Below are 115343 nucleotides of genomic sequence, written 5' to 3'. Positions count from 1 at the left end.
TTGTCAATGATCATACCTTTGATAAGTTCTGAATCTTCAACACGGCCGCCGACTTTCTTGACAACGTTGATTTGTTCTCTGTCAACCTGTTTCTTGCCGTTCACAACGTCAACAACGCTTGTGACGGATTCAACGGAGATTTTTGCCAAAAGTGCTTTTGCGGATTCTGCGCCTTTGCCGGTGATGGCGGTGGATGCGATGCTGGTTAAAAGTTCGACATCGGTTTCGTCGACATCTTTTGAAAGTCCCTGAACGAGTTCGACCGCTTTTGCGGCTGCGAGTCTGTAACCGGATGCAATGACAGTCGGGTGAATGTCCATGTCAATGAGGTCTTCAGCTTTCTTCAAAAGTTCGCCTGCAACGACTGCCGCGCTGGTTGTACCGTCGCCGACTTCTTCGTCTTGTGTTTTGGAAACTTCGACGATCATTTTTGCAGCGGGGTGCTCAATGTCCATTTCTTTCAAAATGGTTGCACCGTCGTTTGTAATTGTAACGTCGCCCATGGAATCGACAAGCATTTTGTCCATACCTTTGGGGCCGAGTGTTGTTCTGACTGCTTCTGCGACTGCTTTAGCGGCCATGATGTTGTTGCTCTGCGCGTCTCTTCCGCGAGTGCGCTTGCTTCCGTCTTTTAAAATAAAAATGGGTTGTCCTGACATATTACGTCTCCTTAATTTTGATTATTATAATATGATCGATGAAATCGATAGAATCATCAAAAACCGAAAATCCGTTGAAGAGAAGCTCAATCCTGCTTATTCAAGGAACGATAAATTTGATGACTGACAGCAAACGGCTCAAAATCTTTCGAAATATCCAAAATTATTGAAATTTCCAAAAATTTAAATTTTCAAAATTTCCAATTTTTTTGATTTTTGAAATCCGCGGCTGAAAAGGACTTTCCCGAAATTGCTTTGACATTCCCGAACGATGTGCTTCCCGGACCGTTTGGTCACTCTTGACATCTGTTCATCCTTTGCCGAAAATGCTATGAGAAAACGCATTTTTTCGGACAATTCACGGAAAAATTACAACTAAAACACGTTTGAACTTCTATATAAGAGCGTTGGTTCGACAATTTCAGATGAGTATTTAAATGGTTGACAAAAAAGGTTCTAATCTGATGAGAAACTACAATAAACTAAGATAATCTGTCCGATAAAAATAGGAGGTAGTGGCAACATGGCATGTTTATTCGGTCATAAATGGAACGGCTGTAAATGTGAGCGGTGCGGCAAGGTGCGCAATGAACAGCATGATTGGAATTTATGCAAAGGTCGATGTACGCGTTGCCATAGGGTATGCGGCGAACAGCACGACTGGGATGGTTGTAAGTGCAGACATTGTGGCAAAACACGCAATGAACAACACGATTGGGACGGCTGTAAATGTAAGCGTTGCAATAAAAAACGAGATGAGCAGCATAAATGGAATGGTTATAAGTGCTCATATTGCGGAAAAAAAAGCAGAATAGGTGACATCACAGATCAATCCATTCTCGCAGATATTTCAAAAAATGATGCCGATTGGCTTTTTCGTATAGCTGCAACAGCCAAGTTGACCGATCAGTCAATATTGACTGAAATTGCTTACACCGACACCAATGATTATGTGCGCAAAAGCGCAGTAAGAAAACTGACCGACCAATCAATTCTTACCGATATTGTAAAGAATGATAAAGAAGAAATGATTCGTGAAGCGGCAATAGCTAACCTGACCGACCAAAACGCACTTGCGTATGCTGCACAGAATGACAAAGCAAATTCGGTTCGTAAAGCAGCGGCGGGTAAACTGACAAATCAATCACTTCTGGAAAAAATCGCCCAAAATGACAATGACGAATACGTCCGTAGAGAAGCAATTCGGATGTTGACTGACCAAACTGTTCTTGCAAATATTGCGAAACAACATATGCGTTCAAGTTTGCGGGCGATAGCGGCCTCTAAAATAATTGATCAGCCATTGCTTATGGAAATTATAAAACACGATGCTGACGAGGAAGTACGTGTGGCAGCGGCAAAAGCGATAACAGATCCAATTTACAAAAAGGAACTCCTTACTCTTTTATGCGACCACGGAATCCACCAATGGGTCGAAACAGATAGTGGACGAGACCCTTGGGGCGACTGCTATACAGATATTAAATGTGAGATTTGCGGGAAAGAAGAAACAATGTGGCTTCCAACTTAAACAAATTTGGGAGATTGTAACTGTTGGTTAATGACAGCAAACGGCTCAAAATTCTCCAAAAATTTTTAATTTTCAGAATGATGTACTTCCCGGACCGTTTGGTCACTCTTGACATCTGTTCATCCTTTACCGAAAATGTCATGAGAGAATGCATTTTTTCGGCCAAAACACGGGAAAATTACAACTAAAACACGTTTGAACTTCTATATAAGAGCGTTGGTTCGACAATTTCAGATGAGTATTTAAATGGTTGACGAAAAAGGTTTTAATCTGATGAGAACCTATTAAGTTTTCAATCAACCTTTCTATTGTTAAAAATGATTAAGCTCATTTTTTGAGATTTCAGATTGAAAATCCTGATGTAAAATTATTCAAGTTTTCATTTTTTTGAGCATAACTTAATATCTGAAATGATTATCAAAATTAAAAAAGCAGGAGGGTACAATATGGAAGATGTAGTAAAAAGCACCGAAATGACAATCAGTCTCGAAGATCTCGGCATGACAAAACCCATGACCGCTGACGTTTCAGAAAACACAGAGAGCGGTGCCGCCGCCGAAGGGAGTGCGGATGTTGCAGAAGAAGCTGTTGAAATCGAAATTGAAGAAGAAATAATCGAAAAAACGGAAGAAGAACTCGCAGCCGAACAAAAAGCCATTGTGGAAAAATTGGCGAAACACTGCGAAGAAAACGGCCCTATTGATCCTGAATTTTTCAATAAATACGACGTAAACCGCGGACTTCGCGACGCTGACGGAAACGGGGTTTTAACCGGTTTAACTGAAATCAGCGACGTCCAATCCGGCCGCCCCGCAAAAGGCGAAACCGAACATCACAAAGGCCGCCTTTTCTATCGCGGTATTGACATTAATGAACTCGTCGGCGGATTCGTTTCCGAGAAACGGTTCGGCTTTGAAGAAGTCTCTTATTTATTATTATTCGGCGTTTTGCCAACGGAAGAACAGTTAGCGGAATTTAAGAAGCTTCTCGGCTGTTACAGAACACTTCCCGAAAACTTCGTTCGCGACGTTATCATGAAAGCACCAAGTGAAGACATGATGAATTCGCTTGCAAAAAGTGTTTTAACGCTTTATTCTTATGACAAAAATCCGGATGACACGTCGATTGAAAACGTTCTCCGCCAATGTCTTGAATTAATCGCGCTGTTCCCGGTGATGGCCGTTTACGGTTATCAGGCATACGTTCACAAATACGATGGCAGCAGTCTGACAATTCACAACCCGCAACCCGATTTATCGGCTGCGGAAAATATTCTTTACTTGCTCCGCCCGGATTCCAAATATACCGAACTCGAAGCCCGTCTTTTGGATTTGGCTTTGGTGCTTCACGCCGAACACGGCGGCGGCAACAACTCGACATTTACCTGCCGCGTTGTCAGCTCTTCCGGAACGGACACATATTCAGCAATCGCTGCCGCGCTCGGCAGTTTAAAAGGTCCCAAACACGGCGGCGCGAACATAAAAGTCGTCAAAATGTTTGAGGATATGAAAGCCAATATCACCGACTGGACCAGCGAAGAAGAAGTCAGCGACTATCTCAGAAAACTTCTGAACAAGCAGGCGTTTGATAACGCCGGTTTAATTTACGGAATCGGTCACGCCGTTTATTCTTTAAACGACCCGCGCGCCGACATTTTCAAGAGATTTGTCGAAAACTTATCCATTGAAAAAGGCCGTGAAGACGAATTCAAGCTTTATGCATTAGTTGAGCGTCTGGCGCCTGAAATTATCGGACAGGAGAAACGCATTTACAAAGGCGTTTCGGCAAATATTGACTTTTACAGCGGCTTTGTTTACAGCATGCTGGATCTTCCGATGCAGCTCTACACTCCGATTTTTGCAATCAGCAGAATCACCGGCTGGAGCGCGCACCGCCTGGAAGAACTCATCAATTCCGGCAAAATCATCCGTCCGGCCTACAATGCCGTCGGTGAACGCCAAGCATACATTCCGTTAAAAGACCGATCTTCTACCGGAAAAGAGATTATTTTTGAAGAGTTCTGCACAGAAACGCAAAATGAAAAACAGGAATAATTTCCTGTTTTATTCCTTTTTTGTCGTAAAAATACGGCGCGCTTTTTACATATTTTGAAAAGCGGAGCAGTTCGCGCGCAATGATGCCGATTTTGGTAAACGGCAATAAATCAAAAAAAGAAAAATGAGAATGAATTGTTTGTTTTAATTATTTGTTTTGAGCACAAAATTGGCAGATTTTTTGCCCGTCTTTTTCAACGCAGCGTGCAACGCCGACGGATTCGTTACAGATCGGACAAATAATGTTGCTGAAAATTTTCGCTTTTTCGGGAACCGGTTGCTGCGGTTCTTTGATGTCATAAATTTGACTGCCATGCGTTGATAAAATATCATTGACACGCTGGTCGGAAAGCGCATGGTATTTTGAAATTTCTTCTTCGGTTGCGGTTTCCGAAAATACTTTTTCGCGAAGCGCGTCCAATTCGGGACTCGGTTTAAAGAAATCGGGACGCATCATCAAACGAACCGCTTTTCCGGTTTTTCTGTTGTAAAAAGTAAAAGCGTTTTTACCCCAGTTGTTGACGAAAAGATTTCCTTTTCCGGCGGTTGTTCCGAGTATTGTTTGAATCGCGTCAACCGTACAGGAATCGGTTTCCGTGATAACAACGATTTCTTCGTCTTCGGAATAATCCAAATCCAATAATTCCCGTGCATAAAGCGAAACAACATAGCCGAGCGCGAGCCCGCCGCAGGAATGACCGTGAAAAGCAATCGCGTCATCATAATTTCGTTTAGAGAAATCTTTAAGCATCGTATCAGAATTCATAAACAAAAAAATAACACATTTCATATTTAAATTTATGGAAAAGCGATTTTGAGAGAAGTTTAATTATTAAAAATTATAAATCATAACGAATAAATTGTTCAGAAAAAATGTTAAATATGACAAAATCTATCACTTTTAGTGTTACTAATTTAAAATGTTGTAACAAATTATAATTAAAAGAAAATTTGTTCTGTTGCTCGGTATTTGCGGTTGCAAATTGGGGGATTTAAAAATGAGAAAAAACAACAAACTGTACATAAAAAGCATCTTACTGATGACAGCCATGATATTGTCGGTAACATTATCAGGATGTATCGGCGATTTAACCAATGACGAATCCGACAAAGAGATGATTACAATTACGGACGCTTTTGGAAGAACCGTAACGCTTCCCGATAATCCCGAAAAAATCGCGGTCAGCGGTTCAGGTTCCATGAGATATTTCGTCTACATGGAAATCAGTGACCGCGCCGTTGCCGTTGATTATCAGGACAGCAGCTCTTTTGTCATGACGAAAGATAATCGCCCGTATTCAATTGCGCATCCGGAAATTCGAGACAATCCGATGCTTGGAACAGCAAAAGGCGCAATTGACGCTGAACGTTTATTGGCTGCCAATCCCGACGTTTTATTTATTTCCGCATACGGCCCCGAAGATATCGCGTCTGCCGATCAAATCCAAGAAAAAACCGGGATTCCTGTTGTTTTATTCTATGTCGGCAATTACGTGACGGAAAAAGAACAAATTGACACCACACTTCGAATGCTTGGAAAAATATTTCACAAAGATCAAAGAGCGGAAGACTTGATTAGTTATTTTGACGGTATCATCGTGGACCTTCAAAACAGAATCAAAGACGTTCCCACACCCGATAAAACGGTTTATATCGGCGGCATTTCGTACAACGGCGCGCACGGATTGAACGGAAGCGACCCGACATACTTGCCGTTCACGGTTTTAAAAGCGAATAATGTCGCAACGGAAATGCTTAACGGAACCGCAAAAACAGGATATGTCGCTGTTTCAAAAGAAAAAATATTGGAATGGGATCCTGATGTTATTTTTGTAGACCTCGGAACACAATCCGCAGCCGGCGGCGGCGCGCTTGTTGAATTGAAAAATGATGTCTCATATAAAGAATTGACAGCCGTTAAAAAAGGTGAAATTTACACTGTCAACCCGCACACTTCGATGAATGTCAACCACGAAACATCTTTGGCAAACTGTTATTTTGTCGGCAAAATCTTATATCCCGAACAATTTGCAGACATTGAACCGGCCGAAAAAGCGGATGAAATTTACACATTCGTCGTTGGAAAGCCCGTCTTTGATGTTTTGAACAGCAATGTCGGCAATATTGCGTATACAAAAGCGGATTTAACAAAATAATCCGCTTATTTTTTAAAAACAGGTGTTGAAAATGCATTTAGAAGATGGGACGAAACCGGCGGCATATAAAAAATACATCGCGAAAAAAATCGGCATTATCGGCGGAATGTTTATTTTTTTAATCTTTTTCGCGCTTTTTGCGGTTTCTGTGGGTGCCGTAAATATTCCGATTCCTGATGTGATTAAAACACTCATCGGCGGAAGCGGAACGGGACTTTACGAAAGAATTATTTGGAACATTCGAATTCCTCAAATTTTAACGGCGATTATTGCCGGCATCGGTTTGGCTATCGCCGGCGTTTCAATGCAATCTATTTTAAGAAACCCGTTGGCATCACCTTACACATTGGGACTGTCTAACGCAGCCGCATTGGGCGCCGCAGTCGGCATTTCACTCTTCGGATTCGGAACAACCGGAAGCAATATCACCGATGCCGTGATCATGGAAAATCCGTATCTTGTGACGATCTGCGCCTTTGTGTTCAGTATGCTGACATCGGGAATTATTTTAATCATTGCGAAAATAAAATCCGCAACACCTGAAGTCATGGTTTTAGCGGGCGTCGCAATCAATTCTTTGGCGGCTGCCGGGCTGATGGCGATTCAATATTTTGTTGATGACACAAAATTGGCTTCCATTGTTTTCTGGCAATTCGGAGATGTTGCGCGCGCGGGGTGGTCGGAATTAATCATTATCGGTGCTGTCGTATTGATTTGCTCTGTTTATTTTATTTGGAAACGCTGGGACTTTAACGCCATTGACGCGGGCGATGAAACCGCGAAAAGTTTGGGCGTTAATGTCTCACGCGTCAGGTTGGTCGGCATGATTGCGGCCTCACTCATCAGTGCCGTTATTGTTTCATTTTTGGGTGTCATCGGTTTCGTCGGTTTGGTTTGTCCGCACATGATGAGACGGTTAATCGGCGATGACCAAAGATTCTTAATTATCGGAACGGCGATTTGCGGCGCGCTTTTGCTGTTGATTTCAGATACAATTGCCCGAACGCTGATTGCGCCGCATGTTTTGCCCGTTGCGGTAATTACCGCGTTCTTGGGCGCGCCTGTATTCTTGTATTTAATCGTCAGGGGGCACTAAATTGAATTTTCGTGTAAACGGCGTTCATTTTGATTACAAAAGCCGGAAAGTATTGAACGGTGTCGAGCTCAATGTCAATCAAGGCGAAATATTAGCGATTATGGGTCCCAACGGTGTCGGCAAAAGTACGCTTTTAAAATGCATGGATATGATTTTAAAACCGACTGCCGGTTCTGTTTTGATTGATGAAACCGATTTGGTTTCACTTTCCAAACAAGAAATCGCAAAACGTGTCGGCTATGTTTCACAAAGAAATGAAGTTTCCAGAACGACGGTTTTTGATGCCGTTCTTCTTGGAAGAAAACCGCATGTCGGGCTTAAAATTACTGAAAACGATTACAACATTGTTGATGCGGCGCTCAAGCGTTTTGATTTGGAAGACATGCAACTTCGAAGAATTGATGAAATGAGCGGCGGTGAGCTTCAAAAAGTTTGTATCTGCCGCGCAATCGCGCAGGAGCCGAATGTTCTTTTGCTGGATGAACCGACCAGCAGTCTGGATCTTCATAATCAGCTTGAAATTTTAAAAATCATAAGAAACGTGACGGAAGGACATCAAACAGCAACCGTTTTGACAATGCATGATCTCAATTTAGCACTTCGCTTCGCCGATAAATTCGTTTTCATGAAAGACGGCATCATTCACGATGCTTGTGACGCTGCCGGCGTAACGCCTGAAATGATTGAAAACATATACGGCGTTAAGGTTCAAATTGAATATTTCAAAGGAATGCCTTACGTTATCCCCGAATAATAAATTTTTTTAGAGTGTCGAATATTAAAGAAAAAAGGCGACACATGAATTAAAATTCGTGTGCCGCCTTTCTTACGGGGTTGGTTTATAGGGTTTTGGTTTATTTCGTTCTTTTGTTTTTGATTGGTTTTTGGTTTGTTTTTGATTGGTTACAGGGGTGGGGTTTACTATTTTTCATCAGTTTATGTTTTTGGTGGAAATAAACTGAATTTGGGTTAATGCTTTTTCAGCATTGAAATCAAGCAGGGCTTGATTCCGGTCTCCGGCAGACATTCAGAGGGGTTAAATCTGAAAACTGCCGAAACCGGGATCAAACAATATCGATCGATTTCACACAACAATCGATTTGCTTGGCTCGTTTTTATCTGTTTTCACTTTGTTTGGTCGTTTTTCAAATGGTTTGCTTTTACAGGTGGTTTCGTTTTGAAGACGAACGATTTTTCGGGTAGAGGAAATCGTATGTTTCGTCTGTTCATTATAAACCGTTTTTTGCAATTTGGTTTACAATGAACTCAAGTATTTAATATTATATAAAGATTTTGTTTTGAGGGGTTTTCGTTTTTGACGTTTTAATTAGAGTGGGAGGGAATTTAGATTTTAATTATTCAATTTATTCGGTAACTGCCGCAGCGGTTGTGTGGTAAGAAGCTGTTCTGTGAACTGCATGTCCTCTTGTGTAACCGGCAGATCCTGACTCGTGGTAACTAAGAATTTCATCAGCTTCTTCCTGAGTCATCTTGCCGGCTGCAACGTCAGCATCCAAACTGGATTTAATTTGAGACAGGAAAAAATCCTTCTTATCATCCTCAGTCATTTCCTGAAGCGTTATAATTTCTTCTTCCGAGAGCGGTGATGCGATCCGGAGGGAAATTTCGCCGTTGCCGCCGTGTGCTTTGAATCCGATGTTTATGCCGTTTTCACGAGCAGATAACATTTCGCCAGCTTCTTCCTGTGTTAATTTGCCTTCAGCAACCGCATCAGAGAGAGATTGCTTGAAGTTTTCCAAAAAGAAAGCTTCTCTTTCGTCCTCTGTCATGTCCTTTAAAGCTTCGAGTTCTTCTTCAGACAAGGAGACAGTATTTGCACGCATCGTGAAGAAATTCACATGATTGTGTTCGAGACTTGCGTATTCTGCATACAATTCATCGGCTTCTTCCTGGGTTAAGTTACCGGCTTCAACTTCAATGGCCAAATTTTCCTTGTATCTGGACAAGTAGTATGCTTCTCTTTCTTCAGCGTTCATGGATTCCAGAAGTTTCATTTCATCGGGATCACATGTGCTGATTGAAAGTGTCACCATTTCAGAAGACATTGCCATGCCGGGCATTCCAAGCATCTTGACTTTGATATTGCCGTTTTCATCGGAAATTTCAAATTGGCCGAGGTATGCTTCTTTTTCTTCGTTGGTCAAATTTACCCATTGGGCATCTTCAATTAATTTACATTTAACAAATTTGACGTCGTTTGAACTGTTTTGGTTGCTCGCGCCGAGAACAGGCGTCATTGCCGAAGCAGCAACAAGCAAGATCAAAAACGATCCGAGCAAATATTTTATATTCATCATTTATCTATCCTTTACTGTTTGTTTTTGTTTGAACAAATTCAGGGTCGGCGTTTGCCCGCCGATTCTTATTTTTCACTGAATGTAAACCTGTTTTTGGTTTTTGGTTTACAATAGTCCTAAAAACGATTGATTTTATATAAACATTACGGATTATTTGAAAAAATAAAATCACAATAAAAATAAAATCGGCATCAACAGAGATTTTAAAACAACGGCATAAAATTTAAATGATTAAAGGGTTGAAATTGAATCAAATCGAAAACGGAAAAAATTCCATGACACAAAAAACTGAAAACATTCCGATGACAGCAGAAATCAAAGCGTTTTTGCTTTCCGTCGGAACCGCCGATATTGAAGATGAAAAGATGGTTTTGCCGACCCTGAAGTCGACAGCCGGGCCGAGCGCGGGAAGCTCAGGTTCCGTTTTCATCACGTCAAACGGCAGACGTGTCCGATTGAATTTGGATCAAAATTCACCCCTTAAAATTCGAAAAATTCCCGAATCGGATGACATTGAAGTCTTTGATTCAACGGAGGCAAAAATTGTTGTGACCGGAAAAATCGAGCCGGCGTTAGCGCACTGCCCCGAGCAGGCTTACATCAATTTGTCTGAAAAATGCATTTTTGACTGCAAATACTGCTCCGTTCCGATTCTTCAGGGACATACAAAAACAAAAGAAGAGACATTAAAAATAATTCGGGACGCTTTTGACAAAGGAAATGTCAAAGCCATTTCAATCACATCCGGCGTTGAAAAAACACCAGAAGGCGAAGTGGAACGTGTTTTAGAGCTGATGCCCGAACTGAAAAAATTCAATGTCCCGATCGGCGTTTCCGTTTATTCTGTTTCGGGCGGTTCCGAAAAATTAAAAGAAGCCGGCGTTTCGGAAGTCAAATACAATATTGAAGTTGCCGATCCCGAAATTTTCAAAACGGTTTGCCCCGGGCTTTCCGAAAACGATGTTTTCGGCGAACTCAAAGAAGCCGTTCGTTTGTTCGGCCGCGGCAAAGTTTTCAGTAACGTCATCATCGGCCTTGGCGAAACCGATGAAAGCGTTGAGCAAATGATTGAAAAACTCGCCGAAATCGGTGTGATTGCCTGCATCCGTCCGATTTATGAAAATGCGCTTCGAAAAGGCGATTGCTTCATGGAACGGCCGACTCCTGAAAGAATTCTGAAACTGTTTGAAATGCAGAAAAGGATTTCTCAAAAATATGATTTACATCCCGAAAAATCCGAAACGATGTGCTCGTTGTGTTCGGGATGCGATATGGTTCCGGGAAGGGATGATTGATTTAATTTTAAAAAAAGAGTGTAAATGAACAACAGTTCACTTACAGATTGTTTTTATTCGATTTAATTTTATTCGATTTTGAAAGCTTCTTCAGCGGAGAAGCCGCCGTGGACAACGGCATTAATTCTTTTCGTGGTACGTGTCGGGTCTTCAGACTGGAAAACGTTTCTGCCGATTGCAACGCCTTTGCCGCCGGCTTCAAGCGAGTCGGCAATCATTTGCAACAAATCCAATTCGGATTCCATATGCGGGCCGCCGGCGATGATGACCGGAATCGGTGTTCCTTTGACAACTTCTTTGAAAGAATCAATGTCGCCGGTATAATTGGTTTTGACAAGATCCGCGCCAAGTTCCGCGGCGAGGCGGGCGGCGTGGGAAACAACATCTTTTCCGAATTCGGATGTGATTTTCGGGCCGCGGGGGTAAACCATTGCCAAAAGCGGCATGCCCCATTCATCACATTTTCGGGCAACATGGCCGAAGCCTTCAAGCATTTCAGGCTCGTCTTCCGCGCCGATATTCACATGAATTGAAACGGCGTCGGCACCGACTTTGATGGCTTCTTCGACGGTTGTCACCAAAACTTTGTGATTGACATTCGGTCCGATTGACGTGGAAGCGGAAAGATGGATAATCAAACCGACATCGTTTCCGTAGCGTCTGTGGCCGTGCTTGGCAAGACCCATGTGACCGAGAACAGCGTTTGCGCCGCCGAGCGCCACTTTGTCAACAGCGTCCGGCAGATTAGTCAATCCGGGAATCGGGCCGACACCGACACCGTGATCCATCGGCGCGATAATCGTTCGTCCTGTATCTCTTTTAACAAATCTCTCCATTCGAATGGATTTTCCGATCATACTCATAATAAAAATTCCTTTACCATAATTGATTTTTTAGAATAACAAGAATTGAGATTAATTTGTTTATATTTAAAGTTTTTAAAAAAGAATAAAAAAGAAAAAACGGTTTTTAGAGAATTAAAAAATCCGTGATTTTTTGAATGAATTTTTCTTTCGGGAATAAATCATCGAGGCCCAAAACAAGAAGCCTGTCTTCTAAAATATCGCTGAGATCGGCATCAATTTCCGCCGTGTTTTTTTCATTCATAAATGTCATTAAAATTGATTTTGAATTGTCGCCGGCAATCTGTTTTGTCCGGTGAAGAATTTCAAAGCCTTTGGATTTGCACAAACTCTGCGTCTTGTCAGTCGTACACGAAATGCCGAATAATTCATATCCGTTGATCATGGCAACATCAATTTCAAAATTCTTTGTCGCCGACTGAATCATAATATTAAGATCCAAATCTGAAATCAATCCTTTCTCAAGCAGGTTTTCTTTCAAAAGCAAATAAACATATTGTTCAAACCAGTGACCGACAATGTATTTTCGGGTTTCGATGAGTTTATCCGTTTGTTTATTGCTGATTTCGGTTCTCAAATAATACACGCCGCCGCGTTCTTCCAAAAATGAATATTCCGGCATTTCATGATGAATTTTTAAAAAAACCGTTTTTTCAAGAATTTCAGAAATCGAAAAATTCGGCGGCAGCAAATCACTCAACAATATTTTGCCGTCAGCCGGAATGGGTTTTTGCGGATTCGGGTAAACATCGAAGAAATACTCCCGCCACTCCAAATAATCTTCAAAAAATTCAGGATTTTGAATCGCGTCTAAAAATTCCCTGAAAAATTCAACCGAAAAAACAGAACCGCTTTGCTCATCAATCGGTATTGTGCTGTACCCGTGAAGCTCAAAAAGTTCATCAAAATGAATTTCAACTTTATCGCCCAGAAAAACGGATTCAACCGGTTCTTCCAAACCGGAATCTTCTTTGAGCCTGTTTCGGCGGGAATCAAAATAAGAAAACGTAACGGCCGCACCTAAAATATCTTTAAACGTTTCATAAGAATGAAGCGCCATCTCTTTTGTGCCGCCCGAATAATTCAAATGAACATTTTTGAAATCTTGAACGTTTTTAAAGTCTTCCGACCCTGATAAAAGAGCACGGATGTCGGTATGAATTGAAAAAGAATCTTTTATGCGAATACCGTGAAGAAAAATTCGAACACCGCCGGCTTTTCTTTCCAAAACGGATTTCAAATGAACAGCAACCGGTTCCGTGCTTTGAATGCCGTTTTCCAAATCTTCCGTTGAGTGAATAAAATGAATTTCTTTTAAATTCGTTTCATGTTTCAGGAAAAAATCCGCGACGACGTAATTTGATAACGGATTTGTGCCGATTAAAAGATATAAATATTCGATTCTGTTCATAACGCTGTTCATACCGCCGCTGCTCCTATTGCCGCATTGAAATTATATTTAAATTGTCAATCAGGTTTAAGAAAGCTTGCCCCAAAAAAGTGATGATTTTCTTCAACGAAAAACGATCATATTGTAAAATATAAATCGTATCAATTCTTTTCAATACCATTCTTGATTTTAATTTCAATTTTTTAATTTCAATTGAAGAGGAAAATGAATGGACAAATATGACAAAGTAATGGATCTTGCCAAACGCCGCGGTTTCTTATGGAATTCGTTTGAACTTTACGGTGGCGCGGCCGGTTTTTTTGATTACGGTCCGCTCGGCTGTACCGTTAAGAGAAAAATCGAAAACCTTTGGCGCGATTTTTATGTTTTAAATGAAGGATGTATGGAAATTGAAGCCCCGACCATCGGCATCGAAGATATTTTCGTTGCGTCCGGTCACGTCGGCGGTTTTTCCGATCCGCTGACGGAATGCAGCGGCTGCGGCCAGTCTTTCCGCGCAGACCACCTGATTGAAGCGCTCGGCATCGAAGGCGTCGGCGCGCTCAACACGACACAATTGGATGAAATGATTGTCGAGCACAATATTGTCTGTCCCGAATGCGGCTGCAAGCTCGGCAAATCTTTTGAATTCAATTTGATGTTCCAAACAAAAATCGGTCCCGGAACAGGCCGCCCGGGTTATTTGAGACCGGAAACCGCACAGGGAATGTTTGTTGACTTCCAGCGCCTCTCCCGTTTCTACCGCGAAAAGCTGCCTTTCGGTGCTGTTCAAATCGGAAAATCTTACAGAAATGAAATTTCACCGCGTCAGGGCGTTTTGAGATTGCGTGAATTTACGCAAGCGGAGTGTGAATTTTTCGTGGATCCCGATGTCAAAACCCACCCGAACTTTGACAAATACAAAGATGTCAAGCTCACGCTTTACCCGCAGGCGCAGCAGGAAGACGAAACAGGAACAACGATTCAAAAGACGGTCGGCGAAGCTGTTGCCGACGGAACAATCGCGCACGAATTTTTGGCGTACTATGTTGCGCTGACAAACGATTTCTTAACCTGCGCCGGCATTTCTCCCGAAGATTTGCGTTTCCGCCAGCATTTGTCTGATGAAATGGCGCACTACGCCGTTGACTGCTGGGACGCTGAAATTAAAACAGATCGTTTCGGCTGGGTGGAAGCTGTCGGCATCGCTGACAGAACGGACTATGACCTGACCGCGCATGCCAAACAAAGCAAAGTGGAACTTTCCGTTTACATTGAATATCCCGAGCCGATTTTTGAAACCAAATTTGTCGTGAAACCTGACATGGGAAAACTCGGCCCGCTGTTTAAGGGACAGGCAAAAGCTGTCGGTGACGCGCTTAAAGAACTCAGCGCAGATGCGATTCAAGCCGCCGGTGATGAAATCACGGTTTCCGTCAACGGTGAAAACTTTACCGTGCCGAAAAATTTGATTGCGTTCGGTGAAGAAAATGTTAAAATTTCCGGCAAAACCATTGTCCCGCACGTCATTGAACCGTCTTACGGCATTGACAGAATCACTTATTGTGTGATGGAACACGCTTATGACGAAGAAGATTTGGCCGCCGGCGCTTCTGAGGAAGACGATGAGGAAAGCCGCATTGTCATGAGATTCAAAAACATTGTGGCACCGTACCAGGTTGCTGTTCACCCGCTGATGGGTAAGCCTGAGCTTTCAGCCGTCGCTAAAAAATTGTTCAATGACCTTGTCGCAGCGGGCATTATGTCGGATTATGACGAATCCGGAACGATCGGCAAGCGTTACAGAAGAAACGATGAAATCGGCATTCCGTTTTCAGTGACGATTGACTTTGATACGATTGAAAAAGAAAACAAACCGGTCACCATCCGTGACAGAGACACAATGAAACAAATCCTTGTTTCTGCCGGCGATTTGGTTGCCGTTATGAAAGGATTGCTTTCGGGCGAGAAAAGGTTTGAAGAAAGCGGGGAAGTTATTTCCCGCTGATTTTTTTTTCGTTTTTTTTATTTTTCATATTTTGATTTCTTTTCTTTTTCAGTCCTTTTTTCAATTTTCATTCATTCCTTTTTTCAACTTTCATTCACTTCTTTATTTCAACTTTCATTCATTCTTTTTCATCGGGATTTGTTAACGTCCTGCCGTAATCGATTCAATTAATTTTGTTTAAATTGATGATTTTCAGATGAGTTTATTTTTTTAAATTTATTCTTAACATTATACAATTTTGATTGTTTTTATGCTTCAGAAAATTTTTAACAATAATATATAATTGATTATAATTTTTTAACAGATATCGTTTTCAGAAATAAAAAGGTATATATACGATTTGTGTGTATTTAGTAAATAACTCAAATTTAGTTGTTTTATTTTTGAGCCCTCTGTAAAATTTAAAATATAAATCGATACGCCATATATCGAAAATGCAACAGAAACTAAAAACGATCCCTCCGTTCAAAAAACAAATCAGTTTGTTCAAAACCATATTCCCCATTAAAGTCTGACAGCCCGTTTGTCTGAAACGGGCTTTTTCTCCTTTTTTTAATTAAACTCAAAAGCGTCCGCTTTCTTCGATGATTTCTTGAAAAAATAATAGCTGAGTTAGATTAAAATAAAAATTTGTGCGATTCGCGCGCGGCGCAGTACCGCTGCCGACACCCAAATTGTCACAAAATCAGCAGAAAGCGGCGTAATATTCGCCGTGCTTCTGAACCGTCACTGGAACTTCAAAAAGCGCGGTCAGGTTTTCATCCGTTAAAATGTCTTCTTTTTTGCCGTCGGCAAAGATTCTGCCGTCTTTGATGAGAATCACGCGCTTGATTTCCGGAATAATATCCGATAAATCGTGTGTGACAAGAATAATATTTTTGCCGGCTTTGGCGATTGAGCTGACGGTTTTACGGAATTGGTCAATGGATTTCATGTCGAGACTGTTGGTCGGCTCATCCAAAACAAGTGCTTTGGGATCGTGAACGAGCGCGCGCGCGATGAGTGCTTTTCGGGCTTCGCCGGAAGAAATTTTCGTCATTTTCTGGTGCGCCAAATGATGAATGCCTAAAAATTTCAAGACTTCGTTTGCCATCGCTTTCATTTCAATCGTGACGTCAAAGAAATCATCATAAATGCCGATGCTTGAAAAATATCCTGAAATAACCGTATCAAAAACCGTGTCATCGCGAAGACAGGAATACTGAAGGTCTGTCGTGATGATTCCCAACTGTTTGCGCAGATCAAAGATGTTCCACATCTCTTCGCCCATGATATCCGTACGAAGTCCGGGAACGTCCGCAATCGGATAATATTCCCGGGTCAAAACTTTAATCAAAGAAGATTTGCCCGAGCCGTTCGGACCGATAATGGCGACATTTTCATCCGCTCCGATTTGGAGAGAAATGTTATCCAAAATAGCGCGGCCGTCTTTGATGACCGTGATATTTTTGAAATCAAGAAGCGGAATATCTGCGTTGTTTGTCATTTCAAATGCATTGTAGAGTTAAACGGTTATTAGGTTTTCGTCAAAATTTTTCCAGAATTTGATAAAATTATCAAAAAAACGGGTTTTTTTCAAATGGAAAAAAGTTCAGGTACGACCGCAATTTTCGATTTTTGTGAGCGAAGCGAACAAAAATTGAAAAATGCGGATTATACCACGCCACTGCTAAAAACTCTTCTTCCGAGTTATTGTTTGTAATTTATCACCGAGTTTGTTGTGTTTATTCAACAAATGAGTACGAATCTCCAACGCCTCCTTTCATTCGCTTCACTCATGAAACTCGCGTTGGAGGCGGTTGTTTTGTCTTTCATAAAATTGTAAAAAAACAAACATCCATTTTAAAATTTAAAAAAAGCGAACGCCGGTAAAACCATGAAATTAATATCATTTTTTCTTTTTCGGATTTTAAAGGGCGTTCGGGTTTGATGAAATTCATCATAACCCGATGTTTGGGTTTATTTTTTTGATTGTTTTGATTGTTGATTGTCTTGATTGTTAATTATTTGATTATTGGTTGTTTTTGGATTATTGATTGTTTTTGGATTATTGCTGCTTTCTGAAACCTGATTTTTCGTCATCAATCAAATTTGTAATCTTATGCAGTTTTTTAATCTGATATCTGTACCACAGGAAAACGGCAATAATTGCGCCGACTAAAGCCGAGAATGAAATCAACAGATAAAACGGCGCGTTTTCGCTGTAATATTTGACGTTGACGGAACTCATCGGGCTGTTCCATTTCAAAACATCTCTGCCGTTTTCATCTTCTTCAAATGAATCCGGTGTCGGCGATGCCGTTCCGATGATTCTGCTGCCGGTTGTCAATCCGTCCGGCAGAATAATTTGAATCGCGTCCGCGCCGTCGTTGACGTAAATGGATGTGCCGCCCATATGCGGACGGAAAGTATAGACCAAAACGCCCGTGAAATTTTCTTCAAATTTAATTGTCGGCGAACGCTTTACACCTTCCAGCGTGTAAGCAAGATCAGTCATCGCCGGATTTTCAAGAAGAACAGCGATGCCGTCTTCCGTCATGGTAAAGTTTTCAGCCGTAATGAAATATATTTCCGTAAATTCCGGTGCTTCAAAAGAGAATAAACCGGAATCTTTGAGAAGAGAAACTTCCTTTTGATCATTGACCAAGCGGATAACTTGTACCGCCGAAGAATCCGAATCAACAAAATACGTACCGGATTCGACAATTTTTTCAACGCCTTTGACCGTCGGCACGAAAATATTCAATTCATAAATATCCAAAACGCCGGCAATATCTTCCGCTTCTGCTGCATTGTTTGTTTCTCCGGTAAATGCGGATAAACATCCGCTCAAAGAAACGGCTGCAACAATTAAAACTAAAATAAGAAACGGAAAAAGACCTTTTTTCATAAGAAGAAAATAGGATTCGGGTCATAAATATGTTTTTATGAATGTTCTGAAAAGATGTTTGCGCCGGCGCGCGTGGCAGCATTAATTTTAAAAAATGAATAAACAGATATTTTAAAAAATCAAATTTTAAAAAAACAATTAAAAAAGCGATTAAAAGTAATTTAAAAAGGTGAGATGAAAGCCGAGAAGCTTTCATCTTTGACAGTATCAGAAATAACCGATTTTCACGTTGTGACTGTAATTTTGAAGCGGCGTCAACTTGTAATCTTCAAGAAGCACATCGTATGTGTTTTTGACCGGAACGGACAAAGAAATTTCTTTTGTTCGGCCGTAGCGGCCTTTGCTGACGACAACCGCGTTGATAATGCCGAGCATGTCGAGTTCCGACATTAAATCAGTCACGCGGCGCTGTGTCAAAACGTCCATGTCAATCGCTTTACAGAGTTTTCTGTAAATGTTGTACACTTCACCCGTCGTAATGCTTTGCGGGGAAAGGTTTTGGTTTTGAGCGCTGATGTTGAGCGTGACGATGCTGAATAAAACGAGTTTGGATTGTGTCGGAAGCGTGCGGACAACTTCAACGACACGGTCAACTTCAATCTTGTCCTGCGCGACGCGGACATGGATTTCCGTCACGATTTTTTCTTCGCGGCGTTCGGCGATTTCACCGGAAACGCGAAGCAGATCAAGCGCGCGGCGGGCGTCACCGTGTTCCTGGGCGGCCAAAGCGGCACATAGAGGAATGACGGAACCGTCTAAAACGTTTTCGTTGTACGCCATTTCAGCGCGCTGGTAAAGAATATCGCGAATCTGATCGGCATCGTACGGCGGATAAATGATTTCTTCTTCGCCGAGAGAGCTTTTCACGCGCGGGTCTAAAAAGTCTGTAAATTTCAAGTCGTTTGACACGCCGATAATGCTGACACGCGCCTGTTTTAAACTGGAATTAATACGGGATAAATTGTAGAGAACGTCATCGCCTTTCTTGACAAGCTTATCGATTTCGTCCAAAATAACGATGAGAACTTGTTCCTGTGTGTCCAATGCTTCTTTGAATTTGTGGAAAACCTGGTCAGTCGGCCAGCCGGTCATCGGAATATCTTCACCGAAATGACGGGCCAGATTTGCCAAAAGTCTGTATTGCGTGTCGATTACTTCGCAATTCACATAAATAACGGAACATTTGACGCCCATTTTTTCGCTCATGTTTTCAAGCTCTTTGCCGACATACCGCGTCACGGCTGTTTTTCCGGTTCCTGTTTTACCGTAAATGAGAATATTGGACGGGGCCTCGCCGCGAAGCGCGGAAACCAAAATCGTTGCCAATTCCTCCGTTTGTTCGTCACGATGAACCAAAACATCGGGCGTGTATGAATGTCGGAGAACTTCCTTGTCCTTGAAAATAGATTCATTTTCAAGAAGGCGTTCAAATAATTTGTTTAGGGAGCTTGTCATAATTATTAAATCTCCTGTGAGACTCATCAAATAAATACCAGGAAAGCGGCAAGTCAAACCACACGCTGCCGTATTTTCCGTTTTTATAAACTGCAAATAACCGGAAAACCCCGGTTACCTCCGACCAATATCGGAATTTTGCCAAAATCTCGGAATTTTACCGAAATCGGCAATGTTTTTGAAAAATCGATCAAACGGTTAAAATGTATGAATCGGTAGCGTTTTTGGTTTTTAATTACCGGAAAACCGGTTGTGGCATATGAAAATTTATTATTGTAATAATTCCGGTATTTTCAAACCGGCGTATTTTGTGTAAAGTATCCAAGAGAAGTAAAGGTATTAAAACTTATGGGAAAAGCACCCCTGTATTTCCAATGGAAAATCGAGCATAAGAGACAGATTGGATATATATTTTTGTTTTCACCCGAACATATAAATCCCGTAAAAAGTGACCGATGTTTCGAATGAAAAACAAATTCAATAGCCTTATTGTTAATTGATTTCCAGTTCATTGGAAACAAGGGGAGATGGAAATATCATTTCCTTTGGAACATCAATTCGTTTGGAAAAATAGTCCCATGACGAAAAAACATTCAACCCCTATTGAAAATTTTGAAAATCTATAATTTGATTGCACAAATAAAAATTTATTTTAGTTAGAGAACATAGAAATTATCAGATATAAATTTTTATATTGACAATATGACGTTATCAAATTGATAAAATTTAGTGTACTGATTCTGAAAAAACAAAAAAGTTGAAAAATGAAAGATTTGAAAAACTGAAAAGAATAAAGAGCTGAAAAACGGAAAAGATTGAAGATTTGAAAAACTGAAAAAAATGAAGAACTGAAAAGGGACAAATCTGAAAATTGAAAAACGAAAAACCCTGAAATTGAAAAAGAAAATAAATGAAAATAAAAGAAAAGCGGATAAGAAGTTAAACTTCGTATCCGGCGTCTGCGACGGCTCTTTTCAAAACGTCGGGGTTTGTTTTAAAGTCGTCATATTCGATTGTCGCTTCTCCTTTTTCAAGATTAACGGTTGCTTTTGCAACGCCGTCAACGTTTTTCAATGCGTCTTCAACTCTTCTCTGGCAGTGGCCGCAAGTCATGCCGCCGACTTTAAAAGTGACTGATTCCATAATTTATGTCTCCTGATTTTGATTTAATTTATTTTTTGTTTTAATTTGTTTTATTTATTTTGAATTCTTTTGTTGTGTTGTTTGGGTGTTGATTTGTATTATGATGTTTTTGATCGGCTGCTGACTTATTTGTTCAGTTTGTCAAAAACATCGATAATTTCATTGATTTTTTCTTCGCGTTCTTCCGGTCCGCCGTCAAACGCCTCGCTGACACAGCCCGATAAATGTCCTTGAAGAACAAGTTTCGACGTCTTTCTTAAAACGGCTTCACTGGCCATAATTTGGTGAACAATATCAATACAATATTTGTCTTCCTCCACCATTTTAATAATACCGTCAATCTGACCGCGTGCCGTTTTTAACAGCCGCAAAACGGCTTTTTTATCTGCTCTCATAATTTCCCTCTCTTTATTTTGTTCGGATCTTTCTGTTCGGTTCTCTCAACGCTGAATCGAAACAACCGTATATCCTTCTTTTTCAACCGCCTGTTTCAGCGTCTCGTCATCGACATCGTTTTCCATGACAATTTGCGCCGTTCCTGCTTCCCAATCCACCTTCGCGGAAATGTCCGGAATTGCATTCAATGCTTTTTCAACGTGTTTTTGGCAATTGATACAAGTCATGCCGTCGATTTTCATCAAAACGGATTTACTTGTCATCGGTTTTTCAATTTTTGTTTCCTTTGATTCTGTTTCTTCAAAATCAATCGGACAAGCTCCCGGCGGTTCTTCCGTGCTGAATTTCGGCTTGAAGAATCTTAGCCTCAGCGCATTTGTGACAACAAACAGCGAAGACAAACTCATCGCTGCTGCCGCAAACATCGGATTCAGCTTCCATCCGAGCATCGGATAAAAGAGACCGGCTGCAAGCGGAATTCCCAAAATATTATAGAAGAACGCCCAAAACAGATTTTGTTTGATGTTTCGAATCGTTGCGCGCGACAATTTAAAAGCCGTCACGGCATCCATCAAATCGCTTTTCATCAAAACGATATCCGCGCTTTCGATGGCAACATCAGTTCCGGCACCGATTGCAATGCCGACATCCGCGCGTGCCAGTGCCGGCGCGTCGTTGATACCGTCACCGATCATTGCGACTTTCTTTCCTTTTTGCTGCCAATCGCGAACAACTTGTTCCTTTCCTTCCGGCAAAACGCCGGCAATCACGTTATCGGCGTCAATATCTAATTGTTTGGCAATCGCTTTTGCCGTTCTTTCGTTGTCGCCGGTCAGCAAAATGACATCGATTCCCATATTTTTGAATTCGGCAATCGCGCGTCCGCTTGTCGGTTTAATAGTATCGGCAATTGAGATCACGCCGAGAAGTTCTTTGTTTTTTGCAAAATAAAGCGGCGTTTGACCGTTTTTTGCAATTTCATCAGAGATGGTCGCCAAATTTTGAATATCAACGCCTTCTGCCGTCATCATTTTGGCATTGCCTGCCATGATGCGGCTGTTTTGAATCATTGCTTCAATACCGTGGCCGGCTGTTTGTTTAAAGTCGGCGGCCGGCATCAAATTAAGATTCATTGCCGCTGCTTTTTCAACAATTGCCATTGCCAACGGGTGTTCGGATAATTTTTCAACCGACGCCGCATAAGTCATCAATTCTTCTTTTGCAGTAGCACCGGTCGGATAAATATTTGTCACAGACGGTTTTCCGACGGTGACGGTTCCTGTTTTATCCAAAATGACAACGTCTGCCGTGTGCGCTGTTTCAATGCTTTCTGCGTTTCTGAACAAAATGCCGTTCTCGGCGCCCTTGCCGGTTCCGACCATGATGGCTGTCGGCGTTGCCAATCCCAAAGCGCACGGGCAACTGATAACCAGAACGGCAATGCCGATAGAAAGCGCGAAGTCAAACGGGTGACCGAGCAGCAGCCAAACAATCGTTGCCAGCACTGCAATTGAAATCACTGCCGGAACAAAGACCGCGCTGACACGGTCAGCTAATTTTGAAATCGGCGCTTTGCTCGCGCTTGCTTCTTCAACTAAACGGATAATCTGCGCAAGCGTCGTGTCTTCACCGACACGAACCGCCGTCATTTTAATGAATCCGGATCGGTTGACGGTTGCGCCTGTCACGGTGTCGCCGACTGTTTTTTCAACCGGAATACTTTCGCCTGTGATTGCCGATTCGTCGACTGCCGCTGTTCCTTCAATGATTCTGCCGTCAACCGGAATACTGTTGCCGGTTTTGACAATCAGAATATCGCCGACAGCGACATCCGCAACAGGAATTTCAACTTCGGCGCCGTCTTTTTCAATCAAAGCGGTTTTCGGCGCCAAATCCAATAATCGTGTAATTGCGTCGCTCGTCTTTCCTTTGGAGCGGCTTTCGAGATATTTTCCGACCGTAATCAGTGTCAAAATCGTTCCGGCGGACTCGAAATACATATCCATATGATATTGTTCGACAAGTACGAAATCCTGAACGGCCAATCCGTATCCGATTCGAACAATGGCGTAAATGCCGTAAATAATCGCCGCCGACGAGCCGATTGCAATAAGCGCGTCCATTGTCGGCGCGCGTTTGATCAGGCTTTTGAATCCGTTGATGAAATAATTGCGGTTGAGATAAACGATTGCCAGCGTCAGCAAAAGCTGAGCCATGCCGAAAGCAACCGCGTTTTCATGATCGCTCAAAAAAGACGGTAACGGCAACCCGATCATTGATCCCATTGCGATATACATGAGCGGAATCAGAAAAACAATCGACCAAATCAAACGGGTTTTCATTTGAGCCGCTTCGAGAACCGCCGGGCTGACCGCTTGTCCGCCGGCCGTTTCTCCGCCGGTCATTTGTTTCGCTTTGGCTTTATCATCCGCCGGAAACGCACCGTATCCGGCATCAACGACCGCTTTGATAATGTCCGCCTCGCCGAGAATGTTTTCATCATACTCGACAACCATGAAATTCTGTAAAAGGTTGACTGTTACAGTTTTGATGCCGTTTAATTTGTTGACGGCTTTTTCGACATGGCTGCTGCAGGATGAACAAGTCATTCCCGTGATGTTGAATTTTTGTTTGATTTTAAAGCCTCCGAATTTATAATATTGAAAAATATGATGTCTTTCTATATAATACTACACCCCCGTAGGGTATTAACTATAAAATTAAAAACTGATGAAAAAAAGGAAAAAGAAATAAAAAAGAAAAGAATGAGACGATTTTCAAAAAAATGAAAAATGCAGCAACTCGCACGTGCAAAGCTGCCGGCACAGCGGAAGTTAAAAAATCAGAAGGGGAAATTCCCGCCGGGATTTCCGCCTTTCTTCATCATTTTCTGCATGTTGCGTCCGCCGCCTTTGCCGGCGAAATTCTTAAAGGCTGTTTGCATGGTTTTGTGATATTTCAAAAGCTCGCGGATTTCTTCGGGGCTTCTGCCGGATCCCATTGAAATTCTGTGAATGCGGCCGGCACTGATAATTTTCGGATCGTCGCGCTCGTTTGCCGTCATTGAATCCATAATCACTTTGTAATACTTCATTTTCTCGCTTGTCGCGTCCAAATCTTTATCGGAAAGCTTGGCGCCGCCGAGACCCATGGAGCCGAGCGGAAGCATGCTCATCACTTGCTTAAGCGGTCCCATTTTGTTCATCGCTTCGAGCTGGGCGTACATATCATTGAGGGTGAATTTGCCTTTCATGATATTATCGACATCAAGCTCGGATTCTTTCATGGATTCCTGAACTTTTTCAAGCAAGGATTGCAAATCGCCCATGCCGAGCAATCTGGAAATGAAACGATCGGTATCGAACTTTTCAAACGCTTCGGGCGTTTCACCGGTACCGATGAACGCGATGGGAGCACCTGTTTCAGCGACCGCTGAGAGTGCGCCACCGCCTTTTGCCGTTCCGTCGAGCTTGGTGATGATGATTCCGGTAACACCGACGGCATCGTTGAACGCTTTTGCCTGCTGGCCGGCCAGCTGACCGATAGCGGCGTCGAGAACCAAAAACTTTTGACCGGGTTTGGCTTCTTCATTGATGGCTTCCATTTCCGCGATTAAGTCGGCTTCTAAAGCGTGACGGCCGGCAGTGTCAATGATTTTGACATCGTATTTTTCGATTTCTTTCATGCCGCGCTTAACGATTCCGACAGCGTCTTTTTCGTTTTCTTCACCGTAGAAATAAATGTTCTGCTTTTCAGAAAGCGTCTTCAATTGCTGGTAAGCGCCCGGACGGAAGTTGTCGGCGCCGATTACGGCGACTCTGAGACCTTTCTTTTGGAAATAACGCGCCAACTTGGCAACAGATGTTGTTTTACCGCTGCCCTGGAGACCGACCATCATGATGGTTTGGGGTTTGAGCTCGATGTTTGCGCCTTGTCCCATGATGGCAACCATTTCTTCATACACGATTTTAACGACGTGCTCACGCGGGTCAGCACCTTTGGCCGGCGCTTCTTTAAGCGACCTTTCCTTGATGCGCTTTGACATCTCCATAACCATTTTGACGTTGACGTCGGATGTCAAAAGAGCGCGCTGAATGTCTTTAACCACTTCATTGACAATGTTTTCGTCAATGCGGCCGGCACCGATAAGCTTTCTGAGCGCGCCTTGGAGAGAATCTCCGAGTTTATCCATGACCATAATAAATTTCCTCTGTTTTTGGGTTGATAATAAATGATTTTATTTTTTATGATGAATGCTTTGAAGATTATAAAGACTTTTTCTAAAAAATCGTTCTGCCGTCCGCCGCGCGTGAGCCGTTCCATTTTTTAAAATTATAAAAAACGAATTTGATTTTAAATATTTGATTTTTAAACGATACAATCAACCGAACCCGATTATTTTTGAAAATGAAAATTTACATTTTTGTTCATGAAAATCAAATTTATATCTAACCACTTTCTTTTTTTACTTGTTCATACAATATTCGATATTTATTTTCATATCAATTATTACTCATTTAAAGGGTGACCATTTTGAAATTAACAGGAACACAATCTATCGGCATCAAAGCACCGATTGTCAAGGAAGGGGACGACTTAGCATCTATCGTAACGGAATCCGTTATTGCTGCCGCTAAAGACGGCGGTTTTGACATTGAAAACGGTGATGTTATCGGTGTCACGGAAGCGGTTGTTGCCAGAACGCAAGGCAATTACGCAACAATCGACCAGCTGGCCAAAGATGTCAGAACCAAATTCCCGAGCGGAGAGGCTGCTGTTTTGTTCCCGATTTTGAGCCGCAACAGATTTGCAATTATGCTCAAAGGCATTTCAATGGGTCTTGATAAAGTTTATTTGGTTCTCAGCTATCCGGGGGACGAAGTCGGCAACCAGATTATCACCTGGGAACAGATTGATGAAGCCGGTGTCGATCCTTACAAAGACGTGATGACCGAATCTGAATTCAGAGAAAAATTCGGCGAAAACACGAAACACCTTTGGACCGGCGTTGATTATATTGAATATTACAAAAGTCTCGGCGACAATATTGAAGTGATTTTTGCAAACCACTCCCGCGCCGCGCTTCAATTTACAAAACACATCTTAACCGCCGACATTCACACCCGTCACAGAACAAAAAAGACGCTCAAAGCCGCCGGCGCGGAAACGGTTTACGGCTTGGACGACTTGCTCAGCGCATCTGTTGACGGCAGCGGTTTCAACCCTGATTACGGAATCCTCGGCGCCAACAAGGCAACAGAAGACAAAATCAAACTTTTCCCAAAAGACTGTGATGTTTTCGTCAACACTGTTCAAAAGCAAATCAAAGACAAAACAGGAAAACAGGTTGAAGTCATGGTTTACGGTGACGGCGCTTTCAAAGATCCGGTTGCCGGTATTTGGGAACTCGCCGACCCGGTTGTTTCTCCCGGATACACGAAAGGACTTGAAGGAACACCGAACGAATTGAAACTCAAATATTTGGCCGACAACGAATTCAAAGACCTTGAAGGTGACGAGCTTCAAGCGGCACTTCGCGAAAGCATCAAAACCAAACAAGATCTCGCCGGCAAAATGGAATCACAAGGAACAACACCCCGCAGATACGTTGATTTGCTCGGCAGTTTGTGTGATTTGACAAGCGGCAGCGGTGACAAAGGCACGCCGATCATTTTGATTAAAAACTATTTTGATAATTACGCGACCGAATGAACTGATTTTTGAATCAGTTTCATCTTTTATTTTTTTCTTTGCTTTATTATTTTTTGTATATCTTTCAAAATTTATTTAAAAGATTACATAATATGTTTTAAACAATTAATCATGATTGATTTTATAATTGTGATTATTTATAAAATGGGTTTTTGGATTTTTGATCAAAAATATTTTAGGAAGATATAAAATGGCTAAATTAAGAGCGTTGGCTAAAACATTTTTGCCTTTTGTTATAGCAATTTTGATTTTGATTACTGCAGTTACTCCGGCTACAGCTCTCAAAATAATACCTGATGGAAAAGAATTATGTCCCAACTGCAATGGTCACGGAAATTTTGATTGTGGCAAGTGTGATGAAGGACATATTGAATGTACTGTTTGTAATGGAATCGGATCATGTGGACATTGTGAGGAAGGATCCATTGATTGTGAATATTGTTCTGACGGTTACGTTGAATGCAATTGTGAGGAAGGACGGATTGAATGTGAAGATTGTGAAATGTGTGAATGTGAAGATGGTTTAGTAAGTTGTGAAATGTGTGAAGAAGGCAAGATAGATTGTGGTGAATGTGCAGGTAAAGGATCAGAGGATTGCAGCATTTGTTGTGGAATAGGTAACATTCCTTGCGAATTATGTTCTGAGTCCGGTTTTATGGATTGTTATAATTGTGATGGAACAGGTGAAATGAGTTGTACTTTTGGCGGTTGTGAGGGAGGATTCAATTGGTGTCAGATTTGTGGAGGAAATAACGATTTAGAGTGTTACATATGCAATGGAAATAGTGTAATTACATGTAATCGTTGTGAAAATGGTCAAATTGATTGTCCTTCACATAATGAGGAAGGGTTTTGTTCTTTCTGTACGGATTATGGAACTATAAATTGTATTAGTTGTGATGGAACAAATAAGATAGAATGTACAGAACCGACATGTAATGGTGGACGCCAGACTTGTTGGGGATGCGATGGAGAAGGAAAAATTAAATGCGATGCCTGTTATGGAAGCAGTGTAACTACATGTGAAATTTGTGATGGATTCCAGATAATTGATTGTGACTGTGTAGACGGGTACGATGATTGTAATAAGTGCAATGGGATCGGAGAAATAGATTGCGAAAAATGTGAAGAAGGAGACATCGATTGCTTCAATTGTGACTCTACAGGAAATGTGGAATGTCAGACTTGCGAAGGAACAACAATAGTCTGTAACACATGTGATAAGACCGGATCTTTAGATTGTGAATTATGTACTGATGGAAAAATTGAATGTACGGATTGTGAAGGTAAAGAAAAACTTACCTGCTCCGAATGTGACGGGAATTACAAATGTTTGGAATGTGATGACGGGGAAGTTGATTGTGATATTTGCACAGGTACTGCAGCCGTTTCCTGCTTGACTTGTAAAGGAACAGGATTTGTCGATAAAAAAGTTATCAACAAAGGCCGTGGTGGCGGTGGAACAGGAAAAGCTGTTATCATTACAAATTCTAAGGACACTACTGCCGACAACACTATTGACAACAAAAAGAATGAATTGAAAAATACCAATTCCGGAAATCCTAATCAATCGGATTTGGTAAAAGACGAAAACAAGAATGATGACGGTTATGAATCGTCTGATGATTTGAAGAATAAATCAGAAGAATCATTTATTTCCAAATTTTGGAATAAAATTAAATCAATTTTTAACAGATAAACGGAAATTTAAAGCGACATGATTTTTGTTGCTTTTATTTCCAAACCTTTTTTAATTTTATTTTTCTTTTAAATTCTTTTTTCAATTCTTTTAAAAAATCAAAGATTTTCAGATTTCCAACAATTCTTTTAAATCCGAAAGCATTGCTGTAATATCTTCTTTTGTGACGTGAGGCATTAAAACAAATCTCAGCGCCGGCACGGTTTTTGTTGCCGAGACATTCCAGCCGTATTTTTCTAAAAGTTCGGCGCGGATTTTTTCTGTTTTTTCACGGTCGGCTGTTTTGTCTTTTCCGTCTCCGACGTGAAGGGTAATAATATTGATTTCAGGCTCAATGTAGGGTTTTAGACCGATTTTATTGAGTTCTTTTTGGAAATAATCTGTCAAATCCATGCAATAAGCGACATTTTTCCGATAGCCTTCGGCACCGAGATGTTTCATGACGGCGTAAGTTGCCGCAACAGATGAGCCGGGGCGTGTTCCTGTCAGTGTTGATTGATATTTGATTGTCAAATACGGCGTTTTGACTTTGATTTTATCTAAGGACGGATAAAGAACAGATTCATTTCTGAAAATCAAAATACCTCCCGGAATAACGGAGAGTCCCATTTTATGGGGATCAATCGAAACGGAAGTAACGCCGGGAAGATCAAAAGCGAATTTGATTTTTTTATTTCCTGCTTTTATATTGTTGCCTTTCATGCTGCTGCTTTTTGCGCTGCTATCGGATTCCGGCAAAAAGGGATAAACAAAACCGCCAAAAGCAGCATCAATATGAAGCGGTAAATTGTGTTTAATTGCGATTTTCGAAAGGGATTCAACCGGATCGCAGCCGCCAAATTCTGTATTTCCGGCAATTCCAATTAAGCCGATTGTATTTTCATCAATCAGTGATTCCATTGATTCGGGAACGGCTCTGAATTTTGAATCAATATCCGCTTTTTTGAGCTCAATATCTAACAGATTCGCAATTTTTTCAAATGAAAAATGAGCGGTTTTCGGCAGAATCAGATTCGGTTTGAATTGATTCAACTGATCATTATTTGATTTATTTTCAACTGTATTTTCAACTGTATTTTCAACTGTATTTTCAACTGTATTTTCAACTGCGTTTTCAATTGCATTTTCAGCATTGGAAAATGAATTCAAAAACCGGTTTTTCATATGCAAAACGGCTTCAATATTGGATTCTGTTCCGCCGGAAGTTAAATGACCGAAAGCAGAACTTGAATCGGGATGACCAAGAAGAGAAGCAGACATCCGGATAACCTCGGCTTCCATTTGTGATGTTCCTTGAAAAAGACCGGGATCACCGATGTTTGAAAGTGAAAACTGCTGCTGAGCAGCAACAGCGACCGGATGAGGAATCGTACACATCGAACTGAAAACTTTTTTAAAATTCGTGTCAGCGTTTGAAAAAGAGCTGAGCTGAGCAAACAACTCTTCTTCAGAAACGCCTTTTTCATTCATGTCAGAACAAACCGAAATTTAATATTTAAAATTTGCTTGGCAGGAAAACATATAATCAGGATTGTCATTACATTGATATATCCATAATACAATCTTTAAATTTGTAAATCACCGTATCTGTGAATTATTTAAGTTTGTAATTTGATCATTTTGTCTAATTTCTTCATTTAATCTTTTTGTCATATCACTTATAGAACTTGTAGAGTTAAATTAAATCTGTAAATTTCAGATTTTTCCATCGGAAATTAAAAAAGGATAATTTTAGACCAACCCCATGATTTCCATTGGAATATTTTAAGCAAAAATGTCAGCAAGCAAACCTTTTTTGAAAATATATATTCTAATTGGAAATCCTTTATTTTCAAATTTGATTATTAATTTTGGATCTGAAATTAAATTCAAAATAAATCGGTTAATAAACCGGTTAAATTTCTGAGTTTTGTTTGTCTTTTTGTTTGTCTTTTTGTTTGTCTTTTTGTCTGTCTACTTTTAATCCGATAATGATTTAATAAATTTATAATAAACTTATAATAAATTTGTTTGATAATTTATTTTTAACAATACAGCAATTAAATTTTTTACAGTAATTTTTCTTTTCAATTTAATTAAAATTTCTTTAATATTATTAAATTTTAATTTATTATTTTTTCATATTTCAATAGATTTAAATATGAAAAAATTCTTAACAAAACAACATTGTTTTAACAACAAAAATAAAATGAAATTTTATTTTATCTTTTTTTTCGTCGAATTTTTTTCTAAAATCTCTTCATTGGAAATTATGGGGGGGTGGGCGCTTATATACTTTCCAATCGAAATAAAGGGGTTATCTTCATTTTTGATACAAAAATAAAATTGTTTAATCATGCTCGGGATAGACTTTGATTATAATAAGAGAAATAAAAGAAGGAATGAAAATGGAATTAAAAGAATAAAGAAAAACAACTCAAATAAGAAAAACAATTCAAAAATCACAAGAATAAAAGAGTAAAAGGAAAAGAATGAAAAGAAAACAGCAAAAACAGTAAAAATAATAAACAGAAACAGCAGACAGAAACAGCAGACGGAAATGGCAGGCAAAAATGATAGGCAGAAATGAAAAGTAGAAACCAAAACTGGAAATAAAAACAAAAATAAATAGAAATGAAAACAGAATAAAAATAGAATCAGGGCAATTTAATAAAAATAATTAAAGCCTGAAAATTTTGGCAATCTATTTATTGATTAAATCTACTTTAATAGTTATGAGTTTTAAAATCGCAACCGTTAAAGGAATTCCGATTCATATCAGTGTCACATTCCTTTTGGTTTTTCTGCTTTTCGCGTTTATTTTTGCAATTACCGGCTGGCCGTTTGGTTTCCGGTATGTTGAGCCGCCGATTGCCAGGTATACTCTGGCTTGTCTGACAACTGCACTTTTCTTCGTGACGCTTTTGATTCACGAATTGGCGCATTCGCTGCTAGCAAGTTCATACGGTGCTAAAATCCAAAGCATTACGCTTTTCTTTTTCGGCGGAATTTCCGCAATTGAAAATCCGGAAGACGAAAAGAATTTGGATCCATCTAAAGAATTGAATATCTCTTTGGCCGGTCCGCTTTCAAATATCATTATCGGTATCGTACTTTTGGGAATCAATTATTTCGTTTACGGATCAATTCTCGGCGTCGCCGACGTGACCAACTGGGTCGCTGAAGGCATTACGGTTTTCACATACAATATCCCGACAATGATCTTCCTGCTCGGAACATTGAATTTGCTGCTCGGCTTCTTCAACATCCTGCCGATTTATCCGATGGACGGCGGTCGCGTTCTCAGAGCTTGGCTCGCCAAGCGACATTCCTATGAAGAAGCCACAAATACGGCGGTTTCTATCGGAAAAGGATTTTCAATCATCTTGGCAATCATTTCCATCCTCGCTTTCCAATGGTGGCTTGCGATTTTGGCATTGTTCCTTTACATTTCAGCATCTGAAGAAGGCAAAATGTTCAAAGCAACAACAATTTTAGAAGACATTATCGTCAAAGATATTATGTCAACCGATGTCTTAACCGTTGATGAATCCTTGTCATTGACAGATTTCATTACTTTCGTTTTCCAAAAGAAACACCCGGGTTATCCGGTAACTAAAAACGGCATCGTTATCGGTGTTGTTACAGTAGATGACGCCCGTTTTGTCAACGAAGCGGAACGCTACGCTTTTACCGTCAAAGACGTAATGAAAGAAGTTGTTTCCGTCAAACCCGAAGACACTGCTCTTGAAGCTTTCAATCAAATGGGACAGCACGCTGTCGGCCGTGTCGTTGTTTTGGACGAAGAAGGAAAAATGGTCGGCCTCATTTCAAGAAGCGACTTAATGACAGCCATCTATCTGAAAGACAGCTTTAAAGAAAAGAGCAAAACAGATATGAATTCATTTTGATTGAATCATAAAAATAGCAAAAATAGAGTACAAACGACGAAATTAAAAAATAAAATAACCCGAATCGGGTTATCTTCTTTTTCTTTTTTAATTACTTTAATTTTTTTTGTTTATTTTAAATATCAAAACCGCCGTCAACTCTGATGCTTTGTCCTGTCACAAAAGATGAGTCATCCGATGCCAGGAAAACAGCAACCGTTGCAATGTCAATCGGCTGTCCGATTCTTTTAAGCGGAGCACCTTGAATCATTCCCGTCAATACATCCGGTCCGCCGATACTGTCAACCATTGCCGTGTGGATCGCGCCGGGCGCAATCGCATTGACGCGGATTTCAGGACCGAGTTCAAAAGCCATAGATTTTGTCAAACCTTCAGCCGCGTGTTTCGTCGTCACATAAGCAGCAAATCCATGGTGAGCCGCATAACCGGCAACAGAAGATGTGTTAATGATAACGCCTTTTCCTTTCTTTTTCATAACAGGAGCGACAAGTTGTGCCAAATAAAGAGCTGATGCCACGTTCACGTTAAAAAGGTCATATAATTCTTCGAGTTTCAAATCCATAATTGGTGTCGTTGAAAGCATACCGGCATTGTTGAAAAGAATATCAACTGTTCCATAAGTTTCAATCGTTTTGTCAACAATTGTTTTTAATGATTCGATTTTTGTCATATCGACAGTGACGTATGCCGCTTCACCGCCGTTTTTCTTAATATCGTCAACTACTTCTTTGGCACGTTCTTCATTTCTGCCGACGATAACGACTTTTGCGCCTTCACGAGCAAATTGCTTTGCCGTTTCTCTTCCCATTCCGGATGTTGAACCCGTAATAATTGCAACTTTACCTTCCAATTTCATGTCCCATTCTCCTTTAATAATGAATACTTAAAGACCAGCCGACGCTGAAATCCGCAAAACAAAAGACCAATACAAAGCAGGCAAAAAAACGACAATCAATCATAATAATGACAGATCATCAAAACCGATCAAAGGCCAATCAAATGATTAAAAAACAAAGTCGGTTAATACATCAAATACTCTAAAAAAGGATTTTTTTACTTATATTTAAATTAATTCATTAAAACAATTCAAAATGGTAATCAACACAAACCAAAATCAAACCAAATCGAATCAAAAATTAAATTGAAACAAAATCAAATCGAATCAAAAAATTGAATCAAAATCAAATCGAACCAAAATCAAAATTCGAATTTGAAAAAACGAATCTGTTTTAAATAGGAAAAGAAATATTTTAGAAATTCAGTATTATAAAATTTTAATTGAATTTTGAGTCTCACACTATGAAAAACGAAGACGAATATACACACAATTTTTCAGAGCCGACTGATTCGGGCAGCATTTCTTCGGATTTGTCTGATTCTTCTGCTTCAACACAAGAAGCCGTCAGCTCGTCTTCAGAAACCTCTCCGGAAATTTCGGAAAACACAGAAAATAATAATGTTTCCGATTCGGATATTAAAAAACCGGATGTCATCGTTTCAAACATCTCGGCAACGGTAGATGGTGCTGTCAGTCTAAACACAAATTCAGATTTTAACAACGTTTATCCTGTTTCGGACGTCACCGACGGTATTCATCCGACACAAATCATCATCATCGGAACAGCACACGTTTCCGAAAAAAGTGTTCAGGAAGTCCGCGAAACGATTGAAAGAGAACGCCCCGACATCGTCGCCGTCGAACTCGATCACAACCGGTACAAAGGAATGACAGAACCCGATACAGGCGATTCCGAAATTTCTTTTAAAGATGTTCTCAAACCCGGTCAAACTTTTTACTATCTCCTTTACGGATTTTTAGCTTACATGCAGAAAAAAATGGGCGAGCAACTCGGCGTTCCGCCGGGATCTGAAATGATGGCAGCCGTTGAAGGCGCGCAGCAAGTCGGCGCCGGAATTGCGCTCATCGACCGCGATATCCAAAAAACGTTCAAACGTTTTTTAGCAAAACTCGGTTTCATTGAAAAAGTCAAAATGGCTTACACCATCGTTAAAGGCATGTTTTTCGGTGACGAAGAAGAAATGGATTTCGACATCAACAACATGACCGACCAAGATGCCGTCACCGCGATGATTGAAGAATTCCGTCATCTCTCACCGACAGCCGCATCCGTTTTAATTGACGAGCGCGATGCGTATTTGGCAGGCAACATTCTGCGAACCGTTCAGGCTGCGGGTCCCGGTAAAAAAATCGTCGTCGTCATCGGTGCCGGTCACCGCGAAGGCGTTATGAAATATTTGGACACACCTTCCGACATCCCAAATCTTGCCGAACTTGACGTCATTCCGAAAAAGAAATTCAGCTTACTCAAACTTATCAGCTACGGCATCATCGCATTGGTTTTGCTGGCATTTGCGTACATTGTTTATTCTGTCATCACCTATCCTGAAATGACGCCCGACATCCTTCTTTTAGCATTCGGGTGCTGGTTCCTGATTAACGGTGTTCTCAGCGCCATCGGCGTTTTGATTGCCGGCGGCAAACTGCGGTCAGCCGTCGTCGCGTTCTTCTTAGCGTGGTTTACGTCAATCAATCCGCTTCTTGCAGCCGGTTGGTTTGCCGGACTCGCCGAAGCAGGCAGCAGAAAACCGACAACAAAAGACATGAAAGGTATGATGAATGCCGAGACATTTAAAGAATTGAACAACAATTCCTTCTTTAAAGTCATTTACGTTGCCGCGCTTGCAAACGTTGGCAGCATGATCGGAACATTTGTCGGTGCTTACGTCGTTTTAAAAATTTCCGGCATTGACATCGTCGAATTGATTACAAACGTCGTGACAGGATTGTTTTAAAACAATCCTCTCTATATTTTTATAAAACAGTTTTATTAAAATTACAGGATTATTAAAATTGCAGGATTATTAAAGATTATTAAAATTACCGGATTATTTTTAAAATTATTAAGATTATAAAACATATTTTTCGTTTTTTGAGGATTATTATGTTAAGAAAAGCAAAAAACGCAACAATTGTCGGTAACGCAGAATTCGCAGAAAACACAAACGTCTGGTACGGCGCAGTCATCCGGGCAGACGCAGGCCCGATGAAAATCGGCGAAAACAGCAACATTCAAGACAATTGCGTTCTTCACAGCAACATTGACCAACCAACTGTCATCGGAAAAAACGTGACCATCGGACACAGTGCCGTTGTTCACGGCGCCATCATAGAAGATAATGTCACAATCGGCATGAATTCCACCGTTTTAGACGGTGCCGTCATCGGCGAAGGGAGCATTGTCGGCGCAAACGCACTCGTCCCCGCCGGGAAAGTCATTCCGCCGCACAGCATGGTTTTAGGCGTTCCCGGAAAAATCGTTCGCGAAGTGACCGAAGAAGAAGTTCAGGCAACCATCAAAAACGCGCTTTGGTATGTTGAATTATCAAAAGTGTTGGAAGAATAATTTTTTCTTTTTTATTTGATTAATTTCCTTTTTTAATATGGTTTAAATAATTGTAAGTGGTTTTATCCTTATGATTTCTTCCAAGAACATTCGTTTTCATTCGCCATCAAACACTTATATTATACCTAAAAATTCTGTTCTTGACCAAAACGTTGCCGTCAACGGAAACGTCATTGTCGGTCCGGGAACTCGCTTTTGGAAAAATGTTAAAGTCGACGGTAATGTCCAGCTCGGAAAAGGCTGTATTGTTGAAGGTCATCTGAAAGCAAATCAAATCATCATCGGCTCCCGTTCTAAAATCAAAGGAAACATTACAGCCGATTCGGATATTTCTCTTTTTCAAAATGTAACGGTCAATTCAATTGAAAGCGGCGGCAACATCACGATTATGCCGGGATGCAGTGTCGGTTACGCAAACGGAAATACATTATCAGTTATCGGAAAGGCGGAAATCAAAAAAATCGGCGTCATCACAAAAGTAACCGTTCGGGCGAACACGGTTGCCGAGCTTGAAGACGAACCTGAAAGCGAATCCGAAAACAAATCTGAAAACAAATCCGAAAACATCGTTTCTGATTCGGGATTCGTCGTCGATCAAATTGATTTTAGCGACTCAAACGATTTTCAAGAAATCTCGGAAAATTTCATTTTTGAAGACAACAAAACCGATGAAACTAAAATCAACTCAGATAACACTTATAATAATGAAAACAAAGTCGGAAACGAGGAGAATTTAAAATCAGAAAACACCCCTACATTTCCGGTGGAACAAACAAACGAAACTATTCAGCTTGATGCCGAAACAAGTGCCAATTCTGAAAAATCCGACGCTGAAATTATTGATGAAACCGATGAAAATTCTCCAAAGTCATTTACAGTTTCAGAATTTTCCGAATCTTCAGCAGACCGTCCAATCACCGTCCCGACAGACGAATCCGCCGAAGTCGAAATTGTTACCGAATCCGATGATTCTGATTCCGATTCCAACGCCGATACGGTTTTTCAAACAGTTGAAACACCGTTTGGAACAATCGTTGTCGGCGAACAGCCCAAAAGCAGTGGCGTGAACGCAGCAAATACCCCAAATTCAGCAAATAATTCGGTAAATAATTCAGCAAACGCAGCATCGTTGAAACCTTCCGATAATCAATTTGCATCGGTCATGGAAAGCACACGGGATGAGCAGCAAGCTGATTTTGAAGCGGAAATGAAAATAAAATCCGCGCCGGCAGATCGCAAATCCGAATTTAAATGGCCTGCATTTGAGGCGAAAAGAATGCCGAAAACAGAAAAGAAAGAGGCTGTTTCGAATCCGGCAAATGTATCAAATACAGCAAAAACAACAGCTTCGGCCGGCAGTAATTTATTCAGCCGAAAAATCTCTCCCAAAATTGATTCTCAAATCGAATATGATGAAATCAAAATTCAAACCATTCCGAAGCAAAAAGAAAGCGAAAGAGAAAGAGAAAACTTTTCAAATCCGAAACAGACAGCATTTTCAGGAAATGCAAACCAAAAAATCATTTTCGAAGAAGTCAGTGGAATCGAATCCGCAAAACCGCAAACGATTCATAAACCAAAAACAAAAGCCGATCTTTTAATGGAAAATATGAATTTTGACACCGTTGCCGAAAAGCCGGCAGAAGCGAAATTAAGCGCCGAAAAGAAAGTCAGAACCCAAGAAGAAATCGAAAGATCCAAAGCATGGTACGAAGAACGCTATCCTCAACAGGAATCCGGAAAAAAGGAATATCCGCCTTACGTTTAATACGTTGAGTTATTCCTATTTTTTATTTTCATTTTCCGTTTTTTTAATTTCCATTTTCCGTTTTTTTAATTTCCATTTTTAGTTTAATCGGTTAGTTGTTTTTTGATTTTAATTTTTTTGGTTTTAATTTTTTTAAATTATTTCGATTTTAATTTTCAATTAATTGATTTCAATTTTTTTGTTTTTAAAAAGAGAATTAAAAAAAGAAGAATTGCTGCCGATGATGGCAGCAATGAATTTATTATTTACAGTAAATTTGTTATTATTTACAATGAATTTTGTTATTTATTTTCAAATCCGATTACTGAACCGTGAAAACTTTCATTGTCGCCGGCATCTTAACGACGTTTCCGGCTTTCAATCCGATTAAGTTTTCAATGCCCTGTTCGGCAGCGATATCCACAATTCTTTGTGAGATGACACCGTCGAAAATAACCGATTTTGCGCCGTTAACACCGTCTTTTAATGCGCTTGCAAGTTCTCTGACAGGCATTTCGGAAATGATGGCGTTGTTTTGATCCAAAATTTTGGAAGACAATGTGCCTGAAAGCATTTCCATTTCTTTGTCAAACGGTGACGGAATGGCAGGCTTTCTCTCTTTTGCCTGTTCCGGCTCTTCGTTTCGTCCTCTTGCGTTTCTGTCTCTGTCGCGCGGTGCTCTTTCTTCGCGGTCACGGCTTCTGCTCTCTCTTCTCGGAGCTTCCGTTTCTTCTTCAACAGCGACCGGCACTGCAGGACGGTGTCCGCGTCTCGGTTTTTCTTCCTCAATGATTTCTTCCGTTTGATCCAAATCAACGTACTTGACGGCAATCATGTCGTCGATTTCATCTGTTTTGGGTTTCACGGATCTTGCGCGAAGTTGTCTGACAGGACGTTCTTCCTTTTCAATCGGCTCGACGCGTTCTGAAATTTTTCTGCGCTCCGGTTTTTCTGTCAACCGTTCCGTGCGGCTTCTTCTGACCGGCACTTCTTCTTCCTCTTCTTCATATCTGTTGGAAGAAACAGGTTTTCGGATAGCGGAAACTCTTTTCGGTGCTGCTTTCTCAATTGCTGTGCGGGATGTTCTTGTCGTTTCAACAGGGGTTCTTACCGTTTCAGCGGTTTTTCTTGTTCTTTTAGAAGCCGGGAGGACAATACCGTATTTTTCAATATACTGGTCCTTTGTCATTTTTCGGCGAAGCGCCAATACGATTTCTTTTTGAATCATATCTTCAACCGCTTTGCCGTCCGGTGGGCGGGCAATGTAATCCACATTGGCAACCTGCATCAATTCGCGGATAATTAATTCGCCGCCGCGGTCACCGTCAGTGAAAACAGTTACTTTTTTGCCTTTGAGCAATTCAATAACTTCCGGCGGAATGTTTGTGCCACCGACACTGATTGTGTTTTTAATACCGTATTTAAGAAGCGTTAAAACATCGGCGCGGCCTTCAACAACAATAATTTCATTGGAATTGTATTCGGGACCGGCCGGCAATTTATTTTTACCGTATGAGGTGATGCCTTCCACGCGAACAGATTCACGAATAACGTCAGTGATTTCCTGAGCTTCAAGCATGTCCTCGTCAAACATTGTTTTGTAAATGTCTTTGGCACGCTCAACAATGTTAACACGTTTAGAAGCGCGAACGTCTTCGATTTTTGTCACTTCAATGTTTGCGACGCACGGACCGACACGGTCAATTGTTTCCAAAGAGGCGGCCAACACGGAAGTTTTAACTTTATCCAAACTCGACGGAATGAAAATATTTCCGCGTGTTTTACCGTTCTTGGTTGTGACCATCACTTCAATTCTGCCGATACGGCCTGTTTTTTGTAATTCGCGTAAATCTAAATCGGTTCCGAGAAGTCCTTCGGTTTGACCGAAAATAGCGCCGACAATATCCGGACGTTCAATAACGCCGTCGGCTGTGATTTTTGTTCTGATAATATATTTGGTTGTATCTTCATTTTGCATAATTTTGTCTCCCGCAGGATCCAAAAACTCGAGAATGATGATAACAGTCCTGTAAAAAAGATTCAAAATCATTGATTGAAATATTCACTTTTTCAAATGCGGCAACAAGTCAAACGGTAAAAAGTCAAACGGTAAAACATCAGTTGACAGCCGTTAACAAAACAGAATTTTTCACAAATATCGGCGCATGTTTCAAAATTATGTTAATTTGATTAATGTTAATTTGTTATTTACATTAAACACGCGATAGCAAAGCTGTGATAGGAAACCAAACTTAAATGAGATTACCGCCGCTTCATATCAGGCGGTTTACATTACGCTGTCTTGCAGCGGAAATAAGACTGATTGAATAACACGGCTTTAATTAATTTCTTTAATTTTTAATGATTTTAAAGCCTGTATGATTGAATTTGAATCTTAAGTCTGAAGTTTGGTATCAGATGATATTGAATATGTGAATATTGAAATTCTTTTTGTCTCGGTTTATTCCGAAAAAATCAGCATTGGCTGTATTTATGTTCGGCTGCGAGTTTTACCGGCTTTAAAGCCGTTTTCATTATTGAAATGAATATTGCAAGTATCGGTCGGCGCGTCATTGAACTGTTAATATTGTTCGTATATGTTCAGCGCAGGTAAATCAGGTTAAGGCGCACGCATTTTCCGGAGCGCTGTCACCTGTCGATTATATGTGATTTTGAATCGATTCAATTGCAGAAACTGTTTTCGAATCTGTCATCTTGAGTTTATCGATGATAATTTTTTAATTTACTTGTAAAGGATGGTTTATGACATCCTGTTATTGAATTTATTATTGAATTAATGAAGGTGATTACGGTTTTAGTTCATATTTGAAACCGTATTAAATCATTTATTATACCTATTATATAAAATTGATTTGGTACTTTTCCCGATCAATGACATATAATGTGATTATTTATTCTTTTATGTTTTTGATATGCTGCTTGCCGATTCTTTCATCGGAACAATTCCTGCATAACAACAAAAGAGTAAACAATATTTTGATTTAATAAGGTTTGTGGTAACTCTGTGAAAAATGTATAAAAAACGAAGAAAAAATGAAAATTATGATATTTTTGAAAGATTGAAAAAATAAAATTAAAATGGAATTTCGGAAAATAAAATTAAAATGGAATTTCGAAAAATAAAATTAAAACGGAATTTCAGAAAATGAAATTAAAAACAGAATTTCGAAAAATAAAATTAAAAAAGAAATGATGGAAATTATTCATAAATTTCCAAAATATATTCCGCCGGGATTTCATCCGCCAATAAAATATCTTCATTGGCAACCATGAGATTCAAGCCGTCATCAATTGCGGCGGCGGCGTCAATTTTAAAAATGGACGGGTTTTCCGAGTGAATCATTGCCACTTCAATCGCTTTTTCAAGCGTTGTGCTTAAATGAACATATCTTTGTTTGACGGGCAAAATGCCTTCGTCTAAAATCATGTCAACTTCTTCGGGATTTACGCCGTAGTAAGCGAATTCGCTTTCATAAAGCGGATAATCTAAATTGACATCAATGGAATGACCGTAAACGGCGCGAACTTTGCCGCCCGATATTTCATATCTGCCCTTTTCATCTGATTCGACAAGCGCGTAAATATGATATTTTTTAGGCCATTTGTATTTGCGTGCGGCAGCGGCAGTCAAAGCGTTGATGCTGACCCAGCCGTCTTCGTACATGGAAAGCCCGAGCTTTGCGGGGAAGTGTCTCAAAGCGCCGGCGATAAAGCGGCCCAAACGGTCTTCACGCTCCTCGTCTAAAATAAATTGCCCTTCCTGATCACACTCCGGGCAAATTTCTCCCCTGAAGCATCCATGCTCTTCGCACCTTCGAATCATAGTGAATAAACAGCATTATTAATATAAATAAAATTGCACTTAAATAATGGATTTTGTAAGAGACGGAAGGTAAAAATAGGAGAGTTGAATTATCAGAGTAACAAGTATATTTCTACAACCTCAGCAATTCCATCATCTCAATTGTTTTTTAAATCATCATTTGTCCGTGTACCCGAACTCAATTATTTTTCAGACACTCAGGTTTATCAGACTATTGAATTTGTCAGCGTTTTGTCAATCAGGTCAGAATATCAAAAATTCAAAAATCTAAAAGTCAGGTAAAAAGAATGGCAGAATTACAAGAAATCTACGAAAAAGTTAAAAATTTGATCAGCTACGACGATTTTGTTGCAAAAGTCGAAGAAAGAAAGGAAGCTTTAGGCGGTCTTTGCGATGATGAAATGTGCGCGCGCCTCGTTTTAAGCGACCTCGGCATTTCCGCAACCGAAAGAGAAGTCGTTATGATCGAATCCATTGATGAAAACAGTGGCAACATTTCTTTTGTCGCAAAAGTTTTAACCATTTACGACCCGCGTGAATTCAACCGCGCAGACGGAACAGTCGGACGCGTCGCAACCGTTATGGCCGGCGACTCCACCGGCAGAATCAGAATTTCCGTTTGGGACGCAAAAGTGGACGCAATTGAAAACGGCGAAATTAAAACGGGGTCCAGCATCAACGTTTCCGGTTACACGAAACGCGGTTTAAACGGCCCCGAAGTTCATGTCGGCAACAACGGCGTTTTTGCGCTTTCCGATGAAGAAGTCAACTATGAAATTCCGGTCCGCAAAATTGATGAAATCAAAGACGGCATGAATGATATTACTGTTCTCGGGAAAGTCTTGGATCTCGGCCAGGTCAAAACATTTACCCGCAAAGACGGTGGCGAAGGACGTGTCGCCAACATGACAATCGGTGACCCGACAGGCACAATCCGTGTCAGCATGTGGGATGACAAAGCCGAACTCGTCAATGAATTGGATATCGGCAACTCCGTTAAAATCCAAAACGCTTATTCTAAAGTCAATAACTTCTCCCAAAAAGTGGAAATTTCACTCGGCAACTCAAGCGTTGTTGAAATTGCAGATTCTGAAGTGGAATATGAGCAAAAATTCCTGAAAGTTTCTGAAATCACAGACGGCATGAACGGCGTGAATCTCTCGGGCGTTATTTTAGACATTTCCGATGTCCGCACTTTCAACAGAAAAGACGGCAGCGAAGGAACAATCGGAACGATTACAATCGGTGACGACACCGGCAAAATCCGTGTCAGTCTCTGGGACGATAAAACCGTTTACTTAGATGAATTTGATTTCGGCGAATCCGTTGACATTATCAACGCTTACTCCAGAATGAACGACTTCAGCCAGTCCGTTGAACTCAACGTCGGTTCCCGCGGAAACGTCACCGCTTCTGAAAAAGAAATTCAGTATATGGAAAAACTCGACAACATCAACGACATTCTTCCCGGAAAATCTTATTCCATTCAAGGTCGTGTCATTGAAATCGGTGATTTCCGTGAATTTGAAAGAGATGACGGTACACAGAGCATGGTTTCCAACATTGAAGTGGAAGACGATTCCGGCCACATTCGCGTTTCTCTTTGGGGCGAACACGCCGAGCTTGTTAACAATGTTCAAATCGGCATGACGGTTCGCATCAGCGACGCTTTCTCCAAGTTCGGCATGAACGAGGAAATCGAGCTCAGTGCCGGCAACAGAACCAGAATCGCAATTATGTAAACGATGTAAAAATTGTGTAAATTTGAATATTTGAATCAAATATTTTGAATAATATTTTGAATAATATTTTGAATAATATTTCGAATAAAAATATTATTCCGAATCAAATTTTTGATTTTGAATAGAAATTTATTTTAAATCAAAATATTTGAAATATTTTAGAAATCGGATTTATATAATCCGACTTCCTTTTCTTTTTGAGGATCTTACATGAAACGAAAAATACTTTTTTTTGCCGTTTTCTGTTTTTTAATTGCGGTTTTTGCGGCAGTACCCGTTTCGGCTTCTGAATCAGATTCAGGCAATTATATTTTCAATCTCAATGACGGCAATATTTTCATCAGCAAAAGTCCGTCTTCTGATTACAAATCCATGGGCGATTTTTTAATCGTCAATTACGGCAGCGGTGAAGTAATGGATTTGATCCCGGCAGAAGCAAACATTCTGATTATCGGAAACAATCTGCCGACAACAAATCAAATCATTGTAAACGGCTCCGGCTTATCCAAACAAACAATCATCTGTTTGATTTTAAACGATATTGTTTGGGATAAAAACAAAGCGTTAAGCGATAACAAATCCGAAATCATCAACACGCTCAACAATACAATGGTTAAGATGGTGTATGACAGAAATAATTCTGTTCTTGTCAGTCCGGACACAATGATTTATTTTGAAAACGGCACCATAATGTATTTTAACGCGGAAGAGTTTGAAACAGAAAATCAGCCGGTCGTTCTGCGCGGCGGTCCGATTAAAATCAGCGGTTTTGAAATTGAAGAGGACGGAACAGTGAACATCGGCTCTTTCAGAGTTGAGAAAAATATTGTCCGCATCGGTGTTATTCAAATCGATGAAAACGGCGTTCACTTAAACAATGAATCGGATTATGTCAGAGAATTTGTTCCGGCACTTAATTATTTGATTTCGATTTTCATTTATTTCTTTTAAAATCTTTTTTTGTTTTCTCATTTTTATATTTTTCAAAGTTTTATGAACAAAAAGAATTAAAGTATATATTCGGTCATTGCATCGATCCCATCCGTTTTTCTCTAATTCTCCATCGGAAACCAAGGGGTTAGAAATTTTTTGGAAATGCAAATATTTCCTATTTTTATTCACATCCGTTTTATATTATTTTTGTTATATTCATCGTTATACCCATTATATTTCTCTTCATTTCTGTTATGTTCTCCGTCAATCTCATTATATTTGTCATTGCTTTTGTTATATTCGCCACGGTCTCTATTATATTTGTCATTACATTTGTTGCATTCTTCAGTATCTTCTTTGCATTTTTCATTATTTTTCTTTTATACCGGATAAACTATTTAACATAGGAAGAACCTCTTTAAATTATCCGGAAATTTAATTTTGGGGGAAACTAATGACACAAAAACCCAATACAAGAGCATTTTTGTTCGATGACATTTCTGATTCCAGCAAACACGCGTTTAAACGAAAAGCGGTCTATAAATTACGATTGCCTTATGTTTTGAAACGCATTTGCGGAAGTGATTTACTGAATGTCTGAGAAATCAGATCCGGAGTTTAATCGTTTCTGCCGTATTCAAAAGAGGTAAGCTTATGCTGTCTCAAATTATTGAATCGCAGTTTATTTTTGAATTTTCTGTAACTTCGTCACGGAAAAACCAGAATCAATCAAAAATTATGTGTTTGAATGAAATGAATAAACAAACGAATAAACAGTAAATCAAAAATCAAAACAAAAACATAAAATTGAAAAAAATGTTTTTCCGGAAATTTAATGTCAAGTCGCATAGGAGGATATTCCATGAAAATGAAAAATATCATGAGTTCGCCTGTTTATATTGTTGAGCCAGATGAAACAGTTGCACATGCGCGAAACCTTATGATGAGACACAAAGTCGGTTCTATTTTGGTCGTCGATGATCCTTTAATTTTGGGCATCTTTACCAAATCCGATTTGAACATGAAGCTTTTTGAAGAAGAAGCGGCTTGGAAACGAAGACCGATTGACCAAATCCCGATCAAATCCGTCATGACTGCCGATGTCGTGACACTCTCGCCCAATGCTTCGATTGCGGAAGCCGCCAAGCTGATGGTCGAAAAAAACATTGATCATATCCCGATCTTTGAAAAGGAAGTTCTCGGAATCGTTTCAAAAACAGATTTAATCCGATTCGCAGCTGAAAGCGCAACGAACGGACGTGTCGGCGACGCCATGACAGGAAAAGCGGTTGTTGTCAACACAAACCACACGCTCAATCACGTTATTGATGAAATGGAGAAAAGTGATGTTCAAAAAGTCATCGTCATGGACAACCAGGAAAAAGCAGTCGGTATTGTTTCCATCAAAGACCTTTCCGCAAGCGAATTAATCGGTTCCGACGGTAAAAGAAGTATTCGAGGCTCTAAGAAATCCTCTTCCAAAGCAGCAAGATACGCGTTGGACATTCCGTTCATCGCAGAAGACATCATGACAAATATTGTTGTTGCCGATGTCAGTGAATCCATTGCAAGCGCCGCTAAAAAAATCATTGACAATAATGTCGTCTCTCTTCCGGTGACCAAGAACGGAAAAGTTTCAGGCATGATTTCGAAAAATGATATTTTGAGATGGCTGACGGAAAACCACGACGCTTAAAGGAAAAGAACGGGAAATTTACGGGTTCGGATACGGTAACAGAATCCGAATCAAACCCGAAACATTCATTCAAATTTATGTTTTGAGCGTTTACGGAAAAATCCCCCGCTCATTTCATATTCAATAATAAAAACGACATAAATTGACCTAAAATTAATCAACCACAGAAGGTGAAAATATTATGCAGGTTAAAGATATCATGGTCGCTCCCCCGACAATTGATAAATCGGCAAAGATCTCAAACGCGCTTGGTATTATGGAAAAGAAAAATACACGGCGTCTCCTTGTTATGCACAACGGGGAGGTGACGGGGATTTTGACAATGCGCGGTCTTGCCAAGGAGCTCGGAACGAAAAAAAGAACGAAGCCTGCCTCCTCTCTCCCGGTTGTGACGGCTGTCACGGATAATTATACATTCGTTAAGCCGGCCACAAAATTCGCCGTCGCCGCAAAAATCTTGAAAGAAAAGGGCGGCGTGCTTTTGGTCTCTGAAAACGAAAAAGATGTTCTCGGCTGGATTACGCCCAACGAACTCATCGGCGCTTTCGATTTCGGCGGCCAGGCCAACGACATCATGTTTGGCAAAACCATCATTACCATCAACTCCAGTGAACGGTTGGTTCACGCCCGCTACCTGATGCTTGAAAACAACATCGGAAGAATTCCGGTCATGGAAGACGGAAAGCTTGTCGGCATCATTTCAGAGCGCGACGTCGCTGTCGCATTCCAAGAATTTAAGGATCATGTCCCGGACAACCATCAGGAAGCCCAAATCAAAACGCTTCTTGTCGCCGACGTGATGACCCGAAATCCGTTGACAGCCAAGCCGACAACGCCGGCTGAAAAAATCGTCAACTGCATCGTTCACAAAAACATCGGTATCGTGCCGATTGTGGATGACAGTGAAAAATTGGTCGGCATCATTACGCGCCGCAGTTTGCTTTTGGCGATTCCAACATTGGATTAACGTCAAAAATGAAAGGAAACAGATTTTTTCTGTTTCCTCCTTTTTTTCTTTTCATCTTAACATTTATTTAGTTCCAAACTCTCTTTCTGCCATGGAAAATTTACCGTCCGTAAATATTCGAAAAGCAAACGCTGACGATATTGATGACATCATGGAAATTGAACATCTTTCTTTTCATCCTGAGGTCATCGAATCCAAAAAAGTGTTTGAAGACCGAATCGCAGCGTTTCCGGACGGCTTTTTAATCGCTGAAATTAAAAATGAAAGCGAAGGCAGCAGTATGATTGCGGGCTACATTTCTTCCGAGCTTTGGAAATATTCGGAAGAGATTCCGTATTCGAATTTTAATCTCAACCATTCCGTTTACGAGACACACTGCAATGACGGCAAAGAGCTTTACATCTCATCCGTTGCCGTCAATCCGGCAGCGCGCGGCGGTAAAATCGGCAAGCGGCTTTTTGCGGCTTTGCTTGAACGCGTTTCAAAGGAGTATGAATTAAAAAGCGCGATCCTGCTCGTGAACAGCGATTGGCAGAATGCTTATAAAATGTATCGGGAGGAGGGTTTTGTTACGGTTGATAAAATCCCGAATTTTTTCCCGATATTGGAAAACTCCGACAGCGGGGATGATCCGTCCGGCGTCGGCATTATTATGAGAAAACCGCTGTCGGATTAAGACTAAATAAAAAGCGGCATTAAATAAAACTCATATATTTGAAACAGGTTTTAGAATCATAATTTTTTCAAATTTTTATTCATTTTAAGGTGACAGGAATGACAAATATTGCAATTATCGGCGACGAGCAATCCGGACGCACATCGCTCGGATCCAAGCTCGGCAAAAAAGGAACGGATTCTGATATTACTTTATTCAATGATGACCGCCACGAACAAAAATACGTTTATGTGGACGCGAAATCTTATCCGAAATCTATGAAATCAATCGTTGCCGCGCTTAATTTGTCCGACATGGCAATTTTGTGCGTCACGCCCAACGGATTAACACCGGCGGTCGGGGAGTGTATTATCGCGCTTGATTTGCTTCAATTCAAACGCGGCGTTATCGCAATTACCAAATCCGATACCAGCTACGCAATGGAAATTGACGCGTTTAAAGAAAAATTAAAGAAAATTACGGCGGGAACCGTTCTTGAAAATTGGGAAATCATTGCGGTAAATGCAAACAAAGACGCGCCCAACGCCTTTGAAGGCATTGACGAACTCAAAGAAGAAATTCACAAACACGGCGTTGAAATTGAAAAAGAACACAGGGCAAAAGATGAACTTCCGCCGCGTGTCGTTGTCGACCACTTCTTTAACGTTACCGGTATCGGTATCGTCATTCTCGGAAAAGTTTTGCAGGGAACTGTTCACACCCACGACAAAATCGGTCTCTACCCGACCGACAAAAAAATCGATATCCGTTCCATTCAAACACACGACGTTGACGTGAAAGCGGCCGGAACAGGCTCGCGCGTCGGCATGGGTTTAAAAGGACTTTTGGAGCGCGAGCTGGACCGCGGCTGCCTCCTCTCCAACGATGAAATCATCGCGGAAGAATATGAAATGGAATGCACGCTTTCAAAATTCGCAAAAGGCGGCGTCAAATTAGATGATGTTTTGCACATGTTTGTCGGTCTTCAATCCGATCCGGTCCGCGTGAAGAAAATTACTGTCGGCGGCGCGGAAAAAGAAGTTCTCAACGCAGGCGAAACAGGCATTTTAAAACTTGTCGGCAGCAAAAGAGTCGCTTACAGCAAAGACGATTTGTTCCTGTTTGCAAGTTTGGAAGAAAATCAGAGATTTACGGCAACCGGTAAGGTTGTTTAAATCTTTTTTATTTTTAATCTAATTTTATTTTTAATCCAATCCATTCTCGTTTTTGAAAAAAAATTGAAATCATTTCATGAGAAATGATTTCGATTCTTTATTTTTGAATTGTATATTTTCAAATTGTTTTTTGAATTTGAATTTTTCACTTTCATTCAAATTATTTTCATTGATTTTCTTCTTCTTCATCTTTTCTTCTTTTGTATAAGAAGAAAATAATTATGAAGAGCAAAAGTCCGATTAAAACAATCGCAATGAGAAGTTTTGAATAGAGAAACGCATCGGATTCATAAGACGTGGCGCTGCCTGTACCAACAGAAGTTGTTTTACCTGAATCATCTACGGTTGTATTATTAACGACCGGGTTCGTTGTATTTGATGTGTTTGGCGTGTTTGGTGTGTTTGGTGTGTTTGGTGTGTTTGGCGTATTATCTGTCGGATCAACATCTGTTGTCCCGTCTATACCATTGCCTGAATTGCTGTTATCATCAATCTTTAAATGAATTGCATCTGCAACGACGATTTTTTTGGTCTGCCAAGCAGGAATGGGCAATTTAAAGTTATTATAAGTATTCAAAGTCCAATCGGTGCTGCTGCCAATCCAATATGTTTCATTCCAAACATCAGAAGCTGCAATCGGGTCACCGTCTATTGTCTTTGTTCCTTTATAGAAATTACCTTCCATACCTTCCCATGAATAAACACTTGTTATTGTACCTGTACCGGAACCAATCGCTTTTCCAACATCGGTAGGATCTGGTGTAGCAGTCACAGTAATTTTTTCATTTAAAGCATATGAATCGACAATGCTTTTAAAATTACGTCCAACAAGTCCGCCGACACTATTTATGTTTTTTGAACCTGTAATTTCTATTTCTCCTGTTGTATAACATTTATTCATTTCAGAATAATGATATCCGTTAAAACCGCCAATATCGTATATCTTATCGGTGTCGCCATACACTTTTATTAATATATTTCCTGCAGCAAAACAGTTATCGGTTTTACCTCCGCTTGCCGACCCGATAAACCCTCCGATTCCAGATGCTTGTTTTATTTTAGCGTTTTTACCGTCTATCAAGATGTTTCCGGTTGAGTAACTATTTGTAATCTCAGCTCTAGAATACGCTATAAGTCCGCCGATATTAGAAATATCTGATTGAATTTCTGCATTATTATTTACAGTTATTGATATATCTCCAATTGCAGAACTATTTTCGATAATCACGGTATTCATCGTATCTAAATATCCGGCAAGTCCGCCGACACGAGTTAACTGCTTGATTTTTGCATTTTCGTTTATATTTATGACTATATCTCCGGCGGCAAAACCGCCATTAATTAAAATCCCATCTTCATTATTTCCAATAAGCCCGCCGATGAGTTTTATACAACTGGTAGTGTTTGATTGGGTTACATCTATTACTATATCACCAATTGCACTACAATTCTCAATGCTGCTGTTCATAAAACCAACAAGACCGCCGATCTTTTCTATATTATTTATTTTCATATCGTCCGGATCATCTATTGTTATTTTAATTTCAACATCACTTGAAGAATCTTTAACTGTCGCATCTTTACTGATATATCCTGCAAGTCCGCCGATATTACTTATTGTATCATCGGCATTCTGTTTGTCAACGATAGTTATTTTTCCGTCAACATGACATCCTTCAATTGTACCCTCGGTGACTGAACCGGCAAGTATACCGATATTTTCACATTCACCGTCAGTTTCAAAATTTAATGTAACATCTTTTAACTCAATATTTGTAAGAGTTGCACCATCGGTCACGCCGAAAAATCCGGTATTGTTAGAATTGCTTTCAATAACTAAATTGGAAATTGTAAACCCATTACCGTCAAATTTTCCTGTAAATTTTTTATTATCGGTTCCAATCGGTTTAAATGTAAAACCATTAAAAGCTATATCATTCATATTAATATTACAGTTCAATCGGTATATTTCACTCAGATTATTTCCGGCATACATGTCTTCCAATACTGTTCTAAACTCGTTAGGATTTTCAATAGAAACTTCTGCTGCAGCTGTTCCGCTCATACATAAAAATAAAATTAAAACTATACTTGTTAGTAAAATTGATTTCGAAATATTTGTCATAAGTATCCCCTTTTGAAATATATTATTTTAAATAAAATGCCCTACCGTGCCGTTTTTGAAACAAGAACATACGAATAATTATGAGGCAGTGATTAAAATAAATATAATATGCTATATATATTTTATTAAAAGTAAACTGATATAATATGCATTTAATAATCGGGGTGAACTAGGAAAAATAATCTATTAATATATTATTATTGTTATTATTTTAACGCTACCGCTCACGAATATTTTAAAATCCAAAAAAAGTAAAATTTCAGTTTCAAAAACTGAAATTATTTGTTTTTCTTTCCTTTCCCCTTTCCTTTTTTCCGGGTGTTTTCGCCGATGAGCGCGTAAACCGGAGAGAATTTCATGTAAGCGGTTGTCAAGCCGGCCAAAGCAGCCAAACCAAGCAAGTATCGGGCAATAAATCCTCTTTTTATGAAGACCAAACCGATTAACGCAACAATGCCGACAACAAAACGGATCATACGGTCTTCTTTGCCGACGTTGGGTTCTAAACTTGTCAACCCTTCTGCGCCTGTCATTGTTTTTAATCCGGGAATTCCGATAAAACGTTCAAGAATCATCCAAATCATGTTTTTTACCTCTGAATTTTATAAAAATATAATAGGGCGGTTTTTATAAAAATAACACTTCGTTTATTAGAATTATTAGTATAAATATACATCTTTAAACCATATTTGTCATTGGAATATTATCAAAAAAACAGAAAAATTTCACAATTTTGTTACAAAGATATTATAAAATTACAAAGCGGTTGCAATATTCATAAAGCTTTGAAAATTGTATGTTGCATATTTTTTCGAGGTCCTCTCTATCTGTTTTATTCTTAATTTTCATGTTCTGAAAAGAGGAACATTTTTATATATGTGCTTTCTTTGTAAAATTTGCTTTTGGATTTTTATTTTAAAGCTATCAGTTTTTCAAAGTAAAGTCTAAAACCACACATTCTATAACCACAAACCATATTAAAAACACACACACACACCCGGGTTCCCTCACACAGGGAACTCGTTTATTCTTATTCTTTATCTTATTCTTTTATCTTATTCTTTTATCTTATTCTTTAATCTTTGAATGGTTTGAGATTTCCGAATCATCAAATTTCTTATACTATCAAATCCTTTTAATTTCGATTCACATTAATCGGCAGTATACTTATGACATCCTGTAAAATCGCGCACAACTTTCAAGCCGAAACACCGGAACTTCCGGCCGGTATAACAAGAGCAGCGGACGCAGGATTCTCTTGGATCGCTGATCATTTTTCAAATACAACCGGCGCGTTTTCCCATATTGCCGTCAAAGATTTGACCAATTTAACGCTCGCTCACTTTTACTGGAATTATCCGCAAATCGGATTTTTATATCTCCAGACATTGCTTTTGAAACAAGAAGAAAACGGATCTTTCGGTGACCTTCGCGAAACCGCGCGCGCTGTTTCCTGTTTATCAAACGCCTATTCTTATTTGGAATCCAATTCTCACGGCTTGGACAACAGCGACCTTTTAACCGCTCGCGGCAAAGCTGTTCATTATCTTTTAGAGCATCGTGCCCGCTGGGGTGAAAACCTTTATGACACGGTTTACATCTTACCCGCTTTGGCAGATGCCGGCATTTTTGAGGAAGAGCTTTGTTTGGATTTGTGCAAAAATGACAATTCCGACAGACAACATCCCGGAACGACCGCGCTTATTTTGACCGCGCTTCAAAAACAAAAAAATTTAGGCAAATTCAATGAAGCGGCCGATTTCATGATTTTTGAATTCATTTCCCAAAAATTGAAATGGCTTTCATCCGTTCGAGAAGACGGTTTTTGGAAATATTCGGCAACAAGCAATTTGATTTTACAGACTTTCGTCTTCTGCAATCAAAAATACATTGCCATGGAATCTTTGCCATGGCTTTCCGATTCCCAAAAAGAAAACGGTTCATGGGAAAACGATCTCAACACAACCTCCCTTTCCCTTTTGACGCTTTAGCAGCTGACAGCATAATTTATAATGCAAACGCCGGCAGCGTTATAATAAGCGTTTAATACAACAGCGGCAGCATATATGCTCGCGGTTTGCAGCGTTTGGCGGAAAGGTATTAATTAAAACAACACTTAATTGCGGGAACACTTCAACTGCAAATCAGCAGGCAAAAAAGCAAAAACACATAACAAAATCATATACAACTGGCATTTCGGAATGGAAATCTGGTCAGGTAGACCAAATGGACTCTAGATCCGTTTAGCCGGGTTAGATTCCCGGGATTTCCGCATTTCAATTATCATGGAAAAATAAAAGGAGGAAACAAATATGGCAGACCGACCGACATTGGAAAGACTTGTCAAACTCAACGACGTTTGGCTGTCACGAAAAGATGTTTTGCACGGCATCAAAAAATATGATGTTTCCTCCCGAAAAATCCGTATTCATACCGACTGCGGCGAAGTCATTACTGTCAATAATTCCAGACGCAGCGCATCTGCCCGGTCGCTTCGAAATTCAAAATACAGAAAAGTCTGCAAGCTCTGCAAGCTTTCCGATGAGCGCATCAACCGTTTCGTTGCCAAAGATTTCTATGATCCGGGAATCACATACGTTGAAGCCCCTGTCAAGAAATCCGCGCCGAAAAAAGTGCTGAAGAAAGGAATGGCAGAAGCGTCAACTGTTCAAACAGCACCTGTCGCAGCAGAAACGCCGCAGAAAGCAGTGTCAATTGCACCGCAGGCAGCAGCGCAAACAACACAGACCGTTTCGCAATCAACACAATCAACATCAAAGGAGCCTGTTTCCGTGTCCGCAAAAGAAAAATTCTCGCCGTCTCAAAGAAAGAGATTGGAAGCTTTGCTGATTTCCGATGAAATCAATTTGGATGACCCGAATCTTCCGCCGTTTGAAGAACTGGAAGCGGAAATGGTTTCCAAAAGAAAGGCCGAGCTTGTTGATATTTATGAAAACAGCCGCGAACACATGCTGGCGAAGCTTGAGCGCGATATTTCGGCATTTTTGATTTCCAAAGGATTTATTGAAATCAAGTCGTCCATTCTCATTCCGGAAGAATATATTATCAGAATGGGAATCGACAAAGATGTTGAACTTTCTAAACAGGTTTTCAGAACCGATGACGGTAAATGTCTCCGTCCGATGCTGGCACCCGTTCTTTACAATTATCTTCATCGCTTCGGAAAAGTGATGCCCGATCCGCTTAGAATTTTTGAAATCGGACCTTGCTACCGCAAAGAATCCGACGGCAGCAGTCACTTAGAAGAATTTACGATGGTCAATTTCTGCCAAATGGGTGAAGGGTGTACCCGCGAAAACCTGGTGCAGCTGATTGACGAATTTTTAACTTATCTCGGAATCAGTTATGAAATCGAAGGAGATGAGTGTATGGTTTATGGCGCGACCGTTGATGTGATGCACGGCGATTTGGAACTGTCTTCCGCAGTGGTTGGTCCGGTTCCGATGGACATGGATTGGGGCATTGACAAGCCGTGGATCGGCGCAGGATTCGGATTGGAGCGTCTGCTCAAAGCCAAATACAACTTTAAAAATATCAAGAGAGGAAGCCGCTCGGAATTCTATTATAACGGCATTTACACGAATTTATAATCATAATTATAATCATAACAACAATCGGGGGATGTGTGGGGGAATGGATTATTTTTCAAAGATGAGTGATGCCGAATACAATCAATTCATTGAAGACATCATTCAAAAAAAATCGCTGACAGATGATGATATCCGCAGCATGCTTTCGGCAACGGACAAAGCCGGTCTTCAAAGAATGTTTGACGCGGCCGTTTCCGTCAAAAATCATTATTTCGGAAACGATGTTTATCTCTACAGTTTTGTTTATTTTTCCACTTACTGCAAAAACCAATGCACTTTTTGTTACTACAACGCGAAAAATAAAATTGATCGCTACAGAATCACGCCTGAAGAATTGAGAACTATGTGTGAAGAGCTCAAAAACGAAGGCGTTCACATGATCGATTTAACGATGGGCGAAGACCCTCATTTCCACAACAAGCCGGAAAACTTGCTGGAATTTGTGAGAATCGCAAAAGAAGTCACAGGACTTCCCGTTATGGTTTCTCCCGGCGTTGTTGACAACGATTTCATTCAAGCGCTTTCAAAAGAAGGCGCGAATTTTTTTGCGCTTTATCAGGAAACTTATCAGGAAGAACTTTACGAAAAACTGCGCGCCGGTCAATCTTTTGAAGAGCGTTTCCAAGCACGGCTCAACGCAAAAGCCGCCGGAATCTGCATTGAAGACGGCATTTTAACCGGTTTTTCCAAAATGAAACTCTCAAACGGAGAGCCTGTCAGCCCGTCCGTGTCTGACGACATCGAATCGGCAGTCGCATCCATTCGCGGAATGCAGAAAGCGGATCCGGATCAGGTGCGTGTCATGACGTTTGAACCGCAGCCGGGAACGCCGCTTGCCGGAACGACACAGGCGTCAGACTTGATGGAACTGAAAGTCATTTCCGTTCTCCGCTTCGTTTTCCCCGACCGTTTGATTCCGGCATCGCTTGATGTTGCCGGCATTCCGGGAATGGTTGACCGCCTCAACGCCGGCGCTAATGTGGTCACGTCTATCATTTCTGCCGACTCCAAACTGGAAGGCGTTGTCAATTTTGACCGCGACGTTTCGCTCAATGAAAGAAAGAGAGACGCGAAAAGCGTTATTGAGAAACTGAATGAGATGGGACTTGCCCGCGGCAGTCAGGAAAATTTTGAAGCTTATTTGAATCGAAACAAATCATCCTAAACAACATCATAAACAGGAATCAACATGTCGTTTTCAGCCCAATGCCAATTTCCGATTCATTCAGATTTTGAATCCAAATACGCCGGAAAAAGCATTTGTCTTATCGGCGGCAAACTTCAGGGCGTTGAAGCGGCTTATTTGGCGAAAAAAGCCGGGATTTCGGTTATTTTAATTGATAAAAATCCGTCGGCCCTGGCTCAAAATATTTGCGACGAATTCCATTGTTTTGATATTACAAAAGACAAATCCCGATTTATTTCAATCTCGGAAAATTCCGATTTCATGATTCCTGTTAATGAAAATGAAGAAACGATTGCTTTTTTGGAATCTGTTTCCGGCGAAATAAAATGCCCGCTTCTTTTTGATTTCGATGCTTACAGAATCAGCAGCGATAAATCCAAATCCAAAGAATATTTCAAAAAAATCGGCGTTCCGACACCGGCGGATAAACCCGATGAGCCGCCTTATTTTGTCAAACCGCCGTCAGAAAGCGGCAGCATCGGCGCGCGTATCATTCATTCCGATGATGAATTGAAAACGGTTCCGGCAAACTTTTTAATTGAAGAATATTTGGAAGGCCCTGTCATTTCTTTGGAAATTATCGGCAACGGTAAGGACTATACTGTTGTTAAAGAAACGTATATTCATATTGACGACGTTTGGGACTGTTTCATGGTCACGCCGCTTCCGCGCGATGAAATTTATCAAAAAATCGCTTTTGATTTGGCAAGCGGATTGAATTTGAAAGGCATCATGGATGTGGAAGCGATTTCCAGTCAAAAAGGCTGGAAGGTGCTTGAAATTGATGCGCGTTTCCCGAGTCAGACACCGATTTGCGTTTATTTCTCATCCGGCGTGAATTTGCTTCTTTTGTTAATTGAAGCGTTTACAAACCCCGATTTTAAAGAAAAAGGATTATCGGTTTCAACGAATCCGAAATATGAAAATGCGTATTGTATTTTCGAGCATTTCCAAAAGAAAGGAAACGAACTCATTTCAGGCGGCGAACATTTGATTTCTGCCGGCAGCAGTTTCAGGCCGTTTGCGGCGGATTCTGCAAGCAGCGGCATTGAAATTTTTGAATGCGCGGGCCATGACGGTTACCGCGCTTACACCGTTATCACTTACGCAAAAACGGAAGCGGAAACGAAGGAAAAAAGAGAAAAAGCGATGTCTTTGATTCTCAATCAAAAATAAAGCAAACGAGGAACGATTATGGCACTTTTAACACCTGAAGATTTGGCGAATATGACTGACGCGCTCGTTGAAAACGACCGTTTGATTACGGAATTGACAACTTATTCCTTAGACGGTCTTTGCCGCAAAATTTACGGTACCGCTCCCGCCAAAGAAAAAGTCGCGATTATTCCGATTACCGCCGGCGGCGGCATTATCGGAAGTTTTTCGGAATCTTTGCTTTTCACGGTTCAGCATTTCGGAATGGACGGTTTCATCACCGAAAATACGGATGTTGCCGGCTGGTACGAAGCGGTTACAAAAGGTGCTGACATTATTTTGATGGCAGACGATCTCGCTTACATCGCGCACAATCTCAGAAACGGTAAAATCGCTCACAACCAGATCTGTACCGGACGCATTTACGCTGAAATTCTCTGTCACGCAAAAGGCGGCAAAGACGGCGGCGATGACAAAGATGTTCTTGTTCTCGGTCTCGGAAAAGTCGGAACGCCGGCACTTGAAACTTTTTTAAATGAAAAATTTAATGTTTACGTTTTTGATGTCGACTCCAATCGCGTGAATGAAATTGCTTCTCAATATCCCGTTTTTAAATACGATTCCGAAAAGGAGCCGAAATCCTTTTTCAAAATCTTTGAAGCGACGCCGTGTCCCGACACGATTTCTGAATCTGTTCTCAAACAAAATTCAATCGTGTCAACACCCGGAATTCCGCTCGGCATTTCAGATGAATTGATTGAAAAATACAATGTCCGCGTTGTTCAAGAACCGCTCGGAATCGGGACATTGAGTATGTTGTACGCTGTTTTTGATGAAAAATAAAAAGATATGAATCTCAAAATTCATATCCCTGTTTCATCTTCTTCATCATCTCTTCTTTTTTTGACAAACAAATAAATTGCAAATGCCAAGAAAATGAAAAGTATTACCAAAACCGGTTTGATGATTTCGGGAACTTTTTCGGGCTTTTCAATAATGGTTTCATTTTCAAAGCCTGTTATTTTTTCAGGTTTTTCAGGATTAACGACAACAGCACCGCCTGTGCCGCCGTCGGAATTTCCGTCCTTATTGCCATCAGATTTCTGTTTCCATTGAGCATAAAGCGTCAACGACTCTTTCATTTCAATTTCATCGCCGGGCTGGTAAGAGTCGCCCGCTCCGTCCGGTTTGGTCGTCCATTTTTCAAATTCAAATCCTTCTTTTTTCATATCGACCGGTTCTTTAACCGTTGCTTTTTCAGGATATCCGCTTTCAGAAGGTTTCAAATATTCTTTACTGTCAACAGGAACAGTGTCGGCTTCGCTTGTAAAGCCGTTTCCGTCATATGTCAGCATAATCGGCGGCATCAAATGAGTCGCATCAGCTTGAATATTTTTATCTGTCCAAACAGGAACCGGGAGTCTGAATTTAAAATAATCATTTGCCGCCCAAACGGTAGTACTCCAGCCGGTCCATTTTTCAGCGGGGAAAGTGTTCCAAACTTCGACAGAAGTGAGGTTTGAGCCGTATAATTTTTCATTCGGCTGAGTACTATTATAATTCCCTTCCATATTGTCCCAAGCGAAACAATTCGTTGTCGTTAAATTACCCATATGGAATGAAGATATATACCCGACAAGACGGTTCGGAAATGAAGTAGAAGAGCCTGTAATATTTTTGTTAAGCGCATAACAATTTGTTAAATCTTTTTTCCCATATGATGCTACATTACCAACGATACCGCCTGTATATGTTGTTCCGGTAATGCTTCCGGTTGCATAACAATTTGTAATATTTGAATTCCCGGAGATAGTGCTGTTTCCGCCTGCATATCCGACAATTCCGGCGGTACCGCTTTTTCCGGTAACATCTCCCGCAGCAAAACAATTTGTTATATCGACGTTTACAGTCTGACCGACAAGACCGCCTGTATATAATGAAATCCCGGTAATATTTCCGGTTGAAAACGAATTCAATATTTTTCCTTTATGAATTCCGCCGATCAAGCCTCCCGTATTTTGATATCCGGATACGTTTGCGATTGAATATGAATTTTCGATTGTACATTCAACGGGAGCGCCATTACTGAATCCGACAAATCCTCCTACCTAAAATGAGCCCATAATTGATTCGCCAATAACAGAACTGTTTTTAATTGCGGCTGAACCACTAAAAACATTTCCAACAAATCCGCCGACATTTTGTGAAGCATTATTTTTTAACGTGAATGTTGTCAAATTTTTTTCATTGTATGCAGTTACCTTTCCTGAAAATGTACATGATTCAAATGAAATATTATATTGAGATTGACCAACCAAACCGCCGACATCTCTTCCGCCATATTGGTCTCCGCCATATGCTGAAACAACTGCGGCAGATTTTGATTTCTGAACTTCAAGGGGAGTTAGAATATCATTTGATCCTTCTATTAAACCGATTAAGCCGCCAATACATGTTGCTGCGGCTGTTGCTGTTGTACTTTCCACTTTGACATCTGCTTCCACAACACATTCTGTCATTTTATTATTAAGTGCTGAATATCTTCCGATGACACCACCTGTATTTGATCCTGAAGATTTAATTAATGCGTTTTTGACAGTGCATCCGGAAATATCCGCTTCATATAATTCACCGACAATTCCACCGACGGTTCCTGTTCCTGTAACACTTCCTTTAAATGAGCAACTTTCAATTTTTGTTTCTTTTGCTCTTCCAACAATTCCGCCGACATTTGATGTGCCGACTACATCTCCGTCAGCGTGACAGTTTTTAACAATAGAATTATTGATTTGACCGACCAATGAGCTTGTATTTACTTTCCCATTGATTTCGACATTTACAAGTGTTAAATTTGCAATATAGCTGTCAATCGCAGATCCGAAAAATCCGCCGTTATTAGTTGTTGTCTGGATTTTTAAATTTTCAATTTTATGATTATTTCCTTCAAACGTTCCTTTAAATTCGAAATTATATTTTCCGATCGGAGCCCAGTTATTTTCATAAGCGGTTCCCGTCAAATTAATATCCTCAATCAAAACATAATGCGCTGTAAGATTATTTCTGACATCATTTAATTGATCAGCCGTTTTAATTTGATACGGATTTTCGACAGTTCCATCTCCGTCTTCAAAGTCGGCGGCCGCCACTCCTGATGTTAATATAAAAAGAAAAATCATCACAGTAAATAAACGGATAAATTTTGACCCTTTTTTCATTTTTCTCACTTTTAGAAATTAATGCTTTTTAGGAATTACTATTATTTTGTATATTTAATAGAATGTATTCTAATATAAAAAACAATCTCTTTTGAGAATAATAGTATTTAACTTCAATATTAATGACAAATCGAATAATCGAGCACGAGGCTTTTTAATTACTTGAGAAAAAATGTAAGAGCTTTTATTACCGGTGAAATCACATACAAATTGTTTTGTAAAAAGGAGGGAGTTATTTGTACAGCCCGATCAATGAAAAACTTGAAAAATCCAGACAAGATGTTTACCGGTTGCATAAAAATAATTCCGCGCTTTCTGTTTTGAAAAAAGAGTTAAAAGAATTAGAAGAAAATGAAACGAAATTAAAAGAGCGATTTGATCAGGAAAATCGTGATCTTGAGAAACTTCAGCAGAAAAATATTTTATCTCTTTTTTATACTGTTTTCGGCCGGCTGGAATCTAAAACAAAAGAAAAACAAAAAGAAGTTCTGGCGGCAAAACTGCATTATGATCAATGTTTGTTTAATTTAGAAGATGTCCGCACTCAAATTCGGGAAATTGAAGCGGATAATGAAAAATATACCGGATCGGAAGCTGAATATCAATCTCTTTATGCTGAAAAAGAAAAATTACTTCGGCTGGATAACGGACCTGCCGCTCAAAAAATAATGAAACTTGAAGAATGTATTGAGGACAACAAAAATAATCTTCGGGAAATTGAGGAAGCCGTTATCGCCGGTGAAAATGTTTTGGTAAGTCTTAGAAAAGCGTTGAACAGCTTGGACAGCGCGTCCGACTGGGGTGTTTTTGATATGTTTGCAGGCGGCTTGGTTACAACGGCAATTAAACACTCCAAAATTGACGATGCGACAAGCGAAGTTGAAGAAGCGCAACATAGATTACGTTTATTCAATGCGGAATTAGCAGATGTTCAAATCGTCAATGAAATTTGTTTTGAAACGGGCGGATTTTTAAAATTTGCGGATTTCTTTTTTGACGGGCTGATTGTTGATTGGTTTATGCAAGAAAGAATCCATGAATCGGCTCACAGTATTGAAAATGTTAAAAAACAAGTTTTGGAGACAATGAACAAATTAGATGAATTAAAAAACACTGAAAATAAAATTATTTCAGAATTAGAAGAGGAAATGAAAAAAATCATTCATCATACCTGATTTAATCCGATTCATTTTTCTTTCTTCTCATTTTTCAATTCCAAAAGCCCGCGAATAAGAACATCTCTTTCTTTTGACCGGTACATTTCGGTAACCGACACGGTTTCATCGACATAAAGATCCAAACCGCTGACAATAACCGCCGGAACCCCGCCGCCGCCTTCGCCCATCACCAAATTCGCGGCGCCCGCGATTTCATCCACGACCGCTTCTTCTGAAATTTCTAAAACCATGCCGTAGAGATCTTTTTCACCAATCCATTGGCGAATGGCTTTGATATTGTAAAGGCCGACGGCAACATTTGTTTGCCCTTCTTTAAAAGCGCGGCCGTTGGTATCGGTAATAATAACGCTGATCTTTTTCCCTGTTTTTTGCTCAATTGATTTTCCGATTGCAGCCGCGTGTTTATCCGGGTTGTCGGGGAGTTTTAAAAGAAGACCGTTTCCGACATTAGACGCGTCGATTCCGGCATTGATGCAGACGTGACCGTTTTTATTGCGGACCAGCATGAACGGGGCTTCCGTAAACACTTCAACGCTTTCATCCAAAATCGCCTGAACAAAGCGCGGGTCTTTGCCGTTTAAGGCGGCAATGCGTTTTGCTTCTGCGCTCGGGACAACGTCTTCTTCACGGAAAGTCAGCCCGAGAGATTTTGAAACAATCGTTGACGCAATCACAATCACATCTTTATCGGCGATATCCGGCGCGTTTTTGCAAATAATATCTGCTATGTCATCTCCTTTTTCAATCAAAGGAATATTTTCAACCGCTTTCAAAATCAGGGACAAATCTCTCTCTCCAAAATACGCTTTTTAAATTTTCGAATTTGAAACAGAATTCATAAATAAGACGGATTCATAAACAGAATTGCGGTGCGTGATGAAAGTTACCCCATCTTGAGCAAAGAATGAAGAAAACTTATGAACTGATGCCGCATTTTCTTTCTTTTACCTTTTTTATTCTCAGTTCTCGGATTCCTTTTCCAACCGGCGCAGTTTTTCTTTGACTTCTTCCAATTTCAAAAGCGCTTGCATCGGGGTCATATGATTGACGTCCAAATCTTTGAATTCGGCTTTGAGTTCTTCAATTTCGGGATGTTCAACGAATTTTTCAACAATCCGTTCTTCCCCGCCGCCGCTTTCAGGATCAAAGAGCAAAAGCTGGGTGTAGCGCGCCGTTCTTTTTTTGCTGCGGCTTTCATCTTCGGCCAAGCTTTCATTTTCAATTTCTTTTAAAATTTCGGCGGCGCGCTCATTCACTTTATCGGGAACGCCGGCTAGTTTCGCCACATGAATACCGTAACTTTTGTCGGTTGCGCCCGGAACGATTTTTCGAAGGAAAACCAAATCGTTTCCTGTTTCGCGAACAGCGATATGGAAATTTTTCAGCCGCTTCAATTTGTTTTCAAGCGACGTTAATTGGTGATAATGCGTTGCGAACAGTGTTCGAACACCCTTTTTATCTTTGTTGTGAATGTATTCGACAACCGCTTTTGCGATGCTGTAACCGTCATATGTGCTGGTTCCGCGACCGATTTCATCCAAAAGAATCAAGTTGCGCTCGCCCGAGTTGTTTAAAATATTGGCCAGCTCAACCATTTCCACCATGAACGTACTTTTGCCGCCGGCAAGATCGTCATGCGCACCGATTCTCGTAAAAATGCGGTCAACAACGCCGATTTTAGCAAACGCCGCCGGCACAAAGCTGCCGGTCTGCGCCATCACGATAATCATTGCAATCTGGCGCATGTAGGTGGATTTACCTGCCATGTTCGGGCCGGTAATCAAAAGGAATTGGTTTTCCACGGCATCCATTTCCGTATCATTCGGAACAAACGCTTCAACGGTTGTTTTTTCAACAATCGGGTGGCGTCCGTCACGGATTAAAATGTCCAAGCTGTTGTCCAATTGCGGGCAAACATAATTGTTTTCAATCGCCGCTTCGGCGAAACTGCACAACACATCAATTTTTCCAATCAGATGCGCCATGTTTTGAATTTCTTTGGCGTAAGAAGCCACCTGTTCCGTCACTTCTCTGAAAATTTCATATTCAAGCGCGACAGATTTGTCATCGGCTGTCAAAATCAGGCTTTCGCGGTCTTTGAGTTCCGGCGTAAAATAACGCTCGCCGTTTGCGACGGTTTGTTTCCTGATGTAATTTTCGGGAACCAGATGCTTGTTCGCGTTTGTCACTTCAATGAAATAGCCGAAAACTTTGTTGTATCCGACTTTTAAATTTTTGATGCCTGTTTGATCCCTTTGTTTCGTTTGGAAATCGGCAATCCACTCCTTGCTGTCGCCTGAGACATTTCTGAGTTCGTCCAGTTCACTGCTGTAGCCCGGTTGAACCATTTTGCCTTCACGGACAATGACCGGCGGCTCGTCAACAATCGTTTTAGAAATCAAATCTGTGAGTTCCGACGCAAATCCGAATTGAGAAATGTCGGCACAGATCTCGGAAAGCAGCTCTGACTCGGCATTCCCGCCGCACATTTGATCCATCACGGCGCAGAGTCCAGGCAGTTCGGCCAGGGAATTGCGCATGGAAATCAAGTCGCGCGCGTTGGAATTGCCGTAAATCATGCGGCTGACAAGTCTTTCAATATCTGAAATGTTTGACAGGTGTTGTCTTAAATCATAACGGGGGAGGCTGTTTTCTTTGAGCGCCGAAACCGCGTTTAATCGTTTGGTAATTTCATCGGGGTCGACTAACGGGCGAAGGAGCCAGTTTCTCAAAAGCCGTGATCCCATCGGTGTTTTTGTTTTATCCAAGACGCGAATGAGTGAATAATTTTCGCCGTCATCACGCGTATTTTTAATTATTTCCAAGTTGCGAAGCGTCATTGAATCCAAAATCAAGTGTTTTGACATGGAATAAAATTGAACGGTTTGAATATGGTCCAGTTCTCTCATTTGCGTTTTAAGCGCGTAGTCAAGCGTTTTGCCGCAGGCGAGGACGGCGTAATCCATTCCTTTAAAGCCCATGCCTTCCAATGTGGAAATTTTAAACTGTTTCAAAAGGTCCGATTCGCATTTTTCAATTTCAGCCGATAATTTGGAGCATGAAAAAGTTTCGATTTTGACTTTATTTTCAGCCAAACGGTTCATCAGCAATTCGTTTTCCGTCAATGATTCCTGAACAATACATTCGGCCGGCCTGTATCTTGCGACTTCGCTGATGACTTTTTCATAAGGCGCTTCGTCTTCGAATTGACTGCCAAAGAACTCGCCGGTTGAAATATCTAAAAAAGAAATGCCGAACGTTTCGCTTTCCGATCCTTTCGCTTTTTTCTTGGACGCGCCGTCGGGATTAAAAGTGCCTGTCAGCGCCATCAAATAATTGTTGGCGGGATCCGTGATAATCGAAGAATCAATGGCCGTTCCGGGCGTGACGATTCGGACAATACCTCTTTTCACAACACCTTTCGCTTTTTTCGGATCTTCCAGCTGTTCGCAAATAGCGACCTTGTAGCCTTTTTTAATTAAACGCGGGAGGTAATTGTCAATGGCGTGGTAAGGAATTCCGGCAAGCGGCATTTGTTTGCCGTCTTCGGTTTTGCCGCGGTTGGTGAGTGTAATTTCAAGCTCCTTGGCGATGGTTTTTGCGTCGTCGCCGAAAGATTCGTAAAAGTCGCCCATGCGGAAAAAAACGAGAGCATCGGGACATTCTTCCTTTGCCGCATAATATTGTTTCATTGCGGGAGTGGCTTGGCTCATTTTATCAACCGTCGTCATAAGGATTTAAATATAAATGTTCTCATAATATTGAACTGTTATTGTTATTATAATACTGAAAAACAATCGGAGATGATTTTATGGTTTTAATTTGTCCGCAATGCGGAAAAGCAACTCTTTATCTTGAAACCGGCGGTGTTATGGGTGACATTTACCGCTGCAAAAACTGCACTTATATCGGTAACTTCGTCATTGAAAGCGATGATGATGATTTATCCGACGAGTTGAGAGAAGGAAAGAGGATGGAAACCGGAAAATATTAATTTCCTTTTCTTTCTTTTTTATTTTGCTTCATTTTGTTTTAATGTTCATTTTGTTTTAATGTTCATTTTTGTTTTTCTTTTATGTTCGTTTTGTCTTACTTTTTCGTTTCGGTGTTTTCCTTTCCCGAATCAGAATCGTCATTTTTTATTTCTTCAATATTTTCGCCCGTGAAAACATTGACAATCGTCATATCTTCACGCTCGGCGGCTGCTTTTTTGGATCTTCTTTTTTGAGCTCTCTTGGAAGCGGTTTTTCTTTTGTTTTGAGAAGAAGTTGCTTCATTTTCAGCTTTTGTTTCAATAGTTTCGGTTTCAGTCGTTTCAACTTCAGAAGTGTTTGTTTCAGCCGGTTCGACTTTATCCGGTTTTTCTTCAGCATTTTCAGGTTCAACTTCAAGAGGTTCTGTTTCTTCTGCCGCTTGTTCGTTTCCCGATTCTGTTTCTTTAACTTCTTCAGCATCGGCGACTTCTTCAGTTTCAGAAACTTCTTCTGCCGTTAATTCTTCTTCCGACTCGGTGTCTTCGATTTCTTCTTCATCGTCAAAGAGCTCTTCCTCTTTCTTTTCCGTGACGTTTGTGTTTATCAAATTAAAAGAATCGGCTTTGGAAAGAAGGGTTGCTTTTTCGGCATTTCCTGGGTCTTTGATATCAAATTCGTCGCCTGTGATAAATCGAACATTTCCGGATGAAATTTTGCCTTCCACAAAAGACGTTTCGTGAATCCAAACGGTTTTGGCAGTGATTATGCCTTCGATTTTGACATTTTTGTCAATAATCACTTTTGAGGCACTGATTTCACCGCTGACTCGAGATCCTTCTCCAATGAGTGTTTCTCCTTTTGAGCGAATGAAACCGTTAAAAATGAGATTTTTGCCGCTTTCAAAGCGTTTGCAAATCATTCGCGTACTGATGTTGCAGTCGTTTCCGATCATAACATCTTCGGGAACGTTGATGCTTTCCAATGAAATTTTAGAACCGAGCGGAATAACAAGGAATCTGCCGCGGCTGAGGGCTTGAGACATTTTGTCTTCATCCATGTTCTCAAAGTCGATTTCTTCATCGTCTTCAAATAATTCGCTCAGCGCTTTATCGATTTCGTCACTCGATTTGCCGATACCGATCATTGCGCGAATGTATAAAAAGATAAAAACCATGACGGGGAGGGGATTTCTCACAACGACCCAGCCTTTTGATAAAAAGCCGCCGTTGAGTTTGACTTCCTTGCCGATATCCAAATCGCCTTCCACAACAATTTTGCCGTCGATTGTTGTGAATTCGCCGATGTAAGCGTCACCGCCGACGTTGACGTTTTTGTCAAATTTGCACCAAACGTCCGCGCGGACATCGTCATTTGAAAAGACTTCGCCGCCGATGTGAACGCCTTCGCCGATCATTAAAAATCCGCCTTCTATACTGCGTTCAATTGCAGCGTGATTTCCGATAATCATATCAGCTTCAGTTGCAATTTTTTGATCGTCAATAACAGCATTATCAGGGACGATAAATGTTGTTAGAAAATTTTCCGGCAGTGGCGTCAACTCCTATGAAATTGTGTGAATGTTGTGAATGTAATCGTGGTAATAAATACAATGAATTGATTTAAAATTATTGCCAAGCGTCGACGGTTGGCATTAATCTTCTTTTTCATCTTTATTTTCTTCTTTATCAATGCCGCTTCTGACTAAAACAGCAGCCCCCTGACTGCTGTGAAGAATTTCCTGCGGCGATAAAACCAGTTGTCCTGTGGCAAGAAGCTTATCCTCTTTGTCGGTGACGAGAATTTCTTCCATTGCCCGAATATCGGGATCTATTGAAATGATGTGCTTGCAAAACGCTGTTTTTCCCATCGCGACAAACGGTGCCGCGTCATCAACAACAGCAACGCGCATTGCCGGTGCTTTCAAATGAGCGTGAAGCCTGCGAGCACCTTCCATGCTGAGCGTAAAGAATCCGTCTTTTGCGCGAACGGTCGCGATTCTTTCGCCGCCTGAATGAATCTGGCGAATGCGTTTGGTTTTGGAAAGCTTAAACGTTGAATCATCGTCAAACAAGACAGCTCCCGCTCCTTTTCCGAACTGGTAGTCGGCCATCATTCGAACACGCTTCAAACGCGCTTCTTGAGTCATGGGTATGCTTGTCATGTCGTCACCGAAATTTTATGAAATGAACGCCGATTACGCACATAAACGTTTTGTTTGCAGTAAATGAATTAGATGAAATAAATTCATGGCCGGTTTACTTTTTAGATAAATCGGAAGTGTTTACAAACATTTTCCGAAAATATATATCTCGGTAATATGATAATTATATGTCCTGATTGATTATTACATTAATCTGTAGGGAAAAAAGACAAACGCAGAGCATCATCTCTGTTTTTGATAAATCTGTTTGAACATTTGAAGTGAAAACGTAATGAACAGAATATTTGTTAGATCTGCATTTTCCATTTAAAACAGATCTGATTTAAGTGAATTCCAATTTAAGTCAAATTACATTCAAATTTCAGGCGATGACATGATAAAATCAAAATTTTTAGTGATTCTTCTTATTTTATTCATATTCACTGCTATGGTCTCTTTCTCTGTTTGTGCCGAGCACCGGGTTGAAACACCCTCTATATACAATTCAACTGAAAATAATTCAACTGATTCTCCGACGGATAATTCAAGTGATAACAATTCTGCGCTTTCTATATTTAATTCAACTGATAGAAATATGAATGAAACCGAAGATGCCGTTGAATTTATCGAATCTGAAAATATGGGATTAATTGAACTGAAATATGAAAAAGTACCAATTGATGACGCTTATTCCCGGGAGATATTAGGAGATATTAATGTCTCGGACGGTACACTTGAAACTTTTACACGATTCGGCTTATGGCTCGATGAAAAAAACGTAGATGTTGTGGCTGAAAATATAACTCTTGTCTATGTTGATGACGATTTGAAAGTCATTGAAAATTATTGGGTTTTTGCATCCCGTCCGGAATCAAGAGAAAGCCGCCTTGAAAAAATAAAAAATTCAAAAAGCAAGAATCCTTCTCCGGATGAAATGGTTGCGTTTTTAGAAGAGTTTGATGAAAAATATCCTGTAAAATATGTGCGTACCGGTGTTGTTTTATTTATTACGGTTGAAAATAAAGAGGCTTTGCTTTCTGAAATTTCCAGAAAAGATATTCGAATGCTTAGAGCTATAAAAAATGCCATTCTTGAAAAGGAGGAGGATCCGAATGAGAAAAGCGGACCTCTTCGTACGATCTTTAAAATTTTTAGAGAACTCTCATATTATATCTAAAATTTACATTTTTTGAGAAAAGATAAATTCAGGAACTTTCATTATTTTTCGCGCAAATCCCAAACAAAGCAAACCGTTAAAAACACGAAAATGGATTAATCTCTTACTTTAAAATAAAAAGAGAATCCAAACCATGCCCGACGTCATTATTTTGTGGGACAGCCCGCTTTTTTTTGAGCATATGTTTCAGGAGTACGGCATCTCTTCAACGGTCGCAGCGCCAGCATCGCTTAATTCGCCGCATTTGCCGCCCGCAAAGCTGCTGGTCGTTCCGACCGGATTTACTTATCCGGAACACGCCGCCGTCAGCAATGCGCTTGCGGATGAAAAAATTCAAAAAAAGATTTTTAATTTCGTTGAAAACGGCGGCGCTTTATTGATGTTTTCACCGCTGAAAGAAGTCAGCACGTGCAGTGCCTGCCGCGTTCCGGCGGTCACTTCGCTGACGCGCTTCGGGCTTGATGCCGAGTACGTGCAAACAGACATCCTGCTTTCGCGCAGCAGTCCGCTGACCGGCGACAGCGACTCGGTTTATTGCGACGGCTATTTCCAAAACATCGGCGGCAACTTTTCCGTGATTGAAAAAGATGATGACGGCAAGCCGGTTCATATCGCGGCGGATTTCGGGAAAGGAAAAATTATTCTTTCAACGATTCATGAATTTTTATCAAAAACGTATTTTGAATCTTTGCTTTCAGGTTCTAAAGTGAAACTATAAATGAGACAAAACCGAAAATATTCCAAAATTAAATGAGAAATAAAACGAGAGATAAAATGAGCAAAGAGTCTTCTATTCATGTTCTGGATCAGGACACCATTAATAAAATCGCAGCAGGAGAAGTGGTTGAACGCCCCGCGTCCGTTGTCAAAGAGCTGGTCGACAACGCAATTGACGCCGGCGCAAAAAACATTCGCGTCGAATTAAAGGACAGCGGCAAAACTTTAATTTCCGTTCGCGACGACGGCAAAGGCATGTCCCGCGAAGACGTTATTCTGTCTCCGACCAAACACGCGACAAGCAAACTTTCAACAATTACGGATCTCGAAAGCATTTCAACAATGGGTTTCCGCGGTGAAGCGCTTGCCGCAATCAGTTCTGTTTCCAAATTTGAAATAATCACGAAGCGAAAAGAAGATTCGACGGGAACGCGCCTTTACCTCGAAGACGGCAAACAGGAAATCACAGATGTCGGCGCGCCTGACGGCACAACCGTCAGCGTTCATACGCTTTTTTACAACACGCCGGCGCGTTTGAAATATATGAAAAGCGACGCAACCGAATTGTCTCACATCGCCGGCATGGTCAGCGATTTGATTTTAGCAAATCCGGCAATTTCATTCACCTTAACCAATAACGGGAAAACAATTCTATCCGGCGCGTCTTCGAATTTATTCAATTCAATCGTTGATATTTTGGGCCACGAAGCCGCCCGTGTTATGATGGAAATTCCGTCGGATCATATGGAATCTCAATTCGGTGAAAACAAAAAAGAAGCGATTGACCAAATTAAATCACTCACCGATTACGCCGACATCGAAATTTCGGGATACATTTCCAAGCCGACTTTCAGCAAAACAACAACCGATAATCTTTATTTCATTGTTAACAACCGTCCGGTGACTTCCAAAGAATTAATCAAAGCCATCCGACTCGGTTATTACACAAAATTGCCGAAGGACAGATACCCGGCAGCTGTCATTCATCTCAAAATCAATCCGACCGAAGTGGATGTCAATGTTCACCCGCGAAAAGTTGAAGTCCGATTCAAAGATGAAAACCGATTGGTAAGAATTGTTTCAGATGTGATTGAAACGACGCTTCGCTTGTATGAATTGGCACCGAAAGTAACGGCAGCAGAAGCCAAAAAAGTCGTCGAAAAATCATTTTCAGATTTCGGCGCGCCTCAAGCGTCTCAAAAATCTGAAACAAAAGAAGAAGCAAAAGCAGAAACAAAACTCGATTCGAAAACGGAATCCAAAACCGATTCAAAAGTTGACTCCAAATCCGAATCAAAATCCGAATCAAACACCGGATCTCAAATTTCAAAAACAATTGATCCGAATGTGAATGTTGTTAAAGAAACGCCGGCCGTTTATTCGACCAAAGCGGCATCTTCAATTGAAAAGGAACAGGCTGCGGAAGAAAAAACGCCCAAAGAACCGCCTTTCGGTGATTCTTCCTTGTCAGCCGTTTCCGAGAAATACGGAACAGGATATGTTGCGCCGGCAAAAGACACGGATAAGCGATTGAAAGCAACAGAGCGTTTGCTGTCGGAAACCGGTAAGACAAATGACAAAAAAACGCCGTCCGAAATCAGTATTTTGGATCACATCCGCATTGTCGGTCAGATTTCCAATCTTTATATTTTGGCGGAAAAAGACGGCGGTTTATTGATTATTGATCAGCATGCAGCGCATGAGCGGATTTTCTATGATATTATCAAAAAGCGGGAGAACGTTTCAGTTCAGGAATTGATTTCCCCCGTTGTCATCAATTTAACGCCGAAAGAAAAAGTGCTCATGGACGAGTACATTCCGTATTTGGAAGAAGTCGGCTTCGGCATTTCCGAGTTCGGCGATTACGCCTACGCCATCAGTTTTGTTCCGGTCGTTTTCGGCAAAATGGAAGAAGTTTCAACCGTCCATGATTTCATTGCAGATTTGCTTTCTTTCGGAAAAGTCAAAGACGAAACCGGTGCTCGCGATACGGTTGCCAAACGAACGGCTTGCCGGGCTGCAATTAAAGCAGGCGCCTCCTGCAATCAGGCGCAAATGGAAGAGCTGATCCGCCAGCTGAAACTGACAGAAAATCCGTATTCCTGTCCGCACGGCCGACCGACAATATTAATTTTCTCTCAAAAAGAGATTGAGAAATTGTTTGAACGATCTTAATCAAATTTAATTCATCAAATATTTATTCATTAAATAATTCATCAAATAATTCATCAAAACAATCAAATGAGGTTAACAGATGTCTTTTTTATCAGACGCAGAAATCAGAGGACTTATTTCTCAAAATCCGCCGCTTGTTGAAAACTATTTGGACTTGAACAAACAGGCTCAACCAAACGGTTTTGAAATGACGGTTGCCGAAGTTTATGAATTAAACGGTGCAGGAGCCGTTGATTTTGATAACAGCGGCAGAAAAACGCCGGACAAAAAACTGCTTCCTTTCGGCGAAGACGGTTGGCTTCATTTGAATCCCGGCATTTATTCAATCGTTTTAAATGAAATTGTCAACATCCCGAAAAACATCGGGGCGATTGCTTATCACCGCTCCAGCCTCACCCGCAGCGGTGTTGTTCTCGGAACAGCTGTTTGGGATGCCGGCTACAGCGGCCGCAGCGAGTGCCTCGTCATCGTTCACAACCCGGCAGGATTTGACATGAAAAAAGATGCCCGAGTCATGCAGCTTTTGTTTTTCAGATTGGGGACTGATGCCGATAATTTGTATAACGGCATTTACCAAAATGAAAATATGACGAAATAAAAACTCAAAAAAAAACTCAAAATCAAAAAATAAAGAGCAAAATAAAAAGTAAAATAAAAATCCATTATTCGGATCTGTATTTTTTCAAAGCAGATCCGATTTCATCTGTTTTTAAAGATTTTCCGGCAACAATCAGCACCACTCCTGCTAATATCAAAATAATTCCGATAATCAGTTGCAATGTCAATGCTTCTCCGAAAACAGCGATGCCGATGACAACCGCTGTCAACGGCTCCAGCGCGCCCATAATAGCTGTCGGGGTGGACCCAATCAAATGAATTGCTTTGACCATTAAAATTAATGAAACGACCGTTGGAATCAATGCCAACATACCTGCCCAAAACCACATTTTCGGCGTTGTCAACAGCTGAAGGTGACTGCTTTCCGATGTCAGTGAATGAATAAATATTGTCACCGTACAGAACACAATCACATAAAACGTCAGCTTGAGATCCGGGATGTGGAGGTCTGTTTTGTTGACAGATATTATGTAAAGCGCATAAGTCAGAGAGGCGGACAAAACAAAAATTACACCCAACGGGTTTAAGCTTCCGCCGCCGTTTCCGCCGTAAAGCAACACGACACCCCCAAGTGCCAAAACAATAGACAGAATCGTGACGAGTGAAATCTTTTCTTTAAAGAAAACAGCCATAATGACGGCGACAATGACCGGATAGATAAACAAAATCGTGGATGCGACGCCTGCTTCTATGTATTTAAAACTCATGAACAATCCGAGAGACGAAGCTGCGAATAAAACACCCAGTCCGGCCAGTACAAACAATTCTTTTTTGCTGACTTTAAAAGACTGTTTCTGAATAACCATGATCAAGCCGAGCAAAATTGCCGCAAGAAGAAAACGGTGAAACAATACGGAATCGGGATTAATTCCCTCCTCATACAAAAATAACGCGCCGAGAGGGTTCGTCCCGTAACTGATTGCAGCTAAAATGCCGAATATTGCGCCTTTCATTTTTGCGTTCATTTATTTTCTCCTCTTTCAGGCAATAAAAAAGAATTAAAAACTTCTCTCGGGTTTAAAAATCTTATCTGTCGGAGATACTTTGCTGTATAAATACGATTGTTTTTACGGTTTGCTTCGTTTTTGTGATTGAATTGGAAATTCAATGATGTGACATTTATCTAAAAATTTCAAGCAAATTATCAAATCAAAATAGATAGAATTAAAATTAGATAGAATTAAAATGAAATTAAAAAATGTTAAATAAAACTTACTCATATTTTTGTTTAAGGCGGATAAAACCGCATGCGGCAAGTGTACCGGGTGCACATCCAACAGTTCCATGCGGTACCGTTTTTTATTTTAAAGTTTGCGGATGTAAATTTCTTTTTGTTTTTTTAATTTATTCCCAAAAACAAATGCACAAGGCTACAGCCTACAAAGAATAATGACAAAGACAGGCAAATCATATCATAATTTTCATTCGGTTTTGCAATTCCTGCAAAAAAGCCTGCAAATAAACCCGTCCCCGATAGTATTAAAAAATACCAAAAAACGCGTTGGAATTCTTCAGGACCGCTGTATAAATATCGATCAGCAAGGATAATTATCGGGAACAAAATGCCTAATAAACCTGCTTTAACCGGACTTTGTGTCAATATTCCGTATGCAAAACTTCCAAATATCAAAAGTAAAAAGACCAAAGATCCTAACAAATTATTATTTGACAAAACGAGTAAAGAATATAGTGCCAAAAAAATGAAAAAAATGAATATATTTTTCAAATCTTTTTGATAAGAATACATCTTTTCACGCTCTATTTTCATCAAATATTAAAACGGGTTAAAATTTAAATCGTTAAAAGTTTCACCTGTTTCATCTTTTTAAACTTTCGCATTTCAAAAAAATCGGCATCTTTAACACATTTTCTATTCTTCTTTTCAATCGTGGTCTTTGATGCAAATTTCTTCTTTATTACTGATCTTGATTTCATTTTCACTCGGCGGTGCTTTGATTTTAGGCACCGGCGCGGTTCTCGGAAATATTCAAGATTTATCTCTGACTTCTCCCGTTAAAATCGAAATCGTTGATTTTTCCGGCGGTGATCGTTATAATGATTCAACGCGTTTTCAGGATAATATTTTGATTTTAAAACACGCCGGCGGGAGTTCTGTTTCATCGGAATCGGTGTCGATTCAAATTGCGGGAAAGGGCAATGCTTATTTAGGAATTCCGGGGTCGGGCGGGAAATTGGTTTACGGTGACGTTTTGGTTTTTTATGAAAACATCAGCAGCGGTAAAAAGAATTCGGATTTTGAAAAGAATAATAAAGAGATGCTTAAAGACGGATTTTGGTCTGCCGGAGAAAAATTGATTTTATCCGGAAATGACAGTTTGAATGCTTCCGCGTCAAGCGTTTTTGTTTCGGTTGATGGGGCGGCGGGAACATCCAACAATTACGGTTTTTCATCAAACCAAACGCTTGAAATTCGAATTTACCGGAAGAACAAAACGGGGATTCCGCAACTTGTTCTCAAAAAAGAAGCGGCCGTTTAAAACTCAAATACAATCAAATAGAAATTTGATATATACAATGAATGATTCTGATTTCAAAAATCTTTGAAATCATTTGAAAATTATTTGATTGTGTGAGAAATACAGAGAGACAAGTGATGCAAGAGGCATTAAAAACACTTTCACTCTTCTCACAATTTGTTTTTAAAACAGGCCGGCAGAATAATGGACAACGAACCGACACAGGAAACGACTCAATTTACAACGGCGTACAACATGAAAACAGCGCAGCAAAACGCTCCCGGTTTTATGAAATATTTCACCAAACCGAGTTGCTATCCCAACCAGGAAGATGCTATGAAGCAGATAGCAGCAGCGCTTGAGAAAAGTGAAGTCGTTCTTTTTGAGGGTGCCTGCGGGACGGGAAAAACGCTCAGTGCGCTCGCGCCGGCATTGGACGTTGCCGAAAAACAAAATAAAAAAGTCATTATTGTGACAAACGTGCATCAGCAAATGGTTCAGTTCATCAATGAAGCGCGTGACATCAAACGAAAAACGGATATCAAAGTCGCCGTCATGAAAGGAAAACAATCCGTTTGTCCCGACCATTTGGATTACGAAGAGTGCCGCGCCAAAACCGAAAACACGTATGAGCTTTTGGAAAAAGAACGCATTTATTCAAAAGCGAAAAAGGAATTGTCGGAATCCAATGAGCGTTATAAAAAATCAGGCGACGCCCATGAAAAACTCTTGGCCGGCGAAATTGAAAACGATCTCAAAAAAATGGAGCCCGAGCTTCAAAAAAAGAGAGAGCGTATTTGCCCATATTTGTATGAAGTTCTTCAATCGGACGCGACGCCGTTTAAAAAATGGATTTTTGACGATGTCAGAAGTTCGGAAGACATCAAGGAATATGCCGATGAAAAAGGAATGTGCGGCTATGAGCTTCTGAAACGCGAAATGAAGTACGCCGATTTGATTATTTGCAATTATCATCATGTTCTCAGCCAGGAAATATTTTTAACGCTTCTTGGATGGATTGAAAAGCTTCCCGAAGACGTTATTGTTATTTTTGATGAAGCGCACAATATTGAAAACGCGGCGCGCTCCCACTCTTCCATCACAATTTCCGAACGCGTTATTGAACGCGCCATTAATGAAATCGAAGAACACGACAATCATTTCCCGGAAAAATTAAAAGAAGACGCTCAGAAAATTTTCCATCTTTTTGTTGAATCCATTCGCGATTCTTACGAAAAAACATTCGGCTTCGGCGAACGCAATCGAATCGGAACGAATTGGATTGATATTCAAATCAGCGACCCTTACGAGCGTTTCGATTATTTGAAAGAGCGTTTTCTTCGCAAAATCGCGGATTACAATACGGCAGAAGGAAAAAAGCTGACCGTTCAATCCATTCAAAACATTTTAATCAATGTTTCTGAAATCGGCGATGAAATCGAATCCGTTTATCATGAAAATTATAAGTCAGGATCCGATTCTGTTCGCCGAAAATCCAATATTGTCCGCGCCGCCAATTTCATTTTCGCTTACATGCTCAACTCCGAAAACCCGAATTATTATCCGATTTTAAACATCCGGCGCGACGTTGAAACAAATGATATTTACGGCCGAGTTGAACTTTTTACATGCATTCCGCGAAACGTGACCGCGCCGCTTTTTGATTCTCTCGGCGGGTTGGTTTTGATGTCCGCCACTTTCCGTCCGTTTGATATGGCAAAAGAAACGCTCGGGATCGAACGACCGACGTTGGAAATCGCGTATCCGATTACTTTTCCGCCGGACCACCGACGAACTTTTGCCGTGTCCGTTCCGCCGCTTTACCAAAGCAAAAGAAATCATGTTTGGGTTCGGGAAACCGTTGAACAAACGCTTGTGTCGGCGATTTGCGCAACGCAGGGAAATACGATTATTTATTTCCAAAGCTTTGCCGACGCCGAAAAGTATTATTCATTTTTGTCACAGGAATGGATGCTGGCAGAATCCGGAATTAAAGTTTTGCTGGATCAGCCGGGCGTTTCTTCCAACACAGTCCGCGAAGAATTTTTCAAAATCGGTGAATCCGGCGAACGCAGCGTTTTGGTCAGCTACATTTTCGGAACGCTCAGTGAAGGCATTGATTACCGCGACGACCGCGCACGATCGGTGATTGTTGTCGGCATCGGCTATCCCGCACTCAACGATCGAACCAAGGCGGTTGAAGCGGCGTATGATACAGTTTTCGGCCCCGGCAAAGGATGGAATTTTGTCATCCTGATTCCGACGATTCGCAGAATCCGCCAGGCAATGGGGCGCGTCGTCCGGTCGCCGACCGATTACGGCGTTCGAATTCTGCTCGACGCGCGTTTTCAGAAAAGTTCGGCGCCGAAGCTCGGAAAATATTCCGTTTTCAGAGCGTTCCCGGAAGAAGAGAGTTCGGAGTTTATTGACGTTTTGCCGATTGAGCTGGCGGATGAATTGGAAAAATTCTTTGATAACTTTTCGGAAGCGGACTGAATTTATTTTGATATTTCAATAATTAATGAGATACCTTATTATACAAATTAATTGATAAAAATACTAAAGCCGAAATGAATTAAATAAAGTCAAATAGAATCAGGCTGATTTATTTTCAATTATCAATTACGAATTATTCATTTTAAAAACAAGGATGAGAATCATGACAATTCAGGATGTTATTTCAGAGGTCACAAATGAGCTTGAAAAAATCGTCAGCGCGCAAACCGTCATCGGCGATCCGATTATTACTTGCGGAAAAACATTAATTCCGGTGACAAGACTTTCTGTCGGGTTTGCCAGCGGCGGATTTGAAGCCGGCAGCAAATCCGGATCCGAACTTGCCAAAGCACCTTATGGCGGCGGCGGCGGCGCAGGCGCGAGGGTTGAGCCTGTCGCATTTATCGTTATCGACGGCGACAAAACAGAAATTCTGACTTTAAATGAATCGCGCTTGGAAGACGAAATCGTCAGATTCCTCGGCATGGTTCCTTCCATTATTGATAAAGTCAAAACGGCTAAGAAAGAAAAAGAACCCAAAGCCAGAATCATTGAAGTCGATGACGGCTGCTGAAGGTCAAATTCCCGTTTAAACGGTTGACAACGGCATGACGTTTCAGACAGCTCTGATGACAGTCGGGCATTATCTGCTTCTTGCAGTCGGCCTGATTCTTCTCCTTTTTATTCTCATTTTAGCTGTTGCTTTCCTTCTGACGCTTTTCATGCGCTTTTTTGCCGATATTTCATTAAAAACCGCAGGCGGCAAAATTCAAACACTCATCAGTTTGCGGTTTAAAATTTTATTTTATGAAATCGATTTGTTATACATTGACACTTTTGATGACGAATCCGATTCGAATATTGACTCTGATTCTGATTCCGAATCAAACAATTCCGAGCCGGATAAAAACACATATCATGTGACCTTAACGGATGAAAAAATCAGCGTTCAGACAATCGAAAGCAGAAAGCACAGCAGTGAATATGAAATTATTATTCACACAGAAGAAACCGGTACGAAAGACATTAAAATTTCAGACGGCGTTCAAACAGTCACTTTAGATTCATCTGAGATTGTTTCTGAAACTGAAGACATTATAACGTATGATGAAGATGAATTTATCGAAGCCGAAATCGAGACTGAACTCGAAAATGAATCAACCGAAACCGTTGAAACGACTGTCATTGATTATGAGTTTGAAGGCGATGCTTCGCGCGGCGGCGACGCGGCTGACAGCGACGGCACGGTCTTTACTGAAGAAAACGATGATGGCAACGACGACGATTATGATGTCGATTATGATGACGATGATGAGACGGATGACGACGAATTCGATTTTGATTTCTCGGATTCATACGACGAAATAAAACGGTATGTCGATTTGTCCGATCCCGAACAATTTGTTTCGGATTCAATGGGTGCCGCAGTTCGTGTTTCAAAAGCGTCGGCCCGATTTGTAAGTGATTTGCTTTTGAGGGCAAAAATTGATGAAATGTCGGCCGACGTGATTTACGGTTTATCGGATCCGGCAAACACGGCGTTGTCTTTTGGCGCGGTTCATTCTTTTAAGGCTTCTGTTTATGCTTATATGGCAGATGTTGAAGAAAAATCACGTTCTTCAAAAAGACGCAAAAAGGCGGCGGAAATCGGAAAAATTCTTCGCGACGACATTCAAATTGTTCCCGATATGACGCAAGAAACATTTGAAGCGGACACAGACGCATCTTTTTCTTTTTGGATGCCGCGTCTTTACATTCCGACATTGCGTTTCCTGTTGAATAAAAACACGCGTTGGACCCTTCGGCATTATCTTTATCCTTACTTTATCCGCCAGTATATTCGAACATGGAAAGCGGAACGCAAGCAGAGGAAGGCGGAACAAAAGGCGGAGAAGAAATCCGATTCTGCTGTTTCATCCTGATTCTTTTATAAAATGAACAATCTTTTTTTGTCTTTTTGCAAACGAATAGCTTTAATTATTTGAGTTCTTTTTTTGGTTACATTTATAAATTAATTCACTGTTATTTACGAATTCTATGTTTGAAATAAAAACGCCTTCCCGCATTCATATGGGCTTGATTGATATGAATGGCGGTTTCGGCCGGCTCGACGGCAGTGTCGGACTGGCGCTTCAAGACGGCGGCATTTCGCTTCGCGCTCAAAAAGCAGATGCTGTTACTGTTACCGAACGGTTTGAAAACGGTTCCGTTCAGCCGTGCAGCCCTGAGTTCACGGCACAGATTACCGGTCTCGTCTCTTCGCTGCTGCCCGAAAACGAAGGCGTTGAATTCGAATTTCTCTCTCCCGCCCGCCAGCACATCGGCCTCGGCTCGGGAACGCAGATTGCGCTCTCAACCGCGATGGCCGTTAACGATCTTTACAGTCTCGGCAAGAGCGTCAAAGAATTGGCGCAAATCACACGTCGCGGCGGTACTTCCGGTATCGGCGTTTTAGCGTTTGAGCACGGCGGATTTATTGTTGATTCCGGTCACAAAATGACGGATAAGAACGGGTTTTTGCCGTCTTCAAGGAGCACGGCGCCGCCGGCTGATTTATTGCTTCGCTTGGATTTTCCGGATTGGGACATCGTTGTCGCGATTCCGCCCAAAGTCGGCATTAACGGCGAAGAAGAAAAGAAATTTTTCCAAAGCGTTTGCCCGGTTCCGATTGAAGACGTTCGGGAAGCGTCTCATATTGTTTTGATGCAAATGATTCCGTCGATTCTTGAGCAGGACATTGAAAGTCTCGGAAACGCGGTCAATCAGCTTCAGAAAGTCGGTTTCAAAAAGCACGAAGTTGCTGTTCAGCCGCCCGATGTCAAATCTGTGATTGATTTAATGCTCAAGAACGGGTTGCACGGCGCGGGAATCAGTTCCTTCGGTCCGGCCGTTTACGGCTTTTCAGAAGACCGCAAACATTCGGAAGAGCTCAAATCTGCTCTTCTTGAAAAAATGCCTGCCGGCAGTGAAGTTCTCATTACGAAAGCCAACAACAAAGGAGCGGAATATCATGTCTGATTCTGAAAAATCTAAAAATTTTTCGGCTTGGTTTGGTTCTGTCACTTACGGCGGTGATTTTTCATTATCGGAAAAACCGCTGATTTCCACATCTTCTGAATTATCGGATCAATTGATTTCAACGCTTTCTTCTTCTCAAAATATTCGTTTGATTTCGTCTCTTAAACCTGTTTTTAAAGAAGAAAAACCGGATTACAGGGCTTTGGCAAAAGAGGCTGGATTAGCGGACACCGATGCGGAATATGTCTCAACGCTTCGTGAAATCGCAATCCAAACCGCTCGCAAACAGCTTTCCGCTTCCATGACGGAAGATAAAAAAGTGATTCAAGCGGTTGAAGCACTGGATGATTTGAACGAAACGATCAATCATTTAACGGAGCGGCTAACCGAATGGTACAGTGCTTATTATCCGGAATTGGATTTGCCGGGCGAAGCGTATGTCCGTTTTGTTTCTGAAATCCCGGAATCCGCTTCCCAATCATTGATGGGCGCACCGGCAACGCACGAAGATTTGCTTTTGCTTCAATCGTTTGCCGATGACATTCTTTCTCTTTACGAGCGAAAGGCCGCCGTTGAATCTTTTATTGAAATGAAAATGAAAGAAACGGCGCCGAATTTATCTCAGCTGGCCGGTGTTGTTTTAGGTGCCCGCCTTCTCAGCATGGCAGGCGGTCTGAAACATCTGGCAGCAATGCCGTCCGGCAGCATTCAAGTGATGGGCGCGGAAAAAGCAATGGTCAAGCACTTGCGTTCCAATGCGCCGTCGCCGAAGCACGGCACTATTTTCAGCCACCCGATCCTGAACACGGCACCGTTCCGACTGCGCGGCAAAATTGCCCGCTCATTCGCCGCCGCTGTCAGCCTCTCGGCTCGAACTGACTATTATTCAGGCACATTCAACCCGAAAATCGAATCGGATTTGAACACCAAAATCAATCGGATTAAACAAGCTTCATCTCAAAAGGAGGTCAAGGAATGACCGACTTTTTAAAACCTTATTCTGACGGCGTTTATGAAGGCCGTATGCGCGGTAAATTCCAGCTTTATACGAAAAATGCCGCGCCGGGCTCAATTGTTTACGGCGAAAAAATCATGACCGACGATGACGGCACGGAATATCGGTCATGGGATCCGAAAAGAAGCAAACTCGGCGCGCTTTATCAAAAGAAAATTCGCGTTCCGCTCACATCCGGCTCCCGCGTTCTTTATCTCGGCGCCGCAAACGGCACAACCGTCAGCCACGTTTCCGACATTTTAGCAGAAAGCAGCGGCGTCGTTTACGCGGTCGAATTTTCCGAGCGACCGATGCGTGATTTGGTCATGCTCGCTGAAAAAAGAAACAACATCATTCCGATTTTTTCAGACGCGACGCGCCCTGAACTTTATTTCCCGATGGTTGAGCCGGTTGACGTGATTTTCCAGGACGTCGCTCAAGCGAATCAAGCAGCAATCGCCTGCAAAAATGCGGCTTACTTCCTCAAAGAAGGCGGCCATCTCATTTTATCCATCAAAGCCAGAAGCGTCGATGTCGCCAAAAATCCGAAAAAAGTCTTTGCCGAAGAAATCAAAACGCTTGAAAAGAATGCTGACGCCTCATTTAAAATTCTGAAAACAATCGATTTGGCGCCGTTCCATGTCGATCACATGGGCGTGATTGCCGTAAAAAATTCAAAAGAATAATTTTCGTCAAGTTAATATATTCTCTTTGTCATTATTTTTTAATTCGTTTTAATTTATATTTTATTTTGGAATTGGTTTTATGGTTAAATTATTAGATACATCTCATTGTTCAGCGGAATTGAGCGACCTTGTTAAAAAAGCTAATAAAGAAATTATTCTTGTCAGTCCGTATCTTCAAATTTCACCGCGTCTTTTGGATTTGTTGAAAGAAGCAAGTTCAAGAAATATTTCTATTACATTAATTTACAGAAATGATAAATCAACTGAAAAAAATTCAGAACAATTGAATGAGCAAAAGAATAAGTTGAGCGGCCCCAACGTTAAGATCGTCTCCTTGGAAAATTTACATGCTAAATGTTATTTGAATGAATCAACGGCAATTATTACTTCTATGAACCTGTATCAATATTCTCAAGAAAACAATATCGAGTTCGGTGTGCAGATTCAAAAAGAGTATGATTCGGATTTGTATAATGAAGTGTACAACGAAATTCAAAGAATTTATAGAATCAGTCAACTTGGAATATCTCAGAATAATGATCCGAAAGTAGTTCAAGAACCGAATCCGCCATCATCTAAAAAACAAAAAACATCTTCTACAAAAGCTATTCCACCGGCATCTGATAAAAATAGCTTTTTGGATTTAATCGCCGATTTTATTTTCGGTCCTGACCAAAAATGTTATTGTATTCGCTGTGGAACAATTATAGAAGGTGATCCCGATAAACCGTTTTGTAAAAAATGTTATTCTTCATGGGCACGGTTTAAAAATGAAGATTTTGCAGAAAAATACTGTTTTTCGTGCGGGGAAGAAAAAGAAACAACTTATGCAAAACCGATTTGTCGGAAATGCTATAAGTCAAAAGTAAAGAAATAATTCAATTATTTCTTCTTACTTTTTTTCGCTTTTCCGGATTGCTGAAGAATCATCGGCAAATCAATGGCGTATTGTCCTTCTTCTTTGATACCGACAACGATTTCATCTTTTTCCATGATGGATCCTAAGTTTAATTCATAGGAGCCGGCATCTAAAATACGAATTGAGTCGACACGGTCGGGGTTCAAATCTTTTTTTCTGACATCATCAGAATCAAGTGCCCTGTCAATGTCTTCAAGCACGTCGTCAATGGATTTTCCTTCCTTTTCGGCAATGCGTTCCTCAATGTTCCAATCGGATGGCGTCGGCAGGATTTCCTCAAATACGGGTTTTGAGGAGATGGGTATTTCTTCCGCTCTAACGTAAAGGAATTTGTTCCATTTACATTCCGGACAGCCTGTCAGAATAACGGAATCCCCGTCTTCAAAAACAGCACCGCATTTTGTACATCTGTGTGGCATTGGTTCACCTGAAATATAAAAGTTGAATTGAAAATGAAATGATTGATACTAAAATGATTGATACTAAACACTCAATTACAATATTTAAAGATTTATTTTCAAAAGAAAAAAAGACGCCGAATTTTAAAACATTCTGTTACTTCTTTGGGTTTGTTCAAATTCCCGCCGGTCCAAAGTTCTGCATTAACTATAAATAAAAGAAATCATTTTTTAACCTGCTTTCATATTGATGACTGGTCATCAATTATGATTTTTCAAAAACGATTTTAATCTGCAAAGCGAGGTGGGGTAGCCAGGAGATCCCGACGGGCTCATAACCCGTAGACCGATGGTTCGAATCCATCCCTCGCTATTCATTCTAATTCATTATTCTGATTCATTAACTTCTTTTTTCAGTTTTTATTCCAAATCCGACAATAGCTATTATTTTTATATGACTTCTTTTAAAATTAAATCTGCCAATTGATATTTATTTCAATTGACATTTATTCAATTGATTATTGTTTAATTGATTATTATTGATTTCAAAAGGGGTTAAACTATGAGCAACAAATTAAAACCGATTATTCTAATCAGCATAATTTTTCTATGTCTTGCGTTTTTAAGCGGTCCGGCAGCAGCTGCAACAGAACTAGATCCGGATTATGTCCAGGAAGATATACCCAATTATATTCCGACGCCCGAAGATTTAGGTGTGAAGCCTGTTTGGTTTTGGCCGAGTGTGGTTTTGCTTTTTCTTTTGATTGTCGTGATTATCGCTGTTTGGGCGTGGAAAAAATATCAAAAACAAAATTAAAAACGGAAACTCAATTAAAAATAGGAAGAAGATGTTCATTCGAACATTTTCATTATTTTTTAAATCGTTAATCGGATATTTTCCCTATATATTCTATATTTTATCTTTAGTTATTTTTATATAATGTTATTCCATATTACTAATATTATATCTTTTTTATTGAACTCCAAGGATGAGTCTAAAGATGAAATTAACAACAATACTGATGGTTGCCGTTACGGCAATTTTAATGATGAGCGTACCTGCTCTTGCAGCTGGCGATTTCAGCGGCGGAGACGGTTCAATGGGGAATCCGTATCAAATCGGGACACCGGATCAGCTTCAAAAAATCGGTGAAATCGAATATCTGAATTCACATTTTATTTTAATCAACGATATTGATTTTTCAGGATGGGACAAAGATTGGGTCCCGATCGGTTTTGAAGATGTCGATTCTGACTATGACGCAGAAACTTATTTTGTCGGCACTTTTGACGGAAAAGGACACACCATCTCAAATATGGCTATTTCCGGAACCGACAATGTCGGAATTTTCGGTTTGGTCGGAAATGCGACTTTTTTTAATCTTCAGTTAGATAACATATCGGCTGAGGGCGAAAATTATGTCGGCATATTGGCCGGTCAAACCGCCAAAGATACAAATTTGTTTGTGATGAATGTTTCTGCAAAAAACAGCAAAATTAATGCAACCGGCGATTATGCGGGACTTTTTGGCGGCATCAGCCAGGCAGAATTCGTTAATATCTATCTCTATAATTTGGAGGTTTCAGGACTCAATAATGTCGGAGCACTGACCGGTGGTGATTTTGACAGATGTTCCGGAATTTCTCTGACAAATTGTACGCTTGAAAACAGTTATATTCAAGCTGAAGATGGCGGTTCCAATATCGGCGGTTCCAATATCGGCGGTTTTATCGGCTCATTCGAATCCGCTGAAATCATAAACAGTGCCGTTAAAAACACTCAAATTGCAGCTAACTCGGCAAACAATGTCGGCGGTTTTGCAGGAAGTTTATATGATGCAACTCTTCTCAAATCAAACATCGGTGAAGAGTCAAAAATTACAGCCAATGATAATGCCGGCGGCCTCATCGGGTATGCCGAATATGGAAATTTCAGTATATGTTATGCTGATTGTGACATCGAAGCAGAAATAGGCGTCGGCGGTCTTGCCGGTGTTCTGGGCGATTATTCAATCATCCTTGAATCTTTTACGGAAGGAGAAATCACCGGAAAAGAATCTGTCGGCGGTTTAGTCGGCTCAATCGGCAATGATGTTGCTGCAGGTTTTTAGTACAGCTCTTCTACAGCAACAGTTACATCGGAGAACAATAACGCAGGCGGTCTCGTCGGTTCATCTGAAGGAAATATAACTTTCAGAAATTGTGCATTTGACGGCGATGTAAAAGCTGATATAAATGCAGGCGGCCTCGTCGGTTTATCCGATGCCGACACTGAAATTCAATTTATCAAATCTTATTCCACAGGAACCGTTGAATCGAAGTCTGAGATTCTTGCTAATGCCGGTCTCGGCAATGCCGGCGGCCTCGGCGGAAATCTTTATGATTGTATTATTGACAGAAGTTACAGTTTATCCACGATTACAACAGGAGGCAAGAACGCCGGCGGTTTAATCGGCATCGGTAATGCAATTAATATAGACAACAGTTATTTTGACGGCGACATTACAGGTTTAACCAATGTCGGCGGCTTAATCGGCCGGTCTCTCTCTCCTGACTCTTCTATTAATACCTCTTATTCAAAAGGAACGATTAAAGGTACATCAAATGAAGGCGCGGTCGGCGGCCTTGCAGGCCTTTTCTCAGGTTTTTCCGGTGCTCCTTTTGCAGGAACAATTGAAAACTCTTATTCGGAAGCAGATGTCATAGCATCAACAGTAGGAGGAGCAGCGTCCGGATTGACATCCTCATTTGATACAGCTGCGTCTTGTTATTTTAATGGGACTTTAGAAGGCAAAAATAGATACGGAATCGGCTATCCTATTACCAGCGCAGAAAATGTTTATTTCAATAATAAAGTAACCGAGGCCGGATTTATTTCCACTTACGGTCTCACGCTCGCGGAACTGAAGGACCCGGATACGTATGCCGATTGGGATATTTATGATGCCGGAAAAATGCATCCGGAAAACACTTGGTATATTTTGGAGGATGAGCTTCCCCAACTTCTTTATTTCTATGATGCAGGCGAACCGATTTATGTAAACGGAAGTAATTTTGCAAACATCGGTTCATACAAAAAGATTGAGGATGCAGAAGGCCGTGAAGTGTATTGGTCTTTAAACGCGGATTATGTACTCGTCGAAAATGCGTTTGTCAATAAAGGAGAAATCAATGACGGTATTTGCTTTACCGATGGTTTATTCCCGATTGGCGCGGATTGTCATCCGTTTACAGGAAGTTTAACCGCTCAAAACGGGGCGACAATTAAAGTCGAATGGGAGTATGATGCAGATACGGCGGGTCCCACCGAAGAACCGTACCCGGGCTTGTTTAAGGTTGCCGAAGATGCAGAATTTAACGACATTCATTTAATTCTTAATGCCGACGGTACCGATTGCGGTTCAAGCGGATTTATTGTCAACAGCAAAGGCGTCGAAATTCGAAACAGCCAAATCACCGGAACGAAATTCTTTGCTGATTGCGGTTCTGCCGGCGGTTTCATCGGCCAAGCTTCGGGAAGAAATGTTTTGGAAAATTCTAATGTCAATATTCCTGTTTTCGGCTCGGGAGACATCGGCGGTTTTATCGGAATGGCTGAATCTGATGACCAAACAATTGTTTTCATTAAAAATTGTCATTACAACTTTACAGGTGACGTTTCTCCGAAGTCTTCAGTCACAGGCTGTCCGTCCGGCACCGGGTCTGTCGGCGGTTTGGTCGGTTACATGTCGCAAGGCGTAATCGAAGATTCTTCTGTTACAGGTTCTATTTTCGGTCCGGAATCTGTCGGCGGTTTAATCGGAATGTCAGAAACATCGAATCGTTTTGTTTTGATTAATAATTCTTCAACACACGGATCTGTAACAAGCAACGATGAAATAGCCGGCGGATTAATCGGGTACAGTGATGCTGAAAATGTTCATATTATGAACAGTTATGTCACAGGCGACGTCAGCGGTAAAATTTAGGCCGGCGGTCTTGTCGGATCTTCCGTCACTCATCCGGTGACGATTTTGTCCTCTTACACGACAGGCAATATTCAACTCAACGACGATGCCGGAAATCCTTTGAAAGCGGGCGGTTTGGTCGGTTACAGCGGAAATGGTATTTCTCCCGGGAGTTCATTAATCATTTCTTCTTTCTCAGCCGGTCATGTTGACGTTGTCACGACAAGCAATGATGATGAATATATTAGTGCGGGAGGGCTTGCCGGTGAAATTTATGGTACGGCTCGCATTATTGACAGTTATGCAACCGGCTCTGTCAAAACAACATATCCGGACGGCAGTTTGATGAAAACAAAAGTCGGCGGTTTGGTCGGCTCCGTTGAATCCGGTATTTTCATCAACAGCATGGCGTTAAATGAATTCGTAAACGGTTCTGCCGAACCTGATAACGGAAAAATCCAAACAAACAGAATTGCCGGATATATCGGAAACGATGCCGATGACGTTGATTTTTTGTGTGATCCGGATTTATGTGCAGGATCTTGTTGTACATCCTCTTTGGATTGTGAATGTGATGAAACTACAGATTGTTGCCCCGGATGTTGGTATCCTCTTTACGATGATTCATTAATTATGTTGAATTGCTTCGGCTGGGATTTGATGAAAAACGGCGATGTTCTTTTTGAAGAAAACGATTATAAAAACGGAAAGAACATTACACGCCGTCAGGTTTGGAATAATTATCCGAACGAGCCCGCGCCGTGGACAACATGGTCACACCCGAAAGAAAATATTGATACAATTGAGACGTTTTCACTTTTCCGCACATTTGCAGCATTGGACAACTGGGAACAAACTTCCAAGCGTTTGAATGATTTCAGTTTATTCAAACTTCCTGTTCCGGAGTTCGGTCAGGGAACGGTTGAAGCCGACGCTCGCCACTTAATTCCCAAAGACGATGGCGGCAATAACGGCAACGGCGAAGGAAACGCAACAATCGGAACCGGCGGCACAAAATATATTGGTGTCGAAGAGCCGATGGGCGGATTTGAAGAAGAACCCCAAAAGGCAGCGGTTTCGGTTATTCTGCTGTTCATGATTGCAGTCGGAACATTCTGTTTCGTCAGAGGATCCGATGAAATGGATTCCAAAGATGAAAGAAGATAAAGCGGCAAACTAAAAAATGCTTCAAATGCCGAATTTTTTCGGCATTTTCTTTTTTCAAAAACAGATTCATTTTCTTTTTTCAATTTTTTAAAAACCGATCTAAAACAGATCGGATCTAAAACAGATCGGATCTAAAACAGATATTATTAAGAATGAGAATTCTGATTCATTCAACAAAAGTTTAAACTTAAATGAATGACTTTTCAATTCATTTCTCACTCTATATTATACTGTTATTATCACGTGATTCTTTATGGCGCAAAAATTGGACCCGTGGAAGTCGTCTGAAATCAGCGACTACTCAAAACTGTTTGATGAATTCGGCATTCAGCCGTTTGCGGAAGTGCTCGATGAAATCCCGAATCCGCACAAATACATGCGAAGAGGCATTATTTTCGGCCACCGCGGTTATGATATGATTGCTGACGCAATCAAAAATCAAAAACAGTTTGTCGTTCTTGACGGCTTTATGCCGACAGGCAAAGCGCACTTCGGCCACAAAATGGTGATGGATCAAATTGTTTGGTACCAAAAGCAAGGCGGAATCGCTGTTATCGGAATCGCAGACCGCGAAGCGCACGCTGTCCGCGACCTGACCTGGGAAGAGTGTAAACGAATCGGCGTTGAAGAATACATCACAAGCTTAATTGCGCTCGGGCTTCAACCCGAAAACGCGCGCATTTATTTCCAATCAGAGTGTCAGCCGGTTAAGGATTTGGCATTTGAACTCGGAACGAAAGTTAATTTTTCTGAAATGGCTGCCATTTACGGCTTTTCCGGCGAGACGCATTTGGCGCACATGATTGCTGTGCTGACGCAGGGCGCAGACATTTTGCACTCTCAGCTGCCGATGTACGAAGGACCGATCCCGGTCGTCGTTCCGGTCGGTGCCGATCAGGACCCGCACATCCGTCTCACGCGCGACATCGCTTCTAAAATGAATATGTTCCTTATCGAACGCCGCGAGGATTCCAAAACAGGCAAATCCTATTGGAGTGTTCGCGGGAAAAACGCGCCTGAAGACGCGCTGAAAGAAATCGATAAAAACATTCGCGGCGGCTTCGGAGGCGCAGGCGTTTCAACAAAACTTTCCAAAGAACACATTGATATTTTCGGTGATATTTCTGAAGCCGAACTTTCTGAAATCGTTAAAAATGCGGAACTCGCTCACGGCGGCTACGCTTTTATGATTCCGGCATCCACTTATCACCGTTTCATGAGCGGTCTCACAGGCGGCAAAATGTCGAGCAGCATCCCGGAAAGCAACATTGCGCTTTCGGAAGATCCGAAATCGGCTGCCAAGAAAATCATGAAAGCCAAGACCGGCGGGCGCGAATCGGCTGAAGAACAGCGCGAGCTCGGCGGCGAATTTGACAAATGTTCGGTTTATGAACTTTATCTCTTCCATTTGACTGATGACGATGACGAACTGATTCAGGTTCAAAAAGAATGTACGAGCGGAAGCATTCTTTGCGGTGAATGTAAGAAAAAAGCGGCCGGCAAAATGGAAGCTTTCTTAACGGATCTTCAGCAGAAGCGGGAAGAAGCCTTTGAAAAATTGCCGTTGTTCAGCATTGATTACCGCAAATGAGAGAACAAATGAAAGAACAAATGTGAGAAAAATATCAGAGAGAATATAAGAGATAAGTTTCATTTAAGGGATAAAAATTAATTTGCTCCAACGAATCGGGGTTTTGAAATGACGGATTATGATTTAACGAATAATGAAAAAAAGGTTCTGCTGGCTTTGAATGAGCTTGAGACGGCAGAATTGAAAGATATTGTCGAAATTTCGGATTTAAACGGAGACGCTTCCATGCAGGCGGCTTTTTTATTGGAAGAAAAAGGTCTTGCCAAAGTTGATGAAGAATCTTTTGAACTCTACGGTCTCACTGAAGAAGGCAAAGAATACGCGGAAACAGGCCTTCCGGAAAGACAAATTATTGACAGCATCGACGGCGAAACGCCGCTTGAAGACCTTCGCGCTTCCTTTTCACCGCAATTGGTCGGCATTGCAACCGGCTGGCTTTTGAAGAAAAAATGGGCGCGCATTGATGACGGCGTTCTCATTCCGTCCGGCAGCGCGCCGAAAGGGCAAGACGAAGACGTTCTCAGCGACCTTTATGAAAATTCGTTGGAAAACAACACATTTGACCCCGTTTTTGAATTGCCGGCAGAATTGGCTTCCGACAAAATCATTTCCGACCTTTTAAAACGCAAACTTCTGGAAAAAGAAGAATACACAACGCGCAAAATTATAATTACGGATCAAGGGAAAGCGTATGCGTCAGAAGGGATTGAGATTACGGAAGAAATCGCGCAAATCACGCCCGAACTTTTGAAAAGCGGAGATTGGGAAAACAAATATTACCGCCCGTATAAAATTCAAAAACCTCTCAAACCGATGTACGGTGCCAAATCTCATCCTTATCAGCGCCTGATTGACCAAATGCGCCAGATTTTCTTGGAAATGGGCTTCACGGAAATCAAAGGCGATATTATTCAATCTTCATTTTGGAATTTTGACGCGCTTTTCCAGCCGCAGGATCACCCGGCAAGAGAAATGCAGGACACATTCCACTTAGATTCCCGCTCCGAAAACCCCGATAAATATGTTGACAAAATCCGCGCTGTCCACGAAAACGGCGGCGAAACAGGATCTTGCGGCTGGGGCGGTCGCTGGAGTTCTGAAATCGCGGAAAAGAATGTGCTTCGAACGCATACAACTTCTGTGACGGTCAAATATTTGGCGGACAATCCGGTCGGTCCCGTTAAAGCGTTCTGTATTGACCGCGCTTACCGCCGCGAAACAATTGATCCGACGCACACGCCCGAATTTGAACAGCTCGAAGGCGTTGTCATGGACAAAGACATGAGCTTTGCCGATCTGCTCGGCTGCTTAAAAGAATTCTATCACAGAATGGGCTTTGAAGAAGTCCGCTTCCGTCCCGGTTATTTCCCGTACACCGAACCCAGCGTTGAGCCGGAAGTTTGGATTGACGGTCTCGGCTGGGTCGAACTCGGCGGCGCAGGTGTTTTCAGAAAAGAAGTCACCACACCGCTCGGCATCACAGAGCCGGTTTTGGCGTGGGGTCTTGGTGTCAGCCGCGTTGCGATGCTGAAACTCGGCTTAAAAGACCTTCGTGAACTTTATCAGTCTGATATTGACTGGCTCAGAAAAAGCGAAATCGGGAAAGGCATTTAATTCAAAAATCCTTTCCGATTTATTTCATTTTTAAAAATTTCATTTTGTTTTTAAATTTATTTCGTTTTTAAATTTCATTTGTTTTTTAAATTTTATTTTGTTTTTAAATCTCATTTTGATTGTTAAAATCTATTTTTTTAAATGTTATTGGTTTTTTGATTTAATTCATTTCGAATTTCTTTATCAAAGTTCAAATTATAACCGTTTTATCATTTTCATAACCTTTCTGAATTTTCAATCACCGTGTCAAAATCGTAATCGGTTATTTCGGGATATAAAAAGGTAATCCTTGAGTTTCTCTTGCCTCTGCTTTTTTCGTCAGGAATTCCATATATCTATATATTTTTATAATTTGTTATTCTATGAATATTATCTTTTTAAATTCCTGTTAGTCGTTCAAACTATCAAAAATTTTGACACCTTTTTTGAGCATTTTTGGGCTTTTTTTAGAAAAACAATTTATTTCGTATTTTTTTTATAATTAAAATCAAAAACAGAAAACACTGACTTAAATAAAGTTGTTTTATATTTTATTTTTCTCAAAAAACTTCTAATAACCGCTTCGAAAAAAATAGGTGCGGTTAATGTATATACTCAAATCCGCCAAATAGAATATTGCAGTAACACAATTGGTTTTGTGTTCTTGCACGTATGGTTCGTGACTGAGGAGAATACGGAAAAAAAATTACAACCAAGTCGTTTCTTTGGGTAAAACCGGTTTAACGGTTTCATCTTCAGAACTATTTTGGTCCTCAAAAAAATAATACAAGTGTGTGTATTAAAAAAAGTGTGTATTGAAAAAATTTGTGTGTGTAAATATACATTGTGAAGAAAGCGTAGGTTTTGAACAGGGATTTTCGTGTGTGTGTGTTGAAAAACCTTTAAAACGTGTGTGAAATTTGAGGACCGGTTAAATGAATGTGTGGTTGTTCTCCCCGCTCTCCTGTTAATACAGATCGAAACGGAGAATCTAATATGTTAGACTTTAAAAAAGAAGATATTGCAACAATTCTTGTCAGATATAATGTGGCCATGGAAAAAACCATGACCCCCGACGAAGCAGCAGAGCAACTCTATCCGAAAGACGCGCTCTTGAAAGCAGTGGCAGTTGCCATCTACGAAGGCGAAGAAGACGACGTTATTGATGCACTCGACGCACTTTTAGACGCAGGCAAAGACCCGATCAAACTTATTGACGAAGCACTTCTCCCGGGAATGGCTGTCGTTTCTGCATTATATGATCAGGGTATCATTTTCCTCCCCAACGTTATGATGTCAGCAGACGCTATGCTTGAAGGCATAGACTACTGCAAATCCAAGACAAAAGAAATTCCGAAAGCAAAAGGAACCATTATCTGCCACGTCGCAGAAGGTGACGTTCACGACATCGGTAAGAACATCGTTGCCGCTCTCTTAAGAGCAGACGGTTTTGATGTCGTTGACCTTGGCCGTGATGTTCCGGTTGACGAAGTTGTCGCAAAGGCAGCAGAAGTTAAACCGCTTATGATTACCGGCACAGCTTTGATGACAACAACAATGTATGCTTTCAAAGAAGTGAACGACAAACTTGTTGAGAAAGGCTTAAAGATTCCGTTCGCTTGCGGCGGCGGTGCTGTTAACCAAGAGTTCGTTGAAAGCTACAGCCTTGGTGTTTACGGTGAGGAAGCAGCAGAGGCTGCGAAGTTCGGCAATTACATTTTGAAGAACGGCGCAGACATTGCAAAGATGAGAAACGAATTCCACATCCACTAAGGAGGCAGCAAAATGGCAGTTAACAGATACACAAAGATGGCATACGCAAATGCAGACGAAATGACCTTCGGAAGAGCAAAATTCCCGGTAAAAGCAGGTTTAGGACTTGAAATCGGTGCAGGATACACAATTCCGGAATTAAACTATGCTCCGAGACCCCAAGCCGGTGTCTCCAAAGAAGCGCTCGTTAAAGAATACGAAAGAATTACAAAAGACGCAATGGGAAGAATCGTTCAGATCGGTGCTCCGTGCGTCGTTTTAGAAACAGAACACGTTCAGCAGATGTCTAACAACCCCGACTGGGGTGCAGCTGTTGCACACGCACAGAAAACCATCATGGAAGAATACCATGAAGAATACGGCGTGAAATGTGCTCTCAGACACACCATCGGTGACATTCGTGAAGACAGAGATTACCTCGCTCTCCGCGGAAACAAGAACGATGTCATGCTCGAAGCATTCGAGAAATGTGCTGTTCAGGGTGCTGACTTATTATCCATTGAATCAATGGGCGGTAAGGAAGTTTTCGACTATGCCATCATTCGTGATGACATTGCCGGTGTCTTGTTCGGTATCGGTGTCCTTGGTACAAGTGACATGGAATTCGTGTGGCAAAACATTGCAAGCATCGCCAAGAAAACAGGCAGAGTTGCAGCAGGTGACACAGACTGTGCCCAGGCAAACACAGCCATGTTCATTGCCGGCGGTCTCTTAGACAAGAACCTCGCCCACACAACAGCCATCGTTGCCCGCTGTATTTCAGCCGCAAGAACACTTGCAGCATACGAATCCGGCGCAACCGGTCCGGGTAAAGACTGCGGTTATGAAAACACCATCGTTAAGTCCATTGCCGGTGTTCCGATCACACAAGAAGGTAAATCTTCAACCTGTGCTCACTCCGACGTTATGGGTAACTTAACCATGCAGTGCTGTGACATGTGGTCCAACGAATCTGTTGAATACCACGGTGAATTCGGCGGTACAACTGTTCAGGTTTGGGTTGAATCCCTTGCTTACGACTGCTCTTTGATGAACACGGCCTTGAAGACCGGAAACGAGAAGATTCTCCGTGACCTCTTCACTCTCTCTGACAAGTACAGAGACCCCCAGGGCTATGTCCTCGCATACGACAACGCATACCGTGTCGGTGAAGCAATCGCAAAGAACGGTAACGACACCTACCTCCGTTCCAAGGCAGCTGCAGAAGAATGCTGTAAGATTCTCGATGAAGGTATCAAGGGCGGCAAGCTCTCACTCACCAAATTCGAAATCAATGCACTCAATGCAATCAAGAAAGACTTGGCAGCACTCCCGACCGAAAAAGCAAAATTCGTCGAAGAATGCATGGCAAAATACAAGGCAGAAGTTCCGGTTTTCAAGACCGAAAACTACGTCCTTTAAATTTCCTGATAAAACAAACATTTGGCAGGGTTTATCCCTGCCGTTTATTCTTTTCAGGAAGAATTTGAAATTAAATATTATTTATTGAATTTCACTACCAACCTCTCAAACCTCTCAAATATCACCCAACCAAAAATGCAATCTTTTAAACCTCTCTCTAAAAAGATTTAAAATGTTTTTTAAAAAACAGCATTTATCCATTATTTTTCTCTTTTTTCCTCCCCCATTTATTTCTCCATTTTTTCCTTTTTTTCTTTTTTTCTTTTCTTTTCCTTTTCTGTTTGAAAAATCAATCTCTGTTTTTGAAATATTTTGAAACCGTTCTCTGTTTTGAAATATTTTGAAATCGACTCTCGGCTTTGAAAAATTTCGAAAAACGGTGCAGTTCGCGCGCGGCATCTTTGCCGTTGCAGGTAACAACGGTAACTTGGACGGCAGGTCGCAGCGATGACTTGAACGGTGGGTAGCAGCGGTAACTTGAACGGTGGGTAGCAGCGGCAACTTGAACGGTGGGTAGCAGCGGCAACTTGAACGGTGGGTAGCGGCGGCAACTTGAACGGCCGGTGGCAACGCCCCGTTCGCGCAAGCGAACGGATGTGATAAAAAGAAGCAGATGCGCCAATCAAAACGGGTGCCGGCAGAAAGACAATTGATGTGATAAAAAGAAGCAGATGCACAAATCAAACCGGGCACAGGCAGGACGATAATTGTTGTGAGAAAGAGTTTTCCGTTTTTGCTGTATCGGCCGGGTACGAATCCGCAAATTTCCGTTTCTCTCTTCGCTCTGCTCAGATCGAAATCCGGTTCGCTGCTTCGCACCGCCCGGAAACGAAAATTAGCGGGCGGTTGCATTGGGTTTTAATTATTTCCAAAATAAAACCATACTAAAACATATTAAAACATACAATACATCCTCTTTTCTTAATATGAAAAAACGAACGCCGATTTAATCTGAAAAATTTGATTTAATCAAATAATTCAATTTTGAACTGTTTGTAATTGTCGATAATTATAATCTCTCTTGATTTCATTTTACGTCAATCTACGTTTTTGATAACGTCAATCGGCCGCTCCTTTTTTCAGAAATTGTTCTGTCTTTTGGTGTTGTTTTCTCAATTAATTTTTGACTGAAAGATTTTTAAATCCCAATTTTCTTTTCGGCGTAGTTGTTTGCTGAATTGGCAGACAGTTGTAATTGTAAATTATTGTAAATCGTTATTACATTGGTAAAAACGCTATTGGTTAATAAAAACAGGCGGATTTGTCCGCCATTTGGAGGAATTTACTGTGAGTGAACAAGTTATTAAAATCGCTGACACAACCGGCAATCCGGGTGCTCTTGGTTTAACGGGTTTTTCTTTGGCAACATTAACGCTCAGTTTCCATAACATGGGCTTGGTTCCGGAAAACATGACTGTGATTGCGATGGCAATTTTCGTCGGCGGGCTGGCTCAGCTTTTGGCCGGCATGATGGCCTGGAAAAAAGGAAACACATTCGAAACCGTTGCTTTTACCGGATTCGGTGTCTTTTGGCTCAGCTTCGCTTTCATCTTAATCGCGCCGCTCGGAACAGCCGCAGCCGGCGACTTCGGTCTTGCCCTTTACCTTTTGCTTTGGGGCATTTTCGGTCTCGGTCTTTTGCTCGGAACATTGAAAATGGGCGTTAAAGCGTTAGTCGTTGTCTTTACCTTATTGGTTTTGACATTCTTCATGACGGCCGCTTTCCATTTCGTTTTGATCCCCATCGTCGGAGTGATTGCCGGATTCTTCGCCTTCCTTTTAGGCGCTGCCGCATTCTACACCGCAATGGCAATCGTGTTGAATGAAGTCGGTTACAAATTGCCGATGTAATTCAAAAGATTCAAATGAAAAAAATCTAAAGAAGAGATCTTCTCTTCTTTTCATTTATCTTTCCATTAATTTTCGTTTACATCTTCATTGCTTTCATTTATGATTCCATTCACATTTTATATTCATTTTCAATTCATTTCTAAAACCATCTCTTCTCATTTCGTTTTCTCTAATTACATTTCGATTATTATTTTCTCATCATTTTACTTTTTTAATGCGGCTTTATTTTTTTAATATGGCAATTGTCGAAAAAACAAGATGAATCAAAAATTTTGTTCGCCGTTTGCCGAATTATTTTTTATGCCGATACTTGTCGTTTCAACACAAAACGACCTCCGTCGGCTCTCTAAAACTCTCTTTATTATTGTGAAAAGTTTATAAAAGCGGAGGCTTATATTGATATTACCGAAAAGATGCATGTTTGGAATCATATTTGAAATCGGGAGTGTGTTTCGATTTTTTTGTTTGATTTCGTTATTCGGATGCTTTTTTTGGTGTGTGTGTTCGTATAGGCAAAACATCCGTTAGTCTATACTCTCAAAAAATATGGTAAATTGTTTAGAAATTTTGGAGGATATAATAAATGTCTGAATCTGAACAAGTGGTTCGAATATGTGACTCATGGGCAACACCGGGCGCGCTCGGTTTGACCGGCTTCAGTATGACAACCCTTATGCTGGCATTTTTTGACCTGGGATTATTCGGTGATGCGCTTGCATTGATTTCCATGTCAATTTTCGTCGGCGGTATCGCTCAATTCTGTGCAGGCTTAATGGCCTTTAAGAAAGGAAATACATTTGAAACAGTCGCGTTCTGCGCTTTCGGTTCTTTTTGGATCAGTTTCGCTTACATCTTAATCGCGCCGTTCGGATCCGATCCGGCAAGCGCGACAAGCATCGGCATCTATCTCTTGATCTGGGCGCTTCTGGCCGGTTCAATGCTGTTTGGCGTCATTAAATTGAAAGCCAAATTCCTGATCGCAGTTTTCGCGCTCTTGGCACTTGTTTTTATTGTCACCGCAATTTTCTATTTCACGGGAATTGCCATTGTCGCAACAATTGCGGGTATCCTGGCTTTGATTTTGGGACTTGTCGCGTTCTACACAGCGATGACCATTGTCCTGAATGAATGCGGATACAAGCTTCCGTGTTGATTTGAACGGTATTTGCCGGGAGCGGTTCTTCGCTCCCGCTATTTTTTATTTCGTTTTGTTTGATTTATTTGTAATTTATTTGATTGTTTGATTTGTTTGTTTGATTTGTTTGTTTGATTTATTTGTTTGATTTGTTTGATTTGTTTGATTTTTTTAATTTGAAAAAATGATTTCTGTTTATAAAATATTAAATATGAACGAGACCCATTTCTTTTATTGAAAATATTTATCGTGTGTAAAATCAATAACGGTGTGTTTAATCATGGCTTACAGTTTAGGAATTGACGCAGGCGGAACGTATACAGATGCTGTTCTCATTCGTGACGAAGACGGAACAGTTGTTGAAGCCGGCAAAGCATTGACAACATATCCCGACCCGATCGGCGGAATTAAAAGTTCAATCGGCATGCTGGATGCTGAAAAGCTCAAAGGAGTAAACATTGTTTCACTCTCAACAACGCTTTCAACAAACACGATTTTAGAAAACAAAGGCTTCCCGGTCGGCTTAATCATGGTCGGCGATTACAATATTCCCGATATTCTGCCGGCGCAGATGTATTGTCTCGTCAGCGGCGGGCATGACAGCAACGGCGAAGAATTAGAATCGCTGGACATTGAAGCCGTTAAGGAATTTGCGCTTTCCGTCAAAGACCGTGTTTCCGCTTTTGCCGTTTCGTCTCTTTTCAGTGTCAGAAACGCTGATCATGAGCTTCGCGTCAAAGAAGAAATCTTAAAACTGACAGGGCATCCGGTCGTCTGCGGCCACGAACTCTCACAAGATCTCGGCGCGTATGAGCGAGCCGTCACCGCTTTTTTAAATGCGCAACTCATCCCGATTACTTATAATTTCACTAAATCCATCATTTCCGAAATGGAAAATATCGGCATGAACGCAACGCTTTTGATGCTCAAATGTGACGGATCCGCCGTCAGCATCGAAGAAGCCCTTGAAAAGCCGATTGAAACGATTTTTTCAGGGCCTGCTGCCAGTTTGATGGGCGCAGCGTATCTTTCCGGCTTGAAAACATGCGCGATGATCGACATCGGCGGCACCAGCACAGACGTTGCTTTGGTTCAAGACGGTTTGCCGGAAATGGATGACTCCGGCGCGGTTGTCGGCGGCTGGGCGACGCGTGTCAAAGCGATTCGAATGGAAACGGTAGCTACAGGCGGTGACAGCCACGTCTATGCAACGGACGACGCCAACCGCAAAATCCATCTCGGCCCGCTTCGCGTCATGCCGCTCTGCCGGGCTGCTGTTTTGTACCCCGGATTTTTGGAAAAACTTCGGGAAAACAAGCTTCCGCCCCGAAAATCCATTTCTCAATTCATTCTTCCTTCCGTTTTTTATGTGAAAACGGATTTCCCGCCGATTGAAATGACCACGCTTGAAGAATTGGTTTATGAGGTGATTGATTCCGATTTCCCGACATCATGGTCAGATATGTTTGAGCGTCTCAACAAAAAAATGCCGATGTCGTCAGTTTTAGAATCTCTTGTGAAAAAGCGTTTGATTCAGCCCATCGGATTTACGCCGACAGACGCGCTTCATATTTTGGGCGATTACACAGAATGGAATGCAGAAGCCTCTCTTATCGGCGCACAAAAAGAGGAGCGTCTGACTTACAAAAACGCCGAGGAATTGGCAATCTATGCCAAAAAACAAGTCGCAAAAAACATGGCTTCCAGCCTGATTGAATATTTGGTTCCCGGCATTACAAAACGCGACGTTGAAAAAGTGCTTTCCGGAAAATATCATACAAAATTCGCGGTTTCAGTTCCGATTGTTTTAATCGGTGCTCCGTCAAGCGCTTACGCCGGCGAAATCGGCGAACTGATCCAAGCCGAAATTCTGACGCCGAAATTTTCAGATGTCGGAAACGCGGTCGGCGCATTGGTCGGAAACGGCATTTACCGGACAGACATTTTGATTAAAAAGAACATCCGAGATGAAGACGATTTAGCGATAACGGAATTCATTCTTTTCCACGGCGGTCAAAGTGAAATTTTCCCCTCTTATCAAACCGCTCACGACAAAGCGCTTCAAATCGGAACGGATTTTGTCATGTCTAAAATGCTGAAAACAGGTCTGAAAGACAACCAAATCAGCATTTCTCACACCGAAAAAAATCTCCAAATCGGCGGAGACACACCCTATGAATCCAAAATTTCTTTTGTCGGTGTCGGCACATCCCGATACGATATTCAAGCCGACAAAATTCCGGATTTCGTGAAATTTATAAATCCTGAAAAAAGTAAACGAATTTGAATTATTTTCTCTTTTTTTACTTCTCTTTTTTACTTCTCTTTTTTACTTTCTCTTTTTTTATTTTTTATTTTTAAAATCTTCTCTTTTTCTTTTTCCGTTCCCCTCTCTTCTGTTTTTCCTCTCTACCTGTCTTAGTTTTTTTCAATGTCCGCTATCTTTATATTATATTAGTAATTTTATCGCATACTATTCTATATTCTTATTCAAAATATATATTGTTATTATTGAGGTATTTATATTGAACTTTAAAAAACGTAATCCGGGGTCCGGTTTAAGATCTGCCGCTAAAAGGTCTTCTGTATTGATTCTAATCACACTGCTTTTGCTGTCTGCCGTCGTGCCGCAGGCAGCATTCGCTGATTTGCCGGATAACAGCGGCGGCAGCAGTTTCACAAGTGCCGCCTATGGGAAAAATTGGGACGGCGTTGATTTCGAGTCCATGATTGGAAACGGTGTTTATTACGGAACGTATGACCATATCACAACTATTAATTATAATACTGGTAGCCACGTTAGAGAAAATGAAGAAACACCGATTCTATGGAGAGTTATGGGCGAGGAAGAAAGTGACGGTCGCCTGACAATGATGAGTGAATATATTCTTGATGGCAAGCGTTATAGTCATAGAAATGTAGATGGTCTTTACACGTTTGACCAAGGTTTTTCCAATTTTGCTGTTTCGAATCTTCGTTATTGGTTAAATTACTATACATATTCATCCACATATTCTCAATACGGCAATGTTGTTAACGGATTTCTTTACAGTTTTGGAGATGATTCTACTGCTGCTGAATACAATAGTTTGGCGGAAGGGATAGTTGTAACCAGATTATTTGACCGAATTACCGGTGTAGAATATACGGATCCTTCAACTTATCCGAATAATTGGAAACCTGGAATGTATTATACGGCGAATTTTCCTTATTCCTTAAACACAAGAGTTTATCTTCCATGGGGGCATTCGGGCGGAGATTCTACTACATACATTTCCGGCGCGGGGTCTGTTGCATTTCCTCATGCTAATTCAGGAAAATTGTATTGGGATGCAGCCCAATCAAACAAGGATGACTATTTGATTGGAGTCGCAAACACTGATGCTCTTATCGGAACAACTAAAAACGGAATCAATGTTTCTTATTGGGTCGGTTCTCCCAACGCTTATAGTAATGCGGATCTTATGGAGAACGATAACAGTCTTCCTTTGTATGTACGCACTTCACGTAATGGTTCAATTGGAGTAGGTCCGGGAAGTGTATTGCCAAATATGACTGTCGGTGTCCGCCCCATCGTTAAACTCATTCCCGAAAATGTGATATTCGCTCACGAAGTTTCGGAAACGGCAACAAGACCTGATCAGGTTCAAGCCGATAAAGGAGCGGCAGGAATTTGGAATTACAGTACGCATGACGGCAGCGGCACAAATTACAAGCTGACAATTATCAACAGCAGCCTGGAATTAAAAGAGTTGTACAACGGTTCAACCTCTTTAACAAATAATACATTTCTGCCTCTGACTTCAGGCGGCACAATTACGTTGAACAGCAGTGATTTTGACGGAACATATCTTGCTTACAAAATTGTTTATGATGATGGAACGACACGCTCAATCGTTTCTTACGGAAACAGCAAGACAGAATCTGATAAATCAATTCTTGAAATTAAGATGGCCAACAACATCGCCAATACCAACGGTTTTTCAGGAAGCGGCGATTACACTTTGTATGTCTGGTCTCAACAGGAAGTTTCCGACATCCGCAGTTTTGAAGGAAGCCCGACTTGGTATTTCCCGTTAGGTATCGGTGAAACGCCTTCCTCTCTCGGCCCGGAAGTAGAAAGTGCAACGCCGACCGGAATCGATGTTTCGGTTACAACCAACACCGCTTCAATCACATTTAATTCTGAAATGGATGCAAGTGTAGGCTTTCCGGGAACCGTGAAGTTAGATAATGGTGCAACTTTGACCGGCGGTACATGGAGCAACGAGAATAAAACAATCACTTACAGTTTGTCCGGCTTGGATTATTCAACAACTTATACTTTCGACATCAAAGACTTTGAAGGTACATTCGGAAATGCGATGGTCACCCCTCATAAGTTATTAGAGTTTACAACGCAATCCGCTCCGCCAAATGTTATCACCGTCACACCGACAGGAACCGGTATTCCGATTACGGCCGATACTGTTTCAATTACATTTGACAAGGATATGGATACGGATGTCATAGGGAGTGTGACTTTGGATAACAGCGCGGTTTTGAGTAACGGCGCTTGGGTTGATAGCAGAACAATCACTTACGACTTGTCAAATTTGGCTTATTCAACAACTTACACCTACACGATTACCGGCTTTACAGACACTGACGGAAATTTAATGGTTACTCCGAGTCCTGATTTTAGTTTTACAACGCAATCTGCTCCGCCGAATGTAACTGCTGTCACGCCGAACGGCACGGGTATTCCGATTGCAACCAATTCGGTTTCAATCACTTTTGACAAGGATATGGATACGGGAACTGTAGGAAGTGTGTTTTTGAATAACGGTGCTGAATTGGGTACTGTCGGAACATGGAGTCCTGACAGTAGAACCATTACTTATTCCTTGGCGAACTTGACATATTCAACAACTTACACCTACACAATTACGGGCTTTAAAGACACTGACGGAAATTTAATGGTTACTCCGAGTCCTGCCTTTACTTTCACGACCGAACCCGACACTCATCATCCTTATGTTACCGCTGTCAATCCTGAAGGAACCGGAATCGCAATCGGTACAAATAAAGCTTCAATTACATTTAACGAAGCCATGAAAGCGACTCCCGGAAACGTTGTTTTGAATGACGGTGCAACTTTAACAGGCGGAACATGGAGTAATGGTCAAAAAACAATCACTTACGATTTGTCAGGTTTGAATTATTCAACGACTTACACTTACACAATTACAGGATTCCAAGATCTTGCCGGTAATTTAATGATTACACCCGATCCTGCCTTTACTTTCACGACTGAACCCGATACGCACTATCCGATTGTTGAGGCGGTTACCCCTAACGGCACCGGTGTCTTAATCAGCACAAATAAAGCTTCAATTACGTTTAACGAACCTATGAAAAACGGTCTGGGAACTGTTGTTTTAGATAAAGGAGCCGGTTTAGCAAACGGTGTTTGGAGTGCTGATCAAAAAACAATCACTTACGATTTGTCGAATTTGGATTATTCAACAATCTATACCTTTACAATATCCGATTTCGAAGACACGGCAGGCAATGTCATGGCCACGCCTCCAACTGTCTTTAATTTCGAAACCGAACCTGATTTAATTCCGCCCAATGCAATCAGTGCCACACCAAACGGCACAGGAATTTCAATTACGGCAAGTTCTGCGTCAATTACATTTGATAAAAAAATGGATACAACCGTCGCCGGAACTGTCACTTTAGATAATGGTGCCCTTCTCAATTTGGCCGGCGGAACATGGAGCAACGATGATAAGACAATCACTTACAGTTTGTCTAATTTGACTTATTCAACAACTTATACTTACAGTATTTCCGGATTCAAAGACACTGCCGGAAACAATATGGTTACGCCTCACGCGGATTTTAATTTCACAACAGAACCTGATACAACCAAACCGATTGCCATCAGTGCTGTCCCGAGCGGAACAAACATCGCAATCACCACGGATTCCGCGTCAATTTCATTCAATAAAAAAATGAATACAACTCATCCGGGAACCGTGACTTTGAACAACGGCGCAACTTTAAGCGGCGGTACATGGAGTTCTGACGGCAAAACAATCACTTACGCTTTGTCCGGTCTGACTTATTCAAAGACTTATACCTTTGATATTAAAGACTTTAAAGACACTGCCGGAAATACGATGGTCACTCCACATGCCGTCTTTAATTTCACAACCGCAGCCGACACAAATCAACCGATTGCTGTCAGCGCGTCGCCGAACGGAACGACTGTTGCTGTCAGTACAAACACTGCATCAATCACATTCAACAAAAAAATGAATGCAAGTGCAAGTTTCCCCGGAACTGTCACTTTAGATAATGGTGCAACTTTGACCGGCGGTACATGGAGCAATGAGAATAAAACAATCACTTACACATTATCCGGTTTGACTTATTCAACGACTTACACTTTCGATATCAAAGACTTTGAAGATACATTCGGAAATGTGATGGTCACCCCCCACGCTGTCTTTAACTTCACGACAGAGGCGAATTCAGTTGCTCCGAATGTCATTCGCGTTACTCCGAACGGAACAGGCGTTGCCATTGATACGAATTCTGCGTCAATCACATTTGATGTCGAAATGAATACAGGTGTTACAGGAACAGTGACTTTGGATAACGGTGCTGTTTTGAGTAACGGTGTCTGGACCGATAGTAGAACAGTCACTTACGACTTGTCGAATTTGGCTCATTCAACGACTTACACTTACACGATTGCGGGCTTTAAAGGGTCAAATAATGTTCTCATGAATACCCCGATTCCGGATTTCACATTCAAGACCGTTGACGCCGGAAACAAAGGAGGCGGCGGTGACGGCGGCGGAACCATTGTCATTCCGGAAAGTCCCGATCAGCCGGACAATGGTGACAATACGGACGGAACAAGCGGGTCAGACGATGACAACATGGGCGGGTATGAAGACGATGTACAGCCGTTGTTTGTCATTCTTTTATTCGTGATCGCTCTTGCTGTCTTTGCCTATCGCAGAGCTGAAGAAGAAAACGATGCTCAAGACGAAACGTTTATGGGCCGGTTTAATCCGCTTTAACGGATGAATCGATTTATTAAAAGATTTAATGATGCCGAAATTCGGCATTACTTCTATTTTTTCTTCAAAATCGGATTGTATATATCTGCCTCATTTTTTGATTTTTGTTAATTTTAATTTTTGTTAATTTTTGATTTTTGTTCATTTTTGATTTTTATTAATTTTGATTTTTATTAATTTTGATTTTTATTAATTTTGATTTTTGTTAATTTTAATTTTTGTTAATTTTAATTTTTGTTAATTTTAATTTTTGTTAATTTTTGATTTTGATTAATTTTAATTTTGGTTAATTTTCGATTTTTGTTATTTTTCAATGTTTTCACTCGTCGTTCCTATGCTTCGTGACGAATGCGTCTTTACAGTCTGTTTTTTCAATTCAAAACATCTGAATTTTTCAAACATTGAATCATTTTTCTTTATTTTGTTTGAGTCACGGCAAAAAAAATTAAAATAAATTTTTGATTTTTTTGAAAAAATTATATTTTTAGTCCTATTGTTATTGGATTTATTTTATTTTTTATTTTTTTCAAAAAATTCACGGCGGCAAAAATTTGGAACATTTTTTGAGTTTGGTTTTTTCAGTGTATTTTTAAAAAAATTCGAAAACAAATTTTCTTTCTTTCTCTTTAATAAAATTTATATAATTTTATATAGCTGTGTAGCAATGGTTTTGTTTTATTTGTTCTCAACTTTTCTTTCAAAGCCGTATGAATTTTGTATCATGATTAATTATTACAACGCCGTTGTATTTTTTACATAAAATTTAACTACTATCTCATCAATTCACATTTGCTTAGCAGAGCAAAATTCACCTCGTTGTATTGAGTTACAACGCGGTTGTGTGTAATTTTGTTAAAGCAGGATGAAAAAATGTTAGACTTTAAAAAAGAAGATATTTCAGATGTCCTTGTCCGATACAATGTGGCTATGGAAAAAACCATGACACCCGATGAGGCAGCCGAACAGCTTTATCCGAAAGATGAGCTCCTCAAGGCAGTGGCAGTCGCCATTTATGAAGGCGAAGAAGATGACGTCATTGAAGCATTAGACGCTCTTTTAGATGCAGGCAAAGACCCGCTCAAACTTATTGACGAAGCACTTCTCCCGGGTATGGGTGTGGTTTCTGCCCTTTACGATCAGGGTATCATTTTCCTCCCCAACGTGATGATGTCTGCTGACGCTATGCTCGAAGGTATCGACTACTGTAAAACCAAAACAGCAGAAATTCCGGAAGCAAAAGGAACAGTTGTCTGCCACGTTGCAGAAGGTGACGTTCACGATATCGGCAAAAACATTGTCGCAGCTCTCCTCAGAGCAGACGGTTTTGATGTTGTCGACCTCGGCCGTGATGTTCCGACAGATGAAGTTATTGAAGCAGTCGCTGAACACAAACCCGTTATGATTACCGGTACAGCATTAATGACCACCACCATGTATGCCTTTAAAGAAGTCAACGACAAGCTCGTTGAAAAGGGTTACACCATTCCGTTCGCTTGCGGCGGCGGTGCTGTGAACCAAGAATTCGTTGAAAGCTTCAGCCTTGGTGTTTACGGCGAAGAAGCAGCAGAAGCACCCAAGTTTGCCAACCACATCTTAAAGAACGGCGCAGACATCGGTAAATTAAGAGACGAATTCCACATCCACTAAGGAGGCAGCAAAATGGCAATTAACAGATACACAAAGATGGCGTACGCCAACGCAGATGAAATGATTTTCGGAAAATGTAAGTTCCCCGTCAAAGCAGGCCTCGGCCTTGAAATCGGCGCAGGCTACACAATTCCTGAATTAAACTACGCTCCGAGACCTCAAGCCAGTGTTTCCAAAGAAGCACTCGTCAAGGAATATGAAAGAATTACCAAAGACTCAATGGCAAGACTCGTCCAGATCGGTGCGCCCGCAGTCGTCTTGGAAACAGAACACGTTCAGCAGCTTACTGTAAAGCCCGACGTCGGCGCAGAAGTCGCACATGTTCAGAAATCCATCATGGAAGAATACCACGAAGAATACGGCATTAAATGTGCTCTCAGACACACCATTGCCGACTTAAGAGAAGACCGCGAATACTTAGCGCTCCGCTCCAAAGCACCTGAGATCTTGGAATCTTTTGACCAGTGTGCTGCACAAGGCGCTGACCTTCTGTCCATTGAATCCATGGGCGGCAAGGAAGTTTTCGACTACTCAATCGTTCGTGACGACACTGCCGGTATGCTTTTCTCCATCGGCGTTCTCGGAACAAACGATATGGATTTCATTTGGCAAGGAATTACAGACATTGCCAAGAAAAACAATGTCGTTTCTGCCGGTGATACCGACTGTTCTCAAGCCAACACCGCTATGTTTATTGCAGGCGGTCTTTTGGACAAAAACTTGGCGCACACAACAGCCATCGTTGCCCGCTGCATTTCTGCCGGCAGATCTCTTGCCGCCTATGAAGCAGGCGCAACCGGTCCCGGTAAAGACTGCGGTTATGAAAACATCATCATCAAAGCCATTTCAGGCGTCCCGATTACACAGGAAGGTAAATCCTCAACCTGCGCACACTCTGACGTGATGGGTAACCTCGCAATGCAATGCTGTGACATGTGGTCCAACGAATCTGTTGAATACCACGGTGAATTCGGCGGTACAACTGTTCAGGTTTGGGTTGAAACCCTCGCCTATGACTGCGCTTTAATGAACACCGCGCTCAGAACAGGCAACGAAAAAGTCCTCAGAGACTTGCTCATGCTTTCCGACAAATACAGAGACCCGCAGCCGTACGTTCTTGCTTACGACAACGCTTACCGTGTCGGTGAAGCAATCGCAGCAAACGGCAACGACCCGTACCTCCGCGCAAAAGCAGCCGCAGAAACCTGCTGCACTATTGTTCAGGAAGGTATTGACGGCGGTAAACTTGTTTTGACAAAATTCGAAACCAATGCTTTGAACAAAATCAAAGCAGATCTTGCAGCCCTCCCCACCGAGAGCTCAAAGTTCATCGAAGACTGCATGGCAAAATACACCAAAGAAGTCGCCGTTTTCAAGCCGGAAAACTACAGCTTGTAAACTGGCTTGTAAACCAATTTGTAAATTTAATGTTTTTGAAACAAGAGATTTCTTGTTTAATTTTAACCTCCCGGCGAACAATTTTTGTTCGCCAATTCTTTTTTTTATAACATCTTTTTTATAACAATTACACTGATTTCTTCTGCGGTTCAGGTATGCGAAATCGGATAGTATTTATATACCCTTAATATTTGTTTGTCCTGTTTATTTTGTTTTTTCTTTTGATCTTTCGATCGTTTTCTTTTTAAAAACAAATGATTGACCTTTGGTGACAGTTATGAGCGAGATGAAATCAAATACGGGAGGAAATATCCTCGGGACGGAAGATGTCAAAAAATTATTGTTCAAATTCGCCGTTCCCAGTGTTATTGCGATGCTCGTCGGTGCTCTTTACAATATTGTTGACCAAATTTTCATCGGCCAAAGCGTCGGCATGCTCGGCAACGCAGCGACAAATGTGGCGTTTCCGCTCGTAACGATTGCAACGGCACTCGGTCTTTTATTCGGTGTCGGCGGTGCTTCTAATTTCAATCTTTATCTTGGCGCAGGCAACAAAGAGCGCGCGAAAAAAGTTGTCGGAAACGCGCTTTTTTTGTTAACCGCATCCGGCTTGGTGATGCTGATCGTGATTCATTTGTTTTTGGAATCGCTGACCGGGCTGTTCGGGGCAACAGAACTTGTTTTCCCGCTCGCGCTTGAATACATTTCAATCACCTCTTACGGTATTTTATTCCTGATTTTTTCAACCGGTGCCAGCAACATGATTCGCGCCGACGGCAGCCCGAAATATTCCATGTATTGTCTTTTAATCGGTGCCGTTTTAAACGTCATTTTAGATGCCGTTTTTATCTTCGGATTTGACATGGGAATTGCCGGGGCCGCTTGGGCAACCGTCATCAGTCAAATTGTTTCCTGTTTGATGGCCGCAGTTTATTTCAGAAAAATGAAAACGATTTCAATCGGCAAAAATGATTTTCTTTTAAAATGGGGCATTGTTAAGCCGATTCTTTATCTCGGGGCTTCCAGCTGTTTAAATCAGCTTGCGATGATGGTTGTTCAAATCGTTCTCAACAACACCGCTACTTATTACGGCGCAATGTCCGTTTACGGCAGTGAAATTCCGCTCGCGGTTGCCGGCGTTATTTCAAAAGTCAGCATGATTTTCATTTCAATTATTATCGGTATCGCCCAAGGCGGGCAGCCGATTGCGGGATTCAATTACGGCGCGAAAAATTACGGGCGCGTAAAAGAAGTTTTCAAACTCGTCGTCAGCATTTCGCTTGCCATTTCATTTGTTTCATTCCTGTGCTTCCAACTGTTCCCGCTTCAGATCATTCAGATATTCGGTGACGGCAGTGAACTTTATTTCGAATTCGCCATTCGCTTCTGCCGGATTTTCCTCTTAATGATGATCGTCGTCGGCATTCAGCCGGCGTCATCTATCCTTTTCACCGCCATCGGAAAGTCGCACAAAGGCATTTTCCTTGCGATGATCCGTCAGGTCATTTTATTGATTCCGCTGCTTATTATCCTCCCGATTTATTTCGGAATTGACGGTATTTTGTATGCCGGTCCGATTGCTGACGGCGTTTCGGCGGTTATTGCTTTTGTTTTCGTTTATCGCGAAATGAAGAAGCTGACGGCGATGGAAAAAGAAGAAAATTTGAGAAGAGAAACGTTGGCGACAGCAACTTAAAACTCATCTTTTTTTATTTATTATTTTTTTCATTTTCCTTTCTTTATTTCATTCCGTTCATCTATTAATTCATTCTTTTTCGGTTCTTATTTTCGTCTTGCTCTCGGAATCAAGGTATGACAAAATTTTTATAATCACATTGTCATTTTCTATTTGGGATGCTAATTTACATTGCCCGTCCGTAACAATTAATAATCTAAAAGTTATAGGGTAATTGACAATTTTTGAAGGATTGAAAATCATGACACTCAAAGAGAACTTACTTAAAGCCTTAAATGGCGAAGCTGTTGAGAAAACACCCTGCGTCTCCGTGACACAGACCGGTACTGTCGAATTAATGGATGCTGTCAACGCTCCGTGGCCGGAATCCCAGTCTGACGCCAAGATGATGGCAGACCTCGCAATCGCGGCGCACGAAATCGCAGGCCTTGAAGCTGTTCGTGTTCCGTACTGTTTGACAGTTCTCGCAGAAGCAATGGGCTGTGAAATCAACATGGGCACAAAGAACAGACAACCCTCTGTTATCGCTCACCCGTACGAAAAGCCCGAAATGCTCGACGCAGCAACCAAGCCGGACTTAAAATCCGCCGGCAGAATTCCTGCTGTGATTGAAGCAATCAAAGACATCCGCGCAAGAATCGGCCCCGATGTTCCGATCATCGGCGGCATGGAAGGTCCGATCACACTCGCATCAGACCTTGTCAGCGTTAAATCTTATATGAAATGGTCCATCAAGAACCCCGATGCGCTCGCCAAAGCAAATGCTTTTGCAAATGAAGCCGCAATTGAATACGCAAACTTGATGGTTGAAGCAGGCGCAGACGTTATCTGTATCGCTGATCCCGTTTCTTCTCCTGACTTAATGAGCCCGCAGGACTTCCATGACAAACTCATGGGCACAATCACAGAATTCGCCGACAAAGTCAACGCACCCGTCGTTCTCCACGTCTGCGGTAACGTGACAGCAATTCTCGACTACATGGCCGACTGCCACTGCAAAGGTCTCAGCGTTGAAGAAAAAGTTGAAGACGTCAAAGGTGCTGTCGAAAAGACAAAAGGACGCGCTGTTATGGTCGGCAATGTTTCCAGTCCGTTCGTTCTCTTGAGCGGCGACGAAGCAAAAGTCACCGAAGCCGTCAACCACGCGCTTGACGCAGGCGTTGCTGTTCTCGCACCCGGCTGCGGTATCGCACCGATGACCCCGACAGCAAACATTAAAGCAATGGTCGCTGCCAGAGACAAATACTTCCAGTAATTTGTTTTAACTTAATTAAAAAAGAGAAAAGGCGATTGCCTTTTCTTATTCTGTTTTCTTTATTTATCTCTTATAACAGTAATATCCAAATAATTCCAAGTAATGAAAGGAAAATAACTGCCCAAGTATATTGGAAAGGATGGGTTATTACTGAATTTTTCAATCGGTCCGAAAAGTCATCTTCTTCAAGCAAAACAACTTCATCATCTTTTTGCTTTTTTTCGATATCATCTATCCATTTTTCGAGATAAGATAACAAAATACAAGATGCAATTAAAAGAATTAGTGATGCAATTGAGATTATTAAAACACCTATAATTAACAATAACATTAAAGCATCTGTTTCAAATAAATTTTGTTTCAAGCTATCGTAGAGGTTTCCAATATTCTACACAGTGTCATCTGATAATTGATATGCCTTGCTTGCATAGAAAACAACAGTTGTTGTCCAACAGGCTCTTGCAACTTTAATTAACGTTGATAATTCTATTTCCTTTATGTAATCACCTTTTTCTTATGATTATTCAAAAACAATTTCTTGCGGTTTTATCGCTTCGTCTTTGTAATATTTGCCGGTAATTTCTTTTACCGTAATTTCAATGACTGCCGTTGCTTTAATTGCGTTTCCGAACGGCATTCCGGCAAGAAGCGGCGTGTATTTTTCAACAATATAATTCAAGGCTTCCGTCTTCTCTTTTTCACCTTCGATCAGTTTTGCCGTTCCCATGACGATGACGCTTTGGTATTGTGTATTCACATCGCAGGGAGAGTTTTCGGGCGGCATGATGAATGTTTCAAAATGGTCGACTTCAAAACAAACGTTTGTGTTGGCGGCAATATTATCCAATTTTTGACCCTTAATCAAGCCGTGAATGTAGATTTTTTGATTTTCGTAAGCGAAATGAACGGGAATAACGTATGGAATCCCGTCGGCACTGACAGTTGCCAGCCGGCCGACCATTGAGTAGGCCAATAAATCATTGATTTCTTTCTCTGTAAGTTGATGTGTTTTCATTCGGTTCTGCATTTTAAATCTCCCTTGTACTTGATTTTTTATTACAGGACAATCGGTTTTTTCGAGTCGTCTTTTAAAATCTGTTTTTCAAAAGTCAGTTTTTTCGCTGATAAGAAAATGCTCACGGACTGATCAATAATTTCTTCAAGCTTCTCTTTTTTGACATTTGTTACCGCGGCTAAAAAGCGCAGTTCGTAATTGCCGTTATTCTCCGTTTTTTCCTGCTGAATATATTCTGCTTCAATTTTTCTGTCATCGGCGCCTGCCGTTTGACTGACTTTCACAAGCGTGTCATCCACTTTGACCGCCATCTTGACGTGGCCGACAAAAGACGGATTGACGTTTGAAATTTCCGCGCCGACAGCAGCAATAATGTTTTCCAAAAGCTTTCCGGCGTTTTTAACGGTCAATTCGCCGGACGCTTTGTATAATCCCGAATAAGTACTGACGTTTGAAATTTCAATCGAATTCAAACTCTCCGTCACTTTTGATTTCGGCTCTTTTCCCGCATCAATCATGCTGACGGTCTCCTCCCCTTCGCGCATCAGCAATTCATAAAGCTTGTCAACCGCGCCGTCATCATTTACCGCTGACATACGCATCATGTAAGCGTCCGGATTCATTTCGTCCAAAAAGGATTCAATGCTTTTGATTTTGTCTTCATCCGCCAAATCAATCTTATTGATGCCGATAATTTCAGCTTCCTTCAGTTGCTGTTCCACAAATTTCGGAATCTGATTCATTTCCGCCGTCAGCCTCGAAACATCAACGAGCGTCACAACCGGTGCAAAAGACATCATCACATTCATGTTCAAAAGCTCGTCCCGAATCTGGCTCGGAAAAGACAAACCGGTCGGCTCCATGATTAAAATATCGGGATTGTAAATATCTGCAATTTCAGAAACCGTAATCCTGAGGTTAATCACAAGAGAACAGCAAATACAGCCGTTTGTGAGTTCTTTGGAAGGAATGCCCGCCGTTTCAAGTGTTTCGCCGTCAATGCCGATTTCACCAACTTCATTCACAATCAAAGCCACTTTTTTACCGTCGGCCGTCAGTTTGTCAATCAGTTTCAAAACCGTCGTTGTTTTACCGCTTCCCAAAAAGCCGCCGATCAATAACACTCTCACACTCTTCCCTCCCTCAATTTTCGAATTTCATTTTTCATTAAATCAATGAAACCAAATCATAAAGCGCCGCTTTCGGATCTTCTGCTTTCACAATGCCGGATGCCAGCAAAACACCGACAGACCCGAGTTCCAACGCCGCTTTCAAATCTTCGCCCTTTGAAATGCCGGCACCGCAAAGCACTTTCACATTCGGATTAATCTTTTTCACCGCTTCAACAGAGCCGGTCACAACACCAGGGTCTGCTTTTGAAACCGGAATTCCGGATCCGATTAATTCCGGCGGCTCAATCGCGACATATTCCGGTCCGATTGCTGCTGCTGCTGCCGTCGTTGCAATATTATTCGTACAAATCACGCTTTTCATGCCGTTCTTTTTAAGTGCTTCCGCCGCGCTTTCAATCTCTGCCAGCGTTAAGCGGCGTTCGGAATGATTGATCAAACTGCCGACAGCACCGGCTTCTTGAATCGATTTCACATACACTTTTCCGGTATGGCTTCCCGGACCCGCGCCGTCAATGTGCTGAGAGTAAACAGGAACATCTGTCACAGACGCGACGCGAAAAATATCGGGAATCTGCGGCGCGATTGCAATTTCAACACCTGCGCTTTCTGCCACATCACGACAAGCTTCCGCCAATTTAACAGCGTTTGCACCGGTTCCCTCGTCATAGGTTTTACAATTGAGAAGAATAAAAACAGACATAATTTCACCAATTTTATTGGTGTTTATTAGAACTTGATGGTAAATAAATCTGCTATAGAAATTAAAACCGAAAAATCAGACAATAAAACAGAAAAAAGATCTGAGAATAAAACAAAAAAAGATTCAGAGAATAAAACAAAAAACTAAATGGGAATACAAAAAAAGAAAACTGAATCAAAAAATGAAATAAAATAAAGACAAATCAGAAAATCAAAAGAAAAGCAAAAATAATTTGAGAAAACCGTTGCTTAACGGTTTTCTCTGTCTTTTTCATCTTCGTCACGCCATCTGTATGTAAATATTGCAATTGCAATTGTCATCCAAGCAATCACGAATATTAATGCTATTGTTCCGGCATTGTCATTGTCTTCATATCCGGGCGTCGATTCATCAGAGTTTCCGGGTTTGTCAGGCACATCCGGTTTTTCCGGTGGGTGCGGTTTTTCCGGCTGCTCCGGATCAACAACTTCGGCTGAACCATTGTCGTTTCCGCCGTTGTTACCGCCTGTCTTAGACCATTTGGCGTAGAGTGTCGTATCTTTAGTGATTCTGAACTCCTGGTCCTGCTGATAAACCGTTCCGCCGTTTTGTTCTGTTGACCAACCGACGAAGTTGTAGCCGCTGTAAGACATAGTATGGCTTTCAACAGTTACTTTTTCGTTGTACTTGTACGAGGTTGAATCTGACGGAATTCCGGTGCCTGAATAACCATTTCCATCATACATGACGGTGAATGTTTCACCCGTTCGATCCACCCATTCTGCTTTTAAGGTCACATCTTGAGCAGGCATGTAGAAGTATTCTGTTCCATCACCTGTGAACGTATCAGTTGTACTGCTCGGGTCTACATCAACGAATGTATTTGCTTTCCACCCGTTATATTCGTAACCGACTCTGATCATGTCCGTTCCTTTTGAAACATCAACACGTTCATCTTCATCGTACCAGTTTCCTTCCGGAAGCTGGTCGCCGTCTGATTCAAGGTTTCCGTCTGTTGTATATGTGACTTTGTAGTCTCCCTGGGTCCAGCAAGCGTACAAGTCTAACGGACTTGTTTCTAAGCTCATATCTGCTGATTGACTTGCTCTGTAAAGAACTTCTCCGGTGGTCGTTTTACTCCATCCGCTCAACTTCATATTCAATTTTTTGAATCCGGTTTCTGTTTCACCCGGAGGTGTTATGGCCGCTTTTTCCGTATCTTTGTAGTAAACAATCATCGGATTCGTGTCTTGAGCGTTATCGGCTCCGTTCGGATGGTAGTTGACACGGAACAAACTCTCTGTTGACCATTGCGCATACAATTCTAAATCGTCTTCGATTACAAACATCTGGTTGATGTGGTAGGTTGTGCCTGTTCCGTCTGCTGCTGTGTTCCAGCCGGTGAATGTCTCGCCTGATTTGGCAAAGCCGAGTTCGTCTGCGTTGTAAATTCTTACGTTTTCTTTGAAACCATAGATTTCTTCAACAGGGGTTGGTGTTCCATCGGCACCGTTCGGGTTGTATGTGATGGTGTATCTGATGTCGGATTCGGCGATCCATTTCGCGTAAACCGTCGTTGCTGCTGCAGGCATAATAAACGGATCTGCAACCGGTGTGTTTCCTGCCGCATCTGTCGTCCATCCTGCAAACTTCTTTCCGTCCACTGTCCATCCGAATTCCGCTGCCGTTTTAAGGGTCACTTCATTCGTTTCAAACTTCTGTTCCGTTTGTGTCAGACCCGATCCGTCATTTTTGTCGTAGGTTAATGCGTATTCTGTTGCATCTGCCCATTTCGCGTAAACCGTCGTTGCTGCTGCAGGCATAATAAACGGATCTGCAACCGGTGTGTTTCCTGCCGCATCTGTCGTCCATCCTGCAAACTTTTTCCCGTTAACTGTCCATCCGAATTCCGCTGCCGTTTTAAGGGTCACTTCATTCGTTTCAAACTTCTGTTCCGTTTGTGTCAGACCCGATCCGTCATT

The 115343-nt window shown here is 41.2% G+C and carries 88 protein-coding genes, 1 tRNA gene and 1 pseudogene (1 of these 90 running past the window's edge); 57 read left to right on the top strand and 33 right to left on the bottom strand.

From position 1 onward, the window contains the following. Positions 1-659: the beginning of a thermosome subunit alpha gene (gene thsA / locus C7391_RS02520; RefSeq protein WP_133516981.1), read on the bottom strand. It extends 976 nt beyond the left edge of the window; 659 of the gene's 1635 nt are visible here — the first part of the coding sequence; it begins with the start codon at positions 657-659; its stop codon lies off the left edge, out of view. 523 nt (positions 660-1182) lie between these two features. Between thsA and C7391_RS02515 the strand changes: the two genes are divergently transcribed. Both C7391_RS02515 and C7391_RS02510 read left to right on the top strand, forming a co-directional pair. Then, positions 1183-2190 (top strand): HEAT repeat domain-containing protein, encoded by a 1008-nt coding sequence (locus C7391_RS02515; RefSeq protein ID WP_133516980.1) that lies wholly within the window; start codon positions 1183-1185, stop codon positions 2188-2190. A gap of 446 nt (positions 2191-2636) precedes the next feature. Then, positions 2637-4244: a citrate/2-methylcitrate synthase gene (locus tag C7391_RS02510; RefSeq protein ID WP_208107049.1), complete on the top strand. Its 1608-nt coding sequence runs from the start codon at positions 2637-2639 to the stop codon at positions 4242-4244. A 148-nt stretch (positions 4245-4392) separates the two neighbouring features. On the opposite strand, the gene C7391_RS02505 is transcribed toward C7391_RS02510, so the two are convergent. After that, the gene (locus C7391_RS02505) at positions 4393-5010 is read right to left on the bottom strand and encodes an FmdE family protein (protein WP_166627373.1); all 618 of its coding nucleotides are present in this window, start codon (positions 5008-5010) and stop codon (positions 4393-4395) included. A gap of 232 nt (positions 5011-5242) precedes the next feature. Between C7391_RS02505 and C7391_RS02500 the strand changes: the two genes are divergently transcribed. The 3 genes from C7391_RS02500 to C7391_RS02490 are packed head-to-tail and all read left to right on the top strand — an operon-like array spanning position 5243 to position 8250. Then, the gene (locus tag C7391_RS02500; RefSeq protein WP_133516978.1) at positions 5243-6400 is read left to right on the top strand and encodes an iron ABC transporter substrate-binding protein; all 1158 of its coding nucleotides are present in this window, start codon (positions 5243-5245) and stop codon (positions 6398-6400) included. Between the two features lie 31 nt (positions 6401-6431). Next, a complete protein-coding gene (locus C7391_RS02495; protein WP_133516977.1) occupies positions 6432-7496 on the top strand; it encodes a FecCD family ABC transporter permease in 1065 nt (354 codons plus the stop codon). Between the two features lies 1 nt (position 7497). Then, positions 7498-8250, top strand: a complete 753-nt coding sequence (locus C7391_RS02490) for an ABC transporter ATP-binding protein (RefSeq protein ID WP_133516976.1) — start codon at positions 7498-7500, stop codon at positions 8248-8250. 610 nt (positions 8251-8860) lie between these two features. Here C7391_RS02490 and C7391_RS02485 read toward each other — a convergent pair. After that, positions 8861-9814 carry a hypothetical protein gene (locus C7391_RS02485; RefSeq protein WP_133516975.1) on the bottom strand — a complete coding sequence of 318 codons (954 nt, stop codon included), beginning with the start codon at positions 9812-9814 and terminating at the stop codon, positions 8861-8863. A 275-nt stretch (positions 9815-10089) separates the two neighbouring features. On the opposite strand from C7391_RS02485, the gene C7391_RS02480 reads away from it, so the two are divergent. Then, the gene (locus C7391_RS02480; RefSeq protein ID WP_208107048.1) at positions 10090-11109 is read left to right on the top strand and encodes a radical SAM protein; all 1020 of its coding nucleotides are present in this window, start codon (positions 10090-10092) and stop codon (positions 11107-11109) included. A gap of 68 nt (positions 11110-11177) precedes the next feature. On the opposite strand, the gene C7391_RS02475 is transcribed toward C7391_RS02480, so the two are convergent. Beyond that, positions 11178-11972, bottom strand: coding sequence for a 2-amino-3,7-dideoxy-D-threo-hept-6-ulosonate synthase (locus tag C7391_RS02475; RefSeq protein WP_133516974.1), 795 nt, complete (start codon positions 11970-11972; stop codon positions 11178-11180). A gap of 106 nt (positions 11973-12078) precedes the next feature. Beyond that, on the bottom strand, positions 12079-13395 hold the full coding sequence (locus tag C7391_RS02470) for a hypothetical protein (protein ID WP_133516973.1): 1317 nt from the start codon (positions 13393-13395) through the stop codon (positions 12079-12081). A gap of 196 nt (positions 13396-13591) precedes the next feature. Here C7391_RS02470 and glyS point away from each other — a divergent pair, with 196 nt between their 5' ends. Next, on the top strand, positions 13592-15370 hold the full coding sequence (gene glyS / locus C7391_RS02465) for a glycine--tRNA ligase (protein WP_133516972.1): 1779 nt from the start codon (positions 13592-13594) through the stop codon (positions 15368-15370). A gap of 685 nt (positions 15371-16055) precedes the next feature. Here the strand turns inward: glyS and C7391_RS02460 are convergent. The 7 genes from C7391_RS02460 to C7391_RS02430 form a co-directional block, all read right to left on the bottom strand. Continuing rightward, entirely contained in the window at positions 16056-16856 is an 801-nt protein-coding gene (locus tag C7391_RS02460) for an ABC transporter ATP-binding protein (protein ID WP_133516971.1), read from the bottom strand. Between the two features lie 561 nt (positions 16857-17417). Then, positions 17418-18203 (bottom strand): DUF5803 family protein, encoded by a 786-nt coding sequence (locus tag C7391_RS02455; protein WP_133516970.1) that lies wholly within the window; start codon positions 18201-18203, stop codon positions 17418-17420. Between the two features lie 264 nt (positions 18204-18467). Next, positions 18468-19721, bottom strand: a complete 1254-nt coding sequence (locus C7391_RS02450) for an ORC1-type DNA replication protein (protein WP_133517123.1) — start codon at positions 19719-19721, stop codon at positions 18468-18470. Positions 19722-20654: 933 nt separating this feature from the next. Continuing rightward, positions 20655-20858 (bottom strand): heavy-metal-associated domain-containing protein, encoded by a 204-nt coding sequence (locus C7391_RS02445; protein WP_133516969.1) that lies wholly within the window; start codon positions 20856-20858, stop codon positions 20655-20657. A 125-nt stretch (positions 20859-20983) separates the two neighbouring features. Beyond that, positions 20984-21253 carry a metal-sensing transcriptional repressor gene (locus C7391_RS02440; protein ID WP_133516968.1) on the bottom strand — a complete coding sequence of 90 codons (270 nt, stop codon included), beginning with the start codon at positions 21251-21253 and terminating at the stop codon, positions 20984-20986. Between the two features lie 45 nt (positions 21254-21298). Beyond that, a complete protein-coding gene (locus C7391_RS02435; protein WP_133516967.1) occupies positions 21299-23890 on the bottom strand; it encodes a heavy metal translocating P-type ATPase in 2592 nt (863 codons plus the stop codon). A 206-nt stretch (positions 23891-24096) separates the two neighbouring features. Next, positions 24097-25452 (bottom strand): signal recognition particle protein Srp54, encoded by a 1356-nt coding sequence (locus tag C7391_RS02430; protein ID WP_133516966.1) that lies wholly within the window; start codon positions 25450-25452, stop codon positions 24097-24099. 335 nt (positions 25453-25787) lie between these two features. Between C7391_RS02430 and C7391_RS02425 the strand changes: the two genes are divergently transcribed. Beyond that, positions 25788-26966 carry a coenzyme F420-0:L-glutamate ligase gene (locus tag C7391_RS02425; protein ID WP_208107046.1) on the top strand — a complete coding sequence of 393 codons (1179 nt, stop codon included), beginning with the start codon at positions 25788-25790 and terminating at the stop codon, positions 26964-26966. A gap of 190 nt (positions 26967-27156) precedes the next feature. Continuing rightward, positions 27157-28665, top strand: coding sequence for a hypothetical protein (locus C7391_RS02420; RefSeq protein WP_133516965.1), 1509 nt, complete (start codon positions 27157-27159; stop codon positions 28663-28665). Positions 28666-28773: 108 nt separating this feature from the next. Here the strand turns inward: C7391_RS02420 and mfnA are convergent, their stop codons facing one another. Continuing rightward, entirely contained in the window at positions 28774-30135 is a 1362-nt protein-coding gene (mfnA, locus tag C7391_RS02415; protein WP_133516964.1) for a tyrosine decarboxylase MfnA, read from the bottom strand. Between the two features lie 1244 nt (positions 30136-31379). Here mfnA and C7391_RS02410 point away from each other — a divergent pair. Then, positions 31380-32555: a CBS domain-containing protein gene (locus tag C7391_RS02410; protein ID WP_133516963.1), complete on the top strand. Its 1176-nt coding sequence runs from the start codon at positions 31380-31382 to the stop codon at positions 32553-32555. Positions 32556-32670: 115 nt separating this feature from the next. Here C7391_RS02410 and C7391_RS02405 read toward each other — a convergent pair whose 3' ends face one another. After that, positions 32671-33411, bottom strand: a complete 741-nt coding sequence (locus tag C7391_RS02405; RefSeq protein WP_133516962.1) for an SDR family NAD(P)-dependent oxidoreductase — start codon at positions 33409-33411, stop codon at positions 32671-32673. A gap of 443 nt (positions 33412-33854) precedes the next feature. Between C7391_RS02405 and C7391_RS02400 the strand changes: the two genes are divergently transcribed. From C7391_RS02400 to C7391_RS02390, 3 genes are all read left to right on the top strand, one after another. After that, complete coding sequence (locus tag C7391_RS02400; RefSeq protein WP_133516961.1) at positions 33855-35369, top strand: TraB/GumN family protein; 1515 nt, start codon at positions 33855-33857, stop codon at positions 35367-35369. Between the two features lie 149 nt (positions 35370-35518). Continuing rightward, complete coding sequence (locus tag C7391_RS02395; RefSeq protein WP_133516960.1) at positions 35519-35980, top strand: gamma carbonic anhydrase family protein; 462 nt, start codon at positions 35519-35521, stop codon at positions 35978-35980. Between the two features lie 70 nt (positions 35981-36050). Continuing rightward, positions 36051-37748: a hypothetical protein gene (locus C7391_RS02390; protein ID WP_133516959.1), complete on the top strand. Its 1698-nt coding sequence runs from the start codon at positions 36051-36053 to the stop codon at positions 37746-37748. A gap of 301 nt (positions 37749-38049) precedes the next feature. Here the strand turns inward: C7391_RS02390 and dnaG are convergent, their stop codons facing one another. Continuing rightward, positions 38050-39705 (bottom strand): DNA primase DnaG, encoded by a 1656-nt coding sequence (gene dnaG, locus C7391_RS02385; protein WP_133516958.1) that lies wholly within the window; start codon positions 39703-39705, stop codon positions 38050-38052. 1242 nt (positions 39706-40947) lie between these two features. Then, positions 40948-41571 carry an RNA 2'-phosphotransferase gene (locus C7391_RS02380; protein ID WP_133516957.1) on the bottom strand — a complete coding sequence of 208 codons (624 nt, stop codon included), beginning with the start codon at positions 41569-41571 and terminating at the stop codon, positions 40948-40950. Between the two features lie 287 nt (positions 41572-41858). Here C7391_RS02380 and C7391_RS02375 point away from each other — a divergent pair, with 287 nt between their 5' ends. The 7 genes from C7391_RS02375 to C7391_RS02350 all read left to right on the top strand — a co-directional run bounded on the left by C7391_RS02375 (position 41859) and on the right by C7391_RS02350 (position 48739). Continuing rightward, the gene (locus C7391_RS02375; RefSeq protein ID WP_133516956.1) at positions 41859-43313 is read left to right on the top strand and encodes an OB-fold nucleic acid binding domain-containing protein; all 1455 of its coding nucleotides are present in this window, start codon (positions 41859-41861) and stop codon (positions 43311-43313) included. A gap of 210 nt (positions 43314-43523) precedes the next feature. Further along, on the top strand, positions 43524-44264 hold the full coding sequence (locus C7391_RS02370; RefSeq protein ID WP_133516955.1) for a hypothetical protein: 741 nt from the start codon (positions 43524-43526) through the stop codon (positions 44262-44264). Between the two features lie 436 nt (positions 44265-44700). Further along, positions 44701-44847 carry a hypothetical protein gene (locus tag C7391_RS08235; protein ID WP_166627372.1) on the top strand — a complete coding sequence of 49 codons (147 nt, stop codon included), beginning with the start codon at positions 44701-44703 and terminating at the stop codon, positions 44845-44847. A 261-nt stretch (positions 44848-45108) separates the two neighbouring features. Next, positions 45109-45942, top strand: a complete 834-nt coding sequence (locus C7391_RS02365) for a CBS domain-containing protein (RefSeq protein ID WP_166627371.1) — start codon at positions 45109-45111, stop codon at positions 45940-45942. Between the two features lie 181 nt (positions 45943-46123). Next, complete coding sequence (locus C7391_RS02360) at positions 46124-46909, top strand: CBS domain-containing protein (protein WP_133516953.1); 786 nt, start codon at positions 46124-46126, stop codon at positions 46907-46909. A gap of 91 nt (positions 46910-47000) precedes the next feature. Continuing rightward, positions 47001-47585, top strand: a complete 585-nt coding sequence (locus C7391_RS02355) for a GNAT family N-acetyltransferase (RefSeq protein ID WP_166627370.1) — start codon at positions 47001-47003, stop codon at positions 47583-47585. 98 nt (positions 47586-47683) lie between these two features. Then, entirely contained in the window at positions 47684-48739 is a 1056-nt protein-coding gene (locus C7391_RS02350; RefSeq protein ID WP_133516951.1) for an EF-Tu/IF-2/RF-3 family GTPase, read from the top strand. A 166-nt stretch (positions 48740-48905) separates the two neighbouring features. Here C7391_RS02350 and C7391_RS02345 read toward each other — a convergent pair whose 3' ends face one another. Together C7391_RS02345 and C7391_RS02340 are read right to left on the bottom strand one after the other, a co-directional pair. Then, positions 48906-50864 (bottom strand): GLUG motif-containing protein, encoded by a 1959-nt coding sequence (locus C7391_RS02345; protein ID WP_133516950.1) that lies wholly within the window; start codon positions 50862-50864, stop codon positions 48906-48908. Between the two features lie 278 nt (positions 50865-51142). Then, entirely contained in the window at positions 51143-51448 is a 306-nt protein-coding gene (locus tag C7391_RS02340; protein ID WP_133516949.1) for a YgaP-like transmembrane domain, read from the bottom strand. A gap of 585 nt (positions 51449-52033) precedes the next feature. Between C7391_RS02340 and C7391_RS02335 the strand changes: the two genes are divergently transcribed. The 5 genes from C7391_RS02335 to pylD all read left to right on the top strand — a co-directional run bounded on the left by C7391_RS02335 (position 52034) and on the right by pylD (position 57659). Then, positions 52034-52855 (top strand): hypothetical protein, encoded by an 822-nt coding sequence (locus C7391_RS02335; RefSeq protein ID WP_133516948.1) that lies wholly within the window; start codon positions 52034-52036, stop codon positions 52853-52855. Between the two features lie 321 nt (positions 52856-53176). Next, a complete protein-coding gene (pylS, locus tag C7391_RS02330) occupies positions 53177-54475 on the top strand; it encodes a pyrrolysine--tRNA(Pyl) ligase (RefSeq protein WP_133516947.1) in 1299 nt (432 codons plus the stop codon). A gap of 43 nt (positions 54476-54518) precedes the next feature. Further along, the gene (gene pylB / locus C7391_RS02325; protein ID WP_223611031.1) at positions 54519-55640 is read left to right on the top strand and encodes a methylornithine synthase PylB; all 1122 of its coding nucleotides are present in this window, start codon (positions 54519-54521) and stop codon (positions 55638-55640) included. A 24-nt stretch (positions 55641-55664) separates the two neighbouring features. Beyond that, positions 55665-56837 (top strand): 3-methylornithine--L-lysine ligase PylC, encoded by a 1173-nt coding sequence (gene pylC / locus C7391_RS02320; RefSeq protein WP_133516946.1) that lies wholly within the window; start codon positions 55665-55667, stop codon positions 56835-56837. A gap of 18 nt (positions 56838-56855) precedes the next feature. Continuing rightward, complete coding sequence (gene pylD, locus C7391_RS02315) at positions 56856-57659, top strand: 3-methylornithyl-N6-L-lysine dehydrogenase PylD (RefSeq protein ID WP_133516945.1); 804 nt, start codon at positions 56856-56858, stop codon at positions 57657-57659. Between the two features lie 20 nt (positions 57660-57679). On the opposite strand, the gene C7391_RS02310 is transcribed toward pylD, so the two are convergent. Together C7391_RS02310 and C7391_RS02305 are read right to left on the bottom strand one after the other, a co-directional pair. After that, entirely contained in the window at positions 57680-58822 is a 1143-nt protein-coding gene (locus C7391_RS02310; RefSeq protein ID WP_166627369.1) for an InlB B-repeat-containing protein, read from the bottom strand. A 102-nt stretch (positions 58823-58924) separates the two neighbouring features. Then, entirely contained in the window at positions 58925-60031 is a 1107-nt protein-coding gene (locus tag C7391_RS02305; protein ID WP_133516943.1) for a GLUG motif-containing protein, read from the bottom strand. Positions 60032-60267: 236 nt separating this feature from the next. Here C7391_RS02305 and C7391_RS02300 point away from each other — a divergent pair, with 236 nt between their 5' ends. Next, complete coding sequence (locus tag C7391_RS02300; protein ID WP_133516942.1) at positions 60268-61206, top strand: hypothetical protein; 939 nt, start codon at positions 60268-60270, stop codon at positions 61204-61206. A gap of 11 nt (positions 61207-61217) precedes the next feature. Here the strand turns inward: C7391_RS02300 and C7391_RS02295 are convergent, their stop codons facing one another. Together C7391_RS02295 and mutS are read right to left on the bottom strand one after the other, a co-directional pair. Beyond that, positions 61218-61994: a coenzyme F420-0:L-glutamate ligase gene (locus tag C7391_RS02295; RefSeq protein ID WP_223611032.1), complete on the bottom strand. Its 777-nt coding sequence runs from the start codon at positions 61992-61994 to the stop codon at positions 61218-61220. Between the two features lie 174 nt (positions 61995-62168). Next, a complete protein-coding gene (mutS, locus tag C7391_RS02290) occupies positions 62169-64922 on the bottom strand; it encodes a DNA mismatch repair protein MutS (RefSeq protein WP_133516941.1) in 2754 nt (917 codons plus the stop codon). Positions 64923-65020: 98 nt separating this feature from the next. On the opposite strand from mutS, the gene C7391_RS02285 reads away from it, so the two are divergent. Next, positions 65021-65203, top strand: coding sequence for a hypothetical protein (locus tag C7391_RS02285; protein ID WP_133516940.1), 183 nt, complete (start codon positions 65021-65023; stop codon positions 65201-65203). 95 nt (positions 65204-65298) lie between these two features. Here C7391_RS02285 and C7391_RS02280 read toward each other — a convergent pair whose 3' ends face one another. After that, on the bottom strand, positions 65299-66651 hold the full coding sequence (locus tag C7391_RS02280) for a polymer-forming cytoskeletal protein (protein WP_133516939.1): 1353 nt from the start codon (positions 66649-66651) through the stop codon (positions 65299-65301). Positions 66652-66834: 183 nt separating this feature from the next. Then, entirely contained in the window at positions 66835-67344 is a 510-nt protein-coding gene (locus C7391_RS02275; RefSeq protein ID WP_223611034.1) for a PUA domain-containing protein, read from the bottom strand. 373 nt (positions 67345-67717) lie between these two features. Here C7391_RS02275 and C7391_RS02270 point away from each other — a divergent pair, with 373 nt between their 5' ends. From C7391_RS02270 to C7391_RS02255, 4 genes are all read left to right on the top strand, one after another. Continuing rightward, on the top strand, positions 67718-68500 hold the full coding sequence (locus C7391_RS02270; protein ID WP_133516938.1) for a hypothetical protein: 783 nt from the start codon (positions 67718-67720) through the stop codon (positions 68498-68500). 133 nt (positions 68501-68633) lie between these two features. After that, positions 68634-69218 (top strand): hypothetical protein, encoded by a 585-nt coding sequence (locus C7391_RS02265; protein WP_133516937.1) that lies wholly within the window; start codon positions 68634-68636, stop codon positions 69216-69218. A 56-nt stretch (positions 69219-69274) separates the two neighbouring features. After that, complete coding sequence (mutL, locus tag C7391_RS02260) at positions 69275-71392, top strand: DNA mismatch repair endonuclease MutL (RefSeq protein ID WP_133516936.1); 2118 nt, start codon at positions 69275-69277, stop codon at positions 71390-71392. Between the two features lie 79 nt (positions 71393-71471). Next, positions 71472-71990, top strand: a complete 519-nt coding sequence (locus C7391_RS02255; protein WP_133516935.1) for a deoxyuridine 5'-triphosphate nucleotidohydrolase — start codon at positions 71472-71474, stop codon at positions 71988-71990. 64 nt (positions 71991-72054) lie between these two features. On the opposite strand, the gene C7391_RS02250 is transcribed toward C7391_RS02255, so the two are convergent. Continuing rightward, positions 72055-72975 (bottom strand): DMT family transporter, encoded by a 921-nt coding sequence (locus C7391_RS02250; RefSeq protein WP_133516934.1) that lies wholly within the window; start codon positions 72973-72975, stop codon positions 72055-72057. Between the two features lie 374 nt (positions 72976-73349). Beyond that, positions 73350-73757 (bottom strand): hypothetical protein, encoded by a 408-nt coding sequence (locus tag C7391_RS02245; RefSeq protein WP_133516933.1) that lies wholly within the window; start codon positions 73755-73757, stop codon positions 73350-73352. A gap of 151 nt (positions 73758-73908) precedes the next feature. Between C7391_RS02245 and C7391_RS02240 the strand changes: the two genes are divergently transcribed. The 8 genes from C7391_RS02240 (at position 73909) to C7391_RS02205 (ending at position 82558) form a co-directional block, all read left to right on the top strand. After that, positions 73909-74508: a hypothetical protein gene (locus C7391_RS02240; RefSeq protein WP_133516932.1), complete on the top strand. Its 600-nt coding sequence runs from the start codon at positions 73909-73911 to the stop codon at positions 74506-74508. Positions 74509-74691: 183 nt separating this feature from the next. After that, positions 74692-76983 (top strand): ATP-dependent DNA helicase, encoded by a 2292-nt coding sequence (locus C7391_RS02235; RefSeq protein ID WP_223611036.1) that lies wholly within the window; start codon positions 74692-74694, stop codon positions 76981-76983. 163 nt (positions 76984-77146) lie between these two features. Then, entirely contained in the window at positions 77147-77557 is a 411-nt protein-coding gene (locus tag C7391_RS02230) for a GerW family sporulation protein (protein WP_166627368.1), read from the top strand. A 34-nt stretch (positions 77558-77591) separates the two neighbouring features. Continuing rightward, on the top strand, positions 77592-78905 hold the full coding sequence (locus tag C7391_RS02225) for a DUF2953 domain-containing protein (protein ID WP_133516930.1): 1314 nt from the start codon (positions 77592-77594) through the stop codon (positions 78903-78905). A gap of 115 nt (positions 78906-79020) precedes the next feature. Beyond that, positions 79021-80001, top strand: coding sequence for a beta-ribofuranosylaminobenzene 5'-phosphate synthase (locus tag C7391_RS02220; protein WP_133516929.1), 981 nt, complete (start codon positions 79021-79023; stop codon positions 79999-80001). Next, complete coding sequence (locus C7391_RS02215; RefSeq protein WP_133516928.1) at positions 79994-80980, top strand: NOP5/NOP56 family protein; 987 nt, start codon at positions 79994-79996, stop codon at positions 80978-80980. The genes C7391_RS02220 and C7391_RS02215 overlap by 8 nt, the downstream gene beginning before the upstream one ends. After that, complete coding sequence (locus tag C7391_RS02210) at positions 80977-81681, top strand: fibrillarin-like rRNA/tRNA 2'-O-methyltransferase (protein ID WP_133516927.1); 705 nt, start codon at positions 80977-80979, stop codon at positions 81679-81681. Before C7391_RS02215 ends, C7391_RS02210 begins: the two co-directional genes overlap by 4 nt. Before the next feature lie 79 nt (positions 81682-81760). Continuing rightward, on the top strand, positions 81761-82558 hold the full coding sequence (locus C7391_RS02205; protein WP_133516926.1) for a phospholipase D family protein: 798 nt from the start codon (positions 81761-81763) through the stop codon (positions 82556-82558). A gap of 5 nt (positions 82559-82563) precedes the next feature. On the opposite strand, the gene C7391_RS02200 is transcribed toward C7391_RS02205, so the two are convergent. Further along, the gene (locus tag C7391_RS02200; protein WP_133516925.1) at positions 82564-83019 is read right to left on the bottom strand and encodes a Zn-ribbon domain-containing protein; all 456 of its coding nucleotides are present in this window, start codon (positions 83017-83019) and stop codon (positions 82564-82566) included. Positions 83020-83296: 277 nt separating this feature from the next. On the opposite strand from C7391_RS02200, the gene C7391_RS02195 reads away from it, so the two are divergent. The 10 genes and pseudogenes from C7391_RS02195 to mtaB (C7391_RS02155) all read left to right on the top strand — a co-directional run bounded on the left by C7391_RS02195 (position 83297) and on the right by mtaB (C7391_RS02155) (position 94470). Continuing rightward, positions 83297-83371, top strand: a tRNA-Met gene (locus C7391_RS02195). 189 nt (positions 83372-83560) lie between these two features. Further along, a complete protein-coding gene (locus C7391_RS02190; protein ID WP_133516924.1) occupies positions 83561-83815 on the top strand; it encodes a hypothetical protein in 255 nt (84 codons plus the stop codon). A gap of 184 nt (positions 83816-83999) precedes the next feature. Next, the gene (locus tag C7391_RS02185) at positions 84000-85109 is read left to right on the top strand and encodes a hypothetical protein (protein WP_133516923.1); all 1110 of its coding nucleotides are present in this window, start codon (positions 84000-84002) and stop codon (positions 85107-85109) included. 45 nt (positions 85110-85154) lie between these two features. Continuing rightward, a pseudogene (locus C7391_RS08645) lies at positions 85155-85208 on the top strand (hypothetical protein); the annotation flags it as partial. Between the two features lie 525 nt (positions 85209-85733). After that, positions 85734-86966: a GLUG motif-containing protein gene (locus C7391_RS02180; protein ID WP_133516922.1), complete on the top strand. Its 1233-nt coding sequence runs from the start codon at positions 85734-85736 to the stop codon at positions 86964-86966. A 45-nt stretch (positions 86967-87011) separates the two neighbouring features. Next, positions 87012-88112, top strand: a complete 1101-nt coding sequence (locus tag C7391_RS02175) for a GLUG motif-containing protein (protein WP_166627367.1) — start codon at positions 87012-87014, stop codon at positions 88110-88112. Between the two features lie 253 nt (positions 88113-88365). After that, positions 88366-89703, top strand: coding sequence for a tryptophan--tRNA ligase (locus C7391_RS02170; RefSeq protein ID WP_133516920.1), 1338 nt, complete (start codon positions 88366-88368; stop codon positions 89701-89703). Positions 89704-89811: 108 nt separating this feature from the next. Beyond that, complete coding sequence (gene pheS, locus C7391_RS02165) at positions 89812-91317, top strand: phenylalanine--tRNA ligase subunit alpha (protein ID WP_133516919.1); 1506 nt, start codon at positions 89812-89814, stop codon at positions 91315-91317. 975 nt (positions 91318-92292) lie between these two features. Further along, on the top strand, positions 92293-93069 hold the full coding sequence (mtaC, locus tag C7391_RS02160; RefSeq protein WP_133516918.1) for a methanol--corrinoid protein MtaC: 777 nt from the start codon (positions 92293-92295) through the stop codon (positions 93067-93069). Between the two features lie 12 nt (positions 93070-93081). Beyond that, positions 93082-94470 (top strand): methanol--corrinoid protein co-methyltransferase MtaB, encoded by a 1389-nt coding sequence (gene mtaB, locus C7391_RS02155; RefSeq protein ID WP_133516917.1) that lies wholly within the window; start codon positions 93082-93084, stop codon positions 94468-94470. Positions 94471-94759: 289 nt separating this feature from the next. Here mtaB (C7391_RS02155) and C7391_RS02150 read toward each other — a convergent pair whose 3' ends face one another. Further along, entirely contained in the window at positions 94760-95092 is a 333-nt protein-coding gene (locus tag C7391_RS02150) for a hypothetical protein (protein ID WP_133516916.1), read from the bottom strand. Positions 95093-95757: 665 nt separating this feature from the next. On the opposite strand from C7391_RS02150, the gene C7391_RS02145 reads away from it, so the two are divergent. The 8 genes from C7391_RS02145 to mtaA all read left to right on the top strand — a co-directional run bounded on the left by C7391_RS02145 (position 95758) and on the right by mtaA (position 110534). After that, a complete protein-coding gene (locus tag C7391_RS02145) occupies positions 95758-96321 on the top strand; it encodes an acetate uptake transporter (RefSeq protein ID WP_166627366.1) in 564 nt (187 codons plus the stop codon). A gap of 583 nt (positions 96322-96904) precedes the next feature. After that, positions 96905-97474, top strand: a complete 570-nt coding sequence (locus C7391_RS02140) for an acetate uptake transporter (protein WP_133516914.1) — start codon at positions 96905-96907, stop codon at positions 97472-97474. Between the two features lie 262 nt (positions 97475-97736). Further along, complete coding sequence (locus C7391_RS02135) at positions 97737-99743, top strand: hydantoinase/oxoprolinase N-terminal domain-containing protein (RefSeq protein ID WP_133516913.1); 2007 nt, start codon at positions 97737-97739, stop codon at positions 99741-99743. 301 nt (positions 99744-100044) lie between these two features. Beyond that, a complete protein-coding gene (locus C7391_RS02130) occupies positions 100045-104538 on the top strand; it encodes an Ig-like domain-containing protein (RefSeq protein ID WP_133516912.1) in 4494 nt (1497 codons plus the stop codon). A gap of 870 nt (positions 104539-105408) precedes the next feature. Then, entirely contained in the window at positions 105409-106185 is a 777-nt protein-coding gene (mtaC, locus tag C7391_RS02125) for a methanol--corrinoid protein MtaC (protein ID WP_133516911.1), read from the top strand. A 12-nt stretch (positions 106186-106197) separates the two neighbouring features. Further along, positions 106198-107583, top strand: a complete 1386-nt coding sequence (mtaB, locus tag C7391_RS02120) for a methanol--corrinoid protein co-methyltransferase MtaB (RefSeq protein ID WP_133516910.1) — start codon at positions 106198-106200, stop codon at positions 107581-107583. A 277-nt stretch (positions 107584-107860) separates the two neighbouring features. Then, complete coding sequence (locus C7391_RS02115; protein WP_208107045.1) at positions 107861-109279, top strand: MATE family efflux transporter; 1419 nt, start codon at positions 107861-107863, stop codon at positions 109277-109279. Between the two features lie 241 nt (positions 109280-109520). Next, on the top strand, positions 109521-110534 hold the full coding sequence (gene mtaA, locus C7391_RS02110; protein WP_133516909.1) for a methylcobamide:CoM methyltransferase MtaA: 1014 nt from the start codon (positions 109521-109523) through the stop codon (positions 110532-110534). Positions 110535-110604: 70 nt separating this feature from the next. On the opposite strand, the gene C7391_RS02105 is transcribed toward mtaA, so the two are convergent. From C7391_RS02105 to C7391_RS02085, 5 genes are all read right to left on the bottom strand, one after another. Next, positions 110605-110898, bottom strand: coding sequence for a hypothetical protein (locus C7391_RS02105; RefSeq protein ID WP_133516908.1), 294 nt, complete (start codon positions 110896-110898; stop codon positions 110605-110607). A 156-nt stretch (positions 110899-111054) separates the two neighbouring features. Further along, positions 111055-111561 carry a pyridoxamine 5'-phosphate oxidase family protein gene (locus tag C7391_RS02100; RefSeq protein ID WP_133516907.1) on the bottom strand — a complete coding sequence of 169 codons (507 nt, stop codon included), beginning with the start codon at positions 111559-111561 and terminating at the stop codon, positions 111055-111057. A gap of 29 nt (positions 111562-111590) precedes the next feature. Continuing rightward, on the bottom strand, positions 111591-112679 hold the full coding sequence (locus tag C7391_RS02095; protein WP_166627365.1) for a CobW family GTP-binding protein: 1089 nt from the start codon (positions 112677-112679) through the stop codon (positions 111591-111593). Positions 112680-112716: 37 nt separating this feature from the next. After that, complete coding sequence (gene tpiA, locus C7391_RS02090; protein WP_133516905.1) at positions 112717-113385, bottom strand: triose-phosphate isomerase; 669 nt, start codon at positions 113383-113385, stop codon at positions 112717-112719. Between the two features lie 245 nt (positions 113386-113630). Continuing rightward, the coding region (locus C7391_RS02085; protein WP_133516904.1) for an InlB B-repeat-containing protein at positions 113631-115343 on the bottom strand (1713 nt) is incomplete at its 5' end.

It is taken from the genome of Methanimicrococcus blatticola, assembly GCF_004363215.1.
GTDB lineage: Archaea > Halobacteriota > Methanosarcinia > Methanosarcinales > Methanosarcinaceae > Methanimicrococcus > Methanimicrococcus blatticola.
This window is presented reverse-complemented; position numbering and strand designations above follow the sequence as displayed.

Coding starts and splice junctions, on each gene's coding strand:
- pylS (WP_133516947.1), top strand. CDS start 53,177: ATGGCAGACCGACCGACATTGGAAAGACTTGTCAAACTCAACGACGTT.
- C7391_RS02420 (WP_133516965.1), top strand. CDS start 27,157: ATGGCTAAATTAAGAGCGTTGGCTAAAACATTTTTGCCTTTTGTTATA.
- C7391_RS02460 (WP_133516971.1), bottom strand. CDS start 16,856: ATGACAAACAACGCAGATATTCCGCTTCTTGATTTCAAAAATATCACG.
- C7391_RS02235 (WP_223611036.1), top strand. CDS start 74,692: ATGGACAACGAACCGACACAGGAAACGACTCAATTTACAACGGCGTAC.
- mtaC (WP_133516918.1), top strand. CDS start 92,293: ATGTTAGACTTTAAAAAAGAAGATATTGCAACAATTCTTGTCAGATAT.
- dnaG (WP_133516958.1), bottom strand. CDS start 39,705: ATGCAAAATGAAGATACAACCAAATATATTATCAGAACAAAAATCACA.
- C7391_RS02500 (WP_133516978.1), top strand. CDS start 5,243: ATGAGAAAAAACAACAAACTGTACATAAAAAGCATCTTACTGATGACA.
- C7391_RS02275 (WP_223611034.1), bottom strand. CDS start 67,344: ATGACAAGCATACCCATGACTCAAGAAGCGCGTTTGAAGCGTGTTCGA.
- C7391_RS02440 (WP_133516968.1), bottom strand. CDS start 21,253: ATGAGAGCAGATAAAAAAGCCGTTTTGCGGCTGTTAAAAACGGCACGC.
- C7391_RS02285 (WP_133516940.1), top strand. CDS start 65,021: ATGGTTTTAATTTGTCCGCAATGCGGAAAAGCAACTCTTTATCTTGAA.
- C7391_RS02370 (WP_133516955.1), top strand. CDS start 43,524: ATGAAACGAAAAATACTTTTTTTTGCCGTTTTCTGTTTTTTAATTGCG.
- C7391_RS02220 (WP_133516929.1), top strand. CDS start 79,021: ATGTTTGAAATAAAAACGCCTTCCCGCATTCATATGGGCTTGATTGAT.
- C7391_RS02170 (WP_133516920.1), top strand. CDS start 88,366: ATGGCGCAAAAATTGGACCCGTGGAAGTCGTCTGAAATCAGCGACTAC.
- C7391_RS02225 (WP_133516930.1), top strand. CDS start 77,592: ATGACGTTTCAGACAGCTCTGATGACAGTCGGGCATTATCTGCTTCTT.
- C7391_RS02240 (WP_133516932.1), top strand. CDS start 73,909: ATGCAAATTTCTTCTTTATTACTGATCTTGATTTCATTTTCACTCGGC.
- C7391_RS02410 (WP_133516963.1), top strand. CDS start 31,380: ATGAGTTTTAAAATCGCAACCGTTAAAGGAATTCCGATTCATATCAGT.
- C7391_RS02255 (WP_133516935.1), top strand. CDS start 71,472: ATGTCTTTTTTATCAGACGCAGAAATCAGAGGACTTATTTCTCAAAAT.
- mutL (WP_133516936.1), top strand. CDS start 69,275: ATGAGCAAAGAGTCTTCTATTCATGTTCTGGATCAGGACACCATTAAT.
- mutS (WP_133516941.1), bottom strand. CDS start 64,922: ATGAGCCAAGCCACTCCCGCAATGAAACAATATTATGCGGCAAAGGAA.
- C7391_RS02245 (WP_133516933.1), bottom strand. CDS start 73,757: ATGTATTCTTATCAAAAAGATTTGAAAAATATATTCATTTTTTTCATT.
- C7391_RS02265 (WP_133516937.1), top strand. CDS start 68,634: ATGCCCGACGTCATTATTTTGTGGGACAGCCCGCTTTTTTTTGAGCAT.
- C7391_RS02185 (WP_133516923.1), top strand. CDS start 84,000: ATGAAATTAACAACAATACTGATGGTTGCCGTTACGGCAATTTTAATG.
- C7391_RS02475 (WP_133516974.1), bottom strand. CDS start 11,972: ATGAGTATGATCGGAAAATCCATTCGAATGGAGAGATTTGTTAAAAGA.
- mtaA (WP_133516909.1), top strand. CDS start 109,521: ATGACACTCAAAGAGAACTTACTTAAAGCCTTAAATGGCGAAGCTGTT.
- C7391_RS02510 (WP_208107049.1), top strand. CDS start 2,637: ATGGAAGATGTAGTAAAAAGCACCGAAATGACAATCAGTCTCGAAGAT.
- C7391_RS02190 (WP_133516924.1), top strand. CDS start 83,561: ATGAGCAACAAATTAAAACCGATTATTCTAATCAGCATAATTTTTCTA.
- pylD (WP_133516945.1), top strand. CDS start 56,856: ATGGCACTTTTAACACCTGAAGATTTGGCGAATATGACTGACGCGCTC.
- C7391_RS02210 (WP_133516927.1), top strand. CDS start 80,977: ATGACCGACTTTTTAAAACCTTATTCTGACGGCGTTTATGAAGGCCGT.
- C7391_RS02335 (WP_133516948.1), top strand. CDS start 52,034: ATGACATCCTGTAAAATCGCGCACAACTTTCAAGCCGAAACACCGGAA.
- glyS (WP_133516972.1), top strand. CDS start 13,592: ATGGACAAATATGACAAAGTAATGGATCTTGCCAAACGCCGCGGTTTC.
- C7391_RS02350 (WP_133516951.1), top strand. CDS start 47,684: ATGACAAATATTGCAATTATCGGCGACGAGCAATCCGGACGCACATCG.
- C7391_RS02215 (WP_133516928.1), top strand. CDS start 79,994: ATGTCTGATTCTGAAAAATCTAAAAATTTTTCGGCTTGGTTTGGTTCT.
- C7391_RS02505 (WP_166627373.1), bottom strand. CDS start 5,010: ATGAATTCTGATACGATGCTTAAAGATTTCTCTAAACGAAATTATGAT.
- C7391_RS02360 (WP_133516953.1), top strand. CDS start 46,124: ATGCAGGTTAAAGATATCATGGTCGCTCCCCCGACAATTGATAAATCG.
- pylB (WP_223611031.1), top strand. CDS start 54,519: ATGGATTATTTTTCAAAGATGAGTGATGCCGAATACAATCAATTCATT.
- C7391_RS02100 (WP_133516907.1), bottom strand. CDS start 111,561: ATGCAGAACCGAATGAAAACACATCAACTTACAGAGAAAGAAATCAAT.
- mtaB (WP_133516917.1), top strand. CDS start 93,082: ATGGCAGTTAACAGATACACAAAGATGGCATACGCAAATGCAGACGAA.
- C7391_RS02445 (WP_133516969.1), bottom strand. CDS start 20,858: ATGGAATCAGTCACTTTTAAAGTCGGCGGCATGACTTGCGGCCACTGC.
- pheS (WP_133516919.1), top strand. CDS start 89,812: ATGACGGATTATGATTTAACGAATAATGAAAAAAAGGTTCTGCTGGCT.
- C7391_RS02430 (WP_133516966.1), bottom strand. CDS start 25,452: ATGGTCATGGATAAACTCGGAGATTCTCTCCAAGGCGCGCTCAGAAAG.
- C7391_RS02230 (WP_166627368.1), top strand. CDS start 77,147: ATGACAATTCAGGATGTTATTTCAGAGGTCACAAATGAGCTTGAAAAA.
- C7391_RS02470 (WP_133516973.1), bottom strand. CDS start 13,395: ATGAACAGCGTTATGAACAGAATCGAATATTTATATCTTTTAATCGGC.
- mfnA (WP_133516964.1), bottom strand. CDS start 30,135: ATGAATGAAAAAGGCGTTTCTGAAGAAGAGTTGTTTGCTCAGCTCAGC.
- C7391_RS02480 (WP_208107048.1), top strand. CDS start 10,090: ATGACACAAAAAACTGAAAACATTCCGATGACAGCAGAAATCAAAGCG.
- C7391_RS02250 (WP_133516934.1), bottom strand. CDS start 72,975: ATGAACGCAAAAATGAAAGGCGCAATATTCGGCATTTTAGCTGCAATC.
- C7391_RS02515 (WP_133516980.1), top strand. CDS start 1,183: ATGGCATGTTTATTCGGTCATAAATGGAACGGCTGTAAATGTGAGCGG.
- C7391_RS02485 (WP_133516975.1), bottom strand. CDS start 9,814: ATGATGAATATAAAATATTTGCTCGGATCGTTTTTGATCTTGCTTGTT.
- C7391_RS02140 (WP_133516914.1), top strand. CDS start 96,905: ATGTCTGAATCTGAACAAGTGGTTCGAATATGTGACTCATGGGCAACA.
- C7391_RS08235 (WP_166627372.1), top strand. CDS start 44,701: ATGACACAAAAACCCAATACAAGAGCATTTTTGTTCGATGACATTTCT.
- C7391_RS02405 (WP_133516962.1), bottom strand. CDS start 33,411: ATGAAATTGGAAGGTAAAGTTGCAATTATTACGGGTTCAACATCCGGA.
- C7391_RS02135 (WP_133516913.1), top strand. CDS start 97,737: ATGGCTTACAGTTTAGGAATTGACGCAGGCGGAACGTATACAGATGCT.
- C7391_RS02280 (WP_133516939.1), bottom strand. CDS start 66,651: ATGATTATCGGAAATCACGCTGCAATTGAACGCAGTATAGAAGGCGGA.
- C7391_RS02200 (WP_133516925.1), bottom strand. CDS start 83,019: ATGCCACACAGATGTACAAAATGCGGTGCTGTTTTTGAAGACGGGGAT.
- mtaC (WP_133516911.1), top strand. CDS start 105,409: ATGTTAGACTTTAAAAAAGAAGATATTTCAGATGTCCTTGTCCGATAC.
- C7391_RS02115 (WP_208107045.1), top strand. CDS start 107,861: ATGAGCGAGATGAAATCAAATACGGGAGGAAATATCCTCGGGACGGAA.
- C7391_RS02305 (WP_133516943.1), bottom strand. CDS start 60,031: ATGAAAAAAGGGTCAAAATTTATCCGTTTATTTACTGTGATGATTTTT.
- C7391_RS02395 (WP_133516960.1), top strand. CDS start 35,519: ATGTTAAGAAAAGCAAAAAACGCAACAATTGTCGGTAACGCAGAATTC.
- C7391_RS02380 (WP_133516957.1), bottom strand. CDS start 41,571: ATGATTCGAAGGTGCGAAGAGCATGGATGCTTCAGGGGAGAAATTTGC.
- C7391_RS02340 (WP_133516949.1), bottom strand. CDS start 51,448: ATGATTTGGATGATTCTTGAACGTTTTATCGGAATTCCCGGATTAAAA.
- C7391_RS02400 (WP_133516961.1), top strand. CDS start 33,855: ATGAAAAACGAAGACGAATATACACACAATTTTTCAGAGCCGACTGAT.
- C7391_RS02390 (WP_133516959.1), top strand. CDS start 36,051: ATGATTTCTTCCAAGAACATTCGTTTTCATTCGCCATCAAACACTTAT.
- pylC (WP_133516946.1), top strand. CDS start 55,665: ATGTCGTTTTCAGCCCAATGCCAATTTCCGATTCATTCAGATTTTGAA.
- mtaB (WP_133516910.1), top strand. CDS start 106,198: ATGGCAATTAACAGATACACAAAGATGGCGTACGCCAACGCAGATGAA.
- C7391_RS02495 (WP_133516977.1), top strand. CDS start 6,432: ATGCATTTAGAAGATGGGACGAAACCGGCGGCATATAAAAAATACATC.
- C7391_RS02270 (WP_133516938.1), top strand. CDS start 67,718: ATGATAAAATCAAAATTTTTAGTGATTCTTCTTATTTTATTCATATTC.
- C7391_RS02345 (WP_133516950.1), bottom strand. CDS start 50,864: ATGACAAATATTTCGAAATCAATTTTACTAACAAGTATAGTTTTAATT.
- C7391_RS02355 (WP_166627370.1), top strand. CDS start 47,001: ATGGAAAATTTACCGTCCGTAAATATTCGAAAAGCAAACGCTGACGAT.
- C7391_RS02365 (WP_166627371.1), top strand. CDS start 45,109: ATGAAAATGAAAAATATCATGAGTTCGCCTGTTTATATTGTTGAGCCA.
- C7391_RS02375 (WP_133516956.1), top strand. CDS start 41,859: ATGGCAGAATTACAAGAAATCTACGAAAAAGTTAAAAATTTGATCAGC.
- C7391_RS02205 (WP_133516926.1), top strand. CDS start 81,761: ATGGTTAAATTATTAGATACATCTCATTGTTCAGCGGAATTGAGCGAC.